Origin of the sequence: Rhodococcus sp. APC 3903 (genome assembly GCF_030407755.1) — a bacterium.
GTDB classification, from domain to species: Bacteria; Actinomycetota; Actinomycetes; order Mycobacteriales; family Mycobacteriaceae; genus Rhodococcus_F; species Rhodococcus_F erythropolis.
In genome coordinates, this window is sequence record NZ_JASDCV010000001.1 from 283,514 (window position 1) to 397,445 (window position 113,932).

Annotated in this window: 112 protein-coding genes and 1 tRNA gene (2 of these 113 cut by a window edge); 58 read left to right on the forward strand and 55 right to left on the reverse strand. The window is 62.6% G+C overall.

Annotation, left to right across the window (positions count from 1 at the left end):
* On the forward strand, positions 1-365 hold the final stretch of the coding sequence (locus tag QMA15_RS01385) for a glycerol-3-phosphate dehydrogenase/oxidase (protein ID WP_290283571.1). Its footprint begins 1,351 nt before the window's first position; 365 of the gene's 1,716 nt are visible here — the last part of the coding sequence; the start codon falls outside the window, past its left edge; it ends in the stop codon at positions 363-365.
* A gap of 64 nt (positions 366-429) precedes the next feature.
* On the opposite strand, the gene QMA15_RS01390 is transcribed toward QMA15_RS01385, so the two are convergent.
* From QMA15_RS01390 to QMA15_RS01405, 4 genes are read right to left on the reverse strand one after another with little or no spacing between them, the layout of a single operon-like run.
* Positions 430-1,707 carry a HAMP domain-containing sensor histidine kinase gene (locus tag QMA15_RS01390; protein WP_019744906.1) on the reverse strand — a complete coding sequence of 426 codons (1,278 nt, stop codon included), beginning with the start codon at positions 1,705-1,707 and terminating at the stop codon, positions 430-432.
* Positions 1,704-2,381 (reverse strand): response regulator transcription factor, encoded by a 678-nt coding sequence (locus QMA15_RS01395; RefSeq protein ID WP_290283572.1) that lies wholly within the window; start codon positions 2,379-2,381, stop codon positions 1,704-1,706. Before QMA15_RS01395 ends, QMA15_RS01390 begins: the two co-directional genes overlap by 4 nt.
* A gap of 12 nt (positions 2,382-2,393) precedes the next feature.
* Positions 2,394-2,957: a hypothetical protein gene (locus QMA15_RS01400; protein ID WP_060938161.1), complete on the reverse strand. Its 564-nt coding sequence runs from the start codon at positions 2,955-2,957 to the stop codon at positions 2,394-2,396.
* Positions 2,950-3,606, reverse strand: a complete 657-nt coding sequence (locus QMA15_RS01405; RefSeq protein ID WP_290283573.1) for a hypothetical protein — start codon at positions 3,604-3,606, stop codon at positions 2,950-2,952. Before QMA15_RS01405 ends, QMA15_RS01400 begins: the two co-directional genes overlap by 8 nt.
* 256 nt (positions 3,607-3,862) lie before the next feature.
* Here QMA15_RS01405 and QMA15_RS01410 point away from each other — a divergent pair, with 256 nt between their 5' ends.
* The 7 genes from QMA15_RS01410 to QMA15_RS01440 all read left to right on the forward strand — a co-directional run bounded on the left by QMA15_RS01410 (position 3,863) and on the right by QMA15_RS01440 (position 11,442).
* Positions 3,863-4,429 (forward strand): hypothetical protein, encoded by a 567-nt coding sequence (locus QMA15_RS01410; protein WP_290283574.1) that lies wholly within the window; start codon positions 3,863-3,865, stop codon positions 4,427-4,429.
* 63 nt (positions 4,430-4,492) lie between these two features.
* Positions 4,493-4,954 carry an RNA polymerase subunit sigma gene (locus tag QMA15_RS01415; RefSeq protein WP_290283575.1) on the forward strand — a complete coding sequence of 154 codons (462 nt, stop codon included), beginning with the start codon at positions 4,493-4,495 and terminating at the stop codon, positions 4,952-4,954.
* A gap of 236 nt (positions 4,955-5,190) precedes the next feature.
* Positions 5,191-6,114: a thiamine pyrophosphate-dependent dehydrogenase E1 component subunit alpha gene (locus tag QMA15_RS01420; protein WP_044479496.1), complete on the forward strand. Its 924-nt coding sequence runs from the start codon at positions 5,191-5,193 to the stop codon at positions 6,112-6,114.
* Between the two features lie 10 nt (positions 6,115-6,124).
* On the forward strand, positions 6,125-7,174 hold the full coding sequence (locus QMA15_RS01425; protein WP_290283576.1) for an alpha-ketoacid dehydrogenase subunit beta: 1,050 nt from the start codon (positions 6,125-6,127) through the stop codon (positions 7,172-7,174).
* A gap of 2 nt (positions 7,175-7,176) precedes the next feature.
* Positions 7,177-8,694: a 2-oxo acid dehydrogenase subunit E2 gene (locus QMA15_RS01430; RefSeq protein ID WP_290283577.1), complete on the forward strand. Its 1,518-nt coding sequence runs from the start codon at positions 7,177-7,179 to the stop codon at positions 8,692-8,694.
* 6 nt (positions 8,695-8,700) lie between these two features.
* Positions 8,701-10,098: a dihydrolipoyl dehydrogenase gene (gene lpdA, locus QMA15_RS01435; RefSeq protein ID WP_356699514.1), complete on the forward strand. Its 1,398-nt coding sequence runs from the start codon at positions 8,701-8,703 to the stop codon at positions 10,096-10,098.
* A 105-nt stretch (positions 10,099-10,203) separates the two neighbouring features.
* On the forward strand, positions 10,204-11,442 hold the full coding sequence (locus QMA15_RS01440; protein WP_290283579.1) for a helix-turn-helix domain-containing protein: 1,239 nt from the start codon (positions 10,204-10,206) through the stop codon (positions 11,440-11,442).
* A 10-nt stretch (positions 11,443-11,452) separates the two neighbouring features.
* Here QMA15_RS01440 and QMA15_RS01445 read toward each other — a convergent pair whose 3' ends face one another.
* Positions 11,453-12,664 (reverse strand): low temperature requirement protein A, encoded by a 1,212-nt coding sequence (locus tag QMA15_RS01445; RefSeq protein ID WP_113683277.1) that lies wholly within the window; start codon positions 12,662-12,664, stop codon positions 11,453-11,455.
* A gap of 194 nt (positions 12,665-12,858) precedes the next feature.
* Between QMA15_RS01445 and QMA15_RS01450 the strand changes: the two genes are divergently transcribed.
* Positions 12,859-13,086: a flavin reductase gene (locus QMA15_RS01450; RefSeq protein WP_290283580.1), complete on the forward strand. Its 228-nt coding sequence runs from the start codon at positions 12,859-12,861 to the stop codon at positions 13,084-13,086.
* A gap of 21 nt (positions 13,087-13,107) precedes the next feature.
* Positions 13,108-13,398 (forward strand): hypothetical protein, encoded by a 291-nt coding sequence (locus tag QMA15_RS01455; RefSeq protein WP_290283581.1) that lies wholly within the window; start codon positions 13,108-13,110, stop codon positions 13,396-13,398.
* A gap of 4 nt (positions 13,399-13,402) precedes the next feature.
* On the opposite strand, the gene QMA15_RS01460 is transcribed toward QMA15_RS01455, so the two are convergent.
* Positions 13,403-15,820 carry a lysylphosphatidylglycerol synthase transmembrane domain-containing protein gene (locus QMA15_RS01460; protein ID WP_019744892.1) on the reverse strand — a complete coding sequence of 806 codons (2,418 nt, stop codon included), beginning with the start codon at positions 15,818-15,820 and terminating at the stop codon, positions 13,403-13,405.
* A 211-nt stretch (positions 15,821-16,031) separates the two neighbouring features.
* On the opposite strand from QMA15_RS01460, the gene ppk2 reads away from it, so the two are divergent.
* On the forward strand, positions 16,032-16,997 hold the full coding sequence (ppk2, locus tag QMA15_RS01465) for a polyphosphate kinase 2 (RefSeq protein ID WP_020970466.1): 966 nt from the start codon (positions 16,032-16,034) through the stop codon (positions 16,995-16,997).
* A 13-nt stretch (positions 16,998-17,010) separates the two neighbouring features.
* On the opposite strand, the gene mgrA is transcribed toward ppk2, so the two are convergent.
* Complete coding sequence (gene mgrA, locus QMA15_RS01470) at positions 17,011-18,042, reverse strand: L-glyceraldehyde 3-phosphate reductase (protein WP_042952677.1); 1,032 nt, start codon at positions 18,040-18,042, stop codon at positions 17,011-17,013.
* Positions 18,043-18,360: 318 nt separating this feature from the next.
* Here mgrA and QMA15_RS01475 point away from each other — a divergent pair, with 318 nt between their 5' ends.
* Complete coding sequence (locus QMA15_RS01475) at positions 18,361-20,637, forward strand: bifunctional SulP family inorganic anion transporter/carbonic anhydrase (protein ID WP_020908762.1); 2,277 nt, start codon at positions 18,361-18,363, stop codon at positions 20,635-20,637.
* A gap of 5 nt (positions 20,638-20,642) precedes the next feature.
* On the opposite strand, the gene QMA15_RS01480 is transcribed toward QMA15_RS01475, so the two are convergent.
* Genes QMA15_RS01480 through QMA15_RS01490 form a run of 3 tightly spaced genes read right to left on the reverse strand, consistent with a single transcriptional unit; the run spans position 20,643 to position 23,303 of the window.
* On the reverse strand, positions 20,643-21,986 hold the full coding sequence (locus QMA15_RS01480; RefSeq protein ID WP_020908761.1) for a HAMP domain-containing sensor histidine kinase: 1,344 nt from the start codon (positions 21,984-21,986) through the stop codon (positions 20,643-20,645).
* Positions 21,983-22,687, reverse strand: coding sequence for a response regulator (locus QMA15_RS01485; protein ID WP_003939853.1), 705 nt, complete (start codon positions 22,685-22,687; stop codon positions 21,983-21,985). The genes QMA15_RS01480 and QMA15_RS01485 overlap by 4 nt, the downstream gene beginning before the upstream one ends.
* 40 nt (positions 22,688-22,727) lie before the next feature.
* Positions 22,728-23,303, reverse strand: a complete 576-nt coding sequence (locus QMA15_RS01490; protein ID WP_020970464.1) for a TetR/AcrR family transcriptional regulator — start codon at positions 23,301-23,303, stop codon at positions 22,728-22,730.
* Between the two features lie 89 nt (positions 23,304-23,392).
* Between QMA15_RS01490 and QMA15_RS01495 the strand changes: the two genes are divergently transcribed.
* Positions 23,393-24,388 carry a hypothetical protein gene (locus tag QMA15_RS01495; RefSeq protein ID WP_020970463.1) on the forward strand — a complete coding sequence of 332 codons (996 nt, stop codon included), beginning with the start codon at positions 23,393-23,395 and terminating at the stop codon, positions 24,386-24,388.
* On the opposite strand, the gene QMA15_RS01500 is transcribed toward QMA15_RS01495, so the two are convergent.
* Positions 24,385-24,762: a DUF952 domain-containing protein gene (locus QMA15_RS01500; protein WP_279163614.1), complete on the reverse strand. Its 378-nt coding sequence runs from the start codon at positions 24,760-24,762 to the stop codon at positions 24,385-24,387. The genes QMA15_RS01495 and QMA15_RS01500 overlap by 4 nt on opposite strands.
* 76 nt (positions 24,763-24,838) lie before the next feature.
* Between QMA15_RS01500 and QMA15_RS01505 the strand changes: the two genes are divergently transcribed.
* The gene (locus QMA15_RS01505; protein ID WP_019744884.1) at positions 24,839-25,426 is read left to right on the forward strand and encodes a TetR/AcrR family transcriptional regulator; all 588 of its coding nucleotides are present in this window, start codon (positions 24,839-24,841) and stop codon (positions 25,424-25,426) included.
* A 10-nt stretch (positions 25,427-25,436) separates the two neighbouring features.
* Entirely contained in the window at positions 25,437-26,783 is a 1,347-nt protein-coding gene (locus tag QMA15_RS01510; protein WP_279163615.1) for a deoxyribodipyrimidine photo-lyase, read from the forward strand.
* A 4-nt stretch (positions 26,784-26,787) separates the two neighbouring features.
* Here QMA15_RS01510 and QMA15_RS01515 read toward each other — a convergent pair whose 3' ends face one another.
* From QMA15_RS01515 to QMA15_RS01525, 3 genes are all read right to left on the reverse strand, one after another.
* Complete coding sequence (locus QMA15_RS01515) at positions 26,788-27,156, reverse strand: VOC family protein (RefSeq protein WP_290283582.1); 369 nt, start codon at positions 27,154-27,156, stop codon at positions 26,788-26,790.
* A 156-nt stretch (positions 27,157-27,312) separates the two neighbouring features.
* Entirely contained in the window at positions 27,313-27,759 is a 447-nt protein-coding gene (locus QMA15_RS01520; RefSeq protein WP_279163617.1) for a hypothetical protein, read from the reverse strand.
* 134 nt (positions 27,760-27,893) lie between these two features.
* Positions 27,894-29,132, reverse strand: coding sequence for an MFS transporter (locus QMA15_RS01525; RefSeq protein WP_279163618.1), 1,239 nt, complete (start codon positions 29,130-29,132; stop codon positions 27,894-27,896).
* Between the two features lie 112 nt (positions 29,133-29,244).
* On the opposite strand from QMA15_RS01525, the gene QMA15_RS01530 reads away from it, so the two are divergent.
* Positions 29,245-29,835, forward strand: coding sequence for a TetR/AcrR family transcriptional regulator (locus QMA15_RS01530; RefSeq protein ID WP_020970457.1), 591 nt, complete (start codon positions 29,245-29,247; stop codon positions 29,833-29,835).
* Here the strand turns inward: QMA15_RS01530 and QMA15_RS01535 are convergent.
* Positions 29,793-30,020 carry a GNAT family protein gene (locus QMA15_RS01535; RefSeq protein WP_290283637.1) on the reverse strand — a complete coding sequence of 76 codons (228 nt, stop codon included), beginning with the start codon at positions 30,018-30,020 and terminating at the stop codon, positions 29,793-29,795. The genes QMA15_RS01530 and QMA15_RS01535 overlap by 43 nt on opposite strands.
* A gap of 12 nt (positions 30,021-30,032) precedes the next feature.
* Positions 30,033-30,626, reverse strand: a complete 594-nt coding sequence (locus QMA15_RS01540; protein WP_070795829.1) for a TetR/AcrR family transcriptional regulator — start codon at positions 30,624-30,626, stop codon at positions 30,033-30,035.
* Between the two features lie 87 nt (positions 30,627-30,713).
* Between QMA15_RS01540 and QMA15_RS01545 the strand changes: the two genes are divergently transcribed.
* Positions 30,714-31,100 carry a DUF1304 domain-containing protein gene (locus tag QMA15_RS01545; protein ID WP_279163619.1) on the forward strand — a complete coding sequence of 129 codons (387 nt, stop codon included), beginning with the start codon at positions 30,714-30,716 and terminating at the stop codon, positions 31,098-31,100.
* Positions 31,101-31,105: 5 nt separating this feature from the next.
* Here the strand turns inward: QMA15_RS01545 and QMA15_RS01550 are convergent, their stop codons facing one another.
* The 3 genes from QMA15_RS01550 to QMA15_RS01560 form a co-directional block, all read right to left on the reverse strand.
* Positions 31,106-31,615, reverse strand: a complete 510-nt coding sequence (locus QMA15_RS01550; protein ID WP_279163620.1) for a hypothetical protein — start codon at positions 31,613-31,615, stop codon at positions 31,106-31,108.
* 301 nt (positions 31,616-31,916) lie between these two features.
* Positions 31,917-32,762: a mycofactocin-coupled SDR family oxidoreductase gene (locus tag QMA15_RS01555; protein ID WP_031333755.1), complete on the reverse strand. Its 846-nt coding sequence runs from the start codon at positions 32,760-32,762 to the stop codon at positions 31,917-31,919.
* A gap of 93 nt (positions 32,763-32,855) precedes the next feature.
* Positions 32,856-34,772 carry a propionyl-CoA synthetase gene (locus QMA15_RS01560; protein WP_029255995.1) on the reverse strand — a complete coding sequence of 639 codons (1,917 nt, stop codon included), beginning with the start codon at positions 34,770-34,772 and terminating at the stop codon, positions 32,856-32,858.
* A gap of 177 nt (positions 34,773-34,949) precedes the next feature.
* Between QMA15_RS01560 and QMA15_RS01565 the strand changes: the two genes are divergently transcribed.
* Positions 34,950-36,221, forward strand: coding sequence for an MFS transporter (locus QMA15_RS01565; RefSeq protein ID WP_021332237.1), 1,272 nt, complete (start codon positions 34,950-34,952; stop codon positions 36,219-36,221).
* On the opposite strand, the gene QMA15_RS01570 is transcribed toward QMA15_RS01565, so the two are convergent.
* From QMA15_RS01570 to QMA15_RS01595, 6 genes are all read right to left on the reverse strand, one after another.
* Positions 36,189-37,250 (reverse strand): hypothetical protein, encoded by a 1,062-nt coding sequence (locus QMA15_RS01570; RefSeq protein ID WP_264613203.1) that lies wholly within the window; start codon positions 37,248-37,250, stop codon positions 36,189-36,191. The two genes, QMA15_RS01565 and QMA15_RS01570, sit on opposite strands and share 33 nt — an antisense overlap.
* Complete coding sequence (locus QMA15_RS01575; protein WP_060938176.1) at positions 37,247-38,734, reverse strand: carboxyl transferase domain-containing protein; 1,488 nt, start codon at positions 38,732-38,734, stop codon at positions 37,247-37,249. Before QMA15_RS01575 ends, QMA15_RS01570 begins: the two co-directional genes overlap by 4 nt.
* A 93-nt stretch (positions 38,735-38,827) precedes the next feature.
* Positions 38,828-40,021: an ABC transporter permease gene (locus QMA15_RS01580; RefSeq protein ID WP_019744870.1), complete on the reverse strand. Its 1,194-nt coding sequence runs from the start codon at positions 40,019-40,021 to the stop codon at positions 38,828-38,830.
* On the reverse strand, positions 40,018-40,914 hold the full coding sequence (locus QMA15_RS01585; protein ID WP_019744869.1) for an ATP-binding cassette domain-containing protein: 897 nt from the start codon (positions 40,912-40,914) through the stop codon (positions 40,018-40,020). The genes QMA15_RS01580 and QMA15_RS01585 overlap by 4 nt, the downstream gene beginning before the upstream one ends.
* Positions 40,915-40,957: 43 nt before the next feature.
* Positions 40,958-41,503: a hypothetical protein gene (locus QMA15_RS01590; protein WP_047889572.1), complete on the reverse strand. Its 546-nt coding sequence runs from the start codon at positions 41,501-41,503 to the stop codon at positions 40,958-40,960.
* Positions 41,496-41,819 carry a helix-turn-helix transcriptional regulator gene (locus QMA15_RS01595; RefSeq protein ID WP_003940147.1) on the reverse strand — a complete coding sequence of 108 codons (324 nt, stop codon included), beginning with the start codon at positions 41,817-41,819 and terminating at the stop codon, positions 41,496-41,498. The genes QMA15_RS01590 and QMA15_RS01595 overlap by 8 nt, the downstream gene beginning before the upstream one ends.
* 106 nt (positions 41,820-41,925) lie before the next feature.
* Here QMA15_RS01595 and QMA15_RS01600 point away from each other — a divergent pair, with 106 nt between their 5' ends.
* The 3 genes from QMA15_RS01600 (at position 41,926) to QMA15_RS01610 (ending at position 43,409) form a co-directional block, all read left to right on the forward strand.
* On the forward strand, positions 41,926-42,345 hold the full coding sequence (locus QMA15_RS01600; protein ID WP_029255992.1) for a hypothetical protein: 420 nt from the start codon (positions 41,926-41,928) through the stop codon (positions 42,343-42,345).
* Positions 42,346-42,419: 74 nt separating this feature from the next.
* Entirely contained in the window at positions 42,420-42,833 is a 414-nt protein-coding gene (locus QMA15_RS01605; protein ID WP_080909125.1) for a VOC family protein, read from the forward strand.
* Complete coding sequence (locus QMA15_RS01610; protein ID WP_279163621.1) at positions 42,834-43,409, forward strand: TetR/AcrR family transcriptional regulator; 576 nt, start codon at positions 42,834-42,836, stop codon at positions 43,407-43,409.
* A 12-nt stretch (positions 43,410-43,421) separates the two neighbouring features.
* Here QMA15_RS01610 and QMA15_RS01615 read toward each other — a convergent pair whose 3' ends face one another.
* From QMA15_RS01615 to QMA15_RS01625, 3 genes are all read right to left on the reverse strand, one after another.
* Complete coding sequence (locus QMA15_RS01615; RefSeq protein ID WP_020908738.1) at positions 43,422-44,261, reverse strand: aldo/keto reductase; 840 nt, start codon at positions 44,259-44,261, stop codon at positions 43,422-43,424.
* A 143-nt stretch (positions 44,262-44,404) separates the two neighbouring features.
* Positions 44,405-46,036 carry an ABC-F family ATP-binding cassette domain-containing protein gene (locus QMA15_RS01620; RefSeq protein ID WP_279163622.1) on the reverse strand — a complete coding sequence of 544 codons (1,632 nt, stop codon included), beginning with the start codon at positions 46,034-46,036 and terminating at the stop codon, positions 44,405-44,407.
* A gap of 89 nt (positions 46,037-46,125) precedes the next feature.
* The gene (locus tag QMA15_RS01625) at positions 46,126-46,722 is read right to left on the reverse strand and encodes a class I SAM-dependent methyltransferase (RefSeq protein ID WP_279163623.1); all 597 of its coding nucleotides are present in this window, start codon (positions 46,720-46,722) and stop codon (positions 46,126-46,128) included.
* Between the two features lie 130 nt (positions 46,723-46,852).
* Here QMA15_RS01625 and QMA15_RS01630 point away from each other — a divergent pair, with 130 nt between their 5' ends.
* Entirely contained in the window at positions 46,853-47,701 is an 849-nt protein-coding gene (locus QMA15_RS01630; RefSeq protein ID WP_019744860.1) for an aldo/keto reductase, read from the forward strand.
* A gap of 64 nt (positions 47,702-47,765) precedes the next feature.
* On the opposite strand, the gene QMA15_RS01635 is transcribed toward QMA15_RS01630, so the two are convergent.
* Positions 47,766-48,917: an NADH:flavin oxidoreductase gene (locus QMA15_RS01635; RefSeq protein ID WP_019744859.1), complete on the reverse strand. Its 1,152-nt coding sequence runs from the start codon at positions 48,915-48,917 to the stop codon at positions 47,766-47,768.
* A gap of 203 nt (positions 48,918-49,120) precedes the next feature.
* Here QMA15_RS01635 and ctaD point away from each other — a divergent pair, with 203 nt between their 5' ends.
* The 3 genes from ctaD to QMA15_RS01650 are packed head-to-tail and all read left to right on the forward strand — an operon-like array spanning position 49,121 to position 51,866.
* Positions 49,121-50,875 carry a cytochrome c oxidase subunit I gene (ctaD, locus tag QMA15_RS01640; protein ID WP_020970441.1) on the forward strand — a complete coding sequence of 585 codons (1,755 nt, stop codon included), beginning with the start codon at positions 49,121-49,123 and terminating at the stop codon, positions 50,873-50,875.
* 45 nt (positions 50,876-50,920) lie between these two features.
* Positions 50,921-51,394 (forward strand): MarR family transcriptional regulator, encoded by a 474-nt coding sequence (locus QMA15_RS01645; protein WP_019744857.1) that lies wholly within the window; start codon positions 50,921-50,923, stop codon positions 51,392-51,394.
* A gap of 52 nt (positions 51,395-51,446) precedes the next feature.
* Positions 51,447-51,866 (forward strand): DUF5313 family protein, encoded by a 420-nt coding sequence (locus QMA15_RS01650; RefSeq protein WP_042451127.1) that lies wholly within the window; start codon positions 51,447-51,449, stop codon positions 51,864-51,866.
* Positions 51,867-51,948: 82 nt separating this feature from the next.
* On the opposite strand, the gene QMA15_RS01655 is transcribed toward QMA15_RS01650, so the two are convergent.
* Entirely contained in the window at positions 51,949-52,899 is a 951-nt protein-coding gene (locus QMA15_RS01655; protein ID WP_290283583.1) for an NAD(P)/FAD-dependent oxidoreductase, read from the reverse strand.
* Positions 52,900-52,977: 78 nt separating this feature from the next.
* Here QMA15_RS01655 and QMA15_RS01660 point away from each other — a divergent pair, with 78 nt between their 5' ends.
* A complete protein-coding gene (locus QMA15_RS01660; RefSeq protein ID WP_020908731.1) occupies positions 52,978-53,565 on the forward strand; it encodes an XRE family transcriptional regulator in 588 nt (195 codons plus the stop codon).
* A gap of 56 nt (positions 53,566-53,621) precedes the next feature.
* Positions 53,622-54,080, forward strand: coding sequence for a GNAT family N-acetyltransferase (locus QMA15_RS01665; RefSeq protein ID WP_019744853.1), 459 nt, complete (start codon positions 53,622-53,624; stop codon positions 54,078-54,080).
* A 7-nt stretch (positions 54,081-54,087) separates the two neighbouring features.
* Here the strand turns inward: QMA15_RS01665 and QMA15_RS01670 are convergent, their stop codons facing one another.
* From QMA15_RS01670 to QMA15_RS01695, 6 genes are read right to left on the reverse strand one after another with little or no spacing between them, the layout of a single operon-like run.
* Positions 54,088-54,630, reverse strand: coding sequence for an AAA family ATPase (locus QMA15_RS01670; RefSeq protein WP_029255988.1), 543 nt, complete (start codon positions 54,628-54,630; stop codon positions 54,088-54,090).
* Between the two features lie 53 nt (positions 54,631-54,683).
* Entirely contained in the window at positions 54,684-55,478 is a 795-nt protein-coding gene (locus tag QMA15_RS01675) for an MHYT domain-containing protein (protein WP_019744851.1), read from the reverse strand.
* Positions 55,479-55,518: 40 nt separating this feature from the next.
* On the reverse strand, positions 55,519-56,106 hold the full coding sequence (locus QMA15_RS01680; protein WP_003940118.1) for an ATP/GTP-binding protein: 588 nt from the start codon (positions 56,104-56,106) through the stop codon (positions 55,519-55,521).
* A complete protein-coding gene (locus QMA15_RS01685) occupies positions 56,087-56,461 on the reverse strand; it encodes a DUF742 domain-containing protein (RefSeq protein ID WP_097387028.1) in 375 nt (124 codons plus the stop codon). The genes QMA15_RS01680 and QMA15_RS01685 overlap by 20 nt, the downstream gene beginning before the upstream one ends.
* A 5-nt stretch (positions 56,462-56,466) precedes the next feature.
* A complete protein-coding gene (locus QMA15_RS01690) occupies positions 56,467-56,883 on the reverse strand; it encodes a roadblock/LC7 domain-containing protein (RefSeq protein ID WP_003940329.1) in 417 nt (138 codons plus the stop codon).
* On the reverse strand, positions 56,880-59,726 hold the full coding sequence (locus tag QMA15_RS01695) for an ATP-binding protein (protein WP_290283586.1): 2,847 nt from the start codon (positions 59,724-59,726) through the stop codon (positions 56,880-56,882). The genes QMA15_RS01690 and QMA15_RS01695 overlap by 4 nt, the downstream gene beginning before the upstream one ends.
* A 348-nt stretch (positions 59,727-60,074) precedes the next feature.
* Here QMA15_RS01695 and QMA15_RS01700 point away from each other — a divergent pair, with 348 nt between their 5' ends.
* A complete protein-coding gene (locus tag QMA15_RS01700; protein WP_290283587.1) occupies positions 60,075-60,611 on the forward strand; it encodes a hypothetical protein in 537 nt (178 codons plus the stop codon).
* A 4-nt stretch (positions 60,612-60,615) separates the two neighbouring features.
* Here QMA15_RS01700 and QMA15_RS01705 read toward each other — a convergent pair whose 3' ends face one another.
* Positions 60,616-62,058, reverse strand: coding sequence for a phospholipase D-like domain-containing protein (locus QMA15_RS01705; protein WP_290283589.1), 1,443 nt, complete (start codon positions 62,056-62,058; stop codon positions 60,616-60,618).
* A complete protein-coding gene (locus tag QMA15_RS01710) occupies positions 62,055-63,158 on the reverse strand; it encodes an NAD(P)-binding domain-containing protein (RefSeq protein WP_290283590.1) in 1,104 nt (367 codons plus the stop codon). The genes QMA15_RS01705 and QMA15_RS01710 overlap by 4 nt, the downstream gene beginning before the upstream one ends.
* Before the next feature lie 112 nt (positions 63,159-63,270).
* Here QMA15_RS01710 and QMA15_RS01715 point away from each other — a divergent pair, with 112 nt between their 5' ends.
* From QMA15_RS01715 to QMA15_RS01725, 3 genes are all read left to right on the forward strand, one after another.
* The gene (locus QMA15_RS01715; protein ID WP_019744845.1) at positions 63,271-64,002 is read left to right on the forward strand and encodes an enoyl-CoA hydratase; all 732 of its coding nucleotides are present in this window, start codon (positions 63,271-63,273) and stop codon (positions 64,000-64,002) included.
* A 62-nt stretch (positions 64,003-64,064) separates the two neighbouring features.
* Positions 64,065-65,180: an MBL fold metallo-hydrolase gene (locus QMA15_RS01720; protein WP_019744844.1), complete on the forward strand. Its 1,116-nt coding sequence runs from the start codon at positions 64,065-64,067 to the stop codon at positions 65,178-65,180.
* A gap of 76 nt (positions 65,181-65,256) precedes the next feature.
* Complete coding sequence (locus QMA15_RS01725; RefSeq protein ID WP_019744843.1) at positions 65,257-67,761, forward strand: HAD-IC family P-type ATPase; 2,505 nt, start codon at positions 65,257-65,259, stop codon at positions 67,759-67,761.
* A gap of 6 nt (positions 67,762-67,767) precedes the next feature.
* On the opposite strand, the gene QMA15_RS01730 is transcribed toward QMA15_RS01725, so the two are convergent.
* Positions 67,768-68,910, reverse strand: a complete 1,143-nt coding sequence (locus QMA15_RS01730) for a GGDEF domain-containing protein (protein WP_046379031.1) — start codon at positions 68,908-68,910, stop codon at positions 67,768-67,770.
* A gap of 180 nt (positions 68,911-69,090) precedes the next feature.
* Here QMA15_RS01730 and QMA15_RS01735 point away from each other — a divergent pair, with 180 nt between their 5' ends.
* The 12 genes from QMA15_RS01735 (at position 69,091) to QMA15_RS01790 (ending at position 81,283) form a co-directional block, all read left to right on the forward strand.
* The gene (locus tag QMA15_RS01735; RefSeq protein ID WP_003940164.1) at positions 69,091-69,282 is read left to right on the forward strand and encodes an antitoxin; all 192 of its coding nucleotides are present in this window, start codon (positions 69,091-69,093) and stop codon (positions 69,280-69,282) included.
* Positions 69,283-69,388: 106 nt separating this feature from the next.
* Entirely contained in the window at positions 69,389-71,032 is a 1,644-nt protein-coding gene (locus QMA15_RS01740) for a Na+/H+ antiporter (RefSeq protein ID WP_019744841.1), read from the forward strand.
* 15 nt (positions 71,033-71,047) lie between these two features.
* Positions 71,048-72,265 (forward strand): lipase family protein, encoded by a 1,218-nt coding sequence (locus QMA15_RS01745; protein ID WP_290283593.1) that lies wholly within the window; start codon positions 71,048-71,050, stop codon positions 72,263-72,265.
* Positions 72,266-72,269: 4 nt separating this feature from the next.
* Positions 72,270-72,656 (forward strand): MmcQ/YjbR family DNA-binding protein, encoded by a 387-nt coding sequence (locus tag QMA15_RS01750; RefSeq protein WP_020970430.1) that lies wholly within the window; start codon positions 72,270-72,272, stop codon positions 72,654-72,656.
* On the forward strand, positions 72,653-73,870 hold the full coding sequence (locus QMA15_RS01755) for a histidine kinase (protein ID WP_019744838.1): 1,218 nt from the start codon (positions 72,653-72,655) through the stop codon (positions 73,868-73,870). Before QMA15_RS01750 ends, QMA15_RS01755 begins: the two co-directional genes overlap by 4 nt.
* A 12-nt stretch (positions 73,871-73,882) precedes the next feature.
* Positions 73,883-74,713: a LytTR family DNA-binding domain-containing protein gene (locus QMA15_RS01760; RefSeq protein WP_153211798.1), complete on the forward strand. Its 831-nt coding sequence runs from the start codon at positions 73,883-73,885 to the stop codon at positions 74,711-74,713.
* Positions 74,710-75,081 (forward strand): membrane protein, encoded by a 372-nt coding sequence (locus QMA15_RS01765; protein WP_003939880.1) that lies wholly within the window; start codon positions 74,710-74,712, stop codon positions 75,079-75,081. Before QMA15_RS01760 ends, QMA15_RS01765 begins: the two co-directional genes overlap by 4 nt.
* 10 nt (positions 75,082-75,091) lie before the next feature.
* A complete protein-coding gene (locus QMA15_RS01770; protein WP_019744836.1) occupies positions 75,092-76,843 on the forward strand; it encodes a cation acetate symporter in 1,752 nt (583 codons plus the stop codon).
* Positions 76,844-77,005: 162 nt separating this feature from the next.
* Positions 77,006-77,368 carry a DUF485 domain-containing protein gene (locus tag QMA15_RS01775; protein ID WP_003939976.1) on the forward strand — a complete coding sequence of 121 codons (363 nt, stop codon included), beginning with the start codon at positions 77,006-77,008 and terminating at the stop codon, positions 77,366-77,368.
* On the forward strand, positions 77,365-79,002 hold the full coding sequence (locus QMA15_RS01780) for a cation acetate symporter (protein WP_003939876.1): 1,638 nt from the start codon (positions 77,365-77,367) through the stop codon (positions 79,000-79,002). Before QMA15_RS01775 ends, QMA15_RS01780 begins: the two co-directional genes overlap by 4 nt.
* A gap of 73 nt (positions 79,003-79,075) precedes the next feature.
* Positions 79,076-79,507: an SRPBCC family protein gene (locus QMA15_RS01785; protein ID WP_003939735.1), complete on the forward strand. Its 432-nt coding sequence runs from the start codon at positions 79,076-79,078 to the stop codon at positions 79,505-79,507.
* A 159-nt stretch (positions 79,508-79,666) separates the two neighbouring features.
* Complete coding sequence (locus QMA15_RS01790; RefSeq protein ID WP_290283594.1) at positions 79,667-81,283, forward strand: substrate-binding domain-containing protein; 1,617 nt, start codon at positions 79,667-79,669, stop codon at positions 81,281-81,283.
* Position 81,284: 1 nt separating this feature from the next.
* Here QMA15_RS01790 and QMA15_RS01795 read toward each other — a convergent pair whose 3' ends face one another.
* Entirely contained in the window at positions 81,285-82,190 is a 906-nt protein-coding gene (locus QMA15_RS01795; protein ID WP_020970424.1) for a transporter substrate-binding domain-containing protein, read from the reverse strand.
* Between the two features lie 65 nt (positions 82,191-82,255).
* Complete coding sequence (locus QMA15_RS01800) at positions 82,256-82,528, reverse strand: WhiB family transcriptional regulator (RefSeq protein ID WP_019744832.1); 273 nt, start codon at positions 82,526-82,528, stop codon at positions 82,256-82,258.
* Between the two features lie 115 nt (positions 82,529-82,643).
* Between QMA15_RS01800 and QMA15_RS01805 the strand changes: the two genes are divergently transcribed.
* Positions 82,644-84,920 carry an ATP-dependent DNA ligase gene (locus tag QMA15_RS01805; protein WP_290283595.1) on the forward strand — a complete coding sequence of 759 codons (2,277 nt, stop codon included), beginning with the start codon at positions 82,644-82,646 and terminating at the stop codon, positions 84,918-84,920.
* 21 nt (positions 84,921-84,941) lie between these two features.
* Here QMA15_RS01805 and QMA15_RS01810 read toward each other — a convergent pair whose 3' ends face one another.
* A complete protein-coding gene (locus QMA15_RS01810; protein ID WP_290283596.1) occupies positions 84,942-85,637 on the reverse strand; it encodes a MerR family transcriptional regulator in 696 nt (231 codons plus the stop codon).
* A 107-nt stretch (positions 85,638-85,744) separates the two neighbouring features.
* Here QMA15_RS01810 and QMA15_RS01815 point away from each other — a divergent pair, with 107 nt between their 5' ends.
* On the forward strand, positions 85,745-86,968 hold the full coding sequence (locus tag QMA15_RS01815; protein WP_264613187.1) for an erythromycin esterase family protein: 1,224 nt from the start codon (positions 85,745-85,747) through the stop codon (positions 86,966-86,968).
* A 5-nt stretch (positions 86,969-86,973) separates the two neighbouring features.
* On the opposite strand, the gene QMA15_RS01820 is transcribed toward QMA15_RS01815, so the two are convergent.
* On the reverse strand, positions 86,974-88,098 hold the full coding sequence (locus QMA15_RS01820; protein WP_279219097.1) for a serine hydrolase domain-containing protein: 1,125 nt from the start codon (positions 88,096-88,098) through the stop codon (positions 86,974-86,976).
* Between the two features lie 250 nt (positions 88,099-88,348).
* Here QMA15_RS01820 and QMA15_RS01825 point away from each other — a divergent pair, with 250 nt between their 5' ends.
* The 4 genes from QMA15_RS01825 (at position 88,349) to QMA15_RS01840 (ending at position 92,237) form a co-directional block, all read left to right on the forward strand.
* On the forward strand, positions 88,349-88,882 hold the full coding sequence (locus QMA15_RS01825) for an NlpC/P60 family protein (RefSeq protein WP_029255974.1): 534 nt from the start codon (positions 88,349-88,351) through the stop codon (positions 88,880-88,882).
* Between the two features lie 65 nt (positions 88,883-88,947).
* Complete coding sequence (locus QMA15_RS01830) at positions 88,948-89,634, forward strand: response regulator transcription factor (RefSeq protein ID WP_020908708.1); 687 nt, start codon at positions 88,948-88,950, stop codon at positions 89,632-89,634.
* On the forward strand, positions 89,631-90,626 hold the full coding sequence (locus QMA15_RS01835) for a HAMP domain-containing sensor histidine kinase (RefSeq protein WP_020970416.1): 996 nt from the start codon (positions 89,631-89,633) through the stop codon (positions 90,624-90,626). The genes QMA15_RS01830 and QMA15_RS01835 overlap by 4 nt, the downstream gene beginning before the upstream one ends.
* A 108-nt stretch (positions 90,627-90,734) precedes the next feature.
* Positions 90,735-92,237, forward strand: a complete 1,503-nt coding sequence (locus QMA15_RS01840) for a DUF4173 domain-containing protein (RefSeq protein ID WP_290283597.1) — start codon at positions 90,735-90,737, stop codon at positions 92,235-92,237.
* Between the two features lie 73 nt (positions 92,238-92,310).
* Here QMA15_RS01840 and QMA15_RS01845 read toward each other — a convergent pair whose 3' ends face one another.
* Positions 92,311-94,647: an arylsulfatase gene (locus QMA15_RS01845; RefSeq protein WP_290283598.1), complete on the reverse strand. Its 2,337-nt coding sequence runs from the start codon at positions 94,645-94,647 to the stop codon at positions 92,311-92,313.
* A gap of 205 nt (positions 94,648-94,852) precedes the next feature.
* Here QMA15_RS01845 and QMA15_RS01850 point away from each other — a divergent pair, with 205 nt between their 5' ends.
* Positions 94,853-95,521 carry a TetR family transcriptional regulator gene (locus QMA15_RS01850; protein WP_021332258.1) on the forward strand — a complete coding sequence of 223 codons (669 nt, stop codon included), beginning with the start codon at positions 94,853-94,855 and terminating at the stop codon, positions 95,519-95,521.
* 35 nt (positions 95,522-95,556) lie between these two features.
* A complete protein-coding gene (locus QMA15_RS01855; RefSeq protein WP_029255969.1) occupies positions 95,557-96,474 on the forward strand; it encodes a TauD/TfdA family dioxygenase in 918 nt (305 codons plus the stop codon).
* A gap of 1 nt (position 96,475) precedes the next feature.
* Here QMA15_RS01855 and QMA15_RS01860 read toward each other — a convergent pair whose 3' ends face one another.
* Positions 96,476-97,438: a formylglycine-generating enzyme family protein gene (locus tag QMA15_RS01860; protein WP_069146427.1), complete on the reverse strand. Its 963-nt coding sequence runs from the start codon at positions 97,436-97,438 to the stop codon at positions 96,476-96,478.
* A gap of 49 nt (positions 97,439-97,487) precedes the next feature.
* Positions 97,488-97,563 (reverse strand) — tRNA-Arg (locus tag QMA15_RS01865).
* Positions 97,564-97,805: 242 nt separating this feature from the next.
* On the opposite strand from QMA15_RS01865, the gene QMA15_RS01870 reads away from it, so the two are divergent.
* The gene (locus tag QMA15_RS01870) at positions 97,806-99,185 is read left to right on the forward strand and encodes an LLM class flavin-dependent oxidoreductase (RefSeq protein ID WP_167343333.1); all 1,380 of its coding nucleotides are present in this window, start codon (positions 97,806-97,808) and stop codon (positions 99,183-99,185) included.
* A gap of 9 nt (positions 99,186-99,194) precedes the next feature.
* Here the strand turns inward: QMA15_RS01870 and QMA15_RS01875 are convergent, their stop codons facing one another.
* The 5 genes from QMA15_RS01875 to QMA15_RS01895 all read right to left on the reverse strand — a co-directional run bounded on the left by QMA15_RS01875 (position 99,195) and on the right by QMA15_RS01895 (position 104,108).
* Positions 99,195-100,211: a helix-turn-helix domain-containing protein gene (locus QMA15_RS01875; protein ID WP_290283600.1), complete on the reverse strand. Its 1,017-nt coding sequence runs from the start codon at positions 100,209-100,211 to the stop codon at positions 99,195-99,197.
* A gap of 81 nt (positions 100,212-100,292) precedes the next feature.
* Positions 100,293-101,159, reverse strand: coding sequence for an acyl-CoA thioesterase domain-containing protein (locus tag QMA15_RS01880; protein ID WP_290283601.1), 867 nt, complete (start codon positions 101,157-101,159; stop codon positions 100,293-100,295).
* The gene (locus QMA15_RS01885) at positions 101,156-101,980 is read right to left on the reverse strand and encodes a DUF1295 domain-containing protein (protein WP_019744815.1); all 825 of its coding nucleotides are present in this window, start codon (positions 101,978-101,980) and stop codon (positions 101,156-101,158) included. Before QMA15_RS01885 ends, QMA15_RS01880 begins: the two co-directional genes overlap by 4 nt.
* Entirely contained in the window at positions 101,977-102,900 is a 924-nt protein-coding gene (locus tag QMA15_RS01890; protein ID WP_290283602.1) for an SDR family NAD(P)-dependent oxidoreductase, read from the reverse strand. The genes QMA15_RS01885 and QMA15_RS01890 overlap by 4 nt, the downstream gene beginning before the upstream one ends.
* Positions 102,897-104,108: an acetyl-CoA C-acyltransferase gene (locus QMA15_RS01895; protein ID WP_047890093.1), complete on the reverse strand. Its 1,212-nt coding sequence runs from the start codon at positions 104,106-104,108 to the stop codon at positions 102,897-102,899. The genes QMA15_RS01890 and QMA15_RS01895 overlap by 4 nt, the downstream gene beginning before the upstream one ends.
* A 124-nt stretch (positions 104,109-104,232) precedes the next feature.
* On the opposite strand from QMA15_RS01895, the gene QMA15_RS01900 reads away from it, so the two are divergent.
* From QMA15_RS01900 to QMA15_RS01910, 3 genes are read left to right on the forward strand one after another with little or no spacing between them, the layout of a single operon-like run.
* Positions 104,233-105,465 (forward strand): acetyl-CoA acetyltransferase, encoded by a 1,233-nt coding sequence (locus QMA15_RS01900; protein ID WP_290283603.1) that lies wholly within the window; start codon positions 104,233-104,235, stop codon positions 105,463-105,465.
* Between the two features lie 43 nt (positions 105,466-105,508).
* Entirely contained in the window at positions 105,509-107,026 is a 1,518-nt protein-coding gene (locus tag QMA15_RS01905) for a carotenoid oxygenase family protein (protein ID WP_019744811.1), read from the forward strand.
* Complete coding sequence (locus tag QMA15_RS01910; protein ID WP_047890091.1) at positions 107,023-107,754, forward strand: hypothetical protein; 732 nt, start codon at positions 107,023-107,025, stop codon at positions 107,752-107,754. Before QMA15_RS01905 ends, QMA15_RS01910 begins: the two co-directional genes overlap by 4 nt.
* Positions 107,755-107,828: 74 nt before the next feature.
* Here the strand turns inward: QMA15_RS01910 and QMA15_RS01915 are convergent, their stop codons facing one another.
* Genes QMA15_RS01915 through QMA15_RS01930 form a run of 4 tightly spaced genes read right to left on the reverse strand, consistent with a single transcriptional unit; the run spans position 107,829 to position 111,860 of the window.
* The gene (locus tag QMA15_RS01915) at positions 107,829-109,457 is read right to left on the reverse strand and encodes a long-chain-fatty-acid--CoA ligase (RefSeq protein WP_092763071.1); all 1,629 of its coding nucleotides are present in this window, start codon (positions 109,455-109,457) and stop codon (positions 107,829-107,831) included.
* Positions 109,454-110,509, reverse strand: coding sequence for a dihydrodipicolinate reductase (locus QMA15_RS01920; RefSeq protein WP_290283605.1), 1,056 nt, complete (start codon positions 110,507-110,509; stop codon positions 109,454-109,456). The genes QMA15_RS01915 and QMA15_RS01920 overlap by 4 nt, the downstream gene beginning before the upstream one ends.
* Positions 110,506-111,276: an SDR family oxidoreductase gene (locus QMA15_RS01925; protein ID WP_080909148.1), complete on the reverse strand. Its 771-nt coding sequence runs from the start codon at positions 111,274-111,276 to the stop codon at positions 110,506-110,508. The genes QMA15_RS01920 and QMA15_RS01925 overlap by 4 nt, the downstream gene beginning before the upstream one ends.
* Positions 111,273-111,860, reverse strand: coding sequence for a nuclear transport factor 2 family protein (locus QMA15_RS01930; RefSeq protein WP_019744806.1), 588 nt, complete (start codon positions 111,858-111,860; stop codon positions 111,273-111,275). Before QMA15_RS01930 ends, QMA15_RS01925 begins: the two co-directional genes overlap by 4 nt.
* A gap of 114 nt (positions 111,861-111,974) precedes the next feature.
* Between QMA15_RS01930 and QMA15_RS01935 the strand changes: the two genes are divergently transcribed.
* The 3 genes in view from QMA15_RS01935 to QMA15_RS01945 are tightly spaced (at most 3 nt apart) and all read left to right on the forward strand, a layout consistent with a single transcriptional unit that may run on beyond the window.
* Entirely contained in the window at positions 111,975-112,778 is an 804-nt protein-coding gene (locus QMA15_RS01935) for an ABC transporter ATP-binding protein (RefSeq protein WP_020970389.1), read from the forward strand.
* Positions 112,775-113,488, forward strand: a complete 714-nt coding sequence (locus tag QMA15_RS01940; protein ID WP_020970388.1) for an ABC transporter ATP-binding protein — start codon at positions 112,775-112,777, stop codon at positions 113,486-113,488. Before QMA15_RS01935 ends, QMA15_RS01940 begins: the two co-directional genes overlap by 4 nt.
* 3 nt (positions 113,489-113,491) lie before the next feature.
* Positions 113,492-113,932, forward strand: the 5' end (the start) of a protein-coding gene (locus tag QMA15_RS01945; RefSeq protein WP_019744803.1) for a branched-chain amino acid ABC transporter permease. Its footprint extends 456 nt past the window's final position; 441 of the gene's 897 nt are visible here — the first part of the coding sequence; its start codon is at positions 113,492-113,494; its stop codon lies off the right edge, out of view.

Sequence of the window (113,932 nt, forward strand, 5' to 3'; positions counted from 1 at the left end):
AACTCATCGAGGCGAGGCCTGAACTGGGGCAGCCGTTGGACTCCGCCCCTGAGTACCTCAAGGCGGAGATTCACTACGCCGCGAGTCACGAGGGTGCGCAGCATCTCGACGACATCCTCACCCGTCGTACCCGCATCTCCATCGAGGTGACCGACCGCGGCGACGCGGCAGCCGCGGAAGTAGCCGAACTGGTTGCGCCGGTGCTGGGTTGGACTCCCGAGCACATTGCCGAGGAGATCGAACACTACCGGTTGCGTGTTGCAGCCGAGCGGGAATCGCAGGAGCAGCCCGATGACCTGACCGCTGATGCGGCGCGCCTTGGTGCACCGGACGTTCGCACCGGAGTCACTGTCGGACAGGTTTGAACCTGAGACACCACCGATCGGCCGGGGCACTGCGTCCCGGCCGATCGGCCGAACTGGCTCGGTGTCAAGCGAACTCGTCTGGCGGGCATTCGGGGAGGTCGATCGTCACCACAGCGCCGCCGTTCGGATGGTTCGAGAAGTTGATACGAGCGCCGATGACCGCCGCTTGCCCGACTACGATCGTCAAGCCGAGGCCCAGGCCCGAGTTCGGGCCGCGTTCGACGCAATCGGTCTGAAATCTCTTCGGCCCCTGACGAAGCCACTCTTCAGTGAAGCCGCTGCCCCGATCCCGCACCGTGATGCGGGAGTGGTCGACGTCGACATTGATCGGCGGCTTTCCGTGATTTCGAGCATTCAAGATCAGGTTGGCGATGATCCGCTCGAGCCGACGTGCGTCGGTGTGCGACACAGGGGTCCCGTGAACTCTCACTTCGCACTCCACCCCGGTGGTGGAAATCGCGTGGTGAACCACCGGTGCCAGTTCCACCGATTGGATGTCAGCCTGCTCGGACGTGGTGTCGAGGCGGGCCACTTCGATGACGTCCTCGGCAAGCCTTCTGAGTTTATGGACGCCGTCGCGCACCAATTCGGTAGGCCTACCTGGCGGCAGAAGCTCTGCGGCGCCGACCAGTCCGGAGATGGGTGTTCTGAGGTCATGCGCGATGTTGGCTGTCACGCGCTTCTCGGCGTCCAATTGTCCCCGCAGCGCATCCGACATTGCGTCGACCGCATCCGCCAGCTCGGTGATCTCGTCGTCGAAAAGCGACCAGGTGACCGAGCGGACGCGGATGTTCGCTCCGGTGGACACTTTGCGAGCCGCACGGGCGGCCGAGCGCAATCGATACGACATCGCGAGTCCAAGCAGCACACCCAGGACGGCACCCGCTGCGATCACTGCGATGGTGGCATTGCGAAGTGTCCGATCGACGCTGGCGATCGATTCCCGCTGCGCGGTGTACGGGACGCGAATCGCCACCACCTGAGTGTTGACGTCGGCAGCAGCCCAGACAAATGGCTGGTCCCCGCTGTTGACAAGGTAGGTGGCACGTTTGCCGCCCGCCACGGCCTGACGCAACTCTTCCGGAACGTCGAGACCATCTGTGGTGGCGCGGAACAGCGCACGCATGCTGCCCGTTTCGTCCTGCAGCACCAGTTGGAGATTGCGATCAGCTGCCGCCCGCGCTGCATCCTCTTGGTTGTGTGAAAAGGTTTGATGCATCACGGTACTGAGCGTGATCGAGGCGACGGCAATCACGAACGTGATGGCCGCCGCGATCTTCCACTGAAACGACAACCGCCTCCCGGTGGACGGGAGCTTGGCGGCGAGATCCCGCGATCTCACCGATGGTTGTCCATCGTGTAGCCGAACCCCCGGACGGTTCGGATCTGTTCGGAGCCGATCTTCGTGCGCAATCGCTGAACGTGAACGTCGACGATGCGCGTATCGCCGCCCCAGTCGTAATCCCAGACGTCCGAGAGCAGTTCGGAGCGAGACCAGACTTTGCGCGGCACACCCACCATGACCAGGAGCAGCTTCATTTCAGTGGGGGTGAGTGCCACTTCGGCGCCCGAACGCGTGACGGTCACCAACTCGCGATCGATCTCCAGATCGCCGAGAGTCACGATGTCTTTCTCCGTACCGGAATGGGATTCGACCCGCCGGAGCACACTTCGGATACGGGCCACCAGGACACCGCTGTCGAAGGGCTTGGTGACGTAGTCGTCGGCACCGGCTTCCAATCCGAGAACGATGTCGACCGGGTCGTCGCGCGCGGACAGCATGATGACCGGCACCGACAGTTCCTCACGAATGCGTCGGCACAGGCTGATTCCGTTCAGGTCGGGAAGCATCACGTCGAGGACGGCGATATCCGGCTTGGCGTCGACCGCCAAATCCATTCCGGTCAACCCACCCGATGCGGTGATCACCCGAAACCCGTTGCGTTCGAGATTCAATTGCGTTGCTTCGCGGATGACAGCGTCGTCTTCGACCAGCAAAATCAACGGATCGGTCATCGGCCTTCGCTTTCATGGGAACGGAACACTCTCAAACCCTTCACCGGTCCACTTGTATGCAGTCGACGATTGACAGAACTCCGGAATGCCGGGGTCTTTGCACAGGTCGACCATGACCGACAATCCTCCGGTTGAGCCGACGACGTAGCGTCCTGGGTCTTGCACTCCGAAGACTTTGTGAGCGCCCGATTCGTCGATCTGGTAGACGAATCCGGCGACCATGAAGCTGACCGGTGGGGCCGGTCGTCCCCAGATGCCGACAGACTCGCAGGTGAAGACATTGACGACGGCATCTTGCCAAACGGCGTCCGTCACGTGGGAGTACCGGATTTCGAAGGGGAAGTTCGCATCACCGCACAGTCGGAGACTGTCCTTGACCGCATCGGACACTTCCGGGTCTGCTCTGAGGAGGGCAACAGGATCGATGCTCAAGCCCTGTGAGAGATCCGAGGGGTCGAGTGATGCTGCGATATTCGGAGTGGGTTCTGATTCAGGCTCGGTGGAACAGGAGGCGAGAGCAAACGCGACCGGCAGGCAAACACCGGCGAGCATCGCGCGGCGACGGCGATCAATCACGGATGAACTCCGTTCCATCCCAGTGGAACTCGGTCCGAAGCGGTGGACGGGGGCAACATTCGAACTCCGGTGGCCGCGGATCCGTTTCCAGGACAGACAAACTCGCGGCGCGTTGACCGCTGACGATGAACTTTCCGCGCTCTTCGACGGAGAACAGGCGCTCACCCAGTTCGGGATTGTCTTCACTCGAACCGGCCTTGCCGTTGCGGTAGACGTAGCCGGCGAGGTTGACCGAAATCGATACTCCGGTCCCGGGTTGGTGGGCCGGTTGGCACGGATACACATTCATGACGACCAGTTCGGTCTCCGGCACGATACGAGGTGCGCCTGGATCGAGAAGGATGGATCCGACAGAGATCGGATACCAGTCCGGGCACGATCGGAGTTCTGTCTTCACGCCTTCCGACACCCCGGGGTCGTCGAGAAGCGCACGGCCCAGCCTCGAATTCTCGGCAACCCGTCTGGCCAGGTCGGCGGGCTGTGTGACGGACAATCCGGTGGAAGCGACATCGCCTTCGATCACAACACCCTGGGTGGACCCGCATCCGGTGATCACGGACGCTCCGACGGCCGCTGTCGCGAGTGCCGTACCGAACAGCCTGCGAGTGCGGCCTGTTCGGCCCTCGCAGATCTCATTCCGATACAACACTTTCCCCTCCCCGGCCGGTGCGAACTGTCTCATCGGCATGCGCACTTTTCATAGGATCACACGTGATCTCGATATCGGCGTTTCGCCACCCACCGTTACGTAATCGTATGAATGTCGGGACCGTTGAGAGTTGGTACGCGACCGCCGGAATTCTGTTACGAAACCGATGGAATCAGGCTTTTAGAGTGAGTCACGTCGATGTTCGCCATTTGAGGTGAACGGACCCGAATTTCTGTATCGAGGAGCGTGAGAGCACATGCCTGATGTTTTGCTGACCAACAAGTCTCGGCGCCTGCGAGTGTTCCTTGCCGTACTGACGATCGGAAGCGCGTGCGCCATGACCGCGTGTTCGAGTGAAGACACCACTGCACCTGAAAACGGTTCGACGGCTACGTCAGTGGTCGCGGCGTCCGCGACCACACCCCCGCTGACCACGGTGGCACCTACGTCGGAGACAGTCGAAAATTCGAATTCGGCCGGCAGTGCGAACGAATCCACCCCGGGAGTCCCGGCGGGTGGAGCAGCACCGGCCTGGACGCCGGTCTCGGCCAGCGCAGTTGCCCCTGCGGCCCCTGGTCCGGCTACCGGGTCGACCAAGTGCACCGATCAGATCAACTATGCGGGCGATCCTCGTTCGAATGCAGAGATCAACAGCATCGGAGAGCAGATGGGTTCATGCCCGGCCCCGCTCCCATCCGGTGCCGTCGAACCCCCCGAGAAGTGCACTGACCAGATCAACTACGGCGCTGACCCTCGTTCCAACGCCGAGATCAACATCATCGGGGAACAAACCGGGATCTGCCCCGAGCCGATACGCCCCTAGCGAGTTCGAAACCTGAGCAGTAGTCGGGAATTCGACCAAGGGTGGAACCAGGGGGAGATCGGAATGACAAGCAGGGTAGGTGGACGTTCGATCGACGGTGTTGCCGACGATGCGTCCCGAGGGGATCGTGACGCGATTGCGGAACTCCTTCAACGCATCGTGCCTCTGGTGACGCGGCGCTGTCGTGCCGAATTGCGACCGGTCGACGCTGACCGTATTGCCGTCGGCATCTGCGGTTCCGTCCTGGCCGATATCCAGCGACGACGACGCGCCGGAGAAGCGTTCCTCGCGCATCTGTACGACGCGATCAGTCGCGAAATCGATTCGCTACCCGCATCCAGTCGACTCACTCTGCCGTTCGGCGATCTGTCGGCCGTCGAACGCAATGTCTTGGTAGCTCGCATCGTTGTCGGTTTCGACGTGCGCGAGACGGCGCTGTCACTGAGAACAACAACGAGCGCCGTCGAACTCGTCCAACACCGCGCGCTGTCCAAGATCAGACGCGGCAGCCTCAGCGGCGCCTGAGCCAACGCTCGAAAGTCAACAGCTGCAACCCTTCGCAACTCCCGGCAACCTCACGCAACTCTTTCTCTTCGCCCGTGACCTACACGACACTGCATGGCGACGAGTGATCGAGAACGAGGAGTGTGACGGTGGTTCAACGGACGGCGCAGAAGCCGACAACGTCAGGATCGAAAAAGACCGGGGCCAAGCCTCATTCAGGGCTGGACCGGGATGCATTGCTGAAGGCGTACGAGAAGATGTCGCGCATCCGCGCGTTCGAGGATCGATTGCACGAAGAGAATGCAACCGGTGACATCCCCGGCTTCATTCACCTCTACTCGGGCCAGGAAGCCATCGCGGTGGGAGTGTGCGAGAACCTGAGCGACGCCGACTACATCGGATCCACTCACCGCGGTCACGGGCACTGCATCGCCAAGGGCTGCGATCTGAACGGCATGATGGCCGAGATCTTCGGCAAGGACGACGGCCTGTGTCGCGGTAAGGGTGGGTCGATGCACATCGCCGACCTGTCCGTGGGAATGCTGGGTGCCAATGCGATTGTCGGCGGAGCCCCGTCGTTGGCGATCGGCGCTGCACTGAGTGGCAAGACACTTCGAAACGGCGTCATCGCAGCGTCGTTCACGGGAGACGGTGGATCCAACCAGGGAACCGTCTTCGAGGCGATGAACATGGCTGTGGTGCTGGATCTTCCGATCGTCTTCGTGATCGAGAACAACGGATTCGGTGAAGCAACAGGAACCGACTACGCGGTGGGCGCACCCGACATCGCCGCCCGCGCTGCATCCTTCGGAATGCCTGCCGTCAAGGTGGACGGCACCGACTTCTTCGCGGTCTACGACGCGATGGCGGAAGCATCCGAGCGAGCCAGGACCGGCGGTGGCCCCACCACGATCGAGGCGGCCGCATTCCGTTGGCATGGCCACTTCGAGGGTGACGCGCAGCTGTACCGCACGGCGGAACAGGTTGCGCAACTACGGGAAACCAAGGATCCGCTCAAGAATTTCCGTAGCAGTGTGGATGCGAAGAAGGTCAGCACCGCTGATCTGGACGCGGTGGACGAGCAGTCGCGAGTGCTGGTGGACGAGGCGGTGGCGAAGGCGCGCGCCGCAGCGTACCCACCAGTCGAAAATCTGCTGACCGATGTCTACGTGTCGTACTGAGGAGCCCGAGATGACAAGCGTGGAAGCCGAGAACGTGTCGAAGAAGACCTACCGCGAGGCCGTCAAAGAGGCCATCGCTCAAGAAATGCAACGAGATCCGAGCGTCGTCCTGATCGGTGAGGACGTACGCGGTGGGCATGCCGGTACCAATCCCGATCTGGAGACGAAGAAGATCGAGGCATTCGGCGGTGTCCTGGGTGTCACCAAGGGATTGTGGACGGAGTTCGGATCGGAGCGTGTAATCGATACCCCGATCACCGAATCCGCGATCATCGGAATGGCCGCCGGAGCCGCACTGACCGGACTGAGGCCGGTCGCCGAGCTGATGTTCATGGACTTCTTCGGAGTCTCCTACGACGCGCTCTACAACCAGGCTGCCAAGTTCCGCTACATGTTCGGTGGCAAAGCCAGAACTCCGCTGGTGGTGCGAGGCATGATCGGCGCCGGCTTCTCCGCCGCTGCGCAGCACTCTCAGTCTCCGTACAACGTGTTTGCTGCGGTGCCTGGCCTGAAAGTGGTCGCTCCGTCCAGCGCCTACGACGCCAAAGGCCTTCTCATCCAGGCTATTCGGGACGACGATCCTGTTGTGTTCTGCGAGCACAAGGTGCTCTACGACCTCAGGGGCGAGGTGCCGGACGAGCCGTACGCGATTCCGTTCGGCGTCGCCAACTACACCAGGCAGGGCGACGACGTCACGATCATCGCTTTGTCCGCAATGGTGAACCGCGCCAATGACGTAGCGGACAAGCTGGCCGCCGAGGGTATTTCGGTCGAGGTTGTCGATCCTCGTACCGTCTCACCATTGGACGAGGACGGCATCCTCGAATCCGTCGCATCGACCGGACGCGTCGTGATCGTCGACGAATCCGCCGCCCGCTGCGGTTTCGGGCACGACGTGGCCGCGCTGATCGCCACCAAGGGATTCAACTACCTGAAAGCGCCGATCGAACTGATCACGCCGCCACATACTCCGGTTCCGTTCTCACCGACCCTCGAAACTGCCTGGCTGCCTGACGTTGCGCGCATCGAAGAGTCGGTTCGCAAGCTGGTGAGAGCCTGATCATGGCTGACATCAAAGCTATCGACATCCCCAAATGGGGGCTCTCCATGGAGGAGGGGTTGGTCAACGCGTGGCTCATCGAGGAAGGTGACTCGTTCACCAAGGGCCAGTTGATCTGTGAGATCGAGACCAGCAAGATCACCAACGAACTGGAGGCGCCGTTCGACGGTGTTCTCCGCAAGATCGTCGGCATACCGGGGCAGGCTCTGCCCGTCGGTGCCGTGATCGGTGTGTCCGCCGATGCGTCCACGACGGATGCGGAGATCGAGCAGTTCCTCGCCGCTCGCGGCGCAACCGCGCCGGCGGAAGAGCCGGCACCCTCACCAGTTGCCGAACCGGAGGCTCCCGCGACACCTACGGCTACACCCGCTGCGAAGGTGGTTGTTGCAGCGAAACCTGCACCAACTGGTTCCACCGTCGTACCGAGTGTTCTGCAGGGCACGACGCAGAGCGACGTGTTTGCGAGTCCTCGAGCACTCCGACGCGCCGAAGCGCTCGGAATCGATCTCGCCGCCGTGGTGGGTACCGGCCCACTCGGGCGGATCAGTGTCCGAGACATCGACGACGCGATTCGTGACGCCGGTGGCACTGTTGCGACAGTAGCGCCGGCCACGAGATCCGGCCTCCCGCTGCGATCAACCGCCGACGACAGTGCCGTGCCTGCCACCCCGGTCGCACGCAGAACTGCCCGATCGCTGGGCGTAAACCTGCACGATTGTCGTCCGACAGGCTCGCGGGGACGCGTCTGCGTCGCCGACGTGCACGACGCCGCTCGTTCCGCGCAGCTCCTGCCAGAAGCGGCGGCTCAGACGGGAACCATTGCCGTCGAACCCGAGTACGACACAATTCCGTTCACGCCCATGCGATCGGCAATCGCCGGCAGGTTGCAGGCGTCCAAGCAGCAGGCTCCCCATTTCCGGCTCACGGCGGATCTCGAGCTCGATGCGCTCCTCGCTCTGCGCAAGGAGATCAATTCGACTGTCCCGGCGGTCAAGCTGTCGGTCAACGACTTCATCGTGAAGGCCTGCGCGGCTGCGCTGATGAAGGTGCCGGACGTGAACGTCCAATTCGATGCCGCGAACGAATCGGTTCTTCGATTCGCGTCGGCGGATGTCTCGGTGGCAGTTGCACTTCCGACCGGGCTGATCACGCCCATCGTGCGTGGCGCGAACACAAAGTCGTTGGCGGACATCTCCGGTGAGGTGCTCTCGTTGGCCACCAAGGCGAAGACCGGCAAACTCCGTCCCGAAGAATTCCAAGGCGGAACGTTCACGGTGTCCAACCTCGGCATGTTCGGGATCAAGGCATTCGACGCGATCATCAACCCGCCCCAGGGAGCGATCCTCGCCGTAGGTGTGGGGGAGAAGCGGGCCGTGGTGGTCGGCGACAGTGTTTCCGTCCGGACCGTGATGACCGTGACCCTCTCGTGCGATCACCGGGTGATCGACGGAGCCTTGGGCGCGACCTTCCTTCGGGAGCTCCAGCGCTTTGTCGCTTCTCCCGCGCTGATGTTGGTGTAAGGGGCTGTGGTGGAAAGCAATACGTCGAAACAGTACGACGTTCTTGTCATCGGTGGTGGCCCCGGTGGTTACGTGGCGGCGATCCGGGCCGCCCAGTTGGGGTTGAACGTTGCGCTGGTAGAACGTGATCGCCTCGGCGGGATCTGCCTCAACTGGGGTTGTATCCCCACCAAAGCGATGCTTCACGGCGCGGACGTCGCGCATACCTTGAGTGAACTCGACAAATGCGGATTCAGTTCGGCGTCTGTCCAGTTCGACATCTCGAAGTTGGTGTCGTTCAGCCGAGGGGTTTCGGAGAAATTGTCCGGCGGTGTTGCCTACCTGATGAAGAAGAACGGCGTAGACGTCATCTCAGGCACCGCGAAGTTGGTGGACAAGGGCGTCGTGTCCGTGGAAGGTCAGACGTATCGAGCCGACCACGTGATCATTGCAACCGGCGCCCGGCCGCGTTCGATTCCCGGGGTTGCCCCCGACGGTGATCGGGTGTGGACCTACTTCGACGCACTCGTCCCGAAGGAACTACCGAAGTCGCTGCTCGTGATCGGGTCCGGCGCGATCGGAGTCGAATTCGCCAGCCTGTACCGCGATCTCGGCACCGAGGTGACCATCGTCGAGATGGCACCACACATCATGCCGGTCGAGGACGAAGAGATTTCGGCTTTCGTTCGCAAGCAGTTCGAGAAGCGTGGCATCACGATTCACACCGGAGCCGCGGTGTCGGCGGTGACCGTCGGCGCCGACGCCGTCGAAGTGAACGTGCAGACGAGCGACGGTGTCCAGGCGGTGACCGTGGACCGGGTGTTGGTGGCTGCCGGGATCACCGGCAACGTCGAGGATCTGGGGTTGGAGGCTCTGGGCGTCGAGATCGAGCGTGGTGCGATCGTCACCGACCAGTGGTGCCGTACCAGTGCCTTCGGGATCTACGCGATCGGTGACGTCGCGGGCGCTCCATGTTTGGCGCACAAGGCAAGTCACGAAGCTGTCCTGTGCGTCGAAAAGCTGGCAGGCGTGCCCGATGTTCATCCGCTCGATCGCGACTACGTTCCGGGATGCACGTATGCCCGCCCGCAGGTGGCGAGTCTGGGTCTGACGGAGAAGCAGTGCACCGGTACTGGTCGCACGCTGCGGGTCGGACACTTCGACCTGCAGGCGAACGGCAAGGCATTGGCGATCGGCGAGGCCGAAGGCTTCGTCAAGACGATCTTCGACGCCGATACCGGGGAACTGCTCGGCGCGCACATGGTCGGTCCGGATGTGACCGAGCAGATCCAGGGTTTCGGTATCGCCCGATCCCTCGAAGCCACCGGCGATGATCTCGCCGAGGTCGTGTTTGCTCATCCGACGCTCTCGGAGGCAATGCACGAGTCTGTGCTCTCGGCGCTGGGGAGACCCCTCAACGCATGAGCACAGTCCGCGTGCGTGAACGCCGTCCTACGTTCACGCACGCGGACAACTCTGCAACCGGGTGCAACGCTCGCTTTCGATGACCCCATCACATAGGACTGGAGTGTGATCGGCGCAACGAATCGACTCGAACCGGCCCTGGGTAGTGGTGAAGACCCGGCGCAGTACGCACGTGTTCTCGAATCCGTGTACGAAGCAACGATGTCCGGGCGCAAACCGCCCGCGCGCCCGCGCTCCGTGATCGCCGATTCGTGGTCGCGTCTGCGCGCCCTCGGTCTCGATCCGGAGCGGTGTTCGATCACGAAGACCACTCGTGCCTCGGAGATCGAAGAGAGTCGGGGTGCGGCCGGAATGACGGAGATCTTCGACGAGGCGGTACGCGGTCTGGCACCGCTCGTCGGCCCGGACGACGCGAGTTTGATAGTGGTGGCGGACCGACAGGGTCGCATCCTCTGGCGCCACGGGCCCGGTCGAATGCTGGATCGGGCCGAACGCCTCGGGATGATCGAGGGTGCGTCGTGGACCGAGGAAGCTGTCGGTACCAACGGGATCGGTACTTCGTTGGCATCAGGTTCGGCAGTGCAGGTGTTCTCGGCCGAGCACTACTCGCGCTCGCAGCATCCGTGGACTTGCTCCGGGGCGACGGTTCGGGATCCGCGTAGTCGCCGGGCGCTCGCCGTCGTCAACGTCGCCGGCGCCGCAGGCACTGTCCACCCGTCGACTCTCGCTTTGGTGGACAGCGTGGCCAGACTGGCGGAATCCGCACTGCGGGAGAAGCATCGAATCGGATTGGATCGGCTTCGGATGATCTCGGCGTCGACGCTGGCTCGCGCGAGTCAGCCGACAATGGTTGTGGACCGTAGTGGCTGGGTTGCTGCGGTGGACTCGATGGCGCCGATCTACCGCATCGCACTGCCGAAAGTGATGACCAGCGGCGAGCATTGGCTCCCGTCACTCGGATTGTGCATGTGCGAGCCACTTCCGGGCGGCTGGCTCATCCGCCCTCAGGCGAACCCGGCGTCTGGAAATGCTTGTGCCGAAGTCGAATTGGACCTGCGGGATTCGAATGCGATGGAACTGCGGTACTCCTCGGCCTTGGGAGGTTGGAGTATCGACCTCAGCCCGCGCCATTCGCAGATCCTCTTGGCTCTGACACAGGCGCCCGAGGGCCTCACGGCCTCGCAGCTCGCCTCAGAGTTGTTCGGCGATCCGCGTAAGACGGTGACCGTCCGGGCCGAGATGTCGAGGTTGCGTAAGCGATTGGCTGGAATCGTGCTGGCTCAGCCCTATCGCTTCGACCCGGCGGTGAGGGTAAAAACCGTCCCTGCTGTGCGCCTTTATTAACCGCGGGGGGTTAATAAAGGCGCACAGCAGAGCGGCGCGAACGCCGCACCTGCGCATACTCGTAGCCGTTTTGCCAGGTCACGGTGGCCACCAGCACCCAGATGATCCACGTGGCGCTCATGTGCGTGCCGACAATGCCCATGACGATGGGGACGGCGGTGCAGGGGAGCGCCCAGCCGAGCAGCCACCGTCGGTCCGATCGCGCAAACAGCCCCGCCACGGTGCTGATTCCGAAATAGACTGCGATGCTTCCGCACAACAACCACCGCAGGTTCGCGGGTGTGTGTTCCGCGCCGTGTTCGGTTGCCGCTCCGAGTCCCGCGACCAGAACCGCGATAGCGCCGGTGGTGAAACAGTGCAGTGCCATGTCGATGCGAGCGGGAAACTTCTCGGGCTGCAGGTGCGGAACACCGGCGTGGCCGTAGAGAAGCGAGAGTGCCCACATACCCGAGAGCAGGACAAACGATCCGACTGCGAGGCTGACGACCGTGGAGTCCCAGGTGAGCTTCGAGGCCGCAGAGATCACGAGGATCACACCCTCACCCAGCACGATGATGACGTACAGGCCCAGCCGCTCGGCAAGATGAGCCCGATCGGAGTGCAGGGCTTCGAGTTCGGGCATCCGGTCGTCCTTGAACCCGCGAACCTTGATGATGCGGTCGAGCTTTTCCTGCGCGTCTTCCATGATCGCGCTGCCGGAGACGACGAACATGATCAGCAGATCGATGGTCACACCGGCAGTCCAGAGCCAGAACCGAGTTTCACCCTCGAACCAGAACGAGACGATCCACGGGATCACACCGAGAGACATCTGGGCGATCGGCCAGTCCACGACGATCTGGCCGTTGTGCCACACCCGACTCGCGAGCAGACGTACGGCCACGTAGGCGACAGCGAAGGCCAGCGCATGGTTGTCGTGGATGCCGGCCACGGCCGCCATCATGACGGCCAGTCCGAACATGGCGATCAGCATGCTCGGGATTCGGACGCGGTCGCCGGCAACGTTGCCGTACATCGTGAACGTCGCCCATGCGGTCCAGAACGCGAGATAGAGCAAGGCGTAGAGCGCGACATCCGACCACGACGGCGAACCGTGGAGCAGGTGAGCCAGCTGACCGATACCGGCTACCACGACCAGGTCGAAGAACAATTCGATCCATGACGCGTGTCGCTCGAGCACCGCCTTCTGCTTCGAGTCTGGTTCATTTCCGAGTTCCGACATAAAGCTCAGTATCGGTTATCGGCATCAACAGTGCTGGTAGGCAGCGAAGTTGTCCGTTTTTTTTGAAGTAGTGCTTATGCTGTCCGCGCTCACGCGCATGCCGTCAGGGAGGGGCATGCGAAGGCGCAAACTCGACGCCGTCGACCACATGACGAAGAAGTACGCACAAGAGTCGGCAGACAAGCGCTGACGTCGTGAACGATCCACAGGGCAACGGGGCGTTGTGTTTTCGAGAAGCCATGGCGCACGTGTGCTCACCGAGGCTGCCGGACGCTCCCATCTGGATCGCGTGCACCGTGGACGCCGTCGTGGACGGTGGTGATCACAAGATCGTGACAGGATCGGTGGACGACGCCTGGCACTGCGAGGCGAATCCACTGACCTATCACCGGCGTGTATTCGGTACGCACTCACCGTCGTGAGTGATCCAGGAAAGGAAAGCCATGTATGTACTGGTGGACAACGGCCGCGTCAGCGTCCGCGATGTGGACAACCTGAAGGCCTTTCACGTCGAGGTGACCGACGACATCGCCGATTCCGAACTGGACGAGCTCTTGCGCCTTCGGAATTACGGATACGTCAGCGGTGGTAGTGCATTCATCTCGGTAGCCCGTGTTCGCGAGAGCACCACGGACGTCGACGGAGTGGCGGCGATGGTCGACTACGCCCAAAGCAAGGGCTGGGTCGACGACGACGGTGAAGCGTTGCAGGCGCACATCGTTCGCCGGCAGTGAACGCTCAGACCATGTCGTTCTTCTGCAGCCATCGCAGGGTCGGCCAGCCGCAGAACACCGGGAGCCAGCAGGTCAGGACTCGGTAGAGCAGAACCGACGGCACAGCGATGCTTGCCGGCAATCCGAACGCGGACAGGCCACCGATGAGGGCGGCCTCGACGGCTCCGACGCCACCCGGTGTCGGAGCTGCCGAGGCGAGGGTTCCACCGATCATCGTCACGATGGTGACGGTGATGAACGTCGTTCCGCCGCCGAATGCCTCGACGCTTGCCCACAGAGCCAGGGCGGCACCGAGAGTTGTTGCAGCGCTGCCGCCCACGATGATGAGGAATCGGGTCGGGTTTCGTGCAAGTTGGCTCAGTTCACCCAACACCTCGGTGATCTGAGGACGCAGATCGTCGCGCAGCCACCCACGAAGTTTCGGAATGAACATGAATGCACCGAGAACTCCGAGCGCGACGCCACCCGCCAGATACAGAACAGTGGATCCCGGGATGAAGTGCGAGAGGTTCGTATCGCGTCCGGCGACGATCGAGAAGAAGATCAGCAAGCCGACGTGGGTGACCACCTGAACCGTCTGTTGAAGCGCGACTGCGGCCGTTGCACGGACGGTACCGAGCCCGCCCTTCTGCAGGAACCGCACACTCAGGGCGAGCCCGCCGACTCCGGCCGGAGTAGTCGTCGCGGCAAAGGTGTTGGCCACCTGCATGATCAGGAGGTTGCGGTAACTGACCATCGAAGACGCACAGGCCCACAGGGCCGCTGCCGCGCCGACGTACGTCAGTGCGGAGACGCCGAGGCCGAGCAGTGCCCACCACCAGTTGGCTGTCTTCAACTCCGTGATGAATGCGGGTACCTGGCTGATGAACGGATAGGCGACGTAGACCAATCCGATGAGCAGAACGAGCTGGATCAGTTGATTGCGACTGAACCGGGTGACCTGTGCGGGAGCGACCTTTTCGATCCCGTTCTTCGCGCCGACCTCGTCTCGGATCTCGGTCATCAATTTTGCGGAATCCTCGGCGGTCCGCCGAATTCGGTTGGGCAACGCCGAGGTGGTCAATCGGCCGGAGGCAGCGAGAATCGTGTCTGCGCCTTGCGCACGAATCGCGGCGTCCACCGCTGCGTCGACGCCGAACAGTGATGCGGTGGCAAAAAGAAGTTGGGCGTTGTCGGACTGCATCTGAACTTCGGTGGCGCCGAATTCGGAGTACGCGTAGCCGCCGAAGAGGATCGTTCCGCCCTCGACGCGAATCTCGGAAGCGCGCAGGTCACCGTGCGCCATCTGATGTACGTGAATGGTGTGCAGTGTTTGCCACAACGCGTCGATCAGTTTGGAGGATTCTTCCTCGTCCGCCTGGTTTTCGACGGCGACGGCAAGTGGGATACCGCGGGGGCTCGGGCGGGCGTACATCTCCCATCCGCGATCGAGCACCGAGATGGCGACGGCTTTGGAACTGGCCAGACCGATGTCGGCGAACGCGATACCCATCAGTGCGCGATGTTCGACGGCGCGCCGAAGCGATCCGTAAGGGGGAGGAGTTTCACGGTTCCGGAACGAGATCCAGCGGAACGTCTGTCGAATTGCTCCGCTGCTTCGCTGGTTCTGTCCGTACAACTCGACAATGAGTTCGTCGAACGGTTCGTCGTCCGGAGCCTTGTCGATGTCGGCGGACATGACCAGCGGGCCGATTCCCGAGGGACTCACGACGCGGAAAGCGGTGACGCGGTAACCACGCCGCGCGAGCACGCGTACTGCAGAGTCCAACGGCACTTCGAGGGCAGGTGTGCCGACGGCAAGAACGATCACCGCGCCGATCAGATAGCCGACGGCGAGACCCAGCATCGATCGGGCGGGAACGATCGAGCTGACGATCAGGTGAATGGGCGCAAACAGCAGAAGCAGCGTCCACCAGGCTCGTCGCCACTTTTTCGGTAGCCACGGACCCGAGACGGTGAGCACCGCCGCGAGCATCGCAATCCACCGCGGATCGTCGAGAAATTGGGACAGGAACGTGGCGTCGAGTCGGTCGGGGACGTCGAGGTGCCACTTGGGTGCGGCGAGTCCTGTGCCGGTGAACGACAGCGCGAGTCCGGCGCACAGGCCGGCAGCGGCGTATCCGGCCAGCAACTTCCATCGGCGCCCCACGATGAGCCCGATCAGAATGGCAAACGGTAGCGCCAGGATTGCGATGCCGTAGAGGAGGTACACAGTGTCGGACAGGCTCGGCGACAGCACTCCGACGATGTTGGACACCGACGTTTCGAGGGCGTCCCACTGACTTCGGGTGATCAGAGAACCCGCGATGACGCCGCCGAGCAGCACGGCAGCGATCGCGACCCGCATGATGTCGCTCGTACGGCGGTGCAGTGGTGGCAGGAGGCTTCCCGTTACCGGGATCTCCCGTCCGTCTACTCGCATCTCGCCAGAACTCTCTTCTCTCGGGGGTTACCGACCGTCTCAGTTACCTCGATCAAGGTACCGCGTGGGGGTTCGGCGCCTGGGAAGCCGGACCTGTCGTTACCTCCTCGATGCCAAGCAACATTCGCTTCGGCCCCGCGGCGGAGGGCTTCGGCGCGTAAAATTCACTTTCCGGACGTTCGTTCATTTCGACGACAGGGAGTGCGTATTCATGAGCCCCGACTCCAGCGGTGTGGACGGTCGGGTTCCTGACCTGCCGACCCCGTCGACCAGAATTTCCGTCACCGAGGACTATGCGGCCGAGATCGACGAGCTCTCGAGCCTCAAGCACAAGCTCGGCGGACTCGAGCCGTCAGAGTTCGCGGATGCCTGGAAACAGGGCTATCCGTACGAGAAGAAGATGTCGCGCCGCGAGTACGAGCGGAAGAAGCGGCGTCTGCAGATCGAGTTGCTCAAGCTGCAGCTGTGGGTCAAGGAAACCGGGCAGAAAGTGCTCATCATCTTCGAAGGTCGCGATGCTGCCGGTAAGGGTGGGTCGATCAAGAGGTTCACCGAGCATCTCAATCCTCGTGGTGCCCGGGTCGTCGCGCTCGAGAAGCCCACAGACATCGAGCGAACGCAGTGGTATTTCCAACGGTATGTCGCACACCTACCCAGCGGCGGCGAGATCGTGATGATGGACCGGTCCTGGTACAACCGCGCCGGTGTCGAACGAGTGATGGGTTACTGCACGCCGACTCAGTACCTCGAGTTCATGAGAGAGACCCCGGACTTCGAGCGGATGCTCGTCAACTCCGGGATCCATCTGCACAAGCTGTGGTTCTCGGTCAGCCGGGAAGAGCAGTTGGCGCGATTCGCGGCCCGTCGAACAGACCCGGTGCGTCAGTGGAAGCTCTCACCGACTGATCTGGCTTCGCTCGACAAGTGGGACGACTACACGCAGGCCAAGGAAGCGATGTTCTTCTACACCGATACCGGGGATGCGCCCTGGACGGTGATCAAGAGCAACGACAAGAAGCGCGCCCGCCTCGAAGCGATGCGTCACGTGCTCGCCAGCTTCGACTATCCCAACAAGGATCACCGGGCAGTCGGTACTCCGGATCCCTTGATCGTCGGGCCTGCTTCGGCCGTATTCGAAGAGGGCGAGCACGTGAACGTGGAGTTGCCTCAGCTCTAGCGCGTGTGATCGCTCAGATCGAACTGGCCTCTGCCCACAGATTGATGCCGCTGTCCTTTGCGTGCTGATCTATGGAGGCCAGTTCGGCTGCGCTGAATTCGAGATTGTCGAGCGCGCCGACGTTGGCTTCGAGTTGGGCGACGCTGGATGCACCGATCAATACCGAGGTGACCCGCGAATCGCGGAGTGCCCAGCTCAGTGCCAGCTGAGCCAGCGACTGGCCGCGGTCTGCCGCGATGTCGTTGAGCGCGCGGATGTGGGTGAGAGCGTCGTCGGTCAACCACGACGGATCGAGTGACTTACCTTGGGCGGCGCGAGAATTCTCGGGGACGCCGTTCAGATACCGGTCGGTGAGCATGCCTTGCGCGAGCGGTGAGAACGCGATGACGCCCACGCCGAGATCGTCGACAGCCGAAAGCAGGTCCTGTTCGATCCACCGATTCAGCATCGAATAGCTCGGCTGGTGGATCAACAAGGGGACCCCCGCAGCGGTGAGCAGTGCGGCGATTTCACGGGTGCGCTCCGGCGAATACGAACTGATACCCGCGTACAGCGCCTTGCCCTGCTGGACGGCACTGATCAGCGCGCCTGCGGTCTCGTCGATCGGAGTCTCGGCGTCGGGGCGATGGCTGTAGAAGATGTCGACGTAATCGACTCCGAGTCGGCCGAGCGACTGGTCGAGGGATGACAGCAAGTACTTGCGGGAACCGCCGAACCCGTAAGGACCGGGCCACATGTCCCACCCGGCCTTCGACGAGATGACCAATTCCTCGCGGTACGAAGAGAAATCCTCACGCAGGATCCTGCCGAAGTTCGTCTCGGCGCTTCCGTACGGCGGCCCGTAGTTGTTGGCCAGATCGAAGTGCGTGATTCCGAGATCGAATGCCCGCCGCAGGACTGCGCGCTGGTTCTCGATCGGTACGTCGTCGCCGAAGTTGTGCCAGAGCCCGAGCGAGATCGCCGGGAGTTTGAGACCGCTCCGACCGGTTCGGCGGTAGGGCATGGCTTCGTAGCGGTCCTGCGCGGCGACGTACTGATCGGACATGGTGCCTGCCTTCACATCGTTGTGGTTGAGCATTTACTCCCGACCATTATCGCCGACGGCATTCAGGTGTGCTGAAAACTCGGGCGGCCCGTGCGAAAATGCTTGCGGGTTAAAGCAATTCGATCGCTCTTCTGGACCAACGTTCAGGTTCGAGTCACAGTGCCGGGCGGCGGTGACGTCGACCACGTCTGGGTTCGCATCTAAGGGAACAGTAAGGAATCGCGGTTACCATGGTCACAGTCGATCGGCGATACCGATCGCCGATTCGCTTCGAACATGTTGCCCAGCAGCCGGATCCGGGGTCCGGCGAGGAGATCTATGTCGACGCAGTCCGTAGTGCACGCACAATCATCCGCAGACGAAGCCGTCGTGGGGGATTCGTCTCCGCCGGGTGGTGGAAGCCGGCGTTATCTCGAGCAACTGATCAGATACGACGTGCCGGCGTCGCTGGTCGTCTTCCTGGTGGCGCTTCCCTTGTCCTTGGGAATTGCGATCGCCTCCGGGGCGCCGATCATGGCAGGTCTGATCGCCGCCATCGTCGGCGGAGTAGTGGCCGGAGCGGTGGGAGGTTCACCGCTGCAAGTCAGTGGTCCCGCAGCCGGTCTGACCGTGGTGGTCGCCGAACTGATCGGCAAGTTCGGGTGGAAAGTCACCTGCCTGATCACCGTCGGCGCCGGAATTTTGCAGATCGTGTTCGGGCTCAGCCGAATTGCCCGTGCGGCACTGGCTATTGCGCCGGTGGTGGTGCATGCGATGCTCGCCGGTATCGGCATCACCATTGCGCTACAACAGGTTCACGTGTTGCTAGGCGGAAGCTCGGCCAGTTCGGCGCTGGACAATCTACGGCAGTTGCCCGCACAGATCGGTGCCCTGCACGTCGAGGACTTGATGATCGGACTCGTTGTCATCGCCACTCTTCTCGGGTGGCGCTATCTCCCCGCGGGCGTCCGGAAGGTGCCGGCGGCATTGGTCGGCATCGTATTGGCAACTCTCGCTTCGCTCCTGCTGCCGATCGACGTCGAACGTATTGCTCTCGACGGATCTTTGTTGGACTCGATCGGACTTCCCGCTCTGCCGGACGGCCAGTGGCTCGGCGTCGCAACCGGCATCCTGACCATCGCACTGATCGCCAGCGTCGAGAGTCTGCTCTCGGCCGTGGCTGTGGACAAGATGCACTCGGGCCCGCGCTCGAACTTCGATCGCGAGATGCTCGGCCAAGGTACTGCGAACATGGTGTCCGGGGCGATCGGCGGCCTGCCCGTCACGGGTGTGATCGTACGCAGCGCCACCAATGTCGAAGCGGGGGCGAAGTCCCGTGCGTCGTCGATCATGCACGGCCTGTGGATCCTGCTGTTCTCGGCCGCGCTGGCCGGGTTGGTGCAGCAGATTCCGAAGTCTGCGCTTGCCGGACTGTTGATCGTCATCGGCATTCAACTGGTCAAGCTGGCGCACATTCGGTTGGCGCGACGCACCGGTGATCTGTGGGTGTACGGCATCACAGTGGTCGGCGTCGTGTTCTTGAACCTGCTCGAGGGCGTGCTGATCGGATTGGCGTTGGCGATCGCTCTCCTGGTGTGGCGGGTCATCCGCGCGTCGGTCACGGCAGAAGAGTTGGGTGACAAGGATTCCGGGAAGTGGCGGGTGCTGGTCGAAGGGTCGTGCACCTTCCTGGTGCTGCCCAAGCTCACCTCGGTACTCGCCGGCATCCCGCCGCGGTCCGACGTCACCGTCGAGTTGTCCGTCGACTTCCTCGACCATGCCGTCTTCGACGTCATCGAAGAGTGGGCGAGGCAGTACGAGTTGGCAGGTGGTTCGGTGATCATCGACGAAGTTGGCTCGGTGAGTATGGAGAGCGCGACCACCGGTCCGCCGAAGCGCGGCGCCGCAGTCACCGACCTGCGCGGATTGCTCGCTCCGTGGGGTAGTTGGCAACCACAGGCTTCGGGAAGGAATCTGAGCAGCCCGCCAGCCTTGCGACCCATTCTCGACGGGGTGTCCAACTATCATCGCCATCGCGCCGAAGCGATACGGCCGCACATGGATCAGTTGCGCGACGGCCAGAATCCCGACTCTCTTTTCCTTACCTGCGCAGATTCGCGAGTGGTGCCGAACATCATCACGAGCAGTGGCCCAGGTGACCTGTTCACTGTGCGCAACGTCGGAAACTTGGTTCCTGCCGGCGGCCGCGATACGTCGGTGGAAGCGGCACTGGCCTTCGGGATCGACGAGTTGGGTGTCAGTTCGGTGATCGTGTGCGGACACTCGGGTTGCGGCGCGATGCAGGCACTCCTGACGAACAGTTCGTCGGAAGCGGGAGTTGTCGGTGAGTGGTTGAGGCATGCGGAGACGAGCTTGCAGGCATATACGAGTGGCCATCCGGTGGCGCGTGCTGCGGCCGAGGCGGGTTTCTCGGAGGTCGATCAGCTCGGAATGGTCAATGTTGCAGTCCAATTGCAGACTCTCGAACGCCATCCTCTGGTCGGTCAGGCCCGTGTGGACGGTCGCCTGCGTATCGCCGGACTGTTCTTCGACATCGGCTCGGCTCGGGTCATCGAAGTGACAGCGTCAGGGATCGGCGAGTTGATCGAGACCTGAAGGGGCTATTCGGGTCCGGGCTGATCCCTGAGTTCGACCAGCAGGCGAGCCCCGCCGAGCGGACTGTCGTGAAATGTCGTACGTCCGCCGTGCAGGGCCGCCTGCTGCGCCACCAGTGCCAGGCCCAAACCGGAACCCGTCTTGCCTGCCGTCGATCCGCGAGTGAAGCGTTCGAAGACGCTCGAGCGTTCCTCGGCCGGTATTCCGCAACCGTTGTCGTCGATCGTGATCGTGACGGTGTCCGGTGAATCGACCGGGCGGGCGAGGGTGATGCGCACCGTGCTCGCGCCGCCGTGGCGGACTGCATTGGTGATCGCGTTGTCGAGGATCAACCGGATTCCGCCGGGAAGGGCCCGGATGCAATAGGGGAGTGGGGAATCCACCGTGACGACGCTGACATCGACGCTCGGGTGGTGGCGTCGTGCATCGTCGGCCGCGATGTCGCATACCTCGGTCAAATCGGTGTCCTTGAAGTCCTCAGCCGTCGACAACTCGCCCTTCGCCAGTCGCTCCAGGTCCCGGAGAGTCGATTCGACGCGGCCCTGTGCGCGGGCCAGATCTGTGAGGATCTCACGTCGCTGCTCGTGGTCGAGATCGTGAATGGACAACACTTCGATGTCGGTTCGCATCGCCGTCAACGGAGTTCGGAGTTCGTGAGCCGACGCGGAAGCAAAGTCCCGAGCGGCAGCAAGGGCCGAGTTGGTCGCGGCCTGTGCCCGGGCGACGTCGCTGAGCATCGATTCTGCTGCTGCGGCAAGCTCGTCCGCTTCACGGATGCCGGAAACCTCGGTGGCGAGATCGGGATCTCGCCTGGCGATCCGGCGGGTCAATTCCACGAGTGGGCGCACCGCCGGGCCACCGAACAACCATCCCAACGCGGCTGCGGCCGCTACGGCTCCGACGCCGAAGAACGCAACCTGACGCTGTTGGTCGACCGTGATGTCCCGCGCCTCGGCATAGGGAACCGCCAGCGAGACCAGGGCATTGATCCCGTCGGCCTCGGCGGTGTAAGCCCGGTACTTCGTACCGTCCACGTCGACGGTCGCCGAGCCCACCGGTAATTCGGGCAGTCGCGTCGGGGTACTGGATTTGACGGTTCCGTCGGTGTCGGAGCGGATGGTCACGGAGAACGCTCCGCCGTCTCCGAACGCGCCGAGAAAAGGTCCCGCTGTAGCCGCATTGGCCACGATGACCGTCGATGCCGTCTCCAATCGACGGTCCAACTGCGCCAGATTGTTTCGTGCGATAGCCAATGCAACGACCACACCGAGTGCGATGACGATGAACGTCGCCCCCAGTGCCGCGGCCGCGGCAACGCGAGTTCGTAGTGAGAAGCGGCGACGCTTCACGGGTTCTCCCGAAGCACGAACCCGACGCCGCGAACGGTATGCAGCAGACGAGGTGAACCGCCGGATTCGAACTTTCGACGCAGGTAGCCGATGAAGACGTCCACGACGTTGGTGTCGGCCACGAAGTCGTAGCCCCACACGAGTTCGAGGAGACGTTCGCGAGTAAGCACGATGCCGGAATTGTGAGCGAGCACTTCGAGTAGCTCGAATTCGCGTTTGGTGAGCGGTACTTCCTTGCCGTCGACGCGAACCCGGCGGCCGGAGAGGTCGATGTCGAGGTTGCCGACCCGCAGGGTGTTCGTTCCCTCGGAGTGATCGCCGGCCGGAGTGTTACTGCGACGGAGCATTGCGCGGATCCTGGCAACCAGTTCGGCGAGGACAAACGGTTTGACCATGTAGTCGTCTGCGCCGGATTCGAGCCCGGCGATGCGATCGTCGACCGAGTTGCGTGCGCTGAGCACGCAGATCGGGATTTCGTTGCCGGCGGCACGAAGCGCCGTCACCACACCGGTGCCGTCGAGCACCGGCATGTTGATGTCGAGGACTACCGCGTCCGGTCGCTTGTCGGAGATCACTCGGAGCGCGTCGGCGCCGTCCACTGCCGTCAGTACGGTGAATCCCGAGAGCCGCAATCCGCGTTCGAGTGAGGTCAGGACGTCTGCGTCGTCGTCGACTACGAGGATTTTCGGTATCTCGGTCACAGCCCCATTGTGCCTTGCCTGGTACGTCGGGTTTCGCCGATCAGACCGGCAAGTCGGTACCGTCCGGACGCAAACCGGCCATGAACACCGCGACCAACCGCGGGACCAGGTTCGGCATGGCCTCGTCGGACAATTCGATTTGCGGGCGCGTCAGTTTGGCCAGAGCCATGACGAATTCGAGCGGTTGCAGATCGGCGCGAACCAGTCCGGCGCTCTGAGCGGCGCCGATCGTCGCGGTCATCTTCGATTTCGTCACCTCACGCACCGCCAGAACTTCGGGCGCCAGCTCGGTGAAACTGCGTTCCACCAGTGCAGGAATGAGCGCACCCAGGCGCAGTTCCACGAGGCGGTCCACCAGCGTGTGCCACGCGTTTGTGGGATCGGTGGACATTGCCGTGAGTGCGATGTCGGCAGCCTCGCGAACATCGGTCAGTGTTGCGACGGCGACGGCGGTCACGAGGTCCTCGCGCGTCGGAAAGTTCCGATACAGCGTGGCGATGCCCACTTTCGCGAGTTCTGCGACTGCGTCGAGGGGCGCGTCGTGCCCGCGCTCGGTGAACACCGCTCGTGCGGCGTCGACTATTGCGTTTCTGCGTTCACGTGCATCGGCTCGCACATTCACCTCCGGTATTGACAGTTCATCATAACCGGAGGAATATCTTCCACAAATAGTGGAGGAAAAACTTCCACTTAGGGAAGGTAGTTATGAACGCCGAAGTTGAAGCACGGGACCGCAAGAAGTTGGTGGCTGTGGTGTTGGGCTTGTCCGCCGTGATCGGGCTGATGCTGCTTGCCTTCGTACTGCCCTCGGTCAACAGTGGCCCGCACGAACTGAAGTTGGGCATCACCGGTCCAGCTCCGGCAACCGAACAGATCAGCACCTCGCTCGAGGCGAGTAAGCAAGGCGCCTTCGATACTCGAGAATTCGCTGACGCCGACGCCCTGCGTGACGCGATTCGGAATCGAGACGTGGTCGGCGGAATCGCCGTTGATGCCAACGGTCCTCACGTGTTGATCGCGACTGCAGGCGGAACCCCGATCGCCCAGACCCTGACCGGGGTGGCCAACGGCCTCTCGGAGGCCGCGGGGGCAAAGGTGCCCGTCGAAGACGTTGTGCCGCTGACTGCGGACGACCCGACCGGTGCTGGGCTCACGGCATTGGCCTTGCCCTTGGTGTTCGGCGGAATCATGCCTGCTGTTGTTCTCGTGCAACTGTTTCCGCGGAGCATTGTCAAGCGAGTGTTGGGCGCTGCCGGCGTCGCGGTTGTCGCGGGTTTTGCACTGACTGCCATTCTGCAGTTCGGCACCAACAGTCTTGACGGAAACTACCTGCTCACCGCGCTCGCACTCACCATGGGCATGTCGGCCATCTCGCTGCCCATTCTGGGACTCGAATCCCTGCTCGGGATGAAGGGATTCGCGTTGGGTGCCGTCACGATGATGTTCATCGGAAACCCACTCTCGGGGATGGCGACAACTGCCGCGTGGTTGCCCGCAGGCTGGGGTGCATTGGGGCAGCTGCTCCCACCTGGCGCCGCAGGAGCATCCGTCCGTTCGATGGCGTTCTTCGACGGCCATGGCGCCGCCACGCCACTTCTGGTGCTGGTGTGCTGGATTGCCGTCGGGATCGCGCTGTGCGTCGCCGCCGGCCGGAAGAAGGCGTCGACCCCTGTGGTCGAACCCGAGGCTGCGCTGGTTTAGCCGGCGGGGCTTGTGTACGGGGTCAGGTCGGGTATCGGCCAGACCCCGTCAACGCGTTCCACGACCAGTTCGACGACCACGGTGTCCTCGTCCATCGGTAGGGGTCGGAGGATTCGGGGCTTTCCCGCCTCCCATTCGACGTCGATGCCCGCGGAGGTCAGAGCGTCCTGGTCGATGACGGCGACGATCAGTGGCAACGTGAGGTCGCCGAACACCAGATCGAGCACCGAAGCGAGCGCGTTCGGGGTGGTTGCGCGAATGAATCCCGCCTCGTCGTAACTGATTCCGCGCGTCGAGACCTCGTACTCACCGAAACGCTTGCATGCTTCCCAGTCGTCGGCGATGGCGACGTGGACGAGTCGTTGTCCGGTCATGCAGTGCTCCTGTAATGTTCGAAATAATGAAACGTCAACGTAGCATTAATTGAGTGGCACGGTAGTAGGGGACTTGATGGAGCAACCGCGCAGACGTGGGAGAACCAGCGACGCGGAGCGAGCTGATCGACGCAACGAGATCCTCGACGTCGCGGTCGACTCGTTTCGAGAAGTCGGGTTCGCTCGTACGACCATCGACGCCATTGCCACGGCGGCCGGCGTCGCCAAGCGCACCGTGTACAGCTATTTCGGCGACAAATCCGCGGTCTTCGCTGCTGCTGTTTCGCGTCAGCACGCGTATGTCGAGAACGCCGGTGGTGACCAGTCGGACCTGCTCGCCGCTGCAGTGGACATCGTCATCGCCCTGCACAGCGACAACTCGATTGCGCTGCACCGCATGATGATCGGCGAGGCCGTGCAGTTCCCGGAGCTGGCCGCCGCGTTCTACGAATCCGGCCCGGCCAAGTCGATTGCCTTTCTGGAGAAGATATTGATCGATCAGCACGGCCAGAAGGCTGCGCTGTGCGCGGATCAGTTGTACACGTTGCTGCTCGGGGAGGAGCACCGGCAGCGACTGCTCGGGCTCGCTTCCGAACCGACAGCAGAACGAGCTGCGCAACTTGCAGCTCGTGCGGTGGGATGCGTTCTGGGATCTGATCGGTAGGCTCGACTGGGTGAGTAACTCTGTGGTCTGGTTTCGACGTGATCTGAGGGTAGGTGACCTTCCCACCCTGAGTGCAGCGTCGGATGCCGGCGGGCGGACGTTGGGTTTGTTCGTTCTCGACGAGAACCTGCTCGGACCGGCAGGCTCACCCCGTCAGGATCAACTGTTCGCCAACTTGACGGCGCTCGATCATCAACTCGACGGAAAACTGATGGTTGTTCGAGGTGATCCGGCGGACGTGGTGCCCCGTGTAGCGGAATCCGTTGGCGCCGAAGAAGTTCACATCAGTGCCGACTACGGACCCTACGGCCGACGGCGCGACGCGGCCGTGGCGGAGCAGGTGGAGGTGATCGCCACCGGATCTCCGTATGCCGTGGCGCCCGGACGCGTCACCAAGGCGGACGGTGATCCGTACAAGGTGTTCACGCCGTACTTCCGTCAGTGGATGGAACACGGTTGGCGGGGCCCCGCGTCGACCGATGCGCAGACGGTCCGTTGGTTCGATCCGAGCGACAAGGAGGGTGGCCCGCGCCGGGTGAGTATCCCCGCGCCATCCGCCGCCGTCAGCGATTTCGTCGGTGAGGTCGGCGCCCTCGAACAGTGGAAAGAATACTGTGAGAACGATCTTGACCGGTACGACGACGAACGAAATCGGCCTGACCTCGACACCACGAGCCGGATGTCGATTCCGCTCAAGTACGGCACGATCCATCCGCGAACGATGTTGGCAGATCTCTCCAAGCGACTGGGCGACGGCGCTCAGGCTTACCGTCGCCAGTTGGCGTGGCGAGACTTCTACGCAGACATCCTGTTTCAACGCCCCGACAGCGCGCGGAAAAACTACGACGACAAGTTCGACCGTTTACGTCACGATGGCGGAGTAGACGCAGACGCCGCCTTCACGGCCTGGTGTGAGGGCAAGACCGGCTTCCCGATCGTGGATGCCGGCATGCGGCAACTCGCGGCCGAGAACTGGATGCATAATCGGGTGCGAATGATCGTCGCGTCTTTTCTGGTGAAGGACCTACACATTCCGTGGTGGCGTGGCGCACGGTTCTTCATGTCGCATCTGGTGGACGGTGACTTGGCCTCCAATCAGCACGGGTGGCAGTGGACTGCAGGGTCGGGCACAGATGCTTCGCCCTTCTTCCGCGTCTTCAACCCCATCACGCAGGGGGAGAAGTTCGATCCCGACGGCACATACGTCCGTCGGTGGGTTCCCGAACTCTGCGATGTTCCCGGGAAGGCCGTCCACTCGTTGAAGGCGATGCGCCCGGTCGACTACCCGGACCCGATCGTCGATCACGCGCATGAGCGTGAGGAAGCCCTGCGCCGGTACGGCGAGATCAAGGGCTGAGTGCTCAGTGATCTGCGGGCGCTACGCGGAGGCGGTTTCCGTCCAGATCTGAAATGACGAATGTCAGACCGAAGACATCTTCGATTGGCTCTTCGACGACCTCAATTCCCTTGGCCACCCACTCGTCGTAGATCGCCCGAATTTCATTGCTCCCGCCGTCGACCAATATGCCGACTTCGAAATTGCGCGGAGTCGCGGGATCGAGGTCGCGGGACTTGCCGCTCCACAGTGCAAGGACCACGCCGCCGCCGAGGTCGAAGGTCATGTACCGAGGGCTGAGGACCTCAGGCTTCGCGTCGAACAATTCGCCGTAGAACGCTGCTGCGGAGGCGGCATCGCTGACGTAGATCAGAAACTGGTTGGGTAGTCGCACTGTGGTTTTCCCTCTCCCGTTGATGTTCGGGCCACCGGCAGCGGGGCGTGTGCCTGGTCGTGCGGGGCTGTGTTCAACAATCCCCGCGCGCCGGACGAATGTCCAAGAACAAGTGCGTCTGAGAGGCAGATGGATTACTTATGACGACTGCTGCAGTCACACCGCACTGAGGTGGTACCCGACGCTCAGGTTCGGGTAGTAGCCGTCGATGTAGCTCGAGATGAAGTAGTGATCAGGGTCGGTGGTGCGAGTTCCGTCGGTGTCGAACTGCGGATAGTCGTTGGCCATGAAGACGGCTTGTCCGCCGCCGGGAGTGGAATAGACGACGTCGACCGTCAGGCCGCGCGGGTCCTGGTTGTATGCCGTGACGATCTCGGTCTCGTGGGGCGCGAGCGACTGGCGTGGGCTCTGCATCCACTGTCCGTAGGGGTTGTCGGCGCCTTCGAGATGAATTGTCTGTTCGGTGTCGTTGCTGATCGTCATCGTGATGGTATTGCCGGTCGCGGGAAGGGTTCCGGCACTGGCGATTCCGCTCAATCCCAAAGTGAGGGCGCCGGCGGCCAGAGCTGTGATTGCGGCAACTACGTAGCGTGGGTTCGTCATCGTCGGTGTCCTTTGTCCGGGTGAGCGTTCGGTTGGCTCTCTCGAAGACAACTATGTCGGAGCGGATCGATGTCGTATGTCCACTTCCGGGACCCTGTGCAGGAGGAACGGTGTGTCCACCGATCGGGGGACACCTACTCCGACACGGAGACAGCTTCGACCTTTCGCTCGCCGGTGACCAGCAGTCCGATCAGTGCGGCGGCCGCGAGAACCATGACGAGTGCGCCGTAGCCACGCGTCGTATCCACCAACCCCACCTTGCCGACCAGGTAGCCGGCCAGCAATGCCGGAAGGCTGTTGGCCAGATATGCGATGACGTAGACGGTGGACAACAACCCCGCGCGTTCGTGGTTCTCGGCCAGCGGCATGACAGCGAGGATGGTTCCCTGGAATCCTGCTCCGAAGCCGATCCCGGCAACAGCCGTACCAACCAGAATCAATACTGCAGAGGATGTTTCAGCACCGATGAGTGTGACGGCCACCCCGAGCACCAAGGCGGTTGTTCCGATCAGCATCACGGTTCGGCCGCCGAGTTTGCGGAAGGTGAGCACCGCTGCGGCTCCGAATCCCGTCAGTGTTGCGACCATGATGGCACCGATGAGCGAGCTGTGAACGTCAAGTGCGTTGCGCGCCAGCGCCGGTCCGAGTGAGAGGTAGAAACCGCCCAGCGCCCAGACCGCGATCAGGCACGGTGCGGTGAGCGCAATCATGGTTCGGGCCTCGCGAGGAACAGCAAGGGTGGGGCGTAGCGACTGCCAGGCTCCGGGGCGTCCGCCCGAAGTCTCGGGAGCGGCCCAAACCCCGAGGATCTCGAGGACGACGAGTACGAGAAGGACCAGGTAGACAGTGCTGGTTGGCCTGGGCAGGTGCTCGCTGATGAGACTCGAACCCACGGCTCCGACGGCAAGCCCCACCGTCGGAGCAACGCTGTTGATGATCGATCCGCGTCCCGGAGTGCGTTCGAGGTCGATCAACGCCGAACCCAAAGCGCTGATTGCAGCGCCGGTGGCAACACCCTGCACGACCCGGGCGATCAACAGAATGGTCAAACCATCGGCCGAGGCGAACAGGGCGAGCGAGACCGCCTCCAAGGCGAGCGCTCCGAGCAGGACCGGGCGCCTGCCGATGTGATCGGACAGGGATCCGGCGGTCAAGAGCGTGGCGAGCAATGCGAGAGCGTAGATGCCGAACACGAGCGTCGACGCGAGCGAGGAGAATCCCCACAACTGTTGATAGTGCTCGTACAACGGTGTCGGGGTCGCGGAGGCGCCCAGGAACGTAGCGATGATGACGGCGATGAGTGTGAAAGCGGCGCCTCGCCCCAAGCGTGGGCGTGCAGTGCTCTCGGTCGGTGGTGAAATGGTCGTTGTCATTGTCGTAGCGCTTCCCGTGCGGGTGGTGAAGACTTCAAACGCAAATACTTTGCGTTTGGGACGCTACGCCTGGCCGTAGCCTAATGCAACATCTTTGCGTTAGTATTGATTTATGAGTCCGTCCGCAGGTCCGCGCCCCGGTGGCCGCAGTGCGCGCATCCAACAGGCAGTGCATGCGTCGGCGCGTAAGTTGTTGGAACAGCGTGATCGGGCAGAGATCACGGTGCCGATGATCGCAACCGATGCGGGTGTGACCCCGTCGACCATCTATCGGCGGTGGGGCGACATCAACGAAGTCTTTGCCGATGTCTCGATCGAGAGATTGCGACCGGACGCCGACCCGCGTGAAACGGGTTCGCTCCGAGGGGATCTGACGATCTGGGCGCAGGACTATCTGGAGGAGATGTCTGCACCCGTCGGTCGCGCATCGCTGCGAGATGTGCTGATGAGCGACGACCAGACGCACGCACCGGACGGCACGAAGAAGTTTAAGTGCGCCTTTTTCTGTCGGACACAGATCGACGTGATACTAGCTCGTTGGCCGGAAGCTGCTGACGTGGATGGTGATTCGGTAGTGGACCACGTGGTTGCACCGATCATCTACCGAATTCTGTTCGACCTCGAACCGGTCGCGCCGCAGCGAGTTGCGGAATTAGTGGATCAGACACTTGCGCTCGCGGCGCGGGTCGGTGCCGAAGGCTGATCGCTACGTAGTCGGGCGTGGACATGCATGTCGTGCCAGCCGTCGGCGTGCCTGGCGGAGCCTCGTCGAACACCTTCTTCGCTGAAGCCTGCTTTGGTGGCGACTCGGCACGATCGTGGGTTGTGGATCGAGTGTGCGAGTTCCAATCGATGAAACCCTACTTCGCGGAATGCCCACTCGGACAGTGCGGTTACGGCCTACGTGTTCCGGCTCTGCCACTCTTCGTTCAGGCGGCGCGCAGATTCCAGAGTTGCGATCGCCTCTTCGGTGTCAACTCGCGCGAGGACCAGTGCACTTACTGTGCAGGAGAGAAGGATTCGAGTGCGGTCTGAGAGCGTGGCGTCTGTCTCGGTCGGAAATGTGGCTTGTAGCCCGCTGCGAATTGCAACGGCAAGTTCTTGCCGATAGGCGCGGATCACGGCTGCCACCGCATCGTCGTGCGCGCCGAGTCCGGCAGCCGTATTGAGAAGTAGGCAACCGCGCCGAGGCGAGTCGGCGGTCATGGTGCCGATCGCGTGCTCAAGCGAGTAAAGGTAGTCGTCGACGGCGTCTGTCCCGGGATTTGTCGTGAGGCCGCGCAGACGTGGCCGGATGACATGTTCGAGGTACATCTGCACGGCGGCGTCGAACAATCCGCGCTTGTTGGTGAACGAGTTGTAGAGACTTGACCGACTCAGCCCCGTCGCGGATTCGAGGTCGCCGAGCGAGGCGCCTTCGTATCCGCGTGCCCAGAAAACGTCCAACGCGGCAGCGACCACGGCTGTTGTGTCGAATTCTTGTGATCTGCCCATCAAAGCCTCGCTCTTTCTGTATCGTTCGGTCCAGTATATATTGGACCGAACGATACAGAATTCACTCGAAGCAACAGGAGCTCACCGATGAACGTCGCCGGCTACATCTTCGCGGGACTAGCCGCAGCAGTGCACGTATACATTTTTGTCCTCGAATCGATTCTCTGGACGGCCCCGAAGACCCGCGCCGCGTTCGGCGTGAAGTCCGAGGAAGAGGCGATCACCACGCAGCCGCTCGCCTTCAACCAGGGCTTTTACAACCTTTTCCTGGCGATCGTGTCGGCGGTCGGCATCGTGATTGCGGCGACCGGTTCCGCGTCGGTCGGAATTGCCCTCGTCCTGGCAGGCACAGGATCGATGGTTGCCGCGGGGTTGGTGCTGATTCTCTCGTCTCCCGACAAAGCCCGCGCAGCCGTCGTGCAGATGCTTTTCCCAGTTATTGCCGTTGTTCTGCTGGTAATCCACCTGCTCTGAGTGCTCTATCCGCCGCCGAGCACCAGTGATTCGATCAACGCAAAAGCCCCGTTGAGTGCTCCACAATCGAAGGCTTCGGCCAGGGCGTATCCGATGACAAGTTCGTCGGTGCTCGGCGTGCTCGACCAGACTGCGTCGGTCTGTCTGGGATCGGATTCCTCGTTCTTGGAGAAGTGCCCGATCCGCAATCCGTCGCGGGTGAATGCACTGTTCGCGTCGTCGACTGGGGCGAAGTTCAAACTCACGCCGTCGACGAGTGCCGAGACAGAGTACGAGCGACGGGACAGAAACCCTTTGCCGACAGTGAGTTCGACTTCGTCGCCACCGACAGTGAAGAACAAGTCGGCGGCGGCGCGCGTTCCGATGGGTGTGCCTTCGCGGCGCGGGGCATCGACTCGACGCGTCAACAGAGCGTGTGAGTTGCCGTTTCGGACGTCGACGACCCCCGTGTCGACATCGAACGAGATCTCGACTTTTCCGTGAATCGGGTCCATTACGGTGTATTTGACCGTCACTGTGCCTACCCCCTGTAAGTGTGAACTCGGGTCCATAATACGTGGTGGGAGCGTTGTCCAGTATGCCCGAATCCAAAAAAATAGTGCCGAATGACGCGCGTTTGCGGCCAAATGCTTCTACGCTGGGTCTTGGGTTTGTTGCGCATCCCACAACGGTTTTTCCCACGCCAGACGAGGAGCGCCTATGAGGTTGTCGACTACTTGTTCTGTTGCTACGAAGGCTTGATCAAGCCGGAATTGCCTCTGCCGGATGGTGCTCGAGACCCATCCGGCAGAGGCAATTCTGCATCAGTTCGGGCCTTCAGCCGCCGGCGAATTTTTCCGAGGTGCCGAGATCGATCGGCAACGCAATGCCGGTGATCCCGCGCCCGGCCGGCCCCACCAGATAGAACACCGCATCCGCAATCACTTCGGGGTCGACCCACGGGTGGGGAAGGAGATTCAGCTTCGACATGATCGGAGCGGTATCGGCGAGGACAGGATTCTCCAAGTCTGGACGGAACGCACGAACCATCGGTTCGTTGTCGATCATCGTCGTTCGCACATTGCCCGGGTGTACAGAGTTGACCCGAATGTCCGCCCAGCCGAGTTCGTTGGCCAGAGACTTCGCCAGCCCCCGAACGGCGTGCTTCGACGCGGAATAGTGTGCGATACCCGGCACGCCTCGAAGCCCGGCCATCGAGCTGATCAACACGACGGATCCACCTCGATTGCCGTTCATGATGTGCGGAATCGATACCTTGGTCGTCAACCAAACGCCGGTGACGTTGATGTCCATCAGCTCGCGGAACTCTTCGGCGCTCAGGTCCCAGGACAATTTCGCCGACGCCGCGATTCCCGCGTTGGCGATCACGATGTCCAGTCGGCCGAGTTTCTCGACTCCGGCGTCGACCGCTGATTTCAGGGCATCGAGGTCGCGAGTGTCCGCGACGGATGCGACGATGCGCCGGCCCTGAGCTTCGACCAGGGCGACGGTCTGGTCGAGGTCGGCTTCGGTGGCCATGTCGTACCCCGCCGTTGCGACCGGCGCGCACAGATCCACCGCGATGATGTCCGCGCCCTCGGACGCGAGCTTGACGGCATGTGCGCGCCCTTGACCGCGCGCCGCTCCGGTGATGAATGCGACCTGACCGTCCAAATTGCCCATCGAACTTCCCCTGCCCGTCTGAATCGTTGAAAACTGGAACGTGTTCATACTGCTACGTTCGGTGCGAGCCAGGCAGGGGAATTCTCTGAATCCTTATCCGCGAAGGAGTTTGGACAACTCGTCCAGTACGCTCGCGTCCTCGATGGTCGACGGGACCGTGTACTCCTCGTTGTCGGCAATCTGCCGCATGGTCTTGCGGAGGATCTTGCCGGAACGAGTCTTCGGTAGTGCAGCGACGACGGTGACGTCCCGGAACGTGGCGACGGCACCGATCTGGTCTCGCACCCGGGCGACCAGTTCCTGTCGGAGTGTTTCGGGATCGATGTCGACGCCGGACTTGAGCACGACGTAGCCGCTGGGGCGTTGCCCCTTGAGTTCGTCGTGAATGCCGATGACCGCGCATTCGGCGACAGCCGGGTGGCCGGCGACGACGGCCTCCATGCTTCCGGTCGAAAGGCGATGTCCGGCAACGTTGATCACGTCGTCACTTCGTCCGAGCACGAAGACGTAGTTGTCCTCGTCGATGTATCCGGAGTCGCCGGTGAGGTAATAGCCGTCGAAAGTCGACAGGTAGGACTTCACGTACCGGTCCTCGTCACGCCACAGTCCGGCGAGTGTTCCGGGAGGAAGCGGCAGGCCGATCACGATGTTGCCCTCGGTGCCCGGACCCACGAGTTCGCCCTTGCCGTCGACGATTTCGACGCGGTATCCGGGGCAGGCGACGGTGGGTGAGCCTGCTTTGATCTCCATCGGTTCGAGGCCGCGCAGGTTCGCGCAGATGGCCCAACCGGTTTCGGTCTGCCACCAGTGATCGACCACCGGGCGATCGAGAATCCGAGTAGCCCACTCGTAGGTGTCGGGATCCAAGCGCTCGCCGGCCGCGAACAGTGTGTCGAGCGACGAGATGTCGTACTTGGCAAGCTCTTTTGCATCCGGGTCGGCCTTGCGGACCGCGCGGATCGCTGTCGGAGCGGTGAAGAGTGCCGACACTTTGTATTCGGAAATGATGCGCCAGAATGCACCTGCATCGGGGGTCCCGACGGGCTTGCCTTCGTACATGACCGTCGTAGCTCCGGCGAGCAATGGCCCGTAGACGATGTAGGAGTGGCCGACCACCCAGCCGACGTCTGAGGCGGTCCACCAGACCTGGCCGGGGCTGATGTCGTAGAGATTCTTCATCGTCCACGTCAGGGCAACGGCATGGCCACCGTTGTCCCGGACGACGCCCTTGGGCTTACCGGTCGTTCCCGAGGTGTAGAGGATGTAGAGCGGATCCGTCGCGGCGACCGACACCGGGTCGGCAGGAGTTGCATCGGCGATCAGCTCGTCCCAGTCGAACCAGGCTGCGGCACTTGACTTGTAGTCGGCAGCTGCGCCGGGAATCTGCTCGCGATTCTTCACGATCACGGTGTGCGCGGGCGTGGCGGACAGTTGCAGAGCCTTCTCGACCATCGGCAGGTACTCGATTGTTCGTCCGGGTTCGAGGCCGCCGGACGCCGTCACGAGCACCACTGGACCAGCGTCGTCGATACGGGTTGCGAGTTCCTTGGCCGCAAAGCCGCCGAACACCACCGAATGCACCGCGCCGATACGTGCACACGCGAGCATCGCGATCGCGGCCTCGGGGATCATCGGCATGTAGATGATCACGCGGTCGCCCGCCACCACACCCTGATCTTTCAAGACGCCGGCGAAGAGTGAGACCTGCTCGAGCAATTCGGCGTAGGTGTAGGTCGTCTTGGCTGGGACCATCGCGGAGTCGAAGATCAACGCGGTCTGATCGCCGCGGCCGTCGCGGACGTGCCGATCGAGGGCATTGAAGCTGGTGTTGAGCGAAGCATCCGGGAACCAGCGATAGATCGGCGCGGCAGAATCGTCGAGAGCCTTCGTGGGGGCGACATCCCAGTCGACGGCACGCGCAGCGTCGAGCCAGAACTTCTCCGGCTGATCCATGCTCTCGCGATATGCGTCGGCATACGTGGTGTGGGACGCCTGCTCGGAAGAGCTCATCGACGTGTGTCCTCTCGTGAACTTCGCTTACCGGTGACCTGAAACACCTTAGGTCACCGTCAGTGTGGTGCGCCTCAGTAGCGGTGCGGGTACCGTCCCTTTGCGCCGGGCGGGCCTGTCCCGTCGGCCAGTGGCGCGTAGGGGTGGGATAAGCCAGGGACGGAAAGGGGGATCGATGTGACAGGTGCAGCGCAACGCGCAGGCTTCTGGGGAGTCCTCGCTCTGCGTGACTTCCGACTGCTGTGGACCGGCGACGCAGTCAGCGGTATCGGAAACGGTGTCACGACCGTCGTACTGCCGCTGGTCGCGCTTCGCGAACTGGACGCGAGTAGCTTCCAGATCGGTGTGCTGGCATCGGCAGTGTGGTTGCCGTGGTTGATCGTCGGACTACCTGCCGGTGCCTGGATCGACCGGCTGCCACGGCGTCCGATCATGATGATCGCGAACGCTGCGTGCGCGCTGCTCTTCGCGAGCCTCGCGATCGCCGGCTTCCTGGAGGCGATGACATACGGCCACCTGCTCCTGGTCGCGCTGCTCACCGGTACAGCCACGGTCTTCTTCCAGGCGGCCTATCACTCGTATCTCCCCACGGTGCTCGCCGAAGCGGATCTTGTCGAAGGGAACTCGAAGATTCAGGGCGCCGAGGCCGCAACTCGGGTGATCGGCCCAAGCGTCGGTGGGCTGGTGGTTGCAACTGTCGGGCTCGCGGCCGGTCTGGTTGTCGACGCGTTCACGTTCGCCTTCTGCTTCGTATGCATCTGGCTGATTCGTGTGCAGGAGACCGTCCATCGCGGACAGAATCAGCGAGAACCGTTGCGACGGCAGATTGCGCTCGGACTGCGATTCGTTGCCGGTGATCCGTATCTGCGGTCAATCGTCGTCTACGGCACTCTGCTCAATTTCGGTCTCACCGGGTACACCACGATTCAGATCGTGTTCTTGGAAAAGACGGTTGGTGTGGGGGAGTTCGGACTCGGGCTTCTCTTGGCGATTGCCGGGGTGGGCGGAATTGTCGGATCGATGATCGCGCGCCCGCTCGGCCGCAGATTCGGCACTGCCCGAAGCGTTCTCATCTGTCAGTTGGTAACGGGACCGTTCATCCTGTTGGCGCCTCTGACGACGTACGGTGCCGGCCTGTTCTGGTTCTGCATCGGCGGCATGGTGATGGTTGCGGGTGTCGTGTCGTGCAACGTGGTGCTCGGCAGTTTCCGTCAAAGTTACTGTCCGCCGGACCGCCTCGGACGAGTAGTGGCAACGAGTATGTTCCTGCTGCACAGCAGCATTCCGCTCGGTGCGCTGACGGCAGGCTACCTCGGCGACGCGGTGGGACCGCGCGGGACGATGTGGATCATGGCCTGCCTGATAGCGCCGTGTGGATTGGTCCTGCTCTTCAGCCCGCTCCGCGGGATCCGCGATCTACCGAGTCGGCCGGCGATCTCGCTGCGGTAGAGCCGCGGCGGCCTCTTCGCTTCGAATCGCGATGCGAAGAGTCGCGAGCATGAACAGTGACACTGCGAAACCGAAAAGCGCGCCGAACTGGTCCTGCGTGAACAGATAAACCTGCGTCACCAGAAGGCTCACGATGAGGGATGCACGCAGGAGTCTCAGGGCTCGCAGGTACGGACCGCGGAAGAGGAACCACACTCCCAGAACCACAAGAACTCCGGTTGCGACGGTGGAGATCTGGACCACCAGATCGGAGACGTCGTCGGCTTCGACGACGTTCTCGGAAACCAACGCGTAGATCACCTGGACAATCGCCAGAAGAGCCTGCAGTACGAACAGGGTCAGTACCAGTCGGCGGACGACACGGTGCCGGAGCAGTTCCTCAGCACGGTGGAAGAACGCGTTGCGGCCACGAGTGATCTTCGATTCGATACCGCCGGTCGGCGGAGTCTGTGAATGCAGGCCGGCTTTGATCGAATCGACGAGGTCGGTGAGGCTGCGGTCTTCGACGCCGTCGAGTACGCGGAGGGCGTGGTTGTACTGGATCTCGTCGAGCTGACCGAGAGCGAGGTCCGAGAGCGCTCGCGCCCCGATGGCGAGCCGATGACGATCATTCATTCCGCGCCGAATCACCACCTCGCGCGCGGCAAGATAGAAGAGAACGAAGACGACGTACATGATCGCGATGGCAGGCTGGTAGAAGTAATCAACGTCGGCGGTGACGAATTTTCCGACCTCGTCGATGAAGAGACCGAATCCGATTCCGCCGACGAGCGTGGCCAGGTCACGCGTGCGAGAGCCTTCGGTGATGGCGGTCGCGACGATGGCGACGGCCATCAGCAATCCGCCCCAGAGAACGTGTGCGATGTGGAGGGCGCCGCCCCCGATCTGGGGATAGCCCGTTGCCGCCAGATAAGCGCGGGTGATCAACACGGTGGCGATGCCCGCGAACAGGAACAATTCGAAACGAGCGAGTGCCGCGCGGTCGTAACTGTGCGGCAGCGTCAGCGCATTCCGGTCCTTCGTCGTCATTGCGGAACTCCCAGGTTTCGATAGCGCGCGATACGGGAGGACTGGCGATCGGTGTCCGACTCTTCGGCAAGCATGAAGAGTTCGTGCGCTATCGCAGCCCCTACCCTCTTGGAGAATTCCACGGGTTCGTCGGCCGCGTCAGGCGTTTCGGGAATGATCGCGTCGATTACGCCGTCTCGAAGCAGATCCAACGAACGAATGCCCTGCGCTGCCGCCATCTCCGGTGCGTGACTGATGTCGCGATGGACGATCGCGCTTGCGCCTTCCGGCGGCAGGGGAGCGAGCCACCCGTTCTGTGCCGCGAGTACCCGATCGGCGGGCAGCAGCGCGAGCGCCCCGCCGCCTGTTCCCTGACCGAGCAACACCGACACTGTCGGGGTCTTCAGCGTCACGAGGTCGGCGATGCAACGGGCGATCTCAGGGGCCAGTCCACGTTCTTCAGCTTCTTTGGACAGCGACGCGCCCAAAGTGTCGATCACGAGGACCAGCGGGAGTTGTAGTTCTTCGGCAAGTTTCATGCCCCGTCGCGCTTCCCTGAGCGCGGCCGGTCCCATCGTGGTGAGCGCGGATTGGCCACTGCGGTCCTGGCCGAGCAGGATGCACGGAAAGCCTCGGAAGCGGGCGAGCGAGAGCAAGATCGTCTTGTCGGTTTCACCCTGCCCGGTGCCGCTGAGCGGTACCTGTTCAGTTGCGGCATGGCGCAGCAACTGCCGGATGCCGGGTCGATCGGCCCGGCGCGAGAGCATCACCGACTGCCAGGCGGGAACATCGGGAATCTCGGGTGAGGGAATCGGGTCCGTGGCCGCCGGGGCCGGGGGATCGGTGAGCACGCACAACGCTCGATTGACCAGCAGACGGAGGCGGTCGACGGGTACGACGCCGTCGATAACGCCGTTGCGATACAAGTTTTCGGACGTCTGGATACCGTCGGGAAACTTTTCGCCGTACAGCGATTCGTAGACACGGGGTCCGAGGAATCCCACCAGAGCACCGGGTTCCGCGACGGTGATGTGGCCGAGGGATCCCCACGAGGCAAAGACCCCGCCGGTGGTGGGATTGCGCAGGTATACCAGGTAGGGCAGGTGTGCCGCTTTGTGAACAGCCACTGCCGCAGCGATCTTCACCATCTGAACGAAGGCGACGGTGCCCTCCTGCATCCGCGTTCCGCCAGAGGTGGGCGAGGCGAGCAGCGGGAGTTGTTCTGCCGTAGCACGTTCGACGGCGGTCACGATCCGCTCGGCCGCGGCGACTCCGATGGAACCGGCGAGAAAGCTGAATTCACAGGCAATTACCGCGACTCGACGGCCCCGAACCGTACCGACACCGGTGACGACGGACTCGTCAACTCCGCTCTTCTCGCGGGCCTTCGCCAGGTCTTCTGCGTATTTCGGGCCAGGTCCGACGTCGACGGGCGGGGAGTCCCAAGAGACGAAGCTCTCGGAATCGAGTACCGCAGTGAGTAGTTCTTCGGCCGAGATTCGCACAACGTCCTCCAAGTAAGCAGCACCCCGTCCAGGATGAACCTACCTGGACGGGGTGCCGTCGGGATCGCGTGGCGCCAGTTGTGCGCCGGAGAATCAGCGTCCGAACGCCTCTTTCCATGAAACGACCTTGCCGATACGAAGGATGGAGCGCTGGTAGATCTTTGCCGCGATCATCGACAGCGCAGCAGTCACGACCAGCATCAGCAGAATGGTTCCCACGATCTGGAACGGAGAAGCAACACCGGCGGAAATGCGCAGGGGCATGAGGATTGCCGAGAACGGCGGAATCCAACTCAACACGTTGCTCAGGGTTCCTTCTGGATTGCTCACCGAAACGAAAGCCACGCTGACCATCGCCATGACGAGCAGCGCGAGAGGCATCGCGGTGGCGTTGACGTCCTCCTGCCGCGAGACCATGGACCCGGCGGCGGCGTACAGCACGGCGAAGAAGAGGAAGCCGAGAATGAACCACCCGAGAGTGCCGAACAGAACGCCGATCGCGGTGCCCGTCACGGTCAGGACGCCCGTCGCCAGTCCGGTGGCGACGCCCGCGACGGCATAGGCAGCCATCTGCATCAGGCCGACAGCACCGATTCCGAGAACCTTGCCCCACAACAACTGCAGCGGACGAAGAGTGGAGAGCAGCAGCTCGACCACGCGACTGGACTTCTCCTCGACGACGCCCATCGCCACGTACGTTCCGAACAGCAGGATCTGCATGTACAGGAGCACCACAGCAGCGATCGACATCGCTATGCGTTGGCCCTGTTCGGGATCCGGGGGATCGATGGCATCGATGGTGACCACTGCGGTGGACGTGGCTTCGGCGAGCTGAGCCGGGTCGATCCCCGCAGCGGAAAGCGCATTCGATTGTGCTTGTTGTGCAACGGAACTCTCGATGACGGCGCGCAGATTCGTGGGCACTTCCTTCTTGGTCACGACAGTGACGCCGCCGCCCGATCCAGCGATCACGGCCACGTCGAGGTCGCCGTCCTTGACCTGGTTACGCGCGGTTCCGTCGTCGGAAACCTCCGTCACCGTCACCGGATTTCCGAGGGTGTCGCCGATGGACACCATCGTGGCACTGAGTGATTGGTTGCCGACCAAGCCGATCTTCGACTTGTCCTCGTCGCCGCCGGAGAAGAGTGAGAAGGCGATGATGCCGCCGACGATCGCGACCAGGATGATGACGTTGCTGATCACAAAACTCTTCTTCGAGATCTGCGTCATGAATTCGCGTCGGGCGACCAACCCGATGGCTCGACCTCCGCTCAACTGGTTGCTCATGCGGCTACTACCTCTCGGAACAGATCGGTCAGTGACGGACGTCGTAGCGTGAACTCGTGCACCGGTCCGGTTTTCAACGCTGCATGCAGGATCTGCTGATCGTCGGCGGTTCCGTCGACGCTCAGGAGCGTTCGACCGTCGAGGTGGCTCAGTGTGGTGACACCGATCAGGTGGTGTGCCCAGCCGACCGGCGCGTCAGGGGCGAAGACTTCGATTCGGCCGTCGCCCTTGCCTCGTAGTTCGTCGACGGTTCCGATCTCTCGCATGCTGCCGCGGCTGATGATGCCCACGCGATCGCACAAGCGCTCCACCAGATCCAGCTGATGGCTGGAGAAGATTACGGGAACACCGGTGCGAGCCTTCTCGACCAACACGTCACTCATGACATCGACCGCTACGGGGTCAAGGCCCGAAAACGGTTCGTCCAGAACGAGTACCGCTGGATCGTGAACCAGCGCGGCCGCGAGCTGCACACGTTGCTGATTACCGAGGGACAGGGAGTCGACGGTGTCCTTGACGCGTTCGGCGATACCCAGACGTTCGGTCCAGCGCTCTGTCGCCGCATGCGCATCGGCTTTCGAGAGTCCATGTAGCTCGGCCAGATAGGAAAGTTGCGCGCCCACCTTCATCTTGGGGTAGAGGCCGCGTTCCTCCGGCATGTATCCGATAGTGCGACGCACGTCGAGGTCGACGGGTTTGCCGCCGAGGCGAACTTCCCCCGAATCTGCTCCGAGCACACCCAGCGCAATGCGCATCGTGGTCGTCTTGCCGGCGCCGTTGCTGCCGACGAATCCGAAGATCTCGCCTGGTCGCACTTCGAAACTGAGGTTGTCGAGTGCAACGACGTCGCCGTAGCGTTTCGAGATGCCGTCGATCGTGAGGGTGGCTGACATGGGTCCTTCCCATCGGTCGAGTGGTGCGCTTCGGAAATACGGGTCAGAGGTCGAACTCTTCGGAATCAATCGGATCCGGGTCTGGATTGGTCCACGAGAGAATCATCGCGGGCGTGCACGCGCCGATCAGCATTGCAGTCAGTGCCAATAAACCTCCCGAGTAAGGCAGTCTCTCTACATTCCACTGCACCGACGAGGTGAAAATGAGGAAAATGGCGACAATGAAGACCAACGATTGAGTCACGCTCAACCCGACGGAACGGGCGTCGTTGCGTTGCTGGATCTCCCATTCGTCCAGAGCATGCCGCGGCGCATCGCCTTGCCTGCCCGACACGATTTGAAGTGAAGACCACGTCGGTAGGAACAACAGGGTGAGGACCGGCCATGCCACCGCGAACAGTGGGTTGAACAGGCACGCTATGCCGACGGCAACCATCGTGGCGAACAGGACTCCGAGGGCGATGACGAGCATCCGCCGACGTCGACGGGTTCGCCAATTCGGGAGCCAATGTCGGAACGTCTCCTCGTTCTGCAGGAACCGCCGAGTGCGGTGGGCCTGGTAGCGGTCGATCAGATTTGATTCAGGCACTGGGCTTTTCACTCCCCTCGGTAGTGCGGTCAGATCGGTAGACCTCTGTCGACGGTGCATTCCGGTAGACCTCCGTCGACAGCGGCCCGAACTCCGTCCGGGAGAACACCGCTTCGACCGGAAGGTCGAACACCCAGCAGATCCTGAACGCGAGATCCAGGCTGGGGTAGTGATCGCCGCGTTCGAGCGCCCCCACCGTCTGCGGGTTGACGTCGACGAGTTGTGCAAGCTGGGCCCGACTCATCTTCCGCTCGGCGCGAAGCACTCCGATGCGATTGAAGATGGGGAGCGCGTCTCCCCGTCGGACTGGGCTCATGCATCAAAGTGTTGTAAAAACCCAACAGTTTGTCAACATGAACCGCGAAGATGCCGTTTCTGGGTGGTGTCGGCGGATAGGGTTCGGGCAACAGAAGGGGTGTCGCATGGTGGTCGAAAAGTTGGTGCTCGAGAAGTCCTGTCTCGTCGTGCAGGTGCGCGAGGACGGTAGTTACAGCGTGGGACCGCAAGGGCGTGAAGTGGTCTGGCGCGATGCGATGGAAAAAGGTGCCGTCATCGGTATCGGTCAGCACACTCCAGGGGACGTTGAGGGTGAATCGTGGTGGGTCGTGTACGGCCAGTCGGACGCCGGGGCAGACGTCACCGTTCGACTCGAGGATGGATCGCACGTGCCGGTGGGCCGTATCGGTGAGATTTTCGCCAGTGAATGGGTGAGTACCCCGCAGCAGGCCTTGCTGTATCGGTCCGATCGCCCGGTGGAGTCGCAGCCCACCAATCTCTCTGTTCTGTTCGCCAGGCCGAAGTTCATGCCCAAAGCGGCGTTTCCGGAGAATGATCGCTTGTAGTTGCATCGAGCTGCCATCGGGAGGCTGGCGGCTATCTTCTCGAAATATTACGGTACGTACTGTACTGTTTAAGAATGGCAACTTGGCCGAACGAACTCGCAGTAGTGCAAGTGCGCATAGCGCGACCCACCGACAGGCTCGACGACGTGATTGCGTTCTATCGCGACTGTCTGGGATTGCCCGAGCTCTACCGGTTCTCCGGTCATGCCGGGTACGACGGAATCATGCTGGGGCTGCCGGATTCGAACTATCACCTCGAATTCACGACCCACGAAGACGGAAGCCCGTGCCCGGCGCCGACGCAGGACAACCTGTTGGTGCTCTACTTCGCCGGCGAGTCGGCGATGTACGAGGTAGTTCAGCGGTTGGGTGAAGCAGGGCACGAACCCGTTGGCGCCGAGAATCCGTACTGGGAGGAGAATGCGGGGATGACTTTCGAAGATCCCGACGGCTGGCGTCTGGTGCTCATGCCGCGACCGGTGCTGTAGATGGTGCGCGCCCGCGACGAGCGGATCGACGACGCCGTACTGGCGGCAACCCTGGAGTTGTTGGGGGAGAACGGTTATGCGGAGCTGTCAATCGGTTCGGTGGCGACGAGAGCCGGCGTGCACCGACCCGCCATCTACCGGAGATGGCCGTCGAAGCGGCATCTGGTGGTCGACGTCGTCGTGGCGCACATCGGCACTGATCCAACGCCGGACACCGGCGATCTCAGGGCAGACCTGGTCGCCGGCATCACGACATTGGTTGTGGGGCTGAGCGAAATGGTAGTTGGGCGGATCCTGCCCGCGTTGGTCGCGGATCTGGCGGCGGACCCGGAATTGGCGCGGGATTTCCAGTCGGCATTCTTTCAGCCACGACGCGATTCCACTGCGGCAGTGCTGGAATCGGCGCGGCTACGCGGCGACATTCGGAGCGACTTCGACCTGGACTTCGTCCTGGATGCCCTGGCGTCGCCGATCTATTACCGAGCGTTGTTCCGTCACTTACCGTTGGACGCGCTCCTGGCCGAGCAGTCCGTCGATTCCGTGCTGCTGACGTTGACTCCCCACGAAAATTCCTGAAGCCGTTTCGATTCAGTTCAATTCGACTGGATCGGGTCCGACACGGCTGTCGGTGTTCAGCGCTGCGATGGCAGCTGACTCGTCGGTATCGAGTGCGAAGTCGAAGATTGCGGCGTTGTCGCGCATGCGGGCAGGTGTCACCGACTTCGACAGAACGGTGTGTCCCTGTTCGAGATGCCAGCGCAGAATGATCTGCGCTGGGCTCTTTCCGTGTGCTGCAGCGATTTTCCCGATGGTCGGGTCGTCGAGGATAGTTCCCTGTCCCAGTGGGCTCCATGCCTCGATTTCGATGCCGCGACTTCGCGCGTATTCCCGTGACGCGTGCTGTTGCAGTCTGGGGTGCAATTCGATCTGGTTGACGGCCGGGGTGATCGAGCTGTGCTCGGCCAGCAGTTCGAGGTGCTCGGGCAGGAAGTTGGACACGCCGATCGCACGGGCACGGCCGGAGGCGAGGATCTCCTCGAAAGCGGCCCACGTCTCCACGAACAGGCCCTTTGCCGGTGCCGGCCAGTGGATCAGATACAGGTCGACGAAGTCGAGGCCGAGCTTGTCGAGGCTCGTGTCGAACGCGGCGAGCGCTCGGTCGTGGCCCTGATCGTCATTCCACAACTTGGTGGTGACAAAAAGTTCTGACCTCGGAACACCCGAACTAGCGATGGCGCGGCCGACACCGGCTTCGTTTCCGTAGATTGCGGCCGTGTCGATGTGGCGGTAGCCGATCTCGAGAGCGGTGGCAGTGACCTCTTCGGTCTGTGCGTCCGGTACCTGGAAAACGCCGTACCCGAGTTGCGGGATGGTGATCGGTTCGCCGGTGGTTCCGTGAGTCAGTGTGCGGTCGGGGATCGACAACATTGAAGAGCGCCTTTCAAGACTGGGTGTGGCGGTTCGACGGGCGATCGTGTCGCCCGTGACCGCCTATGCCGCGCATGCAACTATTGCGTGCGCCTGATAAATAGTTGCACACGCGGGTTGTCTGCGCAAGCAGAGTCGGTTGGCTACTCCGCGAAGAGCTGTCCGTTCTCCATTCGCCACCGGCGCGTGCTTCGGGTGGACTGCAGCATGCGTCGATCGTGAGTGACCAGGAGGAGGGTTCCCTCGAAGGATTCCATCGCCTGCTCGAGCTGTTCGATCGCCGGAAGGTCGAGATGGTTCGTCGGCTCGTCCAGTACCAGTAGGTTCACGCCGCGAGCTTGGAGCAAAGCAAGTGCAGCCCTTGTTCTTTCGCCGGGGGACAGGGAAGCGGCAGATCTGAGTACGTGGTGTCCGCGCAGGCCGAACTTGGCGAGCAGAGTACGGACATCGGCATCGGGCCAGTCCGGAACCTGAGCGCCGAAGGCCTCGACGACTGGTTGATGACCTTCGAACAATCCACGCGCCTGATCGATCTCACCGATCGCGACACCGGAACCCAAGGACGCGATGCCCTCGTCTGGGACGAGTTTGCCGAGCAAAACGTTCAGGAGGGTGGTCTTGCCTGCCCCGTTCGCGCCCGTGACGAGGATTCGATCGCCCCAGTCGATCTGTGTCGTGACCGGACCGAACGTGAACTGACCGCGCGTCACCTTGGCACCATTCGTGGTTGCGACAACGGATCCGGACCGCGGAGCTGCTGCGATCTCCATGCGAAGTTCCCACTCCTTGCGCGGTTCCTCGACCACTTCGAGTCGCTCGATGCGACGTTGGGTCTGGCGTGCCTTCGCGGCTTGCTTCTCCGTCGACTCGGTCCGCAATCCGCGTCCGATCTTGTCGTTGTCCTTGGCCTTACGACGCGCATTGCGGACGCCGTGTTCCATCCAGTTGCGCTGCATCTGTGCGCGATCTTCGAGATCGGAGCGGGTGCCTGCGTATTCCTCGAACGCCTCGCGTGCGTGCTGGCGGGCGATCTCGCGTTCGGCGAGGTACGACTCGTAGCCGCCGTCGTAAACGGCGATGTCCTGTTGTGCCAGATCGAGTTCCACGATCCCCGTGACGGTGCGCGAGAGGAACTCGCGATCGTGGCTCACGACAACCAACGCCGCTCGCGTCTCGGCGACAAATCGCTCCAACTGCTCGAGACCCCGCAGGTCGAGATCGTTGGTGGGTTCGTCCAACAGGAGAATGTCGTAGCGCGAGAGCAACAGCGACGCGAGCCCGGCGCGTGCGGCCTGACCGCCGGACAACGCCGTCATGTGAGCATCGAGCGGAACTCCGAGCCCGAGTTCTTCGACCACCTTCTCAGCGCGCTCGAACAGATCGGCGCCGCCGAGAGCCAGCCAGCGTTCGAGAGCCGGAGAGTACAGATCCTCCTCCGCTTCAGCCAGGGTTTCGGCCGCGGCGTTCATGACCGCCTCGGCGTGCGCGACGCCGGTGCGTCGGCCGAGGAACTCGAGGACGGTCTCGCCCTCGATGCGGTCGGGTTCCTGCGCGAGATAGCCCACCGCAGCGTCTGGCGGGCTGAGGATGATCGAACCTTCGACGTCGGCAGTTCCGATTCCCGCCAGTGCAGTGAGAAGCGTCGACTTGCCGGCGCCGTTCGCGCCGACGAGGCCGATGACGTCGCCGGGCGCGACGGTGAGATCGAGGTCGGAGAACAGAGTGCGTTCTCCCCGGGAGGCAGAGAGGCCGCTGATGCGCAGTGTTGCAGTCACCTGAGAAGTATCCCCGGCGCTGTGCGCCTGTGGTAATCGGTGCTGTGCGCCTTTATTAACCGCGGGCGGTTAATAAAGGCGCACAGCAGTCAGTCACGGACCAGGTGGTACCAGCACGGATGTGCCGCACGGACCGGAAGTGGCGATTCACTCACGTCGGCGGCCGTACTCGAGGCCATCGACCAACCGTCGAATACTCGCATGACGTCCTCCTCGGAGACGCCATGTGGCATCGGCCAACGGTGACCTGGCCCGAATGCGAACATGACCATGGACGCCCCGGGTGCGGTGATCGCGTTGACCGACCTCCCGTAGTCGCGTCGTTGATGATCGGTGAGCCCGTGAAAGCAGCCGATGTCGAGCACCAGCATGTGCCCGCCGTCGACAGCAATGTGCAGGTCTGCCGCGTCCTCGTGGAGGAACCGGACGTCGACGTGTGCTTCACGCGCGTGAATGCGCGCTTTGTCCAGCGGTTCCTGTTCGGCGTCGACGCCGGTGACGTGCCACCCGCGTTGCGCCAGCTCGATGGAATGGCGTCCGGTGCCGCAACCGATATCGAGTGCGCGGCCATCTTCAGGGAGGGGAATCGCATCCAGAAGGCCGGACAGTTGAGCGTCGAAGCCGTGACCGGTGTGCTCCCAGGGAGTGACGCCGACCTTGTAGGCGAGACGATATCCGAGATTCATCGCTCTCTCTTTTCTCGAGGCGATTCGATTACTTGTATTCCAAGGTAGACCGGCATTTCGGGTGCGACAAGGGTGCGAAGAGGAGGTTCGGTGGGGAATGCCTCCTGGCGCCCGCGCGTTGGATCCACATATGACCGAGACCAACGATGTGACCTCTGTACCGACCATTGTTCTGAACGACGGTAAGACGATCCCCGCACTGGGATTCGGTGTGTTCCAGGTTCCGGACGACGAGACGCAGGAAGCCGTCTCCACCGCCCTGAAGACCGGCTACCGCAGTATCGACACCGCCAAGATCTACGGCAACGAGGTGGGCGTCGGCCGCGCGATCGCCGAATCCGGCATCGCCCGCGAAGACCTCTACATCACGACAAAACTGTGGAACGACGATCAGGGCTACGACTCGACGCTAGCCGCCTTCGACGCCAGCCTCGACAAGTTGGGTCTCGACTACCTCGATCTGTACCTGATCCACTGGCCGGTTCCGTCCAAGGACCTGTACGTCGAGACCTTCAAGGCATTCCAGAAGCTCAAGGCGGACGGACGGGTTCGATCCATCGGCGTCTCCAACTTCACCATCGAGAACCTCGAGCGTGTCATCGGTGAAACCGGCGAGGTGCCGGTCCTCAATCAGATCGAGCTTCACCCCAAGTTCAACCAGGCCGAACTGCGCGCTTTCCACACCGGCAAGGGAATCGCGACGGAAGCGTGGAGCCCGCTCGGCCAGGGAACTGTTCTCGGTGACCCCGTCATCACCGCTATCGCCGACGCTCATGGCGTCACCGCGGCTCAGGTGATCATTCGCTGGCACCTGCAGATCGGAAACGTGGTGATTCCGAAGTCGGTGACCCCCGAACGTATCGCCGCAAACTTCGATGTCTTCGGATTCGAACTGACGCCGGAACAAATCAACGCGATCGGTGCTCTCGACGACCCGGCCGGCCGCATCGGCCCCGACCCGGTCACGCTCGGCAGCTAGAACTTCCGGTAGACCCACGAACGGCACTCCCGCAATCGCGGGAGTGCCGTTCTGTCGTGCGAGGTCAGTTCAGGTGCGTGCGATGTTCTGCAGTGAATGCGATGTGCTCGTCCGCGCGTCCGGTGCGTAGCTTCTCGACCCACTCGGGATCGGCGAGCAGCGCGCGTCCGATGGCAACCATGTCGAATTCACCCCTATCGTACTGAGCTTCGAGACGCTCCAGCCCCGTGACAGCCGATGCGGCGTCGCCGGTGAATGCCGTCGTGAACACGGAGTCGAGTCCGACCGAGCCGACGGTGATGGTCGGCAACCCGGTCAGCTTCTTCGTCCAGCCGGCGAGGCCGAGCTTGCCGTCTTCACCGTCGAGTTCAGCGAACGCCGGTTCCCAGTGGCGCCTCGTCGACGGATGCAGAACGTCGACGCCGGCGTCGACCAGGGGAGTGAGGATGCGGCCGAGTTCAGCCGGGCTCTGGGCGATACGAGCGTCGTAGTGGCCGGACTTCCACTGCGAGAATCGGTAGACGATCGCGAACTCGTTTCCGACAGCCTCTCGGATTGCGGCGACGACCTCGGCCGGGAAACGGGTGCGGGCTTCCAGTGATCCGCCGTATTCATCGGTGCGGACATTGGTTCCGGCCCACAGGAATTCGTCGAGCAGGTAGCCGTGCGCTCCGTGCAACTCGAGCCCGTCGAAACCGGTGTTCTTCGCGTTGAGTGCGGCGTCGACCCACGACTGCTTCAAGGTGTCGAGATCCGAGGTGGTGAATTCTCGTCCCAGACGGGTGCCGTCCAGCGCCAGGCCGGAGGGGCTGACGGTTTCGACCTCGGGGTTCAGACGCGAGTTTTCGCCGCGCTCGACTCCGAGGTGCCACAGCTGAGGAATGATCGATCCACCCTCGGCGTGCACGGCGTCGACTACCGACTTCCAGCCGCCCAGGCTCGAATCACCGTAGATGCGCGGTACGCGGGTGTGCGGGCCCGCTGCCGGGTCCGGGATATAGGTGCCTTCCGTGATGATCAGGCCGACCCCGCCCGCTGCGCGACGACGGTAGTACTCGGCCACGTCGGCGCCGGGGATTCCGTCAGGAGAGAAGGCGCGAGTCATCGGGGCCATCGCAAAACGGTTGCGCAACGAGAGTGATTTGACCTCGAAAGGCTCGAAGAGGCCGCGCAACGCGGAGGCCTCGGGTGCTGTCGATGTGTCGGGAAGAGTCACGGGTTTGTTCAACGTGGCGGACCCTTGACCTATTCCGCCGCCTGACTTTATCTCACCGAAATCTGCAAAAGGTTGCGTACGTTCGGTTTTCGATTGATGTCCACGTCGACCAAACTTAGTTTGTGCATTAACTATTAACATGCGATATGGTCGTGCGGAAAGTTCTTGAGGGCGGTATCGAGCACGAAAGAGGACGCGCGAGCATGACAACAACGGTGCCGGACGAGCGGACCGGAGAGCTGGAGCCGATTCCGGAGCGGCCGTACCCGAAGCGTCGTGATCCCAAGGGGTCGTGGATGTTCGACATGATCAAGACCACCGATCACAAGAAGATCGGGATCATGTACATGATCACGGCTTTCGTGTTCTTCTTGATCGGCGGCCTGATGGCCCTGTTCATGCGTGCGGAACTGGCTGTCCCCGGGATGCAGTTCCTCTCGAACGAGCAGTTCAATCAGTTGTTCACCATGCACGGCACGATCATGTTGCTGCTGTACGCGACGCCCGTCGTCTTCGGCTTCGCGAACTACATACTTCCGCTGCAAATCGGTGCCCCGGACGTGGCCTTCCCGCGCTTGAACGCATTCGGCTTCTGGCTCTTCACTTTTGGTGGTTTGATCGTACTCGGCGGATTCCTCACGCCGGGCGGCGCTGCCGACTTCGGTTGGACTGCGTACACCCCGCTGTCGGGTGCGGTGCACAGCCCCGGCGTCGGAGCCGACCTGTGGGTCTTCGGACTGACAGTGGGCGGTCTCGGCACTATTCTCGGTGCGGTCAACATGATCACCACGGTGATCTGTTTGCGCGCACCAGGCATGACGATGTTCCGGATGTCGATCTTCACCTGGAATATCTTCATCACCAGCATTCTGATCTTGATGGCGTTCCCGCTGCTGACCGCTGCATTCATGGGTCTGTTCGTCGACCGTCACCTCGGTGGCCACATCTTCGACCCGGCGTCAGGTGGAGTTCTGTTGTGGCAGCACCTGTTCTGGTTCTTCGGGCATCCCGAGGTGTACATCATCGCGCTGCCGTTCTTCGGCATCGTCTCGGAGATCTTCCCGGTCTTCAGCCGTAAGCCGATCTTCGGATACACCGGTTTGGTTTACGCGACACTGGCGATCTCAGCTCTGTCCATCGCGGTGTGGGCTCACCACATGTATGCGACGGGTGCTGTTCTCCTGCCCTACTTCTCGTTCATGACGTTCCTGATCGCCGTGCCGACAGGTGTGAAGATCTTCAACTGGATCGGCACGATGTGGAAGGGGCAGTTGACCTTCGAATCGCCGATGCTGTTCTCGGTCGGCTTCCTGATCACCTTCCTCTTCGGTGGTCTGTCGGGCGTTATTCTCGCGAGTCCGCCGATCGACTTCCACGTCACCGACACGTATTTTGTTGTCGCCCACTTCCACTACGTGGTCTTCGGTACGGTCGTGTTCGCCACGTACGCCGGTATCTACTTCTGGTTCCCGAAGATGACCGGTCGCATGATGGACGAGCGCCTCGGCAAGTGGCACTTCTGGACCACGTTCGTCGGCTTCCACGGCACGTTCCTCGTCCAGCACTGGCTCGGTGGCGAAGGTATGCCGCGTCGTTACGCCGACTACCTGCCCTCGGACGGATTCACGGTGCTGAACTCGGTGTCCACGATCTTCGCGTTCGTGCTCGGCGCGTCGACACTGCCGTTCATCTGGAACGTTTTCAAGAGTTACCGCTACGGCGAGGTGGTCACCGTCGACGATCCGTGGGGTTACGGAAACTCGCTGGAGTGGGCGACAACTTGCCCGCCGCCGCGTCACAACTTCACCGAGTTGCCGCGCATCCGTAGCGAGCGTCCGGCGTTCGAGCTGCACTACCCGCACATGGTGGAGCGAATGAGGGCGGAAGCGCACGTGGGCCTCACCGGGCAACCCACGTCGACGTTGGAGAAGAGTGACGATCATCGCCAGATTGATTAGTGCGATAATAGTTACTGCACTAATCAATCTGGTAACATCGGATTCATGACGACGAAGGCTCCGCAGACGCAGATGGACGATCCGCTGGCTCTCGACCGGCAGGTGTGTTTTGCACTTGCGGTCGCGAACCGGGCAGTCCTGTCCGTCTACCGGCCACTGCTCGAGCCGATGGGCCTCACACATCCCCAGTATCTGGTGATGCTTGCCCTGTGGGGGAAGTCGCCGATGGCGGTCAAGGAAATCGGGCAGGCATTGCAGCTCGATTCGCCGACACTCTCGCCGCTCCTCAAGCGACTCGAGGCGTCCGGGTTGATCACGCGAACCCGTAGCCGCGCCGACGAACGTCAACTCGACGTCGACCTCACCGAAGCCGGTGTGGCACTGCGTGACGAGGCGGAGAAGATCCCGCCGGCGGTTGTCGCGAAGCTCGGCGTCAGCCTCGCCGAACTCGAAGAACTCCACAACGTTCTGACGCGGGTCAACGAGGCCGCGCTCCGCGCCGGCGCTTTGGACCAATGAGAGAAATGTGATGACCACATCTGAAAGAAACGTGACGACTGCGTCAAGACCGATGCGTACCGAACAGGTGACTTCCGTGACTTCCAAAAAGCAACGCACGAGCCCGAATCCCCTTCAGTGGTTGGGTTATTCAGTGGGGCGCAAGTTGCCCGATTCGATGCAGGACTGGGTGCGAAACGACCTGATCGGTGACTGGGCTGTGCCACGTCACCTGATCCGCAGCATGGTGCCGTTCATTCCCGTCTTCGCGGCCTTCATGCTCTTCCCCGGGCCGTGGGCCCTGCGGGCGTCGATGGTGCTGCTCGGAGTGCTTCTGGCGCTGTTCTATTCGGTCTCCTACATGGCTCAGAACAGGTCGCGTCGCCTCGAGCGTCACGGTTTGCCTTCCGACCTCGAGAACCCGAAGAAGATCTCGCGCCACGACGCCGAGAAGGCCGCCTACGAGAAGTTGCACGGCGGCCCCGCGACCTAGACGCTTCGGTCAGATGCCGTGAAGGGCGCTGCCGCCGTTCATCTCGCAGACGCCCTGCTCCATGGCCGCCGAGAAACCACCTTCAGGGTCGGTCGAGCGAAAGAGCCGATTCGACGTCCTGCTCTACCAGGTATCCGTTGATTGCGATCGCCGCGGTTGAACCTGCAGCCGCAGCATTGATTACCTGTGCGCGAGGGTCGACGACGTTGCCGGCGCCCCAGATACCGGGAACACTGGTGGCGCCGGAATGATCGACAGCCACGAATCCCGTGGGGCTGGCTTTGCAGCCGAGTCGCGTCAGATGTGCGTCGTTCGGAACGAAACGCGGCGCAACGAACAGTGCTGAGCGCGCAACCAGTTGGCCGTTGTCGAGTTCGACGGCTTTCAGTTTGCTTTTCTCGCAGACCAATCCAGATACCGATCCGTCGGCAACCGTCACTCCTCGGGCAGCCAGTCGCGCGCGTTCGTCGGGGGTGAGCGAGATATTGTCGGGGAAGAACGTCACATCCGACGACCACTGTCGGAGTAGAAACGCCTGGTGAAGTGACATCTCGCGAGCGTCGCCGCCGAGAACGCCGATCGGTTGGTCGCTGATCTCGTACGCATGGCAGTACGGGCAATGGAGCACGCTTTGCCCCCAAAGCTCCTGGATTCCTGGTATTTCCGGGAGTGAATCCCGTAGGCCGGTGGCAACCAGCACAGTGCGAGTTTCGAGCGTCGTGCCTCCCGACAGTTCGACGACAAAGCCGGGTTCGATACCGCGCCAGGAGATGTCGACTACGTCGTCGCGTTTGAATTCGACTCCGTACGTCTGTAATTCGCTGCGTCCGACGGCGAGCAACTCACCTGGCGCCATGCCGTCTCGCGAGAGGAAGCCGTGCATGTGTGCTGCCGGTGTGTTGCGCGGTTTGCCGGAATCGATGACGGCGACCGAGCGCCGAGCACGACCCAACACCAGGGCTGCACTGAGTCCGGCGGCGCCACCGCCGACGATCACGGCGTCGAGGATCTCTGTTTCAGTGTGTGTTCGCATGAGCACAGATTGCTCGCGGAGGAGGTTCGTCAGCAACTAATGTTGCCATTTCTGGGAATCGTCGTCAGACTCGGCACCATGAATGTCAACGGTCCGCACATCGATGCCGCCATCTCGCAGATCGGCGCGCGCCTCAAACGCATTCGTACACAGAGGAACGTCACGCTCACAGCGCTGTCCGAGTCCACCGGTATTTCGAAGAGCACCCTGTCGAGGCTCGAAGCGGGGGAGCGTCGACCCAGTCTGGAGTTGCTGCTTCCGATCGCGCTTGCCCACCAAGTGCCGTTGGACCAACTGGTTGCGGCACCACAGGTCGCCGATCCACGTATCCAGAGTGCGCCTCGAAGCGTCAGTGGGCGAACGGTATTGCCGCTGACTCGGCAACCCGGTGGGCTGCAGGCATTCAAGATGACCATCCCGGCAAGCCAGACGGACCCCGACCCGCAAGTGCACGACGGCTACGAATGGCTGTACGTCTTGTCGGGGAGGTTGCGGTTGGTGTTGGCCGATCACGACATCGTGATGGGTACGGGTGAAGCTGCTGAATTCGACACCCGAAACCCACATTGGTTCGGTAGTGACGGCGGCGGCCCGGTCGAGGTACTGAGTCTGTTCGGCCCCCAAGGAGAACGCATCCACGTACGGGCCAAGCCTTCGCCGAAGTGATGGCCAGTCATACTTTCATTCGATGCTGCCGGAAGCGAAGAGGACAGTGAGGATCCGTGCGAATCGAAATTGACGACCTGAGTCGGGATGTGGTCCGTGCTCTACTGACCGAACATCTCGCCGACATGCATGCGACCTCGCCCGCGGACAGCGTTCACGCGCTGGACATCACCGGGCTGACGGATAGCTCCGTGACCATGTGGACGCTGTGGAGCGAAGGTGACGATCTACTCGGTTGTGTTGCACTCAAGGAACGGTCGTCGACCGGTGGCGAGATCAAGTCGATGCGAACCTCATCGGTAGCTCGAGGGCGTGGCGTGGGTACGCGACTTCTTCAACACGTCGTGGACGAGTCGAGACAACGAGGTTACCGGCAACTCGAATTGGAGACCGGCACACAGGACTTCTTCGATCCGGCACGCCGACTGTATGCGAGATTCGGGTTCGTCCCGTCTCCACCGTTCGGAAACTACCGCGAAGATCCGAACAGTGCATTCTTCGTTCTCACCCTGTGAGCAGCTCTCATTCGGTGAACATTCTGGCAGTTATTCGTCGTACTGCGCTCTCGGAGTTCATGATTGCGGTGTCGAGCACGAGCCGTTCCGTGGTCCACGGCTCGTAGTCTCGATCCAGGATTTCCTGCCACGTAGGTAGTACAAGATCCGGGATGTCGACGACTCGCCGTTCTGCGCGTCTGCGATGCTCGTCGGGATCCGAACAGATGACTTCGACACTGAGCAAGCGCGCCGAATTATGTTGTGCGGTAGCGGACCAGGCGTTTCGTGTCGCCTCGACTGGGTTGACGCATTCGACCACGACCGAGAGTCCCAGTCGCAATTGTTCGGCGGCGAGCGCGTACCCGGTGATGTATCCGGCGGTCCCGGATACATCAGCGATACCGCTGCGGATCAGCGACTGTTCGATGGTATCGATCCGCACGTAGGGGATCTTGTGATGCTGAGCAAGCACCCGCGCGATCGTCGATTTGCCGGTGGCCGGCAAACCACCGATCACGACCAGTGCCGCGTCGGCCGACGGCTGGGGGTTGTGTACGGCATCCACCATCCCCGCAATGTACGGGGCGTCGTCGATTCACATCGACTCGCCCCGTACTCCTCTCAGTTCGAGGTCGCGAACTCTCGTGCTTCGAACGCCAGGTCGTCGGCGGCGGATTCCATCCGTGCCGTCGCACGGTTGGGTGCTGTCAGCACGGCGACAATCGGAACTGCCAACGCCAGCAGGCCGAGAACGAAGACGGGGAAGAGGAATGAGAACACTTCGAGTCCCTGCGGCGCCGGGGCTGCCGCGTCGTGAACAACCTCGACTGCGGCCATTCCGGTGTAGTGCATACCGACGACGGCGATGCCCATGATGATTCCGGCGACAAAACGCAGAATCGTGGACTCGAGCACCATGGTGAACCACAGTGCAGCGGTTCCGGCGACGACTGCGATGAGAACCGACAATGCAACGAAGAGCAGGTCGTAGTGGATCTCACCCTGAAAGCGCAAGGCGCGCATGCCGGTGTAATGCATGATGTTCACGGCGAGACCGGTCACCACGCCGCCGATCAGAAGCCGCGTCCAGCGGAATTCGGTCCCGATGATCAGCAGACCGACAAAAACAGCACCTACTGAGATGATCGCGGAGATCACGGTCCATCCGAGGTTGTATCGAATGGGACTGCCGGGGACTGCGAAGCCGAGCATGGCGATGAAGTGCATCAGCCAGATGGCGACACCACCGATCGACAGGGCAGCCATGGCCAGCCATCGCATGCGTGTGGCGGTTGTCGTCGCCGACGCTGAATGCCTGGTGCACGCCAGGCCGACTACCGACCCGACCACGGACACGACGTAGGCGAGCCCGAGCAGCCAGATTCCCATCGAGAAATGGTGCATTTCATCCGACATGCCAGTTCCTTTCGGCGACGATTCGCATCTGGTGATTCATCTAGACGACTGCTTCAGCTGCAAGTCGTTCGAGGGAGTACTCGGTGACGGCGATCAGCGCGCGTTTGGCCGATTCGCGGTTTCGGGCGTCGATCTCGATCATGGGAACGCGGTTGGGTAGCGCCAATGCCTGCCGGAGATCGCTCGCCGAATGGATTGGTGCGCCGTCGAAACGGTTGACCGCCACAATGAACGGGAGCCCTCGCGCCTCGAAGAAGTCGACTGCAGCGAAGCTGTCTTCCAGACGGCGCGTGTCGACCAGAATGACCGCACCGATCGCACCGGTGATCAAGTCGTCCCACATGAACCAGAAGCGGCGCTGTCCCGGGGTTCCGAACAGATAGAGGACCAGGTCGTCGGCGAGAGTGATGCGCCCGAAGTCCATCGCGACCGTCGTGGTGCTCTTGTCGGGAGTGGAACCGAGATTGTCGATACCGTCGCTGGCGTCGGTGACCATTGCCTCCGTGCGAAGGGGGACGATTTCAGAGACGGTCCCCACAAGCGTTGTCTTGCCAACACCGAAACCCCCGGCGATCACGATTTTTGTCGATTTCACGCGAGACGATGAGTCAGAGTGCCCGAAGTCCACTGAGGGTCCTTTCGATCAGTTCGCGTCGCTCGACTCGAGATGCGTCGCTTCGCAGAGTGGCATGTATTTCCAGTGATCCGGCTACTACGAGGTCGGCAACCAGTACCCGCACGACTCCGATCGGAACACCGAGGTGGGCAGCGATCTCGGCAATCGAGATCCGCTTCTCGCAGAGTGCGACGATCGATGCACGAATATCCTGCGGTGCAAGATTGTTCGAGACCACGTCCTCGATCGTCGCGATGATCGCTTCGAGCGGGAGGTCGATGGACGGCAGGGTCCGACCTTCGGTGAGCGCGTACGGCCGGACCAAGCTGGGTTCGGCGTCGTCGTAGTCGGATTGATGGTGAGGCATCGAACTCAAATACCCTGCGACGTTCGCGGGGCAATGTCCATCGTGGTCCCGACGCGATCGACGAGAGTCGCCATTTCGTAACCGATCTGGCCGATGTCGCATCCGGCGACAGCGAGGGCGGCAAGGTAAGCGCCGCTACCGACGCCCATGAGAAGCAGGTAGCCGTTCTCCATCTCGACGACGGACTGCATGACGGCCCCACCGTCGAAGAGGCGTGACGCCCCCGCGGACAGGCTGGCGAGTCCGGAAGTGACAGCGGCCAATTGATCCGCCCGATCGAGCGGAAGGTGTGTGCTCGAGGCGGTCAACAACCCGTCGGCTGAGACGATGATCGCGTGACTCACACCCGGCACGTCTCGGGCAAAAGCCGAAACCAGCCAGTCGAGTGCGCGGGGAGTCTCTTGGGCTCCGACAGTGTTCACTGTTCTCCTTCATCGTTGTGCAACATCGTGGACGATTCGAAAGACTGTCCGCCATCGGGCTGATGGTCGGCGGCGCGCCGACGCCCTCGTTGTACTCCGGATTGGTAACTGCTCCAACCACGTTGGACGTCCGCCGGATTGGATGCATGGCGCTGCGCCGTACCGCCTCCGCCGACGGCACCAGGAACCAGGCGGGCTCCGCGGTCTCGAATGGGCAGACCGGAATCGGCGATCTTGGTGACCGGCATCTCGAACGAGGTCCGAGCGGCCAGCCAGCCTTGATCCGCGTCGGTGGTCCACGAACTGCCGGTGGAAGCCGCCGAAGTCTCCGCCGTCGGATCCACGAGCCACTCCGACACCATCCGGGCGAAAATCGGCATCGTGGTCGGAGCAGAGGGTACGCCGTTCGAGTTGCCGTCGCCCGCGCCGTCAGCCCTCGCCGATGCGCGAGCAGAGAGCCCGTCACGGGTGCGTGAGGAGAAGAATGCCGCAGTATTTGTCGGCGTCGGGGCTGAGAGCCGGTGCCGCGGCGGCGGGGTTGTCGACGGTTGTGGACCCACCGGGATCTCGGGACCCTGTGCCGGCGAGGCGAATTCCGGCGACGGAGTACGAACGGGAAGGGACGTCGATGTGCTTGTGCCCTCGGGATCGGGCAGAGGAGCGAAGGACGACACCGAGGTGGCGGGTGCAGCAGTGGTCGGAGTTGAAGTGCTGACTGCCGGTACTCCACTTGTGCCCGGAGTGCGACGTGGCAATCCCGAAGGCGCTGTTGCCGTAGGAGTGGATTGCGGTGTGATCGGGGCGAACGTCTCGGTCCGATCGGTACTGTTACCGGGCGTTCGACGCGGGAGATCAGCGAGATTTCTGGTCGCAGGCCGCGGGGGTGCGGATTCGGTCGGGACGGGCTGTGACCATGACGGTGCAGGCGGTGTGGGAGGGGGAGTTCGATCGAGCGTGGGAACGGGTCCGGTTCGCGGCGTGCGGATCTCGGGTCCCCGAGACGAATCGAGTATCGACGTCGGTAGGAGCACCGTTGCGGTGATGCCGTTGTGCGTCGATGACGTTGCCGTCGGGCGCAGGCGCACAGAGATGTTGTAGCGACGGCTGATTCGGCTCACGACGAACAAACCCATGCGACGCGCTGTATCCGCGCTCATCTCGCCGCCGGCGGCGAGGCGCTCGTTGGCATCGAGGATATCGGCAGGCGACATGCCGATACCGAGATCTGCGATCTCGACGATCATGGAGCCGTCGATAGTGCGGGCAGCGTTGATGGAGACGGTGGTCTCCGGTGGGGAGTACCGCAGAGAATTGTCGAGCAGCTCAGCGATGAGGTGAACGACGTCCGGGGCAGCATGACCGGTGACGACTCCGGGCGGGATCTGCCCGAGTTCGACGCGTCGATACTCCTCGACGCCGGATACCGCGGCGCGAAGGGTATCGCCGAGAGCGACGGGGGCGGTCCTGGCGCGGCGTACATCGGTTCCGGCGAGAACCAGCAAGTTGTCGCCGTTTCGACGCATTCTCGCGGCGATGTGATCGAGCCGGAACAGATTCTCGAGGCGACGCGGGTCGTCTTCGTCCTGCTCCAACTGTTCGATCAAACCGAGTTGCTGGTCGACGAGGGACTTATTGCGCCTCGACAGCGTTTCGAACATGTCGTTGACCTGGCGCCGCAGGGTGGCCTGCTCGCCGGCAAGCGTGATGGCCTGACCGTGCATGTCGTCCACCGCGCGCGCAAGCTCGCCGATTTCCTCGTGGGTGCGGATCGGGACACGGGCGAAGTCGAGTTCGTCGGTACTGGCACCTGCGCGAATTCGTTCGATCGCGTCGGGGAGTCCGCGTCGTGCGGCCTGCAATGCGGCAAATCGCAACCGGCGGATCGGATCGATGAGCGATCGGCTGATGACGAGGGCGATGGCCAGTGCCAGCAGGACCGCGCCGAGCACGATTGCAGTGTCACGGAGTGCTGCGGTTCGTGCTGCATTGGATTCGGCGGTGACGGTGTCGCCGAACTCGGTGACGGTGGCGTCGGTCAGGCTGTTGTACTGGTCGTTGCCGGATTTCAGATCGGCGCCGACGCGGCTCCCCAGAGGAGAGGTCGACGGAGTTGATCCGAGGGCGTTGATCCGGTTCTGAGCAGAGTTGCTGAGGGTCTGGACGGTGTCGTTACTCCCGTCGATGGCCAGAATGTTGTTCAGAGCGACCAGTTCGGCACCGGCAGCACTGACCATCGACGTACGAGCTTGCTGGTCCGGATCACCGGAGCCGAAGAGGATTCGTTGTTCGGCCAGCGCTCGTCGCGCTTCCCAGAGTGCGGAGAGTCGACCACCTTGTTCGCGCAGGACAGGGCGTTGAGAATGCTCGACGACGCTGGTGAAGGTGCTCGAGAGTGCGCGCGAGACTTCGCCGACCCGCGAAACCAAGCGTGCGGGAGCCACCGCGCCGGCGGCGATCTCCTCGGTGATGGAACGGCTCTCGGCGAGCGCCGAAGTCACTTGGTCGTTGAGGTCGCCGTCGGACTGGAACGCGCGCGCGGCGTCTACCAGTTGGTCCATTGCGTCCGAAACTGCTTGTGTTGCCGGGCCTGTGTCAGTGCGTGCCGATGCGGCTTCGGCGAGTTCGTACAGTGCGGATTCGAGGTTGATCGCCGCGGGCACTGCGAGGGCACGCTCGGACGAGGAACTCAGCTGTGCGGCTTCTTCGAGTTCTGTCTGAACTCGAAGTGCGCCGAGGACGACGGCGACGATCATCGGCAATGCGAGAACGGCGATGACCTTCCATCCCAGGCGCCATTCGCCGATCGACCACCAAGAGGTTGTCGTGTGTGAATCGTGTTTCATGCGGAACATGGCCCCTTCACGTCAACCCCCGTGGGTCATTGCCCGAACCCCTTCAATCCGGTTTGACCAGAAGGGGTAGTTAGCTGAACGGTAACAGACTGTTCGCTGGCTCGCTACATTCCAGTTGGCTTCATGGATCGCCGATGACTATATCCGGATTGTAAGGCCAGGTGAAAGGGTAAACGGACAAGTGCGGCGAATGGGATAGCCGGGTTGTTCGATTCGGTAACTCGTCGACTCATTGATATGCGGCGCGCGGGAATCTAGGGAGGATCTGCCTCAGGATCTGACATAGAGGACACGTCCGAACGAGGCGCACTCGCATGTCAGACTGTGGAAACCGCACCGATGACCGAATCGAACCTTGGAGACATAGTGGGTGGACCTGCTCGCGACGCGTTGCGCGCGATCGCCGAACTGCTCGCCCCTGACAGCGCTGTCGTCGTCGACCGGGTGACGCTCGCGATCGAGTATCCGGAACGGTATGTCGAAGTACAGAACGAGCTGTACTCACAGACGCTCGAGAAGCCGCACCCGGAATTGGCGTGGTTTGCTCTCGTCGACGCGTTACACGACCGAAAACTCCTGGTCTGGGTGGACTGGAACGAGGACGCTGCCGAGGTTCTCGGTCAGCTACGAGCGCTCGAGTCGGCGCCGGCAGGATCGTGGGAGTGGGCGCAGAGTCTTGCCATGAACTTCGATCGAGCTGCCGGACTCGAATCGCTTCTCGCTCGAGTCGGCGACAACATCACCGAGACGGGCGTTTCACTTGCCTGGCTCGACAGCGACAGCGATACGTTTCTCATCGCGCTCGTCCCGAGTGTTCACGGTGCAACACTCGTCGAACTCGCGCTGGCAACCGGGCACTGCGTGCGCGTGTTCTAGAGTCTCAGCGTTTGCCGAGCAGGCGGCGCAATCCTTCGATTCGATCGCTCAGTCTGGGCGGCGTGCGCTCGGGATCCATCAGTGCATTTTCAGCGAGCACGTGGTCTTCGCCGTCGACTGTATTCCGGTCGAATTCGCGCAGACTGCGAGCGTCGGAGGTCGAGAGAGCACGAACCGTCGACAACAGTGACTGCTCACCCAACGCGTCGTCGACTTCTTCCTCGGTGACGTCGAGGTGCTCGCTGAGTAGCCGGCGCCTCAATCCGATGATCGAGGCGCGCAACTCGACATCTGCGTCGTCGTCGGATTCGACGGCGATGTCGCACTCGGTGTCGAAGCCCATCGAACGGTTGTTGAGGTTCGACGACCCGATTCGCAGGAGGCGATCGTCCATCACGAGGACCTTGGCATGCACGTAAATTGGTGCGCCGGAAGAGGTCACGGGATAGAACGCACCGAACCGGTCGTGGATATCGGCCGACCACAGCAAATGCAGCAGGTCGTGGCGTGCCCCGTCCATCGCCTTTTGTTCGAGCCATCCATCGGCATTGCGCGGAATGACCAGAACGATCTCCGGCCCGTCGGCCTCACGTAGACGCGCGGCAATCGCCTCGGCCAGCGTGCGTGAGGCGAGGTACTGGCTTTCGATGTACAGCGTGTGTTCTGCCCCGGCGATGGCCGCGAGATAGAGCGCCTCGATCTCGCGTACCTCTGTGCGTTCGCCGAGTTCCGGCAGCGTTCTGGCGATGGCCACGTCGACGACGCGCAAGGTAGGAGCCAAATTGACCGGCCACGGCGTCGCCGTGCTCTGGACCGGTGGGAGGTCCTCTCCGGTTGCGGATTTCCAGCGTGCCCGCGCTAATTCGCCGATGGCCGCGGCCGCATTGCCGTCGACCGCCGTGGTTGCGTCATGCCAAGGGCCGTAACGTCTCCCGCTCGGTGTGATCCGGTAGTCGTTGCGGTCGACGTGATCCGAGGTGTCCCAGCGGTCCACCGTCATGTCGATGCCGCCGCAGAACGCCAGAGCGTCGTCGATGACGATGATTTTCTGATGGTGCGCCGCACCCACGGGATGGGCGCCGTCGATCTCGAACCGCAGGCGCTCGTCGGTCAGCCAGTTGGACACGAAGACGGGAGTCATGCCGCGCCCAATTGCGGTGAACGCGCCGATGTTCCATTTGAGTACGAGGATTTCGAGGTCGGGTTTCTCGCGGACCAGCCAGCGGAGGAACATTCCCAATCGGTTGGGGCCGTCGAGCGTCTGCTTGCCTGGTTCGAGTTTGATGCGCGTGTCGAAGTCCCAGCCGATCAACATGATTCGCTTTTCCGCTTGCAGCATTGCGGACTTCGCATGATGAAAGTAGTCAGCGGCGTCGACGATGCAGGCAAGATTGTCCGCCGGTTCGATGCGCCAGCAGGTTTCGCTCGGAATCAGTATTCTGTTCATTCGCCGATTCCCAGGTACGCGGTCAGTTCGCGCGCCGCCGCTTGGCCGGCGCGGTTGGCTCCGATCGTCGACGACGACGGTCCGTATCCCACCAGGTGCACGCGAGGGTCGGCTTCGACCTGCGTGGCGAGGCGCCCGGTCATCGGGATTCCGCCACCCGGTCCGCGCAGGTGCAACGGCGCCAGGTGATCGATTGAGCTACGAAAACCGGTGCACCACAAGATGACATCGGCGTCGACGACGGTACCGTCGGCCCACTTCACGCCGTTCGGAAGAATTTCGGAGAACATCGGCAGTCGATTCATCACACCACGCTCTCGCGCTGCCCGGATGGCAGGCGTCACGGGGAGGCCGGTCACCGAGACGACGGATCCCGGTGGCAGGCCGCGTCGTACACGATCTTCGACCATGGCAACCGCAGCGCGGCCGATGTCCGGCGTGAACGGCTCGTCGCGGAACTCGGGTTCGCGCCGCGTCACCCAGGTAGTGGTCGTGACGCGTGAGATCTCGTCGAGCAGTTGGACGGCCGAGATACCGCCGCCGACCACCACAACATGTTTGCCTTCGAACTCCGCAGCGGTTCGATAGTCCTTCGTATGGAGTTGTCGGCCACGGAAGGACTCGGCCCCGCGATAATGGGGGATGAAGGGGCGCTCCCAGGTTCCCGTCGCGTTGATCAAGCCTCGCGCCGCGAACACTCCCTGGTCGGTCTCGATTCGCAGGCGCTCTTCCCTCGGACACACCACCCGTGTGTGTACCGGGCGGTGGACGGGAAGTTCGAATTGCTTTTCGTACAGTTCGAAGTAATGGGGGACCGCCACCGATGCAGGTACTTGCTCGGCGTCTGTACCGGTGGTTTCCGCGAAGGACATTCCCGGGAGGTCGTGCACACCGTTGACGGTGCTCAGTGTCAGGCTCGGCCAGCGGAACTGCCACGCTCCGCCCGGACCGGACGCATGATCGAGCACCACGAACCCCGATTCGGGTTCGATTCCGAACTTGCGCAGGTAATACGCGGCGGAGAGTCCGGCCTGTCCCGCGCCGATCACCACCACGTCGACCGAGTGTGGTTGCTGTGCGGCAAGGTCGTCTGTACTCATCGGTAATCTAACCTCCTGATGTACAGAACTTAGCTGCAGAGAAGTATGCGGACGGTAGCGGCGCCTCGGAACTCCTGTGTGTCGAGCCTTCCAGAAACGAAAGTGAGCGGACATGATCGGGTTCTCCCGTGACGGCAACGTCGTGACCATCGAGTTGCAGCGTCACGAGCGTCGTAATGCGCTCAGCGCCGAACTCTGCATCGCAATACGGGACGCGATGAACGCGGCAGTCGCCGAGCATGCGCACGTTGTCGTCATCACCGGTGAGGGATCGGCGTTCTGTGCAGGCGCGGACCTCTCCGGCGACGTCTACATGGAGGGCTTCACCGACCGCTTGTTCGAAATGCTCCGGTCGATCGACACGGCGCCCATCCCCGTCATCGCCGCTGTCAACGGTCCGGCCATCGGCGCCGGTACCCAGCTGGCCATCGCGTCGGATCTGCGCGTCGTGGCACCGACCGCTCGCTTCGGAATCCCCGCGGCCACCCTCGGAGTCTCGGTGGACAAGTGGACCATGCGTCGGCTCGCGTCGCTGGTCGGCGGCGGTCCGGCGCGTACCATTCTGCTCGGCATCGAACAGATCGGCGCCGAGGAAGCTTTCACGCGCGGTCTCGCCAACAAGCTCGGAACCCTCGACGACGCTCAGGAATGGGCGCACCGCATCGCCAATCTCGCACCGCTGTCGTTGCGGCACATGAAGATGGTTCTCAACGACGACGGCACCATGGAGGAACAGTCTCCCGAGCAACTCGACGCCCTCCACGCCGCCTGGCTCAGCGAGGACGTCCAGGAAGCCCGCGCCGCCCGCATCGAGAACCGCCCTCCCGTATTCAAGGGAAAGTAAAGCTCGTTGCAGGGAAAACAGGCACCAGGCACGCGGGACAGATAGTGGCTACGCTCGTCTGAATGAAGAAGACGACGGTTCTGGGAGTTGCGGCTGTTGCCGCGGCGACAGGGTGGGTGGCGCGAGCCGCATGGGGAATCCCGACGCAGATCGGGGCGTCGCGAAACACAGTGCAACCGTATGCGGCGATGTCCCCGCGATACCGGGACCGCCAGTTCCACAACTCGGAGCCCAGCAGCACTCTGGTTCCGGGCACCGATGCCGGGATGTTCAAGTCGATGGCTACACGGGGGTCGACGGGTCGGCCGCGTCAGCCGATTCCGTTGGCAACTCCGCTGGCGCCGTCGGTAGCGGGTGACGCGGCCGTGACGTGGTACGGCCATTCGAGTGTTCTCGTCGAGGTCGACGGTTACCGCGTTCTCGCCGATCCGGTGTGGAGCGAACGCGTATCACCCTCGGCCACAGTAGGTCCCGCACGTATGCATCCCACTCCCGTGGCCTTGGCTGATCTACCGACGGTAGATGCGATAGTCATCTCGCATGATCATTACGACCACCTCGACATGGCGACGGTCAAGATTCTGACTCGCACCCAGACCGCTCCGTTTGTCGTTCCGATCGGTATCGGGGCTCACCTGCGGCACTGGAAGGTGCCCGAGAACCGGATCGTGGAATTGGACTGGGACGAGTCGACAAAAATCGACGACCTGGTCCTCACGTGCACCGAGGCTCGTCACTTCTCCGGTCGTGGCCTCGTCCGGAACACGACGCAGTGGGCGTCGTGGGTATTCGCCGGTCCGAAGCACCGGGTGTTCTTCGGCGGAGACAGCGGATACACATCACGTTTCGAACAGTTGGGTGAAACCTATGGGCCTTTCGATCTGACGCTTCTCCCCGTGGGCGCGTACGACGTGCGCTGGCCGGACATTCACATGAATCCGGAAGAGGCAGTGCAGACACACATCGACCTCAACAAGGGCGACGGATCGCGCGGTGTCTTCGTACCGATCCACTGGGCGACCTTCAACCTCGCGTTTCACTCGTGGTCGGAGCCGATCATTCGCCTCAACGAGTCGGCCGCAGAGGCGGGCACAACAGTGTCGGTCCCGATGCCTGGCGGCAGGATCGACGCGTTGTCACCGACACCGCCGTCGAAGTGGTGGATACCACTGGGCTGAGCGGAGAAGTGCCGCGGACGTGGTTGCCTGTCGAGTCGAACCCTGATTAGTTGCTCCGGGTGCGTAATCTTTGACCATGGCTCACGAGCACACCAGTTCAGAAGAGACAGCAGTGGCGGTAGCGCCTGAGCGATTGCCGGACGACGTAGACGTCGCCCGCGGTCTGACCGCCGATCAGGTTGCAGCAAGGATCGCGTCGGGACAAACCAACGATGTACCGGACCGGGCGTCCCGCTCGGTCAAGGACATCATTCGCGGCAACGTCTTCACTCGCATCAACGCGATCCTGACCGTGTTGTTGGTGATCGTGCTCGCGACGGGTTCGATCATCGACGGCATGTTCGGGTTGTTGATCATCGCGAACAGCGGTATCGGCATCATCCAGGAGATCCGCGCCAAGCGCACGCTCGACGCTCTGGCCATCGTGAGTCAGGCCAAGCCCATGGTCAGGCGTGACGGCGTCGCCGTGGCAATGGCGCCCAAAGATGTTGTGCTCGATGACATTATCGAACTCGGATCCGGTGACCAGATAGTCGTCGACGGTGAGGTGGTCAGTTCTGCCGCACTCGAGGTCGACGAATCGCTGCTCACCGGTGAGGCTGATCCGGTTCACAAGGCGAGCGGCCAGCAAGTGCTGTCGGGCAGTTTCGTTGCCGCAGGTAGCGGCGCGTACCGCGCCACCAAGGTCGGTGGAGATGCATACGCGGCCAAGCTGGCCGAAGAGGCGAGCAAGTTCACCCTCGTGCATTCGGAACTGCGCAGCGGTATCGACAAGATCCTGAAATTCATCACCTATCTGATGATTCCGGCGGGAGCGCTGATCATCTTCAATCAGCTCTTCACGATCGGCTTGCCGATCCGACCCGCCCTCAACGGCATGGTGGCAGCGCTGGTTCCGATGGTTCCCGAAGGCCTTGTGCTCATGACGTCCATTGCTTTTGCGGTCGGGGTCATCCGATTGGGCAAGCGCCAGTGTCTCGTTCAGGAGTTGCCGGCGATCGAAGGCTTGGCCCGTGTCGACGTGGTGTGCGCGGACAAGACCGGAACGCTGACCGAGAACGGCATGCGTCTGTCCGAGGTCGATGTCGCACCGGGTGGATCAGGGGAGTCTGCAGTCAAGTCCGCGTTGAGCGCGATGGCGGCGTCCGACCCTCGCCCCAACGCGAGCGTTCTGGCGATTCGCGAGTCTCTCTCCGACGATTCCGGTTGGGGCGAAGCCACCGCGCTCGCGCCGTTCTCCTCGGCGAAGAAGTGGAGTGGCCAGTCGTACGGCAGTCACGGCAACTGGGTGCTCGGCGCCCCGGACGTGCTGCTCGATCCCGACTCGGAGATGGCCCGTAAGGCAGAAGAAGTGGGTTCGAGCGGGCTTCGTGTGCTCATGCTCGGCAGCAGCAACCTTCCCGTCGACGACGCCGACGCGCCGGGCACCGTCACCCCTGAGGCTCTGGTCGTACTCGAGCAGAAGGTGCGTCCGGACGCGCAGGAGACGTTGGAGTACTTCGCCAGCCAGAAGGTCGCGGTCAAGGTCATTTCCGGCGACAACGCGGTTTCCGTCGGTGCCGTTGCCGGGTCCCTCGGGCTCGAGGGTGGTGACCGTCCCATCGACGCGCGGGATCTTCCCAGCGATCAGGAAAAGCTGGCGGACACTCTCGACGGAGCAACGACGTTCGGTCGAGTACGACCGGATCAGAAGCGGGAAATGGTCGCTGCCTTGCAGTCTCGCGGACATACCGTCGCGATGACCGGTGACGGCGTCAACGACGTGCTCGCCCTCAAGGACGCCGACATCGGAGTCTCGATGGGTTCGGGCAGCCCGGCTACCCGAGCCGTGGCCCAGATCGTGCTGCTGGACAACAAGTTCGCGACGCTCCCGTACGTCGTCGCGGAAGGCCGCCGAGTGATCGGCAACATCGAGCGTGTGTCGAATCTGTTCCTGACCAAGACCGTCTACTCGGTGGTGCTTGCGTTCCTGATCGGCATCACCGGCGTCCTGTCCCAGGTCTTCGACTTCGAACCGCTGCCGTACCCGTTCCTGCCCCGCCACGTCACGATCGCGGCGTGGTTCACGATCGGTATCCCGGCCTTCATCTTGTCTCTCGCCCCCAACAACGAGCGCGCCCGAACCGGTTTCGTCTCCCGCGTGATGCGTCTGGCGTTGCCGTCGGGCCTGATCATCGGCATCACCACGTTCATCTCCTACGTGTTGGCTTACCAAGGCCCCGACCAGACGGAGACCCAGAAGATCCAGGCCGGAACCAGTGCACTCATCACGTTGATCATGATCGCCGTGTGGGTCCTGGCCGTCGTTGCTCGGCCGTACGTGTGGTGGAAGCTCGTTCTGATCGGCGGTTCGGTTGCCGGGTACCTCATCCTGTTCGCGCTGCCGTTCACTCGTGAGTTCTTCAAGCTTGATCCGAGCAACGTCGCTGCGACGACGCTCGCGATCACCCTCGGCGCTATCGGCGTTGTGCTCGTGGAACTCTCGTGGTGGATCAGCGCACGCCTGCACGGGGAGAAGCGGAAGATTTTCGCGACGCCCGACGACCTGCCCGGCGAGCATCACCACGCCCACAGTGAGTAAGTAGTTTCAGCGCCTGAACATCTGCACCCAGGCAATGCGATCGCCGCCGCGCTTCTTGGCCCGGTACATCGCATTGTCTGCGTGCTCGATCAGTTCGTTGACAGCCCGATCCGGTAAGTCCGTCTCGGGACAGAGGTAGACGCTGACGCCGGTACTGGCGGATACGGGATAGGGATCGGAGTCGGACGAGACCGCCGAATGTATCTCGGTGGCGACCTGTTCGATATCTCCTCGATCGACTCCGCGCAGGACGACGAACTCGTCGCCGCCGATTCGCGCCACCACTGCCTCGGGCCCGGCGGCAGCGATGAGGCGGTCAGCGACAGCGGTCAACGCGTCGTCACCTGCTACGTGACCGTGCGTGTCGTTGAGGATTTTGAACGAGTCGACGTCGATGAGCAGTGCGATCAGAGCCTGCGTTCGATCACTGCGCAGCAGATGCTGTGCCTCGTCCTGGAGTCCGCGGCGATTGAGTGTCGCGGTGAGGTAGTCCCGGTGAGCGTTTCGTGCGTCGTCGGTCAGGCGCAGCCAGACGATCTGCAGAATCCACGCGGTGGAGAAAACCACACCGGCAACCATCAGATAGAGATTCACGACCACCCAGTCGTCGTTGACCGGCTCGGACATCGCCATGGCAGCGAGCGTCGTGCAGACAGCAAGAGCCCAGCCGATGTGGGTCACGGCAACACGCGGACTGTGAACTATCGCCGTGTAGAAGCCGATCATGATGAACAGGACGCAACCCAGCGTTCCGACGAACGCTGTGCGAACCGCGAAGAAGAGCGTGACGGCGAGCCAGAGGTCGGCCCAGACGACAAAGGCCACGGATTGGCGCCAGGTGGGCCACGATTCGTTTCGCACCCAACGGCAACCGGCATAGACCCCGCTGATGGTCCCGACTGCGAGGATGGACCGTGCAAGGGCGGAATCGGAACCGAAGCGGCTCAACTGCATGGTCGCCGCGATCAGCGCGAAGAGAAAACACCACACCGCGACTAATTTGCGTCCGGGAACGGTCAGCCCGCGAGTGTCGAGGAATCGGGGGAGCCAGGTGTAATCGGTGCGATCCGACCACCACCGGGACAGCAGTTCACGCGTGGGGTGGGGGTCGCTCCCCGTCCCGCGCAGTCCTGCATTCAATCCGGGCACCTGTCGATGTCGATGGGTGATCAATCAGCTATTGGCGGGTTAACGCTACCTCGAGTTGCGCGCGGCTCGAACGCACGGACCTGCTTTCTGGCGTAGAGGCCGTCGACCTGTGAGAATCGAAGGGCGCGGAGGAACGATTCCGCCGAAGGATGTGCGTCAGCACCGGGAGAGGACACGGACATGGGTTTCTTGGACAACGTCAAGGGATTGGTCGAAAAGGGCCAGGAGCTCGCAGCGGAGAACTCCGACAAGGTTCACGACGCGATCGACAAGGTCGCCGACATCGCCGACGACAAGACCGGCAACAAGTACGGCGATCAGATCGACAAGGCAGCCGAGGCCGCCAAGAAGGCTGTTCCCGAAAAGCAGTAAAACCGGATTCGGCCATACCGTTGCTCAGGGGCCCGTAACCGAAAAGGTTGCGGGCTTCTGTGCGTCCGCTGGGTGAACTCCCAGGGTCGGCGGGCAGAATGAACGCGTGAACTTCACCTGGATTCTGCTGGTTGTCATTGCCGCCATCGCAGTCACCGGGCTGTCCAATCGACGAAACCTGCAGGCCCCGCTGGTCCTGGTGACCGTGGGCTCGGTCGCCTCCTTCATCCCCGGTATGCCGCGGCCCGAACTGGACCCCCACGTCATTCTCGGTGTGGTCCTGCCGCCGCTTCTCTACTCGGCCGCTCTCAAGTTCTCGGTCGCGACCTTCAAACGCAACCTTGCGCCCATTCTGCGTCTCGGCGTCGGAATGGTGCTGGTGACGGCGTTCGTGGTTGCCTTCTTCGCCGAATGGATGGTTCCCGAGTTCACTATCGGCGCCGCCCTCGTGCTCGGAGCCGTGATCGCGCCGACCGATGCCGTCAGCGCGGTGGCGGTCGGTCAGAAACTCGGGCTCCCGAAACGAGTCATCGCCATCCTCACGGGCGAAGGGCTCGTCAACGACGCGACCGCGCTGACCCTCTTCACCGTCGCGGTCGCTGCCGTGACCGGAACGCGAATTGCGACAGATTCGCCCCTGTTGTTCTTCGCGTACGAAGTAATCGGCGGCGTTGTCGTCGGCTTGGTGCTCGCGTTTGTCGTCAAGTTCGTTCGCGCCCGCATGTACGACTCTCCACTCGAAACCGGCTTGGGGCTGGTCCTTCCGTTCGCTGCCTACCTGGCCGCTGAAGAACTACACGCGTCCGGTGTTCTGGCCGTCGTGGTTGCTGGTCTGGTGATCGGACACTATTCGACGGACGCGTCGATCATGACCAGGCTGCAGGAGCGCTCGGTGTGGTCGAGCCTGGACACACTCCTCGAGATGTTCGTCTTCGCGTACATGGGGCTGCAACTGAGCTTCGTGATCGACGATGTTGTCGCCGACGGGCTTCCGGTGCTTCACGTGTTCGCGTACGGTCTGGCAGTCCTGGCCGTGGTCATCGTGATTCGGCCGGTGTGGCTGTTCCTGAGCTACTCCCGTGTGCGATTCGGTGTAACCCTGCGCCGTGATCGCGAGAATCAACTGACGTGGAAACAGAATCTGGTGGTCTCGTGGGCGGGAATGCGTGGTGTCGTCACTCTTGCTGCGGCCGGCGGTATCCCGTTCGCGCTCTCGTCCGGCGAGCCGTTCCCCGGACGCGGCGTCATTCAGGCGATCGCGTTCATCGTCGCGGTCGGGACACTGCTCATCCAGGGATCGACCTTGCCGTTCCTGATTCGTCGTCTCGACGTCGCGGATCCCTATGAACAATTGCGTACTCAGGAACAGATGGAGTTGGCACGCAACATTTCTCGCAAAGCCGGTGAGAAGGCGTTGGCCGACGCGGCTGCGCACCCTCCGTCGGGGATCGACGGAAAGGAATTACAGGCAATTGTCGAGCGCGTACGCCGCTCGATGCAGGCGAGGCTTCAACTCCAGGAGGTCGACGAGGACGCCGATCGCGAGGCCGCCTTGTGGAATGCGGGAGCGCTCTTCGACAAATTCCGGCATCAATCCCTTCGCTCGCAACGAGTCGCACTGATCGCCGCGCGCGACGACGGAGATCTCGACGACGAGGTATTGCGTACCGTATTGGAAGGACTCGACATCGAAGAGGCCGCAGCCGAGGAACGTGTCAGGCGTCGCCGAGCAGGCAGCGCGGGCAAATAGAGGGGAACACTGCGTATGACGGTTCGGAGTTCGAGGGTTCGCGCAGGCTGGGGAGTCGTGGTGGCGAGCGCGCTCCTCGTGAGCGTCGGCTGCGGATCGGATGCCTCGCCAGATGTCTCTGTCACCGACAACGCAACCACGACTACCCCGCCGGTCGAGAACAGCGCGCAACGCGGCGTCGTGTTCGACAGTGAACCCTTCACCAGCACAGCCGAAGTGGCGGCGTCCGGAGCGAGCGCAGTGAAAATCCTGTACGGCTCCACCTCCGGTATCGACGGCCGGGAGACCCAGGTATCGGGAACCGTGTTCACACCGCCTGGAACGCCGCCGGAGGGCGGGTGGCCGATCGTCTCCATCGGACATGGCACGACGGGTATTTCGGACGACTGCGCGCCGTCGACCTCGCCGACCCTCTTCGGCACGATCGGCCTGGTCGCGCCGTTCCTCGACTCGGGATACGTGGTCGCTGTATCCGACTTCGAGGGCCTCGGCACTCCGGACCCGCATCCTTACCTGCAACCGGACACCGCGGCGTTCAACGTCATCGACGCGGTTCGAGCGGCGCGCAACGTCGTTCCGGACACCTCGACTCGGTGGGCAACTCTGGGGCTTTCCCAAGGCGGGCAGGCTTCCTGGGCAGCGGCCGAGGAAGCCGACACCTACGGCGACGGACTCGAATTCGTCGGTGCAGCAAACCTGTCCCCGGCAGCGGACATCTCGCCGATCATCTCGAGTGATTCCGAGGTGAATCTGTCACTGCCTCAGCAACTGCTGCTGCCCTATGTACTCGAAGGGCTGTCCCTCACCCATCCGGAGCTCGAACGAACCGACTACGTGCGCGGCGCATTCGAGCAGAACTACGACCTGCTCACCTCGTGCCTGACCTCTCGCGCGACGGAGAAGCTGGGTCTTGTCGGAAAGGTGACGCCCGCCGACACCCGGCCAGCTACCGCCGAGGACGCGGACCGAATTCACGCGTGGCTCAGCGACGTTGCTCTCCCACGTCAACGCGCGAGCGGTCCGATGTACGTAGTCGTCGGTACCAATGACAACCTCATCCGTCCGCAATGGACCGAGGCGGCCGTCGAACGTGCCTGCGCCGAGGGTGACGTCATCGAATTCCAGGCGCGACCGGGCGAAGGTCACGCGGACGGCGCCGCTGTGCCGGGAGCTGTTGCGTGGGTGAAGGATCGATTTGCAGGTGTTCCGGCACCGAATACCTGCGGGTCGTGAATCGATGACGGCGTCGGCACGAATCCGCGCTCTTGCACTGGCATTGCCAGAGGCAACCGAGCGGGTCAGCCACGGTGAATCGTCGTGGTTCGTGCGCAAAGCGCCGCAGTTCGTCACCATGGCAGATCACCACCACGACGATCGCCTCGCGATCTGGGCCGCGGCCCCACCTGGGGCGCAGGCAGATTGGGTCAGTCGCGATCCGACGAGGTTCTTCGTCCCCCCGTACGTGGGTGGCCGGGGATGGATCGGTGTGTACCTCGACGTTCCGAGTGCCGACGAGACCGAGGACGAGAAATTCTGGAACGACGTAGCCGACGTCGTCGAAGATGCGTACCGCACGGTGGCTCCGAAAACACTGATCCGGAAACTGGACGAGGATTCGCGTTGAGTCCGGCCGTGGTCGCGCTTCTCAGCGTGCTGATTCTCGCAGTGGCCGGGGCACTGACAGCGGTGTGGATGCGCACCAGACGTGAGGTGACCACCCCGACCGAGCGTGCCGTCCATGCCGCGCTCCATACGGCTTCACTTGCCGCGCGGCCACTTCGGCGTGGACTCGACAAGAATTCGGCCGCCGAGGCGGCGCCTCACCTACGCGAGCTGACCGGCGGTTCCGGTCTGGGCCTCGCAGACGCGTCCGGAAATCTGCTGGCGTGGGACGGCCGTCACGAAGCGTTGTCCGATCAATTCCACGACGCCGCCATTCGCGCGATCGAAGGCGAACGCCGGGTGCTCGTCACCCACTCGGACCTGGTGCGCGGACCGAGCGATCACCATGTGCGAGCGCTGATCGCTCAGCCCCTGCTGATCGAGGACATCGGCGTGGTCGGCGTGCTGGGAATCGTCACCAGCGAAGACCCGTGGCCGGGAATGCTCGGAGCGGTCACCGAGGTGGCTCGATACGCCTGCAGCCAGATCGAACTCGCCGACCTCGACGCGTCCAGAGCCCTGTTGGATCGCGCCGAAGTGCGTGCCCTCCGCGCGCAGATCAGTCCCCATTTCATCTACAACGCGCTCAACACGGTCGCGTCGTTCGTCCGAACCGACCCGGCGCGGGCCAGAGAACTGATCCTCGAGTTCGCGGACTTCACCCGGTATTCGTTCCGATCTGCGGGTGAGTTCACCCTGCTTGCCGACGAGCTACGCAACATCGATCGTTACCTGACCCTCGAACGCGCGCGATTCGGGGAGGCGCTGAACGTCCGCCTTCAGATCGCACCCGAAGTGCTCAACGTGGTTCTTCCCTTCCTGGCTCTCCAGCCGCTGGTCGAGAACGCGGTTCGTCACGGCATTTCGAGTAAGCCGGAGGGCGGGACCGTGAGCATCGTGGCCGCGGACGAGGGACCTGACTGCATCATCAGCGTCGAGGACGACGGTGTGGGGATGGATCCTGAACTACTGCGTTCCGGCTCACTTGACGCCATCGAGTCGGGATCGGGACGACCCAGCGCACGCGAAGCTGCTCACGTCGGTTTGGCCAACGTCGACGACAGACTTCGTGCCGCGTTCGGCAACGACTACGGACTCGTGGTGGAGACAGCGCCGGGTGCCGGTACGAAGGTCAGCATGCGTGTTCCCAAGTTCAAGCAGGGTATTCACGTCTGATTCTCGCCTTCGATGATCAGGCTGAAACCGTCGTGGGAACATGGACCTGTTGTGAACGAGACTGACACTGATGCCCAGCTGACCGTCCTTGCCGTCGACGACGAGAAACCAGCCCTCGACGAGCTGGCCTTCTTGCTGCGCGCCGAGGACTCGGTGGCGCACGTTCACACGGCATCGGATGCGACGACTGCGTTGCGGATACTGCGCGGTGGAAGCATCGACGCGGTATTTCTCGACATCAACATGCCTGGACTCGACGGCCTCGAACTGGCCGGCATCCTCTCCAATTTCGCGACGCCACCACCCGTGGTGTTCGTGACAGCGCATGACGATCGAGCGGTTGATGCCTTCGACCTCGGTGCCGTCGACTACCTACTCAAACCGCTCCGCGAGGAGCGTCTCGCTCAGGCCGTTCAACGGATCGTGGGGTTGGCCGGGCGCACCAAGAGCGAGAACAAGCCCGAAGCTGCGTCCGCCGACGAGGTGATCCCGGTGGAACTGGGCGGCGTCACGACGCTCGTTCAACGTTCCTCGGTGGAGTGGGTGGAAGCCGACGGGGACTACGCGCGTTTGCACACCGCCGGGAAGTCGCACCTGGTGCGCATCCCGATCTCGACGCTCGAATCACGCTGGGCCGACGCGGGCTTCTTGCGCGTGCACCGCTCCTACCTGGTGTCTTTGGCGCTGGTCACCGGCATCCGCACAGTAGGCAGCGGATTGGTGGTCTGTCTGCGCCCGCACGGAGACAAGCCTCCCGTCGAACTTCCGGTCAGCCGCAGACACACCCGTGAACTCAAGGATCGACTGGTTCGTGCGCCCAAGCAGAGCTGGTTGTCACGGTGACGTCGCAGTCCGATCCTCCGCAGCGTGAGCGCGTTGTGTTGGCGCAACGTAGTGGCGCACGGATCGTCCGTACGCGGGTGGAGGTGCAGGAACAGACCGAAGTCGGTGACGCCATGATCCGCGGTCTCGTTCGCGCGCAGTTGGGACTGGCGATTCGCCTTGCCGTCGTCGCAGCCGGGCTCCTGTGTGCGGTACCGCTTCTGACGCATCTCTTCCCGACACTGTCGGAGGTCGCAGTCCTGGGCATCCGGTTGCCGTGGCTCGTGATGGGCGGCGCCGTGTATCCCTTGCTGTTGACCACAGGCTGGGTGTTCGTGCGTCGTGCGGAGCGAAACGAGCAGGACTTCAACGACATCGTGGACGACTGAGCGCGGCGCTGTGGGAGGACAACCTATCCCGGTGCTGACGGTGCTCGGCATCGTTGCGGCGGCCGTGGCAACCGTGGCTATCGGAATCTACGGCGTTCGGCTCGCTCGTACCACCTCGGACTTTCTCGTCGCGTCCAGAACCGTCAGCGCGCGGTGGAATGCGACGGCCATCTCCGGTGAGTACCTCTCCGCTGCTTCGTTTCTCGGCGTGGCCGGGCTGGTCGCGAAATACGGCGCCGACGCCCTCTGGTATCCCATCGGATTCACCGCCGGATACCTCGCCCTGCTGCTGTTCGTCGCAGCACCGCTTCGGCGTTCCGGTGCATATACCGTCCCCGATTTCGCCGAATTCCGTCTCGGCTCACCGCGATTGCGCAAGCTCGCAATGCTCGTCGTCGCGATGGTGTGCATCCTGTATCTGATTCCACAGTTCCAAGGCGCGGGACTGACGCTCAACATTCTGCTCGGGGTTCCCAGCTGGATCGGCGGCGTTGCGGTCGGGGTCATCGTCATCGCCAACGTCGTCGGCGGCGGGATGCGCTCGATCACCTTCGTTCAGGCCTTCCAGTACTGGCTGAAACTGACTGCCGTCGCGATTCCCGCTGTGGCACTGACCTTCTACTTCTTCGGCGATCATCACGACGTCGGCGCGTCGATGCCGCCGACGGTCACCACTGCGACGACCGTCGACATCACCACCGACGTCGTCGTCCAGGTATCGGAGCCGGTGACGGTCAGCGGCGGCACAGTCGACGGGCGAGTGGTCGAAGGAACCGTGACACTGGGCCCGGGGGAGCACACCCTCGGTGAAGGCATGTCCATGGTTCTCGACGCGGGAGCCGCGGTTCCCGTCGTCGCCGGAGCGCCCGCGCAGAACTCGGATTGGATCACCCCGGGTTGGGGTTTCGGTGGGCCGCACCCGATGTATCAGGTGTACTCGCTGATGCTCGCGACCTTCCTCGGAACGCTCGGTCTGCCTCACGTTCTCGTCCGGTTCTACACCAACCCCGACGGCCGGGCCGCTCGTCTGACCTCGCTTGCAGTTGTCGGTCTGGTCAGTGTGTTCTACCTGTTTCCGACACTCCTCGGCGTCTTCGCTCGCCTGTACGTTCCGCAACTTCTGATCACCGGCACCTCCGACGCCGCGGTGTTGCTGCTGCCGGGCTCGGTGTTCTCGGGGTGGGGCGGACAACTGCTGGCAGCCCTCGTGGCGTCCGGTGCCATTGCCGCCTTCTTGTCGACGTCGTCCGGATTGCTCGTCAGCATCGCGGGCGTCGTCAGTACCGATGTTCTCCGCGGACGAGTTCGAGACTTCCGTATTGCAGCGCTCCTGGCCGGGCTCGTTCCGCTCGTGCTGTCGCTGGCGGTGGTGTCGGTCGACCTCTCGAGAACCGTCGGGTTGGTGTTCGCGGTCGCCGCGTCGACGCTCTGCCCACTGCTGGTGTTGGGTATCTGGTGGCGCGGTCTGACTGCCGTCGGCGCGGGGGCGGGGATGGTTGTCGGTGGATGTGTTGCGGGCACCGCCGCCACTGTCGCCGTCCTGGGTGGTTTGTCGGAGGACGTCCTCGGTGGCTGGCCGGCAGCCATTTTCGCGTTCCCGGCCGCGGTGAGCGTGCCGCTGGCGTTCCTCACGATGATCGTCGTGAGCAAGGTGTCGTCGAAGCAGATACCGGCAGATATTGCGCGAATCTTCACGCGGATGCACGCCCCGGAACGGCTCGGAATGGGCTCCGATCGCGAAGACGATCTCCGCCAACCCTGACTTTCACCGCCCGAACCCTCTGCCGTTGGTCGCGCCTGCCTGACCGTTCGGCGCAGCGCGCGACTGCTCACCGTGTGACTGGCGCCACAGCATCTTCATGTGACTCCGATCTCACTAACGTCTGTGCGTAGTTCACTTCACACGCGAGGCGAGGAGCCGGCAGTGTCCACAGCAGAAATCAGTGAGGGGTCGCCGCAAGAGCGACGTACCCCGGATGCCCAGGCATTCATAGACATGCAAGCGAGTCCCGAATTCCAGGAACTCCGAACGCGTCTGCGCAAGTTCGTTTTCCCCATCACTGCATTCTTCCTGCTCTGGTATGCGGTGTACGTCGTCCTGGCTACCTATGCCCACGACTTCATGGCCACCAAGGTCCTCGGCAACATCAATCTCGGCATCATCCTCGGCCTCGGGCAGTTCGTCACGACCTTCGCCATCACCGCGTGGTACGTGAAGTTCGCCGGTCGTGAGCTCGATCCCCGCTCCGCCGCCATCCGTGAAGAACTGGAAGGTCCCGCACAGTGATCACCACACTCGCCGCGTCCGGAACGGACGTAGGAAACCCCGCCTTCAACATCGCGATCTTCCTCGCGTTTGTCGTCGTGACCATGACGCTGGTCATCCGCGCCAGCCGGACCACCAAGAAGGCGTCCGACTTCTACACCGGCGGTGGGCAGTTCACCGGCCCGCAGAACGGGTTCGCCATCGCCGGCGACTACCTCTCGGCGGCATCGTTCCTCGGTATCGCAGGTGCGATCGCCGTGTACGGCTACGATGGCTTCCTGTACTCCATCGGATTTCTTGTCGCCTGGTTGGTTGCATTGCTCCTGGTCGCCGAATTGCTCAGGAACACCGGCAGATTCACGATGGCCGACGTCCTGAGCTTCAGGCTCAAGCAGCGTCCGGTGCGCATGGCGGCAGCCCTGTCCACCCTGGCCGTTTCCCTCTTCTACCTTCTTGCCCAGATGGCCGGCGCCGGTGGACTTGTCGCCCTGCTGCTCAACATCGACGGCAAGGTGGGACAGTCGATCGTCGTCGCGATCGTGGGTGTGCTGATGATCGTGTACGTCTTGGTCGGCGGCATGAAGGGCACCACCTACGTACAGATGGTCAAGGCAGTTCTGCTGGTTGCCGGAGCCGGAATCATGTTCGTACTCGTTCTGTGGGCAGTGCGCGGCAACTTCTCTCAGTTGCTCGCCAATGCGCAGGACATGGTCAACAGTTCCACCACCAAGGGTGTGCAGGGACGAGACATCCTCGGACCCGGTGCCAAGTACGGTCTTTCCGGAATGACGAAGCTCGACTTCATCTCTCTCGGAATCGCTTTGGTGCTCGGCACTGCGGGCCTGCCGCACGTGCTGATGCGCTTCTACACGGTGCCCACTGCCAAGGAAGCTCGCCGCTCGGTGACCTGGGCGATCGCGCTGATCGGTGCCTTCTACCTCTTCACATTGGTTCTCGGCTACGGCGCGGCCAGCATGGTCGGACCGGACAAGATCTTGGCAGCGCCAGGTAAGGAGAACGCGGCCGCTCCGTTGCTCGCCTTCGAGCTCGGTGGCACCATCTTCCTCGGCATCATCTCCGCGGTGGCGTTCGCGACCATCCTCGCCGTCGTTGCCGGTCTCGCGATCACTGCTTCGGCGTCGTTCGCTCACGACATCTACGCCAGTGTCATCAAGCGCGGCAACGCAACCGAGGAGCAGCAGGTTCGAGTTTCTCGAATCACCGTCGTGGTCATCGGACTCGTCTCCATCGTTCTCGGCATCATGGCGATGGGGCAGAACATCGCCTTCCTGGTGGCCCTCGCCTTCGCAGTGGCGGCCTCGGCGAACCTGCCCACCCTGCTGTACTCGCTGTTCTGGAAGAAGTTCAACACCACCGGTGCGCTCTTCAGCATCTACGGCGGTTTGGTCAGCTGCTTGACGCTGATCGTGTTCTCCCCGGCAGTGTCGGGCAAGCCGTCGTCGATGTTCCCGAACTCCGACTTCGCCTGGTTCCCGCTCTCGAACCCCGGCATCGTCTCGATCCCGCTGGCATTCGTCCTCGGCATCGTCGGTACGTACATCGGACGCAACAAGATCGAAGATCCGGCAAAGCAGGCGGAGATGGAAGTTCGCTCCCTCACCGGCGTCGGCGTCGAAAAGGCTGTCAGCCACTAAGAGGGGCAAAGCCCCGTGCGTCTTTCTGGTACCTCTGGTTACGGAAAAGGCGCACGGGGCTTATTGTTCTGCCATGGCAAAGCTCACAGTGAAAATCGACGTTCCGCTTCCTCCTCAAGAAGTGTGGGACAAGGCCTCCGATCTCAGCGGCTACGAAAACTGGCTCGTGGTTCACGACGGATGGCGCAGTGAACTTCCCGAGCAATTGGGTGTCGGCACCGAGATCAGCTCGGTCGTGACGGTGAAAGGCCTGCGCAACCGCGTTCGGTGGACCATCAAGAAGTACGACGTCCCGAAGGCGATCTCGCTCAAGGGAGACGGCAAGGGCGGGGTCAAGCTCGGTCTCGAACTCGATGTGAAGGCAAAGGGCGACGGATCGGAACTCGCGCTGACAGTCGAGTTGGGCGGCGCGCCGTTGTTCGGCCCGATCGGTTCGAGTGTGGCGCGGGCGCTCAAAGGCGATGTGGAGAAGTCGCTGGCCCAGTTTGTCCAGATCTACACCTAGTTTGTAGAGATTTCCACATGGAGCTACTTCACCGCTAACATGAGTTAGGATTCTTTTCGGCGGGATAAACCGGGCATCAGTTGGTTATTGATTCGGGTCCCGCCGGAAAGGATTCGATCAATGTAGTCTCGTCATGGGTACGGCGCACCACCTGCGTCCATGCCTCGATCCGTGCAGGTTCTGATCGGACTCTTGGCGGTAGTTACAGTCGGTGGAACCGCAGCATTTGCCGTGACGTTCAAAAGCGTCAGCGACAAGGGAGAACTCGGTGCGGGCGCCGCTGCAGCTGCGACGGCAACGAACTGTGACAACCCGGAAACCGTGACCGTGGCGGCCGATCCGTCGATCGCCTCGGGACTCGAAGCTGTCGCCGCTGCCATCCCCGCCGCGGATCTCGGATGCAGCTCGCTCAGCGTGACGCCGCAAGATCCCGTGCTCACCGTCGCGGCGATCGCCGACGGTACGGCGCCCGCACTGTGGATCCCTGATTCGAGCGAATGGCTGGACAAGGTTTCGGCAAGCGGGCAGGAGATTCGCCGGATCAGCAACTCGGTCGCCTCCACCCCGGTTGTCGCCGTCTCGGCGCCGGGTACCGAGGCACCCGGCGCATGGACGGATGTCCTCGGCGCTCCATCGCTGCACATCGGCGATCCCCTGACCAGTGCCGTCTCCAGCGCGCCGATCGTGGCGGCCTTTGCCGAGACCCAGTCGCGGGGCGGGGACCTCACATCCATCTCGGCAGCCCTGGTCCCGGTGGCACAAGCGCAGTACGGAAATCTGAAGGAAACCGGTTCGACCGGGCGCATCCAAACCGTGGACGCGTCCGGCGGAACCGCGGTGACTACCGAGCAGACCTTCGAGGCTTATCTCGCCGCACATGCGGACAGTCGACTCACCGCGTCGGTACCGTCGTCCGGTTCGGTCTTCATGGACTACCCGATGGCAAGTGTGGGTGCAGACTCGTCGGCGGCGGACGACGCCGGCAAACTGCTGGCGGCAGCGCTGGCATCGGACACCGGGCGTTCCGTACTTGCCGGCCTCGGGTTCCGCGGCGCGGATCAGGCTCCACCGGTAGCCGGTGGAGTGGGAAAGGTTGGCTCGCTGGTGCCGTCCGATCCGTCTGTGGTCACCAAAGCGCTTGCGCGATACGAGATTTTGTCCAGGCCTTCCCGCGCGCTGGCAGTTGTCGACGTCTCGGGGTCTATGGACTACATGCAGGACGGGGTCACTCGAATGGCCGCGACGGCGCAGGCCGGTGACATCGCGATCCGAATGTTCCCTGCCAACGCACAATTGGGTCTCTGGGCGTTCTCCGTAGACCTCGGTGACGGGACGGACTACCGCGAACTCGAACCTGTCGCCCGTATGGATGCAACTGAAGGTGACACGGATCATCGGAGCAAACTGCTGTCTCGGATCGACAACCTCTCTTCGATCGTGGGCGGCGGAACAGGCTTGTACGACAGCGTTCTCGCCGCGTATCGGTCCATGCAACAGTCCTACGATCCGGCCTCGATCAATTCGGTGATTCTGCTTACCGACGGTGCCAACGACGATCCGTCGGGCATCGCCCTGCAGGAACTTCTCGACACCCTGACTCGCGAGCAGGACCCGACGCGGCCGGTACCGATCATCACCATCGGTGTCACCGACGACGCCGATACCGATGTGCTCGAGCAGATTTCGACTCTCACCGGCGGTAACAGTCACTTCGCTCCGACACCGGCAGACATCCCGAAGGTCTTCGTCGGCGCGATCAGTGGGCGCGCCGGCTGAACTACTCGAGAACGGGTGCGTCGGCGCTGTCGGTAATCCATTCGGTTGCGAGCTTCTCGAGGGTTCCATCGGCGTAGAGCGCATCGACTGCCGCGGAGACGCACTCGGTCAGCGGACTGTTCTTCTCGAGCACCAAACCGAAGAATTCGGTGACAGCGTTGGGCCGCGGAAACTGACCCACGATGACCGACCCGGGCAGTTCGTTCTCGGTGATGTGGAATCCGGTCGGGATGTCGACGACCAATGCGTCGATCTCGCCCGCGGCCAGCGCAGCTTTCGCGTCGTCCGTGGTCGCGAACTCGCGTGGCGCAGTGGTCGGAACAATCGTGTCGGTGATCGCCGCGAGGCTGGTGGAACCGGTCTGAGCGCCCAAACGGTAGCCGGCCAGATCCGCAAGATTCTTTGCACCGGCGGCCTTGCTTCCGCGTGAGGCGATCACCGACTGCGCCACTGCGTAATACGGCGAGCTGAAGTCGACGTTCGCGCGGCGATCCCCGGAAATCGTGAACTGATTGACGTCGAAGTCGAAATCCTTGGGGCCTGGTTTCAATGCGTCGTTGAAGGCGACAGTAGTGAAGCGAACCTGGTCGGTGTTGTACCCGAGCTTGTCGACGACCGCCCGGGCCACCGCACCCTCGAGGCCTTTGCCGTTCGACGGATCGTTGTCGACGAACCACGGCGCGTACGCCGGTGAGTCGGTGGCGATGGTCAGGACACCGTCTTCGAGGGTGGTCCCGCTCTGGGGTCCGCACTTGTCCACTGCGGTCGTCGAGGGAAGTTTGGTGAACGCCTCGGGAACCGTGGTGGTGGTATCTGCTGCCGCAGGTGCCTCCGGCTGCGACGAACACGAGCCCAACAAGATCGAGGAAGCGAAGATCGCGGTCACGGCAACTGCGCGTCGTGTCATAGGCACTAGGCCATCTTGCCTGTTTGTCCGGTCTGGACGTGACGGGGGTCTCGTGTGAGCGGAGTTCACGCAGCTGAGCGTCGCAGTGCAAGGCGCTCCGACGGTGTCGTCCCACCCCAGACTCCGTGCGGTTCAGCGGTCTCGAGTGCAAAGGTCAGGCAGTCCCGAATGACCGGGCAGCGGAAGCACACCTGCTTCGCGGAACTCTCCCGTGCAGCCCGATTGCGTCCACGCTCTTCACCCGGCGAATAGAACACCGCCGGGTCCACTGTTTTACAGGTGGCGAACATCCGCCAGTTGTTGTCCACCAACGGCTCCACGGAACTGCGAACTGTCATCGTGGTCTCCTCTCCCATCGAGAATCCAGTCTTGCCCGTGGCCTGGCACAGCGGCAGGTTTCCGATCCATCAGATTTCTACTGCCAGACGCAGCGCTATCCAGCACAATGAGGAGATGGCAACGACGGATCGGGGTCAGATCACTCTCGACGGCACAACCGTGTCCGTGACCAATCTGGGCAAGATTCTCTACCCCGAGAGCGGCACCACGAAGGCCGAAGTCATCGACTACTACACCCGTATCGCCGCAGTCATGCTTCCGCATGTCGTCGGTAGACCTGGTACTCGTAAGCGTTGGCCCAACGGTGTGGACGGTCAGTCCTTCTTCGAGAAGAACCTGGCGTCGTCTGCCCCGCAGTGGCTCACGCGTGCGTCGCTGCAACATTCTGATCGCGTCGTCACTTACCCGATTTTCGATTCCGTTGCATCCCTGGCGTGGCTGGGGCAACAGGCGGCACTCGAATTACACGTTCCCCAATGGCGATTCGACGGTTCCGAGCGTGGTCTGGCGACACGACTGGTATTCGATCTCGACCCGGGTGAGGGCGTCGGATTGTCCGAGTGCGCCGAGGTGGCGAGGTCGATTCGAGATCTGGTCGCAACTCTGGGGTGGACGGCCTATCCGGTAACCAGTGGTAGCAAGGGAATCCACCTCTACGTTCCACTGGATCGAGCCTTGGACGGCAGTGGTGCGTCGACTGTCGCCAAGCAGATCGCCACCGGGCTCGAGAAGCTTCACCCGGATCTCGTCACCGCGACGATGGCGCGAAATGTCCGGGCAGGCAAGATCTTCGTTGACTGGAGTCAGAACAACGCAGCCAAGACCACCATTGCGCCGTATTCGATGCGCGGTCGCGATCAACCCTATGTTGCCGCGCCGCGCAGTTGGGACGAACTCGACGATCCGAAACTGCGCCACCTGCTGTTCGACGAGGTTCTGGAGCGCGTCGAATCCGACGGTGATCTGCTGGGCGATCTGGATCCGCCGGTCTCGGCGGCTGTAGCCGATACGTTGGCGCACTATCGCAACAAGAGGTCGGCCGACCGGACTCCGGAGCCGATCCCTGCTGCAGTGGACAAGGAGACAGCGGGCAATACCTTTGTGATTCAAGAACATCACGCCAGACGATTGCATTACGACGTTCGTCTCGAGCGGGATGGTGTGCTTGTGTCCTGGGCAGTCCCGAAGGGTGTGCCGACCGGTGCCGGAGAAAATCGGTTGGCCGTGCACACCGAGGATCATCCGCTCGAATACGCCACGTTCTCGGGCACGATTCCGAAGGGGGAGTACGGCGGCGGTTCGATGACGATCTGGGATTCCGGGACATACGAGACCGAGAAGTGGCGTGAAGACGAGGTGATCGTGCGCTTGAGTGGGGAGCGGGTGCAGGGACGCTTCGCGCTGATCCGGACAAAGGGTGATCAGTGGTTGATGCATCTGATGAAGGATCAGAATGCGAGTTTCGGAACGGAGTTTCCCAAGAATCTCGAGCCGATGCTTGCCACCGCTGGAACGCTCGAAGGTCTCGACCCGCAGGAGTGGGCCTTCGAAGGAAAGTGGGACGGGATTCGAGTGATTCTCGAATATCATTCGGGCACAATGTCGCTTCGCAGTCGCGCGGGTAACGACAAGACCCGGGACTATCCTGCCCTTGCCGGTTTGGCCGAGGTGCTGGACGGTCATGACGTGGTTCTCGACGGTGAGGTGGTGGCGTACAACGACGCGGGAGTTACAGATTTCGGCCTCCTCCAGCGAGGTGGGGAACCGGTGTTCCTGGCCTTCGATCTTCTGTACCTCGACGGAGTGTCTTTGCTGCGGAAGTCCTATTCGGATCGCCGCACCGTGTTGAATGCGTTGGCGGGCAAGGTCGGTGAGCTCGAGGTACCACCGCAGATCGAGGGCACGGCGGAGAACGCCTTGGAGGTGAGTACCGATGCCGGGTGGGAAGGGATTGTCGCCAAACGTCGTGCATCGGTCTACCTTCCAGGGCGGCGGGGGTCGAGTTGGATCAAGGTGAAGAACTGGCGCACCCAAGAGGTGGTGATCGGTGGGTGGCGCACCGGGCAGGGCAATCGAGCGCAGGGGATCGGGGCGCTGCTCATGGGAATTCCGGGTGAGGACGGATTGACCTACGTGGGGCGCGTCGGTACCGGATTCAGCGATCGTGATTTGGAGTCACTGCTTGCGGTGCTGAAACCGTTGCGTCAGAAGGAAAGTCCGTTCGAGGAGGAACTTCCAGCAGATGACCGCAAGGGTGCGGTGTGGGTGCGGCCTGAACTCGTCGGTGAGGCGCGGTTCATGGATTGGACGGCGACCGGACGCCTTCGCCACCCGAGTTGGCGGGGTCTGCGGGAGGACAAGAAGCCGGGCGATGTCACAGGGCGAGAATAGGTTGCGTCGACGACGGCCCGGCTAGGTCTGATCCAGCATCGTGAGATAGGCATCGAGCTGAGCCGCGCCGGCGAGAAGGTTGCGACTGCGTGTGGCCAGCCGGTCTTGCCAGGATTCGAGGAACGCTGCCAATGAGTCCGCTCCGCCGGCCTCGCGCAGCGAATCGAGAAACTGGGCGACTTGCGACAGTCGGTAGCCGCCGCGCCGCAGCTGCCGCGCGATCTCGGCGTCGCGCACACACTCCGGACCGTATTCGCGATAACCCGTTGCTCGTTCGCGCTCGGGGTGCAGGATGCCGTGCTCTTCCCACGAGCGCAGTGTCGCCGGGTGAACGCCGAGACGGCGCGCGAGCTCACCCACCGTCAGCGCTGGACCGTGGACCAGTGCCGGTGCCATGGTGGACAGAGTCCCCAGCGCTGCGGCTACCTCGGTGCGAGTTCCTCGCTCGGCGAGCAGTGCCACGTGTGCACTGTCGATCAGGCGGTAGGCGGACTCGGTGTCGCCCTGGTTGGTCGCACGCATGATTTCCGTGGCCCGCTGGTGCCCGTGACCGCCGCGCAATGCGAGGAAAGTGCGCAGGGCCTGCGCGTGCACTGGGGTGTATCGCCGGTAGCCGGAGTTGCTGCGCTCGGTCGGAGGAAGGACGCCGGCGTCGTCGTAATTGCGGATCGCCTGTGCGGACAACCCGTGTTCACGGGCAAGGTCGATGGGCCGCACTGATCACCTCCGATTGAGGCTTTTCACGGTATACCCCAGGTAATTGTTGTAAAAGTTTCACTCGAATCTTCAACGATACTGTCTAAGGCAGTCCACCTTCGAAAGGGATGATCATGTCCACTGCCCCAGCGCTGAGTGAGTTCGGCCGCCAACTCGAAGACGCGGCAAGTCTTGGTCGTGCCGTCGACGAACTGCTCGCAGCGCGAACCGAGGTGCCGGCTCTGCTCGCTCTCGGCGAGCCGACTCATGGGATCAAGGCTTTTCCGTTGCTGCGCAACGAACTTCTCAGCCAACTGGTCGAACGAGGATATCGGTCGATCGTGCTCGAAACAGATGTCTTTGCGGCATTGCTTGTCGACGGCTACGTGAACGGGGGAGAGGCGGACATCGAGAAGGTGCTCGCCACAGGCTTCAGCCACGGATTCGGTGCGGTACCGGGTAACCGCGAACTCGTCGAATGGCTACGCGAGTACAACGACGGCCGCGCTCCGGCTGACCGAGTTCGCTTCTACGGCTTCGACGCTCCGGTGGAGTACTCCGGTGCACCGAGCCCGCGCCGCGCACTGTCTGCGGCAGGTGACTTCCTGCCCGCCGCGTTGCGGCCACAATCTCTCGACGACGCCGACCTCTTACTGGGGCAGGACGCCGACTGGACCAACCCGGCGGCGATGTTCGATCCGGCTGCGTCCGTCGGCAATTCCGATCATGCTCGCGCCCTGCGCATCATTGCGGACGACCTCGGCAGCGTCCTTCGGCGCGCCGCACCAGTGCTGCGACCCGCCGACCCGGCCGGGTACGACCTGGCCCTTGCACATTCACGCACCGCTCTGGGGCTCTTGCGGTATCACTCCGCGATGGCGAGTTCCGCTCCTGATCGCATTGGAACACTGCTCAGTCTGCGTGCCGAGATGATGGCCGAGAACCTGCTGGCGGTCATCGCCCAGGAGCAGCGACGCGGGCCTAGCCTGCTGTTCGCACACAATGCCCATCTCTTGCGAATGCCGTCCGACATGCCGGTCAACGGCAACGTGGTCAGTTGGGGGAGCGCCGGCTCACTTGTCGGACTTGTCCTCGGGGAGCGTTACGTATTTTTGGCAACCGACGCCAACCCCGACAGTGATCCGGGCACGCTTCAGGGAGCGTTGGCCGATGCGACCGGTCGGCGTGCCCTGTTCTCGACTCCGGCCCTGCGAGCCGCGCTCGGCCCGTCGATCACCGCGGGAGAAGCGATCCTGCCAGGGCATCTGCCGCTGAAACCTTCGGAGTTGGACGGCGCCGACGCGGTCATCTTCGTCGCGGATACCGACGGGCAGCGTCATCAGTACTGGTAACAGCGTCAGGGGCAGAGCGCGTGCGAGAGTATCGCGACGGTGTCCGGCTGGTCCTTCGGCGTCGACGTCAGCGTCACGGTGAACGCACGATCCGGCGTCGCACCGGACAGCGTGTAGTACCCGTAGATCCCGCCACTGTGGCCGGTATAGGTGACGCCGCAGGGAAGTTCGGTGGCGCCGACGCCCATCCCGTACCCGAGCCCCTCGGCTTCGGTGGCGCCGACCTGAGGGGTGGTCATCTCGGCAAGCTGCTCGGCCGGCACCACCTGCCCGTCGAGTAGCGCACGCCAGAAGGCGTTCAGGTCTGTGCCCGTCGAGACCATCGCTCCGGCAGACCAGGGGATCGACGGTTCCGTGCGGGAAACATCGGTCAGGCCACCATCGAGATCCTGATAGCCCGTCAGGTGATCGCCCCTGATGTCGCGCTCACCGGCCGCCGGGAGGTACGTGTCTTCCAGGTCCAGCGGGTCGAGTATCCGAGACTGAAGTTCGTCGGCGTAGCTGCGGCCGGTCACCGATTCGACGAGCATTCCGAGAACGATGTAGTTGGTGTTGGTGTAGACGAACGACGTTCCGGGGACGAATTGCGCCGGTTTGCCGAGGGCGATGGCGACCGCGGCGGACGGCGTCAGCGTTCGGTCCTCGTTTGCGGCAATCCATTCGTCGGCGCCGGGTTCTCCGGCGAACTCGGGTAGGCCGCTGCGATGTTGCAACAGTTGCCGCACGGTGATTGCGCTACCGTCTGTGCCACTGCCGTCCATGTCACCGCCGTCCATGTCACTGCCGTGCAGTAGGCCCGGGAGGTACTGCTCGATCGGTGCGTCGAGGTCGACCTTGCCTTCGGCCACCAGCTGTAGGACGAGTGAAGCGGTGAATGTCTTTGTCACACTTCCGATCCGGACCCGATCATTCTTGCCGATCGAATCGCCGTTGGTCCGATTGGGTACGCCGCTGGTCATGACAGCCGTCGTGGTGCCGTCGTCGAGTGTTGCGATCGACCCGACGACACCCGACCTGGTGAGTCCGTCGAGATCCGATTGAATCTCCACTGCGCGCTGGAGCGTCGAGCAACCGATCAGCGCCGTGGTGGCTCCGATGATGACCGCGGCGACAAGGAGGTATGAGCGCATGATTTCGAATCTAGGGATCCGCCGGCTCCGACGGATCCAGGAAATCCCCGATCATTCCCTGATCTTTGCCAGGCCGGGACGTAAGGCCTGTTTGTCGAAAACCGACAAATGGGATCAATGATTCCTGTCCGAACACCACGTCTACGCCGTTAACATCCGAACGAAGTGTTTGTTTTCACGTGTCTTACCAGTTCACGGCTATCGAGGTGCGCTGCCGCGCGCCGAAACGACTCCCACGAAGGACGGATGCATGAAGAAGTCGACACTCCGCACGGGAACGGTCGCTGCTCTGCTGACCGGAAGCGTCCTGTTGCTCTCCGCTGCCCCCGCCTCGGCCGACCCGGGGAGCCTCGGTAGCGGCGGCAGTAGCGGGAGCTCCGGCAGCCTGGGAAGCGCAGGAAGCATCAGCAGCGGATCAGCCGCCCTCCCCATTCCGAGTCCGGCAGGCCTGATCGCGCTGGCAGCAGCGAGCACTCAGACCGGAAAGCCCTACCAATGGGGCGGAGTCGGGCCGAACTCGTGGGACTGCTCGGGGCTGGTGCAATGGGCGTTTCGGCAGGCAGGAGTGAATCTGCCAAGGACCAGCCAACAGCAGGCCAACGTCGGACAGCCGGTTCCTCGGTGGGCCCTCGCGCCCGGCGATGTCATCACCTTCTACCCCGGTGCGACGCACGTCGGCATCTACGCCGGATTCGGAATGGTGTTCAACGCCTACGGAGTTGGTGTTCCGACCGGACTGACGCCGCTGGCGGATCTGCCGATCAACAACATCCGCAGGTTCTAGAACCTGCACAGAACCTTCACAAGTCCTCCCAGGTTCATCCACGAGGGCCGAATACAGTCAGTTCCATGAGTCAGCGAAGAGTGCTCGTGGTCGACGACGAGGTCAGTATCTGCGAGTCCATCGCAGCGAGGCTGCGTGCCGAGGGCTACGACGTCGAGTTGGCATTCGACGGTCCCAGTGCTGTGACCCGTTGCGAGCAGATGGATGCCGACCTAGTGGTGCTCGACGTGATGATGCCGGGATTCGACGGCCTCGAAGTCTGCCGCCGCATCCAGGCCGTGCGCCCGGTGCCCGTGCTGATGTTGACCGCTCGTGCCGATGAAACCGACATGCTGATCGGTCTCGGCGTCGGGGCCGACGATTATCTGAGCAAGCCGTTCAGCATGCGTGTCCTCGTCGCCCGTGTTCAGGCATTGCTTCGGCGCGCTGATCGTGCGGAGCACGCTGCTCGCCCGGTGGCCGACTTGCTCGAGTTCGGCGACGTCGTGATCGACCTGACCGAACGTCGAGTGCGTCGTGATACGCAGGAAGTCCACCTGACTCGCACCGAATTCGATCTCATCGCCTACCTGGCGGAGCGGCCGCGAGCGGCGATCCCGCGGGAGTCGCTGCTCGAGGAGATCTGGGGCTGGGGTGAGGGAGCGGGTAGTCGGACCGTCGACAGCCACGTCAAGGCTCTACGACGCAAGCTCGGACCTTCCGTGATCCGGACCGTTCACGGCGTCGGGTACGCCTGGGACGTGCCGCGATGAGCGGCGTCGACCGACTCTTTGCACGGTGGCCGCGGCCGCTGGACCCGATGCGATCGTTCAAAGTGAAGGTCGGCCTCCTGGTTGTCGCAGCGCTGTTGTTCGCCGCGGGCGGTTTCTGGCTGACGTCGCAACAACCGTTTCGTTTTGCTCTCCTGACGGCGTTGGTTGTCGCTCTCGGAGTTACACAAGTGCTCGCACACGGAATGACGTCACCGCTTCGCGAGATGACGGCCGCGGCGAAGGCGATGGCGCGCGGCGATTATTCGCGGCGGGTACGAGCGACTTCCCGCGACGAGGTAGGCGAACTCGCCCATGCGTTCAATCGGATGGCCGAGGACCTCGGGGCCGACGACCGGTACCGCCGCGAGTTGATCGGCAACGTCTCCCACGAATTACGGACGCCCATCACCGCTTTGCAAGCCATGCTCGAAAACGTTGTCGACGGTGTCGAAGAACCGGATCCGGCGATGATGAAATCGGCGTTGCGGCAGACGGAACGACTGGGAGCGCTGGTGGCCGACCTTCTCGACCTTTCGAAACTCGAGGGCGGCGCTATGCCGTTGAAGCGCCGCCGTTTCGAGGTCGAGCCGTTCCTACGTGAGCTGTCGAGTGTGAGTGCGGGCGACATCGAGATAGACGTCAAGCCTCCGCAATTGTCCGTGGTAGCCGATCCGGATCGCCTCCATCAGGTGGTGACCAACCTGGTGGACAACGCGGTTCAGCACGGGAACGTCGACACGAAAGTTGTCATCCGAGTACGTACCGGCAGTGCAGGGGAGTTGGTGCTCGATGTCCACGACGACGGCCCCGGCATCGAGCCACACGCCCGTGAGCGAGTGTTCGACCGCTTCATCCGCGGCGGATCGACCGACGGGGGTACCGGGCTGGGTCTCGCGATCGCGAAGTGGGCGGTCGAATTACATGACGGCAGGATCGCCGTCGTAGATGCCCCGTCGGGCTGCTGCATTCGAGTAGTGCTGCCGCAGAGCTGAATCAAAGTTTCCAACGAGATCGAGAGATCTCGCGATGGCGCGTGCCTTCATCAGGCATTCGCCCGTAGTTCCGAACCCGAAATTTGAACCCGAAACATGGGAGATCACATGAGCGCTCCAATAGTCATTCCACCGAAAGCACCGATACCGGTTGCAAAACCCAAGCGACCCAGCCGGTTCTGGCGTCCTGATCGCACGTCGATGGCCACCCGCTCGATGCTCGTCGGCGCGAGCAGCGTTGGGGCGCTGGCGGCCCTGATCCTCGATCCAGGGTTCGTGAGTATCGCGTACGTGATCGTCGGTGTCGGCGTGGTGATCGTGTTCGGGATTCTGACGCCGCCGCGGATGTCTACGACGCAGTGGGCCGCCGCGATGGGGATGCTCGCACTTCTGGGCGTTGCCGCCGTTCGGGGTGCGGAGTGGTTGGTGTTCCTCTGCGTCGTAGCTGCGTGGGTTCTGTTCACGTGGACTCTGATCGGCGGGCGGACGTGGACCGGAATACTTCTGGGAACGGTCGCTCCCTGGCGGGCACCCCACCGTACGGTCAACTTCGTTCGTCGTCGAAAACTTGCTACCCGCTCTGCTCCGCGGGTGCCGGCGGCGCGAGTTGTCGTCGTGAGCGCAGTGTCGATTCTTCTCCTGCTGATTTTCGGATCTTTGTTCGTGAGTGCGGATCCGGAGTTCGCGAAGATCTTCGGCGGCTTCGCTCCTGCCATCTCCGTGTCGAACCCGGGAGCACGGATCTTTGCCGGCGTCGTGATGGCGTTCGGCACGCTGGTTGCGGTGTACCTGCGTCGCAGAACGCCGACGGTGGACGCGTTTGCACCTGCGCCGGCGACGCCGTTGCCGATGTGGGAGTGGGCGGTCCCGCTCGGAGTGCTCAACGTGCTGTTCCTCGGTTTTGTTGCAGTACAGACGAAGACGCTGTTCGGGGGAGACGAGCACGTACAGGTGACCGATGGACTGACCTACGCGGACTACGCGCGTGAGGGTTTCTGGCAGCTCATGGCGGTTACCGTGCTGACGCTGCTCGTCATCGCCGTCGCAGTGCGGTACATCGACCGCCGCGACGCTGGATCGAGGCGTCTTGCCCGCGGACTGTTGGGTGCACTGTGCCTCTTCAGTCTGGTGATCGTGGCATCCGCTGTGCACCGGATGTGGTTGTACGAGAATCAGTACGGTTTCACGGTGCTCCGGGTCAGCGTCTTCGCGACAGAGCTGCTTCTGGGCTTCGTGTTCGTGTTGTTGCTCGTCGCAGGTATTCGGATGTCCGGGAAGTGGCTGCCCACAGCCGTTCTCGCCACTTCGGCCGTCGCGCTGCTGGCCTTCGCGGTGTTCAACCCCGATGCGTACATCGCGCAAAAGAACGTGGAGCGGTTCGAGGGCGGCAAGAGCATCGACGTTTCCTACTTGCACGGGCTCTCTGTCGACGCGGTACCTGCCTTGGATCGTCTACCGGAACCGCAGCGTTCATGTGCCTTGAGCAGATATCGATTCGGAGTGCCGGGTACCACTGCGCCCTGGGAGTTCAACGCTGCGCGTGAGAAGGCGCGCGACATCCTGGAAGCTCGCCCGGTGGGGCCGTGCCTGCAGATGTACACGGTCGGATAGACGCAGGGCGATTGTGCAGCCGCACGGCAGATATCGCGCGCGGCTGCACAATCGGCGAGCGTCGCCTGTTCGATCAGTGCACGGCGAGTGAGATTTTCTCCCGTTCCTCCGCGGACACCACGTCGCGGGTGGAGCGTAAGTCGATCGTCACGCTGTTGAGTTTGCCGCCGTAGCGGAACGTGCCCTTGTCCGCGAACTCTTCCGCGACCGGGCTTCCCCGGTTGATGCCGACGTCGAGCTGTTCGTTCATGCTGAAGATCGCCCGAGTGGTCTTCTCGATCCGGCCCTCGGAGACCACCTCGTCGTCGACGCTCAGGGTGGCGGTTCCGCCCTTGCCGATTCCGCCGCCGTCGTACTCGAAGTGGACGGACACCTCGCGCGCATCGGGTGCCAGCGGGTTGCGCCCACGCACGAAGGTCCGACCACCGCCGCTGAAGTTGTAGCAGTAGACGGGGACGGAATCGAGTATGTACAAAGCGAATCCGCCGAACCGGCCACCGAGGCTGACCAGCATGCCGTCGGCGACGCTACCCAGACTCGCGGTCAGCGTGTACGAGCGGTTGAAGAACGTCGGCGCGGCTTTCTCGACCAGACCGTTCATGTGTGGGTACAGCGTGAGGGTCTTGCGGCCCATCATCGGATGCGGGGGTCGTGATTCCGCGGTGGCGTGGCGACCGACCGTTCTGTCGTCCAGCGGCAACACCTGATATTTGGCCGCCTCGACGAGGAACTTTTCCTTGAGCCGGGCCAGGATCTCGGGATGCTCGTCCGCGAGATCGCGGGCCTGCGACCAGTCGACCGAGGTGTCGTACAGCTCCCAGCGGTCTTCGCTCATCGGTGTGAGCTCGAGGCCGTGAGTGGCCATCAGCCAGGGTGCGCGGTGGGCCGTGACTGCGGTCCAACCGTGATCGTAGATTCCGCGGTTGCCGAAGATCTCGAAATACTGTGTGGTGTGGCGCTCTTCGGCGTCGGGCTCGGCGAAGGTGTAGTTCATCGCCACGCCTTCCATCGGTTTCTGGGTGACCCCGTCGACGCTGGTCGGTGCCGGAATGCCGGCAGCTTCCAGGATTGTCGGCGTGATGTCGACGCAGTGATGCCACTGCTCCCTGATTCCTGGCTTGTCGATCCCCTTGGGCCAGTGGGCGATCAGACCGTTTCGGGTACCGCCGTAGTGGGACGCAACCTGCTTGGCCCACTGGTACGGGGTGTCGAGAGCCAGAGCCCACGACGCCGGATAGTGCGGGTAGCTGGTTTCGGTCCCCAATTCGTCGTAGCGCGCCAGTACGTCGGAGGACGCACTCTTGTAACCGTTGAGGCCGGCGAGGTAGTTGAACGAGCCCTCCATGCCGCCTTCCGCGGAGGCGCCGTTGTCACCCATCATGTAGAGCACCAGAGTGTTGTCGAGTACTCCCATTTCCTGCAACCGGTCGACGAGCCTGCCTACCTCTTCGTCGGTGTGCTCGAGAAATGCCGCGTACAACTCCATCAAACGGGCCGAGACCTTCTTCTGGTCGTCGTCGAGTTCGTCCCAGTGCGGGAGCCCCGGAGCCCAGGGGGCCAACTCGGTGTCAGGAGCGACGACGCCCAGTTCCTTCTGCTTTTGGAGGGTGATCTCACGTTGGCGATCCCACCCGTGATCGAATTCGCCGACGTACTTGTCCAGGTAGCGGTCCGGGACCTGGAGTGGAGCGTGGCACGCGCCGAAGGGGAGGTAGCAGAACCACGGCTTGTCCGGGTCCATCGTGTTGACGCCCTCGACCCATTCGATCGCGTGGTCGACGAGATCTTCGGACAGGTGGTAACCCTCCTGTGGCGTCTTGGGTAAGTCGACCATCGTGAAGTCCTCGTAGAGAACCGGGGTGAACTGATCGGACTCGGCACCGAGAAAACCGTAGAACTTGTCGAAACCCTCACGGACCGGCCACCGATCGAACGGCCCGGCAGCGGTGGTCTCCCACGTCGGGGTCTGGTGCATCTTGCCGAAAGCGCCCGTCGCATAGCCGTTTCCCTGCAGGACGCGTGCGACCGTGGCGGCAGAGGCAGGGCGGGTTCCGTTGTATCCCGGTGCCGCGTTGGCCATTTCGGAGATGACACCCATACCGACACTGTGGTGGTTGCGCCCGGTCAGTGTGGCGGCACGCGTCGGCGAGCACAGAGCCGTGGTGTGGAATCGGCTGTATTTCACGCCGGTTTCGGCCAAACGTTCGGCGGTGGGGGTGCGGCACGGGCCACCGAACGCGGAGGGTGCGCCGAATCCGACGTCGTCGATCATGATCAGCAGCACGTTCGGGGCCCCGGCCGGCGGGCGAAGCGGTTCCGCGCGGGTGTACGGGGGATTCTGATCGGGGTAGTACACGGCGGCCGCGACGTTCGGCGTCTCGGGAATGATCGGGATGGAATGGCGATTCACCAGCAGGCTCCTTGGCGTATGCAAAACCGGGTCGATTAAGCAGTCGTCTTAATCTGGAGCGTATCGATCGGAATTCAGTTGGCGGCGTAGGTCTCGCTGACTGGGACAATCACCCCTGTGAGTGGTTAAGGAGTCCCTGCACTCCCTAACCGCGCACAGGGGGTGGGTCTTGCGGAATTAAGACAGTGACTTATATGGTCGGTATATGCCCGCCTCGTTGGATGCCAAGAACGCCATGATCGCCGTCGCCGAGCGGATGTTCGCCGAGCACGGTATTCACGAAGTGTCCATGCGGGACGTGGCGACTGCGGCCGGGCAGCGCAACAACTCTGCAGTTCAGTATCACTTCGGCGGGCGAGACGGTCTGGTGCTGGCCGTATTCCGGCATCGGATGGATCAGATCAATGCAGCGCGACTGACGTATCTCGACGACGTCGACGCCAGTGGGCGGACCGATCTGGTCCGTGCTTTGGTCGAAGCCTTCCTGTACCCGCTGGCCGATTTCATGGCGACGGTCGACGGGTCCAACTATGCGCGGTTCATCGCGAGAATTTCACCGTCAGTAGATACACAGAGTGCTGAGTTTCGCGAGGTCAGTGAAGGAATCAACGAGGTAGTCGGCAGGTTGACGCGGGCGTTGCCGCATCTGCCCCGCCGCGTCGCGGTGGAACGGATCGATCTGACGTTCAACATGAGCGTCTCTGCTCTGGCCATCTTCGAGCAGCGCCGCGAAGACGAAAACCCCGTTGTGCAGGCAGATTTCGATACGACGGTGGATCATCTGGTCGATCTCGCGGTAGGAGCACTGACCGCGCCCCAAAGCGCACACAAACGCACACGAGCAAAGCGGGTGCACGCGTCGACTGACGTGTGACCCCGCGACACGACACGACAGGACGGAGTCATTCGATGGCTACCCTTACATCATCACGAACAGTCCAAATCGGCAATCACACAATCGAATTCGGACCACGCGGAATGAGGCGCAATCCGGAAGGCGTTGAATCGAGGCCGTACGAGCGGTTCACTCTGACACCCGTCACACCGTTCATCGGTGCCGAGATCAGCGATATCGACTTGCGTGATCCGTCGGAGGAGCAGATCGAGGACGTGCGTCGGGCCCTCCTCGAATGGAAGGTCGTGTTCTTTCGGGACCAGCCGATTTCGAGCTTGAATCATCGTGACTTCGCGGCCCATTGGGGTGAACTGGAGGTTCATCCACTTCTCCCGCAGGGAGAGGTCCCGGCAGTCGTCAGATTCGAACGCGGAGAGGACAGTCCAGGAACGGAGAACATCTGGCACGTCGACGTCACCTGGACGAAGACGCCGCCGCTCGGTTCAGTACTTCGGGCGATCGACGTACCGCCTGCCGGTGGTGACACGCTCTGGGCCGATATGGGTAACGCCTTCGACTGCCTCCCCGACGAGATCAAGGACTTGATCGACGGCAAGGACGCCATCCACGATTTTGTGCCGTCCTTCGGACGCGGCATGAGCCCGGAGAAGTTGGAGCAGATGAAGGAGCAGTACCCGCCGGTTCTGCATCCGATGGTGCGTAAGCATCCGGAGACCGGGCGTAAGACTCTGTTCGTCAACAGCCTCTTCACCACCCACATTCCGGATATGGATCCTGTCGAAGGCAACGATCTGCTCAACCTGCTGTTCGCGCAGGTCAAGGTCCCGGACTTCCAGTGCCGCTTCAAGTGGGCGCCGAATTCCATTGCCTTCTGGGACAACCGGGCCACCCAGCACTACGCTGCGAGCGACTACTTCCCGCATCGCCGCGTCATGGAGCGGGTGGCCATCCTGGGGGACCGGCCCTTCTGATCTACTCCTGCGGAATGCGGATGATGCACCGGAAGCCGACGTGGCAGGTCGAGGACTCCTCGGATTCGCCCTGCCGCGCGGCGGGGCGATATCGCAAGCAGTAGTTCGGTGCACACAGATGTGAGCCGCCTTTGATCACCCGTCGTGCGTAGGGTTCGCCGGCCAAGGCCTCGGTGGCGAACTCCGCGCGGGGATTGCGAGGAATGCAGCACGACGAGGCCGGCGCGACGTTCTTGGAACTGTGGGCGTGGTCGGACGTGTAGTGATCGGCCGTCCATTCCCACACGTTCCCGGCCATGTCGAGCAGTCCGTAGCCGTTGGGCCGGAACTTTCCGACCGGAGCGGTGCGCTCGTACCCGTCCTCGAGCAGGTTCTCCCAGGGGAACTGGCCCTGCCATACGTTGCCACCGGGCCGCCCGCCCGGAGAGTCGTGATCGCCCCACACGTAGGCCTGGCGATCGAGTCCGCCGCGGGCGGCAAACTCCCACTCGGCCTCGGTCGGGAGTTCCTTGCCGGCCCACGCGGCGTAGGCCTGGGCGTCGAAGTACGACACGTGGGTGACGGGGTGCCGTTCACGTCCCCCGATGTTGCTGTCGGAGCCCTCGGGATGGCGCCAATCGGCGCCGGGAGTGAACGACCACCACCGGGTGTAGTCGTCGAGTGAAACCGGGCCGGGTGGCGAATTGAAGACCAACGATCCCGGGACGAGGAGGGCTGGATCGGCGTCGGGATAGTCGGCGGCATCCGGGGCGATTTCAGCAGTGGTGACGTGGCCGGTTGCCTTCACGAAGCGTCGGAACTCGGCGACTGTCACCGCCGTCGTGTCCATCCAGAATCCGTCGACGGTGACCTGGTGAACTGGGCGTTCTTCCGGATAGAAGTCTTCGGAGCCCATCCAGTACGTCCCACCCGGGATCAAAGACATGTTCTTCGGGGGAGTTGCCGTGGAGTGAGGCGTCGTCATGAATTCAAGAATGGCACGTTGATCACGCCGATGTGGGGAGAGTCCCACCTGGTGCCCTCGGCAGGATTCGAACCTGCGACCCTTCCTTTAGGAGAGGAATGCTCTATCCCCTGAGCTACGAGGGCGGGGAGCGTACCGGCAAGCGCTGAAAACCCTGTGCTGCCGGGGTTTTCGCTTCCCGATACTGCTGTTGCATCCGCTCGACCTGTCGGCACGAAGCCTCGGGCGTCACAGCTGCGCTAGTCAGTGTAGCGGCCCGCCGACGAGGTCGCGAAGTCGACGGTATCGCCGGGTGCAAGCAGGAGCCGAACCGATCGCACTGATCGCAATGGTGGTCACTGCGGTGCAGGCACGGCATGGTGCGGGAATGACCCGCAGAATCCGCTTCAACGCCTTTGCCATGAACTGCGTCGCCCACCAATCGCCAGGTCTGTGGCGTCACCCGGAGGACCAGTCGTCCAGGTACACGGATCTGAGGTACTGGACGGAATTGGCGAAGCTCCTCGAACGTGGACGATTCGACGGGCTGTTCCTGGCCGATGTGTTGGGAACATACGACGTGTACGGCGGCAATCACGACGCAGCGCTGCGGCAGGGCGCGCAGGTACCGGTCTCGGACCCGCTACTGCTGGCGTCGGCGATGGCTGCCGTGACCGAGCACTTGGGCTTCGGTATCACCGCAGGTACAGCTTTCGAGCATCCGTACCCGTTCGCTCGGCGCTTGAGCACCCTCGACCACCTGACGAACGGGCGAATCGGGTGGAACGTGGTCACCGGATACCTCCCGTCGGCCGCACGGAACATGGGCGAGGACGACCAACTCCAGCACGACGATCGCTACGACCACGCGGACGAGTACCTCGAAGTCCTCTACAAGTTGTGGGAAACGTCGTGGGAAGACGACGCGGTGGTGCGTGACAGAACCACCGGGGTCTACACGGACCCCTCCAAGGTTCATCCGATCGAGCACGAAGGCAAGCACTTCACGGTTCCGGGCATCCACATCTCCGAACCTTCTCCGCAGCGGACGCCGGTCATCTTCCAGGCCGGCGCGTCGCCACGCGGGGTTCGGTTCGCCGCCGAGAATGCCGAGGCGATCTTTGTGGGTGCACCGACAAAGGCGATTCTCAAAGACACCGTTGCCCGAATCCGAAACGAACTGACGAAGGTCGGGCGCGATCCGTACTCGGCCCGCATCTACACACTGTTGACGATCATCACCGACCGAACCCCCGAGTTGGCCCAGGCGAAGCTCGAGGACTACCGCAGCTACGCGAGTAGCGAAGGCGCGCTCGTTTTCACCTCGGGGTGGATGGGAATTGATCTCTCCGGATACCGAGCGGACGAGCCGATCGGGAACGTCGAGAGCAACGCCATTCAATCCGCGGTCGCATCGTTTCGTCAGGCGGACGAGAAGGGCGGCGAGTGGACGGTGGGAGACATCGCGGAGTGGGCGGGTATCGGCGGGCTGGGCCCGATCGTCGTCGGTTCCGGCGAGGAGGTCGCCGACGAGTTGCAGGAGTGGGTCGCCGAGACCGACGTCGACGGCTTCAATCTCGCGTACGCGGTGACTCCTGGAACCTTCGAAGACATTGTGGAGCATGTGATTCCGGAGCTGACGAGGAGGGGCGCCTACCAGAGCGACTACGAAGCGGGGACGCTGCGCAACAAATTGTTCGGGCGAGGGGACAGACTGCCGCTCGAACACCGAGGCCGGAGCTTCGACCGGATCCGCACTGCCGGCTGAGTGGGGATCTCAGGACCAGCCGGGCCCCGGCACGTGCACCGAGGTGGTGAGGTCGATCGCCTCGATGTCCGAAGACCTCAGTTCCTCACCACACGCACTACAACCCAGCCTTGCTTCGAACCGCTTTCCACACGCCTTGTGATGGAGAACGATGTCCGGACCGTCCGCGGATCTGAACCAGCGCTGACCCCACGAGATCATGCACATCACGACGGGGAAGTACGCGGTTCCCTTGTCGGTGAGTCGATACTCCGACCACTGTGGGCGATCCGGAAGCGGCCGCGTTTCCATCACACCGATCTCGGTGAGGTGCTTCAACCGATCGGCGACGATTGCCGGCGGCGCACCGGTGATCTCGGCGAACTCTCCGTAGCGACGGGCACCTCGGAAAGCTGCCCCGATGATCGCTGCCGACCAGCGATTGCCGACGAGTTCCATCGTGTGAGCCAGGATTTCCGGTCGGCGTTCGGACTTGGTGGAGCGGCGCCTCGACGTTGCTTCGGGCACACTGCGTGAGAAGTCCCCACTCGGCCCCATTCGGGAGTCCAGGGATCGCACGTCCACGTCCTCGCCGCACTCCTTGCAACGCAGGATCGGAGTGAAGTCGTTTCCGCAGGTGCTGTGCCGCAGCGGCGGTAGTGGCGCGATTTCATTCGGTGCCCACAGCTTCTCCCACGACCACATCGTGATGAGGACCGGCCAGATCGACTGGCCTTTGCGAGTGACCGAGTATTCGTGCCTCGGCGGGTTCTGCTGGTACTCCCGGCGCTCGAGCATTCCGCCGGCCGTCAGGACTGCCAACCGTGAGGACAGCACCGAGTTGGAGATTCCCCCGAGAGCCAGCCAGTCGTTGTATCGACGCGACCCCAAAAGGGCGAACCGCAGAATCCAGAGGTTCCACTCGTCTCCCAGTAGCCCGAGCGTGACCGCCAGTGCGTTGGGTCCGCCCGCAGGCAACTCGGTGACGCCCACCGACGGCGTGGGTGTCGGAGATCCGGCCGACGCCGAAGATCCGGTTGCATTCACTCGTACCACCCCGAAATCATAGGCCGCGAACCCTGCGGCACCGCGAGACCGTACCGAGTGGTCTGCAGAAAGAGTCGGGAATCACTCGATACGGGCAATGAGTAACGCTTCCTGGGTGATTTGGCAGATCTGGAGTCCGGACTGATCGAAGACCGCGGCATTCACGACTGCTCTGCCGGCATGAGCAGTGGGTGTCGAATGCTCGAAGAGGAGCCACTCGTCCGCTCGCACGGGACGCTGAAACCACATCGTGTGATCGAGGGACACGCCCGTCCAATCCGTATCGAGCGAGTGCTCCTGCCCGATGTCGTAGCCGTGCGGAGTCAGCGCGGTTGCCATCAGCATCAGATCACTGGCATAGGCGAGAGCAGCGACGTGAATCAGCGGATCGTCGCTCAGTCGCTGAGCCGAACGCATCCAGATGTTGCGCGGAGGCGCCGCCGAATGCGTCGTGGGGGACTGCGAATCGAGGGGGGACACACGAATCTCGATGGCGGAGAACTCCTCCCACAACTCACCCAGCCCGCCGTCTGCCTCGGCCAACTCCTGCAACGTCACGCACTCAGCGGGCGGGAGTGCGGCGGGTACGGCGCGACTGTGAGTGATGCCCTCGTCGATCGAGGAAGCAGAGACCGTCGAACGGCAGACGAGTCGTCCGTCCTGGTGGACGTCGACGCCTCTGGTGGACAGGCGTTTTCCATCCCGAAGGCGATCTACCGAGAACTCGGTCGCGCGATTCGTCGACCCTGGGCGAAGGAAGTGCGTGTGGACGGAACTGATCGCTTTGCCGTCGGTAACCGTGTGCCCGGCTGCGAGAATCGACTGGGCTACCAGTTGGCCGCCGAACAATTGAGGTAGACGAACACCGTCGTTCGACCCCTGCCACCGGTCCTGGCCGGTCGATTCCAGATCGAAGACGTCAGCGAGACCACTCGTGGGGGCGCTCACGACGCGTGGTTTCGTGCCGGACGGGGTGGACGGGGAAAGAAGCCACTGGTCCGGGCGACGTAGTCGTCGTAGGCCTGGCCTTTGCTCTTGCGCATGCCTCGTTCGAGCAAGGCCTTACCGCTGTAGCTCACCAGTAGTTTGATCATGACGATCGGCGAGACGATCGTGATCAGCGCCAATGGATCACCAAGTGCGAGGATGAACAGTCCGACCCAGACACATGCGTCACCGAAGTAGTTGGGATGCCGGGTCCAGGCCCAGAGTCCACGATCCATCACCATTCCCGAATTGGCCGGATCTGCCTTGAAGCGGGAAAGTTGGTAGTCGCCAACCGATTCGAAGACGAAGCCGACGGTCCAGACTGCGATGCCGATCGCACCGAGGACTCCGAGGGCGCGAAACTCGTACATCGCGAACTGGACGGGCAGCGACACCACGAGAATGAGGACGCCCTGGAGGCCGTAGATTTTGCGAATCAGGAACGGAACCAGCGGTCCCTGTTGATGTTTGAGCAGGGCAGTGTAGCGCTTGTCCTGCCCGTGCCCACGGTTTCGGAAACCGATGTAGAGGCCGAGTCGCATTCCCCACACCACGGTCAGTGCCAGCACCACGAGGCGACGCAGATCGTTGCCGTCCGATCCGATGGACGTCAGGTACGAGACGACGGCGACGACGGCGAAGCCAGGCCCCCAACAGATGTCGATGATCGAGTGATTGTTCATCCGGATGGCTACGGCCATCACGACTGCGATGAAGACGAGCACGGCGAGTGCGCTCACACCGAAGTTCAGTGCAAGGTCGCCCAATGGGATGTCGGTCATGTGCGCGCTTTCTGATTGTGGTGGTCGAGCAGTTCGGAAGCGAAGTCCGCGAAGGCTTCCTGTGCGCTCGGATAGGTGTGCGGAGTGCCGAGCCGGCTGGTCACGAGCAGTGCGTCGAGCGCTTTGGCATCGAGTTCTGTTGTGGTGGGCAAGAATTCGGTCGAGCCCTCGACGGAGTCGGCCGAACGCACTCCGTTACCTGCCGTGACGATCACCTGCCCGTTGGTTGTGGACTCGGGATCGACGAGGGCAGTGACCACCGGGGCTACCAGGTCGGCCCCCATGATGTCGATGAATCGTGGGTCCATTCCGGACTCGGTCATCTGCGTAGTGGCATAGGGCAGTACGACATTGGTGAACACATTGTGACTCGCACCTTCGCCGGCCGCGGTGCGGCCCAGTGCGATGACGGCACCCTTACTGGCGGCGTAGGCGGATACGGTGGGTTCGCCGTGCAGTCCTGCGGTCGAGGCAATCATCACGATGCGCCCGAATCCGGCTTCGCGCATCACTCGGGAGGCTTCAGCGGCAACCAGCGCGGTCCCGACGACGTTTGTCGTGATGACGGTGCTGAGGTTCTCGGCGGTGGTGCGATGGAGCATCTGTGGACCGCTGACCGCGGCACTGGTGATGCAGAAATCGAGTCGTCCGAACCGAGTGAGAGCGTCGTCCACCAACTTTCGACCGACCTCGGGGTCGGTGACGTCGTCGTGGTTGGCGACGGCGTGGCCACCGGCTTCGAGGATTTCGTCGACGACCTGATCTGCAGGGCCCCGGCCGCTCCCGTCGAGTGTGCGATTTCGATTGTTGACGATCACCGTGACCCCTCGGCTCGCGAGATGCAGTGCGACGGCACGGCCGAGGCCCTTACCCCCTCCCGTGACGACGGCAACGCGGCCCGAGAGTGAACTGGCGGTCACGAGGCGATCCGTTCGACGAGCACCGCGACTCCGACACCGGCGGCGCCGCTGACCGCGGCCACACCGTAGCGTCCGTCGCTCCGTACCAGTTCGTCGACACACGCGCCGACGAGAATTGCTCCGGTGGCACCGAATGCATGGCCCATCGCCATCGTGCCTCCGTTGGGGTTCATGCGGTCCGGCCCGGCGTCAAGATCGCGGCGGAACCGTAGGCAGAGCGCGGAGAAGGCCTCTGCGAACTCGAACACGTCGATGTCCTGTGGACGAAGCCCGGCTCGAGCGATGACTGCCTCCACGGCGCTCTGGCCCGCAGTGAGCATGAGAACCGGATTCACCGAAGTCGAGGCGGATCCGATGATCCGTGCGCGAGGGGTCAGGCCGGCTCTGGCCGCGGCTTTCTCGGATCCGAGGAGTAGTAGTGCTGCGCCGTCGGCCATGGCGGGAGAGGATCCGACGGTGTGCAGGTGTTCGATCTTGCCGACCTCAGGGTAGGCGGCGAGCGCGAGTGCATCCTGACCGGCGGCGCCGAGCCCTTCGAAGGCCGGAGGCAGCGCTGCGAGTCCCTCTGCCGTCGTCTCTGCCCTGACCAGTTCGTCGTGCGCGATTCCGGCTTCACCATTTCTGCCGGGAACGGGCACAACGGACCGCTCGAATGCGCCGTTGCGCCAGGCCTCGGCAGCCTTGTGCTGGGTTTCGACGCCGTACGCATCCAACTCGTCGCGGGAGTACCCCTCGATCGTGGCATTCAAGTCGGCGGCAACACCCATATGGATGGAGCCGATCTGCGCGATGGTTGCCGGGTCGATCCACAGCGGTCCGCGATCACTGAACATCGGAGTGCGGGAGACGCTTTCGACGCCACCGGCCACGACGAGGGAGACGTCGTCGCTGCGAATGCGGGCTGCGCTCTGGCCGACTGCGTCGACGCCGGATGCGCAGAAACGATTGAGGGTCGCGCCGGGAACGGAATCGCCCCAACCGGCAAGGAGTGCGGCAGTTCTCGCGATGTTCGCGCCCTGCTCGTCCACCTGCGATGCGCAACCGAGAACGACGTCGTCGATCTGTTCTGCGGCGAGGTTCGTTCGACCCTGCAAAGCCTTGGCCAGGTGGACGACAAGATCGACTGGGCTGTGTTCGTGGAGGGCACCTCGCGTCGATGCTCGGCCGCGCGGTGTGCGCACGTAGTCGAGGACAAAGGCATCAGTCATTTTCAACCCTTCAATTAGTAGAGTTACTCTGCTAGTTGTAGTACGGTTGCGATGAAATTACAAACCGCCGATGCACGGGTATCTCGGTGACGTCACCGATGCCGGATCGGCAAGGGGAGAGGTCATGACTGTTTCGAACATTTGGATTCTCGGCGGGTACCAATCCGACTTCGCACGGAACTTCACCCGTGAGGAACTCGATTTCGCGAACCTTGCCGAAGAGGTGGTGAACCACACCCTGGCCGCGGCGAAGGTTCCTGCCGCCGACATCGAGGTGATCCACGTCGGTAATGCCTTCGGTCAATTGTTTGCCGGCCAAGGTCAGCTGGGTGCGATGCCCGCCACCGTGCATCCAGATCTATGGGGTGTGCCCTCGTCCCGGCACGAGGCGGCGTGCGCATCGGGCAGTATCGCCGTACTCGCCGCGATGGCAGACCTGCGCGCCGGCAACTACGACGCGGCTCTGGTGATGGGTATCGAACTGGAGAAGACGGTTCCGGGTGATGACGCGGCCGGACATCTGGGCGCTGCAGCCTGGGTCGGACACGAAGGTCAGGAAGCAAAATTCATGTGGCCGTATATGTTCGATCGTGTGTCGAAGGAGTACGGGCGGCGCTACGGGATCGACGAATCTCACCTTCGCGCGATCTCGCAGATCAATTTCGCGAACGCGAAGAACAACCCCAATGCACAGACACGCGGTTGGGCGGTACCCGATCTGCTCGGGAATGCAGGCGGCGACGACGCCACCAATCCTGTTGTGGAAGGCGGTGTTCGACGATTCGATTGCAGCCAGGTGACCGACGGTGGCGCCGGGGTTGTGCTGGTGACGGACAAGTACCTCCGTGAGCATCCTGATGCCGCGGCGACTCCGCTGGCCCAGATCGCGGGCTGGGGTCACCGGACTGTTGGTTTAGGTCTCGAGCAGAAGCTGGCCCGCGACGCCGATAATCCCTACGTGATGCCACACGTTCGGGATGCGGTGATGGATGCCTTCTCCCGGGCCGGAGTCGACCTGGCCGGGATAGACGGGATCGAAACACATGATTGTTTCACAGCGAGTGAGTATCTCGCGATCGACCACATCGGTTTGACCGCGCCCGGCGAGTCGTGGAAAGCCATCGAGAGTGGTGACATCGCCATGGGCGGCAAGCTACCGATCAACCCCAGCGGCGGTCTGATCGGCGGTGGTCATCCGGTGGGTGCCAGTGGTGTTCGAATGCTTCTCGACGCGGCCCATCAGGTGACGGGAAAGGCCGGCGGTTTCCAAGTCGAGGGTGCGAGCCGCTTTGCGACGCTCAACTTCGGTGGAAGTACGGCCACCACCGTCAGTTTTGTCGTCGACGCAGTTTCCTGAAAGTGCAGCCCAGCCTTTCCCCATCAGTCGAAAAGAGAATTCCATGGACGTCGAAATCGTAGGCAAGTTGTTGTCCACCCTTCCCGCCGATGACGATCACCCGTATCGCACCGGCCCGTGGCAACCCCAGACCACCGAGTTCAAAGCGGACAACCTCGAAGTCGTATTCGGTGAGGTTCCGAAAGACCTCGACGGTGTCTACCTGCGCAACACCGAGAATCCGCTCCATCCCTCGATGAAGGCTTATCACCCGTTCGACGGCGACGGAATGATTCACATCGTGGGCTTTCGTGACGGAGAGTCGTTCTACCGCAATCGATTCGTACGGACTGACGGGTTGGCGGCCGAGCAGGATGCCGGCGGCGCCTTGTGGGCCGGACTCGCCGAGTCTCCCAAACTCAGTCGCCCCGAGGGCGGCAAGGGTGCGCGCACCCGGATGAAGGACGCGTCCAGCACCGACGTCGTCGTTCACCGGGGGACTGCTCTCACCAGCTTCTACCAGTGCGGAGATCTGTATCGTCTCGATCCGATGTCGGCGGAGACACTCGGAAAGGAAAGCTGGAACGGCAAGTTCCCCTTCGAATGGGGTGTGTCCGCGCATCCGAAGGTGGACGACAAGACCGGAGAAATGCTGTTCTTCAACTACAGCAAGGAAGCGCCGTACATGCACTACGGCGTCGTGGACTCGGCCAACGAGTTGGTCCACTACGTCGACGTCCCGCTTCCCGGTCCGCGCTTGCCACACGACATGGCCTTCACGGAGAACTACGCGATCCTCAACGACTGCCCCTTGTTCTGGGATCCGGTTCTACTGGAGAAGGGTGCGCACGTCGCGAATTTCCATCCCGATATCCCGCTCCGTCTCGGAGTCATCCCACGCCGCGGAAACACCGCTGACATCAAGTGGTTCGAGGCCGATCCGACCTACGTCCTGCACTTCGTGAACGCCTACGAAGAGGGGGACGAGATTGTTCTGGACGGTTTCTACCAGGGTGATCCGGAGCCGTCGGACAACGGTATGGGCAATCAGTGGGAGCGCGCCTTCCGTTTCCTCGCTCTCGATCGCATGCAGACCCGGCTTCACCGCTGGCGTTTGAACCTGGTCACCGGAGCCACGCGTGAAGAGCAACTCAGTGACTCGATCACCGAATTCGGCATGATGAACGGCAATTTCGCGGGTGAGAAGTACCGATACGCCTATGCGGCTTCTGGTAAGCCGTCGTGGTTCCTGTTCGACGGCTTGGTCAAACACGACCTGCTGACGGGGAACGAGGAACGATTCTCCTTCGGTGACGGCGTGTATGGAAGCGAGACCTCGATGGCACCACGCGTGGGTGGTACCGCCGAAGACGACGGCTATCTCATCACGTTGACCACCGACATGAACGAGGACGCGTCCTTCTGCCTGATCTTCGACGCTGCCCGCGTCGGAGACGGACCATTGTGCAAACTTCGCCTTCCCGAACGGATTTCGAGTGGCACCCACTCGACGTGGGCGCCGGGTGCCGAGCTCCGACGCTGGCAGAGTGCCGACACCGCAGCCGAAGCGGTCGGACTGTGACGGGCACGCACGACGCGGGCACGTGGGAGATCCTGCGGCAGGTGGTGATCGGTGCACGAGACCTGGACAAGACCGGTCAACAATTACGTGAAGCGTTGAATCTGGCACCAGGATTCGCAGATCCGCTGCTCGAAGACATCGGTTTGGCCGACGAGACCTTGGCCGTCGGGCCGCAGGCATTTCTCGAGATCGTCGCACCGCTCGACGAGACGGTCTCGCTGGCGAGATGGATCCGCAAGGGCGGAGGGGAGGGCGGCTATGCACTCTCGATCCAGGTTTCGAACATCGAGCCCTATCTGGAACGTGCAGCTGCGGCCGATGTTCGGACGGTGGCAGATCTCGAGGCCTACGGTCACCGGATCGTCCAACTTCATCCCGGTGATCTCGGACTGCTCGTAGAACTAGACGAGATTCCCGACGCCGACGAGTGGTTCTGGGACCAGACGGAGAAGGAGGTTTCACTCGATCCACGGGTCGACGACATTCTCGGCGTCGACGTGTCCTCTCCCGATCCGGCCAAGACGGCGGCGCTGTGGGCCGAAGTGTTCGGCAAGAAACTGGATTCGGCGCGATCACTCTCGATTGCGCTGGGGTCGCGCGCCGTGTCGTTCGTTCCGGGCGAGCGGTCGATGCTCAGTGCGGTCGATCTGGCGGCGTCGATCGGAGCGAACACCGTCGAGCCCGGCCTGATCGTCGGCGGCGTCGAATTCCGGATTCACCCAGGCTGAGCGAGCTTCACATCGAACGACAGAAATCGGGGCCGATCGCTCAAAGCGACCGGCCCCGAATTCTTGTCATGGACTCAAGCGAAGTCCTGTCGCAGACGAGTCTTGAGAAGCTTCCCACTCGCGTTGCGTGGCAGTTCCTCGATGAACTGAACTGCACTGGGGCACTTGAAGTGCGCCAGTCGCTCGCGTGACCACTCGATGATCTCAGCTTCGGTGACAGCCGAATCGCCCGAACGAACGACCACCGCAATGGGAGTCTCACCCCACCGATCGGAGTGAATGCCGACTACCGCGACCTCCCGGATGTCGGGGTGGCCGGAGAGAACGCTCTCCACCTCGGCGGGATAGACGTTCTCACCGCCGGAGACGATCATGTCCTTGAGGCGGTCGTGGAGGTAGAGATACCCGTCCTCGTCGAACGATCCGCCGTCTCCTGTTCGGAGCCAGTCGCCGTCCAACATGGTGGCCGCAGTGGCTGCCTCGTTGCGCCAGTAGCGCCTCATGACGTGTGCGCCGCCGATGACCACCTCGCCGCGGGTACCGACCGGGACGTCTTCGAGCGTCACGGGATCGACGATGCGGATGGGTACGCCGAACATCGGTTGCCCGACGGACTTCAACCGATGCGCGGTCGACTCGTCGGTCGCCCGATGATCTTCGGGGGTCAGCATGGTGACGCCGCCAGTCGACTCGGTGAGTCCGTAGGCCTGCAGGAAACTGCATCCGAAAACCTTGGTGGCGTCCTGTAACAGGGGTAGCGGCATGGGCGCCGCTCCGTAGACCAGGAACTGCAGGGCACTCCAATCCGCCTCGCGTACAGCAGGAAGGGAGGTGAGGACGCTGATCACCGCGGGAACAGCGACCGCATGAGTCACCCGGTACTCCTGCATCAGCGCCACCAGCTCCAGCGGACCGGCGATGGTCTTGAGAAGTAGAGCGCCACCGCCGAGCGTCGTGACGAGAGCGAGACCCAGCCCCGCCACATGGAAGAACGGGACCGGGCACATGGCCACGGAATCGGTGTCGAGATCGAGCAGGTGATACATGGTCGCGAGGGCGCGGCCGAGGTTCGCGCCGGTGAGTTCGATTCCCTTGGGGTGGCCGGTGGTTCCCGACGAGTAGAAGATCAGCGCGGTATCGTCGGGAAGGCGTGACACTCCTGGGTCGTCGTCCCCTGCACCGGAGAGCCAGTCGTTCCACGAGACCGAGTTTGCGGAACCGTCCACCGTGACGACGGTCCGGACGCTACCGACCGCCGCGGCGACGTCGGAGAGGCCCTCATCGCCTGCTCCGAGTACGACGACGGTCGGCTCGCTGTTGCTCAGGATGTAGTCGACCTCGCCCGGTGCCAGCCGATTGTTGACGGCCGTCAGAATCGAGCCCATCTTCGAAGATCCGTACAGGACGGAGAGGAAAGACGGTGCATTGGCGCCGATGTACGCCACCCGGTCACCTGTTCGAACACCATCGCGCAGAAGTGCATTCGCGACACGATTTGCTTCGATGTCCAGCTCGCGAAAACTGGTACGGCCGTCATCGGAGATGACGGCGGTGCTCTCCGGACTGGCAATCGCCCGGCTGCGCAGCAAGTCTTCGAGATTCTGCACGGGGCGACCATCGGGTAGGAGCGCGTTCACAGAAGGTTCGCGGGTGGCGGGTTCACGGGTGGCAGTCGAACCTACGGCCGTCGGCTGAGTGGTCATGCTGAATGCTCCAATCTGAAGGGGGCAAAGACAGGGGGTTCGAAAATGCCTGTGGGAGCGGCGAGTACATGCTCGACGGCGCGTAGTGCCGGGCCCGCAGTGATGAACTGACCGGCGGTTGTCCGGCTGTTCGGATCTTGTGGTTCGACGAGATTGACGGTCATCACGATCTCGGGTTTGCCGTACAGGTGGACTTCCCACTGATCGCGCCCCGCGTATTCCTCACGATCGGGTTCCATGGTCCAGATGATGGCCAGAGTGAGGAACTGCTTTCCGTCGACCATTGCGTGCCAGCGCCATTCGGTGGTTCCGACGGATCCGGCGGCGATGCGTCCGGCGGCCACGTCGAGATCCGTTCGCGCCGCAACGACCCTGTGATCGGATACGACCTCGTCGTAGGTGATCCCCAGACGTTCGCACATGAACGCGATGGTCTCCAGATACAGCGACGCGTACAGCGAGGGCAACGGCCCGGTTCCGTCCAGTTCCTCCGGGGGCGAACCCATTCCCATGACGGTGAACGCGAAGTCGGGGTCAGGCATGCCGCGAGCGTCGAGCACCTCGTCGATCGTGATGCGGTCCAGTTCGATCGATGTTCCCGTCAGAGCCAACGCCAATCGCTCACCGATGACGCCCGGGCTCACTCCGACGCCGAAGAGCGTCGAATCGCCTTCCTTACATGCTTGGGCGAACATGTGCTCGCGCTCGGTGCCGTGTGCGCGGGGGAAGTGCTGCCCGGCCGTCGTGATCACGTTGATCCCGGCGCGCAGCAGACGGCACAAATCGTCGTCGTGGCGTTCGTACGGAATCTGCAAACGCGGACTGTGGATGAGAACCTGGGGGCGCGAGCGGATGATCTCGTCCACGTCGCGTGTGGCGATCACGCCCGTCGGTGCGCGTCTGGCTATGTCGCCGGCATCGCGCCCGGCCTTGGCATCGCTGTAGACGTACAGGCCGACCAACTCGAGGTCGGGACGATCGATGATTCCGCGGAGCGCGGTCTTGCCGATGGCGCCGGTCGCCCACTGGGCAACACGAATCGGATCGCTCATGATCGAGTGGTCAGTTCGCCGGCGAAGAGGAGCTTGCCCAGTCCGCGTTCGTACCGAATCGGGTCTCGAGCCAGACGCGCACGGGCGTCGATTGCCATGAAATCGGTGTCGCACGTCCACTCGCCGCGTTGCATGGCGGCGAGTCCGGTCGCGGCGATGTCGAGGGGATTTTCCTTGTGGCCCTGCACGTGTGAAGCCATGCGGGTGTCGACACTGCCGACGATCAACGAGGTGACGGTGATGCCGTGCGGTTCGAGTTCGGCACGGGCGATGCCGCCGAGCGACAGAGCAGCCGCCTTGGCCGGTGAATAGCCGCCCATGAAGGCGGTTGGTGCGATTGCGGCGACTGACAAGACGTTGACTATCGATCCACCGCCGCGGGCGGCGAGGACCGGCGCGAAGGCTCGGATCATCGTCAGCGGTCCGAAGTAGTTGACCTCCATCTCGGCGCGAGCGGCCTCTCGGTCGTCGGCCTCGATCAGCCGATTCCCGGTGAACAGCCCGGCGTTGTTGACGACGACCGAGGTGTCACCGCACGCCGCGGCGGCAGTGTCGACGAGTCCTGGATCGGTGACGTCGAGTTCGACGATGTGCGCACCGGTGGCTCGGAGCTCGGCCGGCACCTCGTCGGGATTTCTCACCCCCGCATAGATTTTGGCTGCGCCCATCAACTTCGCCTGTTGGACGAAGGCCAACCCGAGGCCTCGATTGGCGCCGGTGACGAGGACGGTCGCACCCTCGACCGGAGTTCCGCGAAAGGTTGTCATGAGTTCTCCTGTGTCTGTCGGGTGTAGATGAGGTCGTCGGGGAATTTCTTGCTCTTCTTCAATGACGTTTCAGGCGCGAGCATCCCGAAGATCCAGCCTTCGGCTGTGGCCATGTCGTGGTTCCAGTCCCACCGCAGTGCGCGGTGGCGGATTCCCCACCTGCCGTCCTCGAAACCGAAGCGGTCGATCAGGCGCGCCGCGGTGAGTGTGTCGGCTATTCCGTCCGAGGTCTTGATTCGTGCGAAGGCAAGCACGTAGGACTCGACGTGTGCTGTATCCCCGTCGAGTTCGACCAAGACGTTGGTCATTGCGTGGGTGGTCAGCGATCGTGGGTGGGTGATGGCCCCGGCGATGTGGTCGATGTAGTCGTCGGCGGTGCCGGTGAAGACACCCCCGTGGTCTTCGGTTGCGCCGGGCAGATAACACCGCCTGGCGTCCTCGACGTCGCCGCGGTCTGCGGCTCGGAGGAAACGAGCCAGAACCTCGTAGATTTCCTGCTTGGCGACGAGAGCGTCGACCGGGCTGTAGTCCCTGACGTCTGGGCCCCCGCCGCTGTCGACTGCGTGAATGTTGTTGGACCTCACGATGATGTCCCTTCTCGGCTCCGGATCGGGGGCCGCACGTTGACGGAGTGCCTCTGTTTACTGTAGTAATCTCTATCACACTGTTAATTGAAGTGTCACGAGGAGGTGAAACCAATGCTTGGAAACACACCACCCGCACAACCTGGGAATGCACCGGTCGTACTCACGCTTTCCGATGTGTCGATCGAATTCGGCGGAGTCACGGCTCTCGACGCCGTCGGCTTCGACGTCCGCGCGGGACAGATCTGCGGACTCATCGGGCCGAACGGCGCTGGTAAGACCACGCTGTTCAACTGCATCACAAGGATTTACGAACCGAGTCGCGGTGTCATCACCTGGCAAGGAACCGACCTGTTGGGATTGCGTCCCTATGCGTTGGCATCTGCAGGAATCGCTCGAACTTTTCAGAATCTCGCGCTGTTCGGCGGCATGAGTGTCTTCGACAACACCATGGTCGGTGGATCGTCGCGAGGTCGCTTCGGGCTCGCGAGTGGGCTTCTCGGCCTGCCTCCGGCGCGTGCCCGAGTCCGAGAACTTCGAGAGAAGGCCTGGTACCTGCTCGAACGTCTCGAACTCGTCGACGTCGCGAACGCACCCGCGTCCGGTCTACCGTTCGGAACTCTCAAGCGTGTCGAACTGGCACGGGCATTGATGTCCGAGCCCTCGCTGCTTCTGCTGGACGAACCTGCCGGCGGGCTCACGCACAGTGAAGTCAAAGAACTGGGAGAACTGATCGTCTCGCTCCGCGACGACTTCGGCTTCGGCGCGCTTCTGGTCGAACACCACATGGGATTGGTGCTCGGGATCTCCGATCACGTTGTCGCCCTGAACTTCGGCCACAAAATTGCCCAGGGAACCCCGGCGGAGATCCAGCAGGACGACGCCGTGATCAACGCGTACCTGGGACGTGCCGCATGACCCTGCTGAGCGTCGACGATCTGCATGCCGGTTACGGGCGAGGCAATGTACTGCACGGGATTTCGCTCGACGTGGAACCCGGCGGGGTCGCTGTCGTTCTCGGCGCGAACGGTGCAGGCAAGACCACCATGATGCGCGCGCTTGCCGGATTGATCCCGCATCAGGGAACGATCACCTTCAACGGTTCGCCGTTGGGATCCAAACCTGAACGCGCCGTGGCAGCCGGCGTCAGCCTTGTCCCACAGGGCCGCGGAACTCTCGGCCAACTGTCGGTGCGTGACAACCTGCTCGTCGGCGCGGCCCTTCGTAAGGACAAGGCGGAGATCGAAGCCGACATCGAGCGGTGGTGTGAGACATTCCCCGTGCTCGCGAGGCGGTCCACCCAGTTGGCCGGTTCGCTGTCAGGCGGTGAACAGCAGATGCTCGCGGTCGCACGGGCATTGATGAGCCGTCCCACCCTTCTTTTGTGCGACGAACCGAGCCTGGGTCTGGCGCCCATCGTCATTGCCGAATTGTTCGACACGCTCGGTGCGATCAACCGCAGCGACGGAACTGCACTGCTGATCGTGGAACAGAACGCCGATCTCGCGATGAAACTCGCGTCGAAGGTCTTCCTGCTCGACGTAGGCACCATCGTCGCTGCCGGAACGCCCGAGGAATTTCGTTCCGACGACGTCGTGCGCAGCGCTTACCTCGGGTACCAGGAGTAAACGGTGACACTCTTTCTCGAACGACTCATCTCCGGATTGACCAACGGATCGATCTACGCAATTCTCGCGCTGGCACTAGTGGTGGTGTTTCGCGCCACCGGCACGATCAACTTCGCTCAGGGCGAGTTGGCCCTGTTCACAACCTTTGTCGCCTGGTGGCTGACGACGATGTCCTGGCCGATCTGGTCGGCGATCGGAGCGGCCCTGGCTTTGGGGTTCCTGCTCGGAGCATTGATGGAGCGTCTGCTCATCCGGCCGGTTCAGCGTCGAAGCGACATGGCAGTGCTGATCGTGGCACTGGGATTGTTCACCGGGCTCAACTCGTTGGCCGGGATGCTGTGGGGGAGCGATACGAAGATCATGCCGAGCCCGTTCCCCAACGGTCCGACCGACTACATCTCGGTGGGGGGTGCGCGTGTTTACGGCGACGCACTGGGCGTACTG

Bases quoted from the DNA above. Each gene is read 5' to 3' on its own strand.
- QMA15_RS01925 (WP_080909148.1), bottom strand. From the start codon at position 111,276: ATGACAACCTTTCGCGGAACTCCGGTCGAGGGTGCGACCGTCCTCGTC.
- QMA15_RS01885 (WP_019744815.1), bottom strand. From the start codon at position 101,980: ATGACCGACATCCCATTGGGCGACCTTGCACTGAACTTCGGTGTGAGC.
- QMA15_RS01540 (WP_070795829.1), bottom strand. From the start codon at position 30,626: ATGGGCAGATCACAAGAATTCGACACAACAGCCGTGGTCGCTGCCGCG.
- QMA15_RS01705 (WP_290283589.1), bottom strand. From the start codon at position 62,058: ATGAACAGAATACTGATTCCGAGCGAAACCTGCTGGCGCATCGAACCG.
- QMA15_RS01800 (WP_019744832.1), bottom strand. From the start codon at position 82,528: ATGACAGTTCGCAGTTCCGTGGAGCCGTTGGTGGACAACAACTGGCGG.
- QMA15_RS01530 (WP_020970457.1), top strand. From the start codon at position 29,245: ATGAGTCCGTCCGCAGGTCCGCGCCCCGGTGGCCGCAGTGCGCGCATC.
- QMA15_RS01460 (WP_019744892.1), bottom strand. From the start codon at position 15,820: ATGCGAGTAGACGGACGGGAGATCCCGGTAACGGGAAGCCTCCTGCCA.
- QMA15_RS01650 (WP_042451127.1), top strand. From the start codon at position 51,447: ATGCGTACCGAACAGGTGACTTCCGTGACTTCCAAAAAGCAACGCACG.
- ctaD (WP_020970441.1), top strand. From the start codon at position 49,121: ATGACAACAACGGTGCCGGACGAGCGGACCGGAGAGCTGGAGCCGATT.
- ppk2 (WP_020970466.1), top strand. From the start codon at position 16,032: ATGAGCCCCGACTCCAGCGGTGTGGACGGTCGGGTTCCTGACCTGCCG.
- QMA15_RS01805 (WP_290283595.1), top strand. From the start codon at position 82,644: ATGGCAACGACGGATCGGGGTCAGATCACTCTCGACGGCACAACCGTG.
- QMA15_RS01855 (WP_029255969.1), top strand. From the start codon at position 95,557: ATGGCTACCCTTACATCATCACGAACAGTCCAAATCGGCAATCACACA.
- QMA15_RS01790 (WP_290283594.1), top strand. From the start codon at position 79,667: ATGCCTCGATCCGTGCAGGTTCTGATCGGACTCTTGGCGGTAGTTACA.
- QMA15_RS01830 (WP_020908708.1), top strand. From the start codon at position 88,948: ATGAGTCAGCGAAGAGTGCTCGTGGTCGACGACGAGGTCAGTATCTGC.
- QMA15_RS01725 (WP_019744843.1), top strand. From the start codon at position 65,257: ATGGCTCACGAGCACACCAGTTCAGAAGAGACAGCAGTGGCGGTAGCG.
- QMA15_RS01600 (WP_029255992.1), top strand. From the start codon at position 41,926: ATGGTGGTCGAAAAGTTGGTGCTCGAGAAGTCCTGTCTCGTCGTGCAG.
- QMA15_RS01560 (WP_029255995.1), bottom strand. From the start codon at position 34,772: ATGAGCTCTTCCGAGCAGGCGTCCCACACCACGTATGCCGACGCATAT.
- QMA15_RS01695 (WP_290283586.1), bottom strand. From the start codon at position 59,726: ATGAAACACGATTCACACACGACAACCTCTTGGTGGTCGATCGGCGAA.
- QMA15_RS01840 (WP_290283597.1), top strand. From the start codon at position 90,735: ATGAGCGCTCCAATAGTCATTCCACCGAAAGCACCGATACCGGTTGCA.
- QMA15_RS01570 (WP_264613203.1), bottom strand. From the start codon at position 37,250: ATGACGACGAAGGACCGGAATGCGCTGACGCTGCCGCACAGTTACGAC.
- QMA15_RS01580 (WP_019744870.1), bottom strand. From the start codon at position 40,021: ATGAGCAACCAGTTGAGCGGAGGTCGAGCCATCGGGTTGGTCGCCCGA.
- QMA15_RS01500 (WP_279163614.1), bottom strand. From the start codon at position 24,762: ATGACCGGACAACGACTCGTCCACGTCGCCATCGCCGACGACTGGGAA.
- QMA15_RS01445 (WP_113683277.1), bottom strand. From the start codon at position 12,664: ATGTCGGAACTCGGAAATGAACCAGACTCGAAGCAGAAGGCGGTGCTC.
- QMA15_RS01850 (WP_021332258.1), top strand. From the start codon at position 94,853: ATGCCCGCCTCGTTGGATGCCAAGAACGCCATGATCGCCGTCGCCGAG.
- QMA15_RS01900 (WP_290283603.1), top strand. From the start codon at position 104,233: ATGACTGTTTCGAACATTTGGATTCTCGGCGGGTACCAATCCGACTTC.
- QMA15_RS01815 (WP_264613187.1), top strand. From the start codon at position 85,745: ATGATCATGTCCACTGCCCCAGCGCTGAGTGAGTTCGGCCGCCAACTC.
- QMA15_RS01825 (WP_029255974.1), top strand. From the start codon at position 88,349: ATGAAGAAGTCGACACTCCGCACGGGAACGGTCGCTGCTCTGCTGACC.
- QMA15_RS01670 (WP_029255988.1), bottom strand. From the start codon at position 54,630: ATGGTGGATGCCGTACACAACCCCCAGCCGTCGGCCGACGCGGCACTG.
- QMA15_RS01655 (WP_290283583.1), bottom strand. From the start codon at position 52,899: ATGCGAACACACACTGAAACAGAGATCCTCGACGCCGTGATCGTCGGC.
- QMA15_RS01610 (WP_279163621.1), top strand. From the start codon at position 42,834: ATGGTGCGCGCCCGCGACGAGCGGATCGACGACGCCGTACTGGCGGCA.
- QMA15_RS01835 (WP_020970416.1), top strand. From the start codon at position 89,631: ATGAGCGGCGTCGACCGACTCTTTGCACGGTGGCCGCGGCCGCTGGAC.
- QMA15_RS01720 (WP_019744844.1), top strand. From the start codon at position 64,065: ATGAAGAAGACGACGGTTCTGGGAGTTGCGGCTGTTGCCGCGGCGACA.
- QMA15_RS01525 (WP_279163618.1), bottom strand. From the start codon at position 29,132: ATGACAACGACCATTTCACCACCGACCGAGAGCACTGCACGCCCACGC.
- QMA15_RS01735 (WP_003940164.1), top strand. From the start codon at position 69,091: ATGGGTTTCTTGGACAACGTCAAGGGATTGGTCGAAAAGGGCCAGGAG.
- mgrA (WP_042952677.1), bottom strand. From the start codon at position 18,042: ATGTCCGATCAGTACGTCGCCGCGCAGGACCGCTACGAAGCCATGCCC.
- QMA15_RS01905 (WP_019744811.1), top strand. From the start codon at position 105,509: ATGGACGTCGAAATCGTAGGCAAGTTGTTGTCCACCCTTCCCGCCGAT.
- QMA15_RS01820 (WP_279219097.1), bottom strand. From the start codon at position 88,098: ATGCGCTCATACCTCCTTGTCGCCGCGGTCATCATCGGAGCCACCACG.
- QMA15_RS01615 (WP_020908738.1), bottom strand. From the start codon at position 44,261: ATGTTGTCGATCCCCGACCGCACACTGACTCACGGAACCACCGGCGAA.
- QMA15_RS01430 (WP_290283577.1), top strand. From the start codon at position 7,177: ATGGCTGACATCAAAGCTATCGACATCCCCAAATGGGGGCTCTCCATG.
- QMA15_RS01555 (WP_031333755.1), bottom strand. From the start codon at position 32,762: ATGGGCAATTTGGACGGTCAGGTCGCATTCATCACCGGAGCGGCGCGC.
- QMA15_RS01425 (WP_290283576.1), top strand. From the start codon at position 6,125: ATGACAAGCGTGGAAGCCGAGAACGTGTCGAAGAAGACCTACCGCGAG.
- QMA15_RS01605 (WP_080909125.1), top strand. From the start codon at position 42,420: ATGGCAACTTGGCCGAACGAACTCGCAGTAGTGCAAGTGCGCATAGCG.
- QMA15_RS01395 (WP_290283572.1), bottom strand. From the start codon at position 2,381: ATGACCGATCCGTTGATTTTGCTGGTCGAAGACGACGCTGTCATCCGC.
- QMA15_RS01595 (WP_003940147.1), bottom strand. From the start codon at position 41,819: ATGAGCCCAGTCCGACGGGGAGACGCGCTCCCCATCTTCAATCGCATC.
- QMA15_RS01410 (WP_290283574.1), top strand. From the start codon at position 3,863: ATGCCTGATGTTTTGCTGACCAACAAGTCTCGGCGCCTGCGAGTGTTC.
- QMA15_RS01415 (WP_290283575.1), top strand. From the start codon at position 4,493: ATGACAAGCAGGGTAGGTGGACGTTCGATCGACGGTGTTGCCGACGAT.
- QMA15_RS01420 (WP_044479496.1), top strand. From the start codon at position 5,191: ATGTCGCGCATCCGCGCGTTCGAGGATCGATTGCACGAAGAGAATGCA.
- QMA15_RS01715 (WP_019744845.1), top strand. From the start codon at position 63,271: ATGATCGGGTTCTCCCGTGACGGCAACGTCGTGACCATCGAGTTGCAG.
- QMA15_RS01920 (WP_290283605.1), bottom strand. From the start codon at position 110,509: ATGAGCGATCCGATTCGTGTTGCCCAGTGGGCGACCGGCGCCATCGGC.
- QMA15_RS01895 (WP_047890093.1), bottom strand. From the start codon at position 104,108: ATGACTGATGCCTTTGTCCTCGACTACGTGCGCACACCGCGCGGCCGA.
- QMA15_RS01940 (WP_020970388.1), top strand. From the start codon at position 112,775: ATGACCCTGCTGAGCGTCGACGATCTGCATGCCGGTTACGGGCGAGGC.
- QMA15_RS01870 (WP_167343333.1), top strand. From the start codon at position 97,806: ATGACCCGCAGAATCCGCTTCAACGCCTTTGCCATGAACTGCGTCGCC.
- QMA15_RS01475 (WP_020908762.1), top strand. From the start codon at position 18,361: ATGTCGACGCAGTCCGTAGTGCACGCACAATCATCCGCAGACGAAGCC.
- QMA15_RS01795 (WP_020970424.1), bottom strand. From the start codon at position 82,190: ATGACACGACGCGCAGTTGCCGTGACCGCGATCTTCGCTTCCTCGATC.
- QMA15_RS01660 (WP_020908731.1), top strand. From the start codon at position 52,978: ATGAATGTCAACGGTCCGCACATCGATGCCGCCATCTCGCAGATCGGC.
- QMA15_RS01630 (WP_019744860.1), top strand. From the start codon at position 46,853: ATGACCGAGACCAACGATGTGACCTCTGTACCGACCATTGTTCTGAAC.
- QMA15_RS01745 (WP_290283593.1), top strand. From the start codon at position 71,048: ATGACGGTTCGGAGTTCGAGGGTTCGCGCAGGCTGGGGAGTCGTGGTG.
- QMA15_RS01685 (WP_097387028.1), bottom strand. From the start codon at position 56,461: ATGCCTCACCATCAATCCGACTACGACGACGCCGAACCCAGCTTGGTC.
- QMA15_RS01625 (WP_279163623.1), bottom strand. From the start codon at position 46,722: ATGAATCTCGGATATCGTCTCGCCTACAAGGTCGGCGTCACTCCCTGG.
- QMA15_RS01860 (WP_069146427.1), bottom strand. From the start codon at position 97,438: ATGACGACGCCTCACTCCACGGCAACTCCCCCGAAGAACATGTCTTTG.
- QMA15_RS01495 (WP_020970463.1), top strand. From the start codon at position 23,393: ATGAACGCCGAAGTTGAAGCACGGGACCGCAAGAAGTTGGTGGCTGTG.
- QMA15_RS01585 (WP_019744869.1), bottom strand. From the start codon at position 40,914: ATGTCAGCCACCCTCACGATCGACGGCATCTCGAAACGCTACGGCGAC.
- QMA15_RS01505 (WP_019744884.1), top strand. From the start codon at position 24,839: ATGGAGCAACCGCGCAGACGTGGGAGAACCAGCGACGCGGAGCGAGCT.
- QMA15_RS01935 (WP_020970389.1), top strand. From the start codon at position 111,975: ATGCTTGGAAACACACCACCCGCACAACCTGGGAATGCACCGGTCGTA.
- QMA15_RS01455 (WP_290283581.1), top strand. From the start codon at position 13,108: ATGTATGTACTGGTGGACAACGGCCGCGTCAGCGTCCGCGATGTGGAC.
- QMA15_RS01710 (WP_290283590.1), bottom strand. From the start codon at position 63,158: ATGAGTACAGACGACCTTGCCGCACAGCAACCACACTCGGTCGACGTG.
- QMA15_RS01700 (WP_290283587.1), top strand. From the start codon at position 60,075: ATGACCGAATCGAACCTTGGAGACATAGTGGGTGGACCTGCTCGCGAC.
- QMA15_RS01520 (WP_279163617.1), bottom strand. From the start codon at position 27,759: ATGACGAACCCACGCTACGTAGTTGCCGCAATCACAGCTCTGGCCGCC.
- QMA15_RS01645 (WP_019744857.1), top strand. From the start codon at position 50,921: ATGACGACGAAGGCTCCGCAGACGCAGATGGACGATCCGCTGGCTCTC.
- QMA15_RS01675 (WP_019744851.1), bottom strand. From the start codon at position 55,478: ATGTCGGATGAAATGCACCATTTCTCGATGGGAATCTGGCTGCTCGGG.
- QMA15_RS01750 (WP_020970430.1), top strand. From the start codon at position 72,270: ATGACGGCGTCGGCACGAATCCGCGCTCTTGCACTGGCATTGCCAGAG.
- QMA15_RS01760 (WP_153211798.1), top strand. From the start codon at position 73,883: ATGATCAGGCTGAAACCGTCGTGGGAACATGGACCTGTTGTGAACGAG.
- QMA15_RS01545 (WP_279163619.1), top strand. From the start codon at position 30,714: ATGAACGTCGCCGGCTACATCTTCGCGGGACTAGCCGCAGCAGTGCAC.
- QMA15_RS01785 (WP_003939735.1), top strand. From the start codon at position 79,076: ATGGCAAAGCTCACAGTGAAAATCGACGTTCCGCTTCCTCCTCAAGAA.
- QMA15_RS01915 (WP_092763071.1), bottom strand. From the start codon at position 109,457: ATGACCACTCAGCCGACGGCCGTAGGTTCGACTGCCACCCGTGAACCC.